Below are 115,343 nucleotides of genomic sequence, written 5' to 3' on the forward strand. Positions count from 1 at the left end.
ATAAAGTAGAGCTATTACTAATCAAACTATTGGACCGATTGGATAATATTAAAACTATATTCATAAAGCCAGCCAAAAGAAGACAAGAAATCATACTAGAAACGCAGCAAGAATTTATACCTCTTGCTGAATATCTTAAATTACCAGAAATTGCTATAGAGCTAAATAAATACTGTGAGCTTTATACTACCTAATAAACTAAAGTTTAATAGGTGGTTAATGTAGTGAATTGCAGAAATTAAAATCTAATAACATTGTCTATAGATACCGTGATAAGAATCAAGAAAAGAAATAATAATTTTATAAAAAAGATGTAAGTTTTTATAAAATTATTATTTCTGATTGATTAAAACATTAGGATTAAAAGGAGAATTATGCTTTAAAACACCATAAATGATATGTAATAACTTACGCATAGCGGCAATAAGGATAAGCATTTTGGGTTTGCCAGTATCAGACAAACGTTGAGAAAATTGCTTGATAATACAATTATGTCTTAAGGCAGACATAGCAGGCATATAAAAAGACTTACGTAGATCTGAATTACCAGTTCTAGAGATTCTACTAGCACCCCGCACGGAACTGCCAGATTGACGATGCTTAGGATTAAGACCTACAAAAGCTACAACTTGTTTAGCAGAACTAAATTTCTCAATATCTGCTAAAAAAGCAAGAACTACAGCCTGTGTTTTTGCTCCTATGCCTGGTATTGACTCAAGCCTTATTATGAAGATCTGTGTTATTTTTAATATGGTCATTGATTAGTTGTTCAATTTCTTTAATTTGCGTTTCAAGAAATTCAATATGCATTTGAATATTATTAGCAATTGCTTTAGAAGCTCCTTCTAATCTATTTGTTTCTTGTGTTTTATGCTTAATTAAAACATTCAGGCGATTAACTAGCTGCTGTAGTTCTTGAATATAAAGAGGCTGTGGATACCATGCTTCCGGTTTCATTGCTTTGCAAAAATCTGCTATTAATACACTGTCTGCTTTATCTGTTTTTGTACGACTAAGTTTACTCATTGCAAAACCTTTAATACGGACAGGATTTACTACGCTCACTTTATAACCATAATCGTACAGATATTTCGCTAAATTTTTCCAGTAGATACCTGTTGCTTCCATACAAACATGTCCAGTTCCACTGCTTTTTAACCATGTTACTAATTTGTTAAACCTTTCAGAATTATTGTTAAATTTTCTTGTTTGAACTTTATTATTAATTAACACATCTGCATCAAATGTCTCTTTAGAAATACCAATCCCTACAATTATACTATTCATAATCACCAAATTTTATGTTAAATATCTCAAAACCAACCTTGTAAATACAGGCTTTTTTGCCTAAGAATACCGTCCGGTTTTTAGTTAAAAAAGCTAGTTACTTATCTAAAATTCAGGCTATTAGCCTTAGGAACACTACTGTATACTAGCTTTCTTTTGTGCTATTGCTATAATCTTTTATTTTATTGCAATTTCACTTATTTTTATCATACAAGGAACTAGCTATAGTATTTAATGACGGCTTTGTTGCATACGATGAACTTTATCTTTGATGCCTGCAATAATGTCTTTGTTCATGCTGTTTTGAGCCTTAGTGAGTATATCGCCAAATAGTTCATCCATATTGATTTTAGTGAAATCAACTTTTTGTAATTCCTTAACAGTAAGGCCTCTACAATTTGGACATTCAGGTGTTCCAAAGTCTATTTTTAGCTGTTTTCTTGCTTCTTCCTGAAAAATTCTAGCAAGTTTCGACTGAAAGCAGCAATAAGTAGACTTTCTGGCTAAGCAAATACCTAATATCGGAATTCTTGAAGAACAGTAGGTTCCAATATAGTAGCAGTAACCTTTTTTTCTATATAGAGCTAATTCTTGTTCCTTAGATTTACATTGCGATAAGCCTATATCACGCCCCCAGCCAGTCATTGAAGAACAGCAATTCAAAAAACTAAATATATCTTTTTTGCATTTGCGATGTTTTCCTGAAAATACAGAAACGGGATTTGTTTTAATGTCCTTGCTCATCTGATTTAGCATTGCTAGATGAGCTACTTTAGCTATATCCCTGTTTGGTATAATAGTCGGAGTGTTACAATTACCTCCTAAACAAAAGATCGAGTTATTACGCAACGATGAGTGTAGCATTGTTTGCTTCTCAGTTGAACAGCTGTAATCGTGCTGCCATAGTAAACAAATATTTGCTACTGATTTTTGGCAAGTGCTATTTTTTAATTCGCAATTTTGAATTTTAAGGTGTTTGCAACCATCTTTTGGATCGCTAGTACAAGAAAAAACAATCTTTTGTTTCCAATATGGACGATTGACTTTAAACTTGTCAAAAAATACTCTATCACCACCATCATAGTTGATTCTATTGACCTCATAGCATTCGTTACTTTCTGTTAATTGCTCAAGTTCAGGGTTTAAAACTTTCCAATATTCTGCTACTTCCCTTAGTTCTTGAGTCTTATCTCTGTAGTCATAGCGAAGTGTACATATTTCATTTATTTCATGTAATAAAAAATTTCTACCAATATGATGTATAGATACACCAAGCCTATTAGCAATAGCCAATTTCATTTGTTTTACAATTGCTTCGGGATCATCTGCTAGGCAGTATATTTGCGCACCTGATTCATCATCATAGACATCGCTACGACTATTAAGCCAATTACTATGATTCTCCTTTATTTCTTCTGTTGCAAATTCCATTTGCCGGGTTTGCCATGGAAGCCATACATTCTCTAATCTGCACTCAACGTTTAATTCTCGAGTAAGTTCAATATTGAACTTACTGCCTTCAGTACAACTTTGAATAATTTCAGTATTAGTTGTACTTGTCTGAGTTACGAAGTTACTGCTATCAAGGGTACTTAAAGGATCAGATTCAATTCTCATTGAATTAGCTATCATATAATTTTGATCGTTGATATTATGTTGAGTTAAGGCATTGTTTTTACTGTTTTCAGCTTGAAATAACATTGCTCCACTTTCTGTACCAAGCTGATTACGGCCATGATAGGTTAAATCCTCATCATTATTAGGATAATTGACATTACTACCTTGATGAAATAATTCTTGTGTATTTGAAGAATTTCCAAGATTTACATTATAGTTGCTAGCTTCATTATAACTGCTTTGCATTGAAGCTAAACAACAGCTAATATTGAGCGTTATTAAAGTTAATATAGATAATAATCTCATTGAGTATTCTCATTCATAATTTCTATTGCTATTGCTAAAGGAATATGGCCAGTTAATTTCTTGGTTAATCCTCTTTTTTTATCATCTATTACTATTACTGGTACAACATCAATTTTATATTGTTCAAACAAGCTAGGATCTATATCGAAGCTAATACCAAGCTCCATAGTTTTATTCTTTGTTTGTGTAAATGAGTTATTAATTAACCCACGCATAATCAATTGAGCTCCAGCCTTTTGAGATTCAGCAAAATAGCTTTTTAAAGCCTCATCACTCATTGAAAATGAGACAAAAATAAAAGTTTTTTGCTTGTCCAAAAAAAAAGCATTAGCATTATTAACAAATAATAAAACCATCAACATCATTACTCGTATAACCATATTCCTCTCCAAGCTTTATAAATCAAAGCAAACAACAATCTCTTTTTCGCCAAATCAAGTAACCAAAATCTTCACCATTAACTGGAAATTCTCTGCCGGCTTGCCATGTAGCTTCTGTTTGACCTATGCTCTTGCAGGATTTAGTTTCTGGAATCGGATAAGTCATTTGTAGTCGATATTGACTTTTCTTCATGATAGGCATAGGATACTTACCACATAGGCCTTTATAACCATAATATCCCCATAACATCAGCTGCCTATGCATCTTAGCCATAAACTTACTTACCATTAATACAGATGTTCCAACTCCACCATTATGCGCTGCAGCAGTTTCAATAAAAGGGTAAAGCATTCCTTGACATTCGGCACACCAAAAAGCATAATCACTTGCTAATAAACCAGCACTGCAACTCATGCAATCAGCTATACATGCTTGATAAGCAGCTACATTTTGAAACAACAACGTTTCTGGATTTAAAATCGCAGATTTAGCATCATCACTCCATAATGGATCAAACTCTGTTAAATATGCTATATCGACTGCAGCCATTTCCAGACAAATAAAATCAAGCAAAATTTCCAGCCAGTAAATCACGGGATAGACATACCAATGTTATACAAATGCATGTGATCTTGAACTTATTAATAAAGCAAGAAGCTCAAATCAATTTTTAGTTGTACTACTGTTCGTTTAATGTATAATAATATTCACATTTAATGTGTAATAACTTTTGAAAGTATAACATAATTTCAGGGAAAACATATGAATAATTATTTACAGCTTCGTGCCCGCTTGCTATATGCTACTGCAAGGAATATCTTTAGTTCTACAAATAAGCATCCTTTACCTTATGCTGCTAAAAAAGGACACATAGATGTAGTAAAATATTTGGTAGACCATGGTGTCAATCCAAATACACAAAATGTCTGGCACAATACTGCGTTACATATTTCTTCTCAGAGAGGCAACTTACATATAGTAAAATTTTTGCTAGCTAGTAATGCTAATCCAAATCTACAAAATGAATCTAAAAATACTGCTTTACATTATTCTGTTGAAAAAGGCGACATACATATAACAAATATTCTGTTAAATCATAAAGCTAATATCACTATACAAAACAGCTTTAATCATACTCCTTTTAAAAGATGTTGGATGAAATATATTGAAAATTCAGAGCAGAATTTAGAAATGATGAGATTATTGATTACTCATATAGTTAAGATAGAACGTGCTAACTTAGTAGATACTAATTCACCAGGTTTTTTACAAAATAAAGAGCTTATTAGTGAATCAGAAGAGCTAAATGGACTCAAACAGCAATGTCATAAAGAAATAGAAGAAATGAAGTCTATTTATGTTAGCAAAAATGACTTATCTTTTTTTGATATATTTGTTCTGAAAAAAGACATGAATATACTAGCAAGATGTGTAAATAATCCTGATATCGTAAGGCATCAGAATAAATTTTCCATGTATTCTCCCTTTATTGAAAAATCTATTGAAGAAGGGAAAGCAAGAGCTAAGCTGCTACAAGGAGCAGCTGAATCAATGGATGAGATATTTGAATCCAATCAGGATGCTTCTCAAAAAAGTCAGACATCTTGGTCTCATTTGCCACCAGAAGTAAGGCTTATGATATTAGAGAATTTAGGTAATGACGATTTAACAAAACTTCAACACAATGAGGAAGCAGCAGCTGAGGCTGAAGCTCAAGTTGAAGGAGCATATGCTATATATGAGGGAGAGTAGCGCAAGTGTCAAAGCTCTCTGTAGCATTGGTTGTTGCAAATCGCTTGTTCCATACTGTGGAGCAGCCATAGTTGCTAAAATGGATGAAAAGTTAGATAAAAAGTCGGATCTAGCCTCTATAGACTTTGCGCTGTCATCCTCTGGTACTTCGGAAAATGGATTAATTGATACAGGATTTTTCATGTCAAATTCTATGTAGCTACCGCCTAGAATCAAGCATGTACGCTTAAATGATCTTCCATAATCAAGAACAAAAACCTTACCACCAACTCCTAGAACCGATAGCATTAATTCTTGCATAAAAACAGATTTTCCAGACCCTGGAACTCCAGCTATACAAAGTTTAAAGTTCTCATTTGGAGCTACTGCATTCTTATTTAATGCAGGTAATAAAGCTCCACCAAAAGGTAACCAATACATTATTTGTCCTCGTCTACCAGCTAGTAACATACCTGGAGAGCTTAAATCACCTTTCCATTCACCGATTATTGGTAATAATACTTTACTCTCTACAGAAACAGTTTTTATACCTCTACCTAAGCTAGAAAGCGCTACTCCAACTCCTGATGTTTTATTTTGACCAAATACACCTTTTGGGCCTTGTTCAACTAATTGCATTGGTAGTGCAGCTAGTAACACGGCCACATGATCATATTTGCATGGAACAAAATACCATCCACTGCGTCTTAACATCGAGCAAAACGCTGATGCAGATTGCTTAGCTTTCATGGACCTAAACGTATCTTTTAAAGCATCTCGTCTGCGAATCATATCATCGATATTTACATTTACATTAGGTATAGTCACTGAAATCAACAATACTACATCCTTTACAGAGCCTGACTTTTGAGCTTGATCACGCAAAAACTCTGTTCTTTTATTAGCTAACTCAATAAATACCTCTCCTTTACGATATGACTGCCAGTTGCTTAAAAAATTCTCTATGCCGAAACACTAGCTTCAACCAATGTCCATGCAAGCAATACAAAACCTATTGAACCACGATTAAGGAATAGCTGAGTCTCATCATCATATGATTCATAGACAAAATGTTTAGAAAATCTTTCTCGATTTATTGATCATATTTCTACAAGTATTAGTTCATAATACTATACTTAATAACTTGAACATTGACAATTGTAATACTCGTATATTACCTCTTTCTAACTGTTTCTGATTCTAAATTTGCATTTGCAAACATGCGAACAATAAATAAATAGCTATTAATTAAAACTATATTTTTAATATATCACATAATTATAACGCAACATTCTCTCTTGCATACATTTTCTTCACTAGCTTTCATATTTTTCCTTATCCTAATCTGGCGTTATTAGGATCGAAAACTCCATCGGCAACCATTTTCTTTATTTCATATAGAGATTTGCATTTTGGACCTTTAGGAATTTTACAGTCAAAATCACTTTCGAAAAAGAAACTGGTTATGTTTATACAACCCAATAGCAATAATAAAAACTTCATTACAAGTATTATTGTGATGCTTATAAAAGTTAAGGCAATTACTTGCTTTAGGCGAATAATACTTGCTAATTCTGATAACTTGTATCAGAAATCTCAAGCTTAAGCAAATTGTTAGCTTTTAACTCATATTCTACAGCATATATATTACTAACACCGACTAGTCCAATCAAACCTATCATAAACCTCAAAACTCTAATACTCATTTTTTTATTCCATTCTCTTTAACACCACTCAATAACAAAAGGTAATTAGGAGTTCGCTTGTAAGTCAAAAGGTAAGTCTTATCGACAGCTATATGTTTACTATCGCTAAATCAATAACGAAGCGTTCCACTAATTAATACTCCATTCATTTATCACTTCAACATTCTTCGGAAAAAAGACTGAAGATACATTTGAGCCTTTAACAAATTGCAAATGATTCTGAAAAAAATTTTTAAAGATTCAGTATTACTGAATGCCACTTTCATGTCTGCTGTTTGTCTTTCTACCTCATTTGGAGAAGTAGTAAATAAAAATTTCATCACATAAATTGCCCATTCCTTTAAATAGGTTTCATGGTAATTTTTTGATGAAACCATCATTTTACGATCAGGCTCCATTGCTGGAATTAATAACCACTTTTCTTCTTTGGTAATTGCAGCCATTATCGCAATTATATTAGCTGCAGCTAGCAATATAGTTACTGAAAGTAAGCATTTATTATATTTAACCAGTTTCATCATATCCTAACTCAAATTTTAAACAGAGCTTATCTTTAAATTTTTGATGTGAAGCAATATTATCTTTGGATACACCAAGAATTATCGTGTTTAATTTATTGAATTCAGAAATAGCTTCATTAAATTTCTGTGCTTCAATTGTACACCCAGGAGTATTATCTTTTGGATAAAAGTATAGTACTAAATTTTTACCTTCATAATGACCTAAATTTATAATTGAATTACTAGTAGTAATCATATTAAAGTCTGGGGCATCATCATTAATTGTTAAATTTTTCATGTTTAGTCTCGTAAATTGGCGCACTTAGCAATTTCGTTAGCAAATTTTTGTATTGCATCTCGTACAACATCTGTATTAAGATGTATATAAAATTTTGTTGATTGATGGTCATTATGATTTAACAATTTGCTAATTACAGCTATTGGTATTCCAAATTTTGCCATCCAACTACCAACAGTTCTTCTAAGATCGTGTATCCTTAAATTTTTTAATCCAGCTCTTTTACAAACTCTTTTCCATGCTACATTTATGCTCGTTAAATGTCCGCTATTTCCTCTTTGTCCAGGAAATACCCACTCACTTTCTGATGAATATGGATACTGTTTTAATTTTTTTATTAGTAAATTTATTAATGGCACTGTTTGCGATTCTCCATTCTTAGTCTCTCGTATATACCACACTCCTTCTTCCAGTCTTATATTTTCCCAACACATTGATAATACATTATTTCTACGAGCTGCAGTATATAAACTTATATAGACAAAATATTTTAAGTATGGATTCTTATCTTCTTCAACTGCTGCTAAGAATCTTGGCATCTCTTCTAGAGTTATATATCTATCTCCTGCTTGCATTTTATGAATTTTTATTCCATTAGCTGGATTTTTTTCTATTAATTCTAATTCTACTGCTATGTTCAATATTGCATTTATTAACTTAAGCGTTTTATTTGCTGAATATTTACCACCTTTATTTGCATTATTAAATATCTTATAAATATCTTCTTTTCGAATATTAGAAACATGAATATCGTGCAAGTTTTTTAAATAATTATTCATAATGCCTTTGTATAAACTTTTGCTACTATCTTTGAGTCTTCACTGATTAATATATAGATCATATACCTCCTTCAATGTTGATGCATTCTTTGTTTTTAAAGGATCTATTCCTTTAGCAATTTGTCCCTTTAAAATCAGCGTTTTTTTCTAGCATAATTAACAGATATATTTGGAAAATTCCATAACTTAATTTTTCTATATACTCCTTTAATTGTTATCCCTAAATAAAGTGTTTTAGTTTCTCCATACAATACTTCTAGAAATAAACCTTTGTCTTTAGTATCTCTGTATACATCTCTTTTTTCTTTTGGGGGCTTTATTTTACTTATAGCTATTTGTGTAAAATATAATATCACTACCATAATAAATCACCTTTATTCAACTATTAATATTTAAGATTAGAAAAACAATCTGTTGTATGCTTTTTTTGAAAAAGCAAGTTTTTTCGTAATAATTCAATAAAAAAATTAAATGATTTTTTAAATCTTTGCTTCAACTATAGATTATAGCAGCATTGCAATTTTAAGTCTTAGTTGAAAAATCGCGAATTAATACTCATTTAGGGTGTATTTGTGCTGTATATGTTCTGATTTTTTTTAAACTATGTATACTTGCATTGACAAAAAATATAAATTCAACTACTGTTAAACTAACGATATATTAAACATTAATAGTAGGTTTCATATACTTTACAGGTAATAGGACATTATTTTTTGCTGCTATCTATTAATTCACTTTTTGTAAAAAGTGTTAATCATAGAACTTTTAGATATTTTTATATATCTATATATGTCCCTGAAAAAAGTTTCAGGTTGACCTGAAATTTCTTTCAGGTTGGGACGAAATGTTTTTTCTGGTAAGGCTATATTTTCTTCTTTTCCTTTTTCACTATAGTGCTGAAAATTTTTCAGAATTTTTATGCAAGGGACATTACGTAACTTAAGATTGTCTTTAATGATTGTCCTATTTTCAATTTCAATAAAACCTGCATCTCTTAATTCTACTAAGCATTGCCTAACTCTTCTTTGACAAACATTAAGCTTATCCTCATAAAGCTGATAACTTTCCTGTAATTCATCTATATCTTTGTTGTAATAGATATGTAGTCTAAATACTATGAATGATAAAAGCTGTTTAGATGTTTTACTTAATGCTTTTCCATTATCTCCAGTTAGCTTTCTCCATTCTGGTGGAATGATATTTCCAATAAAGTTATAAAATATTGTGTCATTATTGTTACTATTTTTTTTAATAATATTGCAACTATTAGTTAAAAAGTCGAATACTACAGGTCGCATTTTTCATCTCCAAAAATACAGCTATAGTAGGTGTTTTAGAAAATAATTTTTTTACAAATTACCATCAAATTTTTATGCAAAAGGTTGAAAATAGGTTGAAAAAAATTTTTATGCCAAACCTATATAAATCTTCATACTTATACTATCTGCCTTAGAAGACCAATTTTGCTTATAAGTAGTGTTTTCAGGTATTATCTTGTCTAGTTCAGTATTAGCATTATCAATTGTTAATATATTGTTTACAACTTTATTTGTAGCTGCTTTTACCTTATCTACACTAATTTTAGTATAAATTTCAGCTGTTGAAATACCACTATGCCCTAACATTTCAGCTATTGTTTGTAGTTCTTCTCCATTATTTATCGACCAAGTTGCAAACGTTCTTCTAAGATCATGTATTGTTACATTCGGTATTCCAGCTTTTTTGCGAATTTTATCCCATGCACATTGTATTGCCTCATTTGACCAGTGTTTGCTATTATCTCTTGGACTTAGCAATACCCATTCACTATTTGTTTCTTGCTTTAGGTATTTCAATATTGTTATTAATGCATCAGCTAATCCTATATATAGTGTCTTTCCACTTTTACTCTTAGTTTTTTTTGGTATATGCCATATTTTCTCTTCAAATCTTATCTCTTTCACATCTCATTCCTGAGACATTACTTTTACAGGCTGCAATTAATAAACTTATAAATGTAAAAATTTTTCCTGCTCGTTCTGCTCGCTTTTGTGATTCTATTATAGAGCTTAATTTCATAAGAATATCGTTTGCTGTTACACAGTGTTTTTTGGCTGTTTTTTCGTCAAAAAGCTTCTGAATATCTTCTACGGTAATCTCAGATATCTTTGTATGGTAGAAAGGTGCTGTATAACTCTTTACCATTACATAGGTTTTCTTCCAACTTTTTTCATGATAAATACTACTATATTCAGTATATTTTTCATGCACCTGTCAGAATGTTAGTTCATTTTGTAATTCAAGTTTCTTATGTCTTTTTTCTCTCTTTTCTCTATTTATCTTGCGTCTTTCCTCCATTGGATGTATTCCGTTAGCAATATCCTTTTTCAACTTCATTACCTTCTTCCAGACTCTTTTACAGTCAGATCTGGTGAAGTTCCTATTTTTATCTTATAATATATGCCACCAATGTTTATTACTAAATAAAATCTTCTAAATCCAGTATATGATATTATCAAAAGTAGGTTCCTTTCTTTTGTATCTCTAAACTGGATTATTTTTTCTTCTTTGGTTGGTACTTTTATTTTATTTAATGCTGATTGTGTAAAGTTAAATAATATTACTGGCATATTTATCACCCTTTATTAATTTAAAATTGAAGTAATTAAATAATAACTTATTAATTTTTAAAATTAGCTTAAACTTATAGTCTGTAGTATGATTTTTATTTAATAGCAAATACTTTTGTAAAAATAAAAAATATTTTTAAGCAACGTTATCAATTGAAGGTTACTCTAAGCTTATCAACTACAAATTCAAGTTACTTGATTAAAAATTAGCATTCCAATTAGCTAAATATCATACATATATTTGTGTTATATTTGTGCAATTACCATCAAGATATTATTATCATATTGACAAGTAATATTAATACATCTACAGTTAAATTTATATATCAATTTAAACGAGAATAAACTACATAGCAGATTTTATAAGGTATATAAAGCTCACAATAACTCTTGCTTTGACTTATTTTTTCTAGTTAGTTAAATCATCTTAAACATGAAAGGTACTCCTATATTGTGATACATCATAATATGAAAGAGCTGAACGGCTAGGAGTAAGTAAGTTAAGTATACAAAAAGCATTCAAGAGATTAAATATTACATATAAAAAAGCTTTAAAACATCCGAAGGCAAAAAAGAAGAGAGGTTAAAATTGCAGAATAAGATAAAAAGGTACAAAAATAAAGAAAAAGTTATTGTCTTTATGGATGAGCAGTTTTATTCATAGTACCTAGAACTCACGAATATGCAGCAAAAGGCATAAGATGTTATGGTGTTTATAATTGACATATATCAAAGAGAGAACTAATATTATAGGAATATTAGTAGATAAATTTCTGTAACAGTATCAATTTTTGACTGCAATGTTAATACTGCTATTTTTATTGGGTAGAACAGGATTTAATTTCAAGATTACCTAGTAATTCTGTAGTTATGATCTACAATGCAAGCTTTCATAAACTTCCTCATTTAAAAACTATGATAGAAAAAGATAGATACATATTAGACTATTTACCTCCTTATTCTCATAATTTAAATTCTATTTCACAAAGTAGATAACATAACTGTTTTATATAGATTTAGCTATATAGCAAGATATGTATCTTATTTTATAAGATACATAATATACTATTGACAATTTTAGTAAAAAAACTATCAATGTAAGGTTGAAAAAATGAAAGAAAGAAATTTTGTTTATGAATTGTTGGAACAACATGACTGATAGTACTACTAGTAACATAACGTGTAATTGTAGTCAATCTTGTCAAAAAAATATATACGGTTCGTATTGTCAAGGAATTGATATCTGGCTTGCTTTAGGATATACAGTTGCATTATTGATTTTAGGTTTTATAGCATACTACTATAAGAATAAGTGTCAGGACCTAGAAAGAAAAATAAAACATATGCCTCAATCTTTAAATGTTATGCCTGGTACTCAAGGTGATTGTTATTTTAGTACTGCAGAAGAAGTAATATCTGACTGTCGTGTTTCTAGTTTAGAATTAAATAATGTACTTAGCCCATGTAATTACAACTGCGAAGAATCTCTTCAGCAAAATCCTAGCTCTAATAATCAAAATAACAATGAAGAGCATATTATTGTTCACCAAAATCCTACTTATTTTTTTAGAGGCATCAATGCAAATTCTTGCACCTCTATTGATAATAATTTGTTTTCTATAGATGATAGTTCTATGGTTGGAGCAACAGGTAGTATCATGATGGGGACACTTACTGGTAATGTAATGGATGACTTAGAATAATAAATCTGTTTTAGTTTGCCTAGAATAAGATGTTTAATATTATTCATTATTTTATTGATTTGAATATTAAATTATATTAGTTGTTTATATAAGCAAATATAGCCGATATAGCTCAGTTGGTAGAGCAGCATATTCGTAACATGCAGGTCAGGGGTTCAACTCCCTTTATCGGCACCACAATGTCTTTCTGTTTGTAATCAGATTTCTGTAATATTAATTTCCTACTTAAATGACCAATAATTTACACAGTTGCTACTTTGTTTCATGATTAATTTTCTTTAACATGCATTCTATAGCAGAGCTTATTTTGCTTCCATTATGTAATATCGAATAAGCACAGTCAATAATATGACAATTAAGGTTTAGTTTAACTGTTAGAGGATATAAGATTTTAGCTGCTTTAATTCCTTCTATTAAATTTGGATTAGTATTATTGCTTAGATCAGTATAGTATTCATGTTGCCCTAAATCATAACCAAATTTTGTATTACGAGAAGTAATGGCATAACTAGTTAATATTAGGTCTCCTATTACTCCAAATTCACTAATATCTGGGTTTGTACTGCCAGCTGCTCTAGCAAATGCCACAATTTCCTTTATTCCTTGAGTGATAATAGATGCTTTACAGTTTTGACCATATTGTTTAGCAATAATAATACCAGCAATGATAGCAATGATATTTTTAAATGCGCTTGCAACTTGAATAGTAATAATATCTTCAGTAGTACTAGTTATAACATTAGGGCTATGAAATAATGTAGAAATGTTGAATCGCACTTCTTTTTGAATAGCAGCAATTGTCAGAGCGCATGGCAAACCTTGGGCTACCTCATTTGCTAAATTTGGTCCAGCTATGATGAATAAAGGATTATTTGCTAAATAATCTTTTACTACGTCACTTAATAGTTTAGATTGATTATGATCTAATCCTTTGGATGCAATTCCAATAATGGCATTATTAGAGATGCCATGTTGCTTTAAATTTTCAATAGTAGCTCTTACTTGATCTGATGGTGTAACAATAATGATTATTTCATGATCAACAATATCAGAAAAGTTGCTAGTAGCCTTAATAATACTTGGTAATATGATATTAGGTAGGTATTTTTTATTAGTATGCAGCTGATTGATTTCTTGAGTATAAGCTAAGTGTCTAGTATATAATGTTACTATGTGATTATTACGAGCTAGAAGCATAGCTATCGCTGTTCCCCAAGCTCCAGCTCCTATTATTGCGATTTTCATATTTAAAATAATTTTAGTTATTGAAATAGTTTATTTGATTTTAAAAAGTATAAATTGTTGATTTAATTAACCACTGTTCCAGTCATATGATCATTATCAATACCTGTTAATTTTACATTTACTATCTCGCCTATTGTTTGCCTAGTAGCAATATAAGTAGGAATAAAATTTTCACTGTGTCCAAATTGTTCTTTTTCTACTAACACTTTAACTATCTTGCCTATTTGTTGTTGAAAAAATAGTTGTAGTTGTTTTTTTCCTTCATTACGCAATAATTGAGCTCTTTTTTTTCTGATATGTTTTTGCACTTGTGGCATTTTACTAGCTGGAGTATTTTCTCTTTCTGAATAAGGAAAAACATGTAAATATTGAATTCCAGTTTCTGAAATCAAGTTTAAGCTATTATTAAACATAATTTCAGTTTCAGTAGGAAAGCCAGCTATCATATCAGCTCCAAATGATGCATCTGGAAGAATTTTGCGCATTTTGTTGCAAAATTCTATTATTTGTTCTCTAGTGTGACGTCTTTTCATACGTTTTAATATCATATTATCACCTGCTTGCAAACTAATATGAAAGTGTGGCATTAACCGTGGTTCATCAGTCATCAATTTAAATAATTCTTGATCTATTTCAGCTATATCTATTGAAGATAATCTCAATCTTGGTAAAGCTGGTACTAGCATTAAAACACGTTTAATCATTTGAGCTAAAGTAGGAGATCCTGGCAAATCAGCTCCATAAGAAGTTAAATCTACTCCTGTGAAAACTATTTCCTTGTACCCTTGATTGATAAGAAGCTTAATCTGCTGAGTTATTACACCAATTGGTACAGATCTACTATTACCTCGAACATATGGTATTATGCAAAATGTACAGCGATGGTTACAGCCATTTTGGACCTGTATAAACGCTCTCGTTTTACCATCAAAATTGCTAATCATATGAGTAGCAGTTTCTTGAATTGACATAATATCATTTACTTGAATTTTATTTTCATCAAATTGATAAAATTCAGGATACAGCTTTTCCTCGTTACCAAGTATTTTATTCACTTGTGGCATTTGATTAAAGAGACCAGGGTTGTTCTGAGCTGCGCAACCAGTAACAATAATCTTAATGTTAGGATTTTCTCTTTTTGCTTTTCTAATAGCTTGCTTAGCTTGCCTTTCAGCTTCTTGTGTTACAGTACAAGTATTAAATACTATAACATTATCAAGATTAGCAATTTTGAGATTCTGTTTAATAATCTCACTTTCATATGCATTTAAGCGGCAACCAAATGTTATTACCTTATTAGTGTAAGTACTAGTACTTATTTTATCTTCATTCATTTGAATTGTTATAATTATAGGATTATAAGTAGCTTTATTTAATACTACTTTACTAAGATTAGCAAACTATATCACTATATAATATAGTTGATAGTTTTTAACGCAAGTTTAGGATAAGTGGAAATATGAAATGTAGAGAATAAAAGGTACACAAAGAGAGAATGTTGAGTTATAAAAAAAATTTAAATAAACAAGGAATAACACAACATGAAAAAATGTATTATAACAGTATACTATTTAATAGACAATTTTTACAAGATATATCAAGAGTGGGGGAGAAAGAGATTAATACCAAGTAGTAATCAAAGGAACAGAGATGGGAAGTTGTCCTTAGCTGAGTTATTAACAATAGCGATATATTTTTATGTATCTCAATGCAAGGATTGTAAAAATTATTATCTATATTACTTGAGTTATAAGTATAAAGGATACTTTTGCTTACCAAGCTATAGTAGAATAATACAACTGTGGCCTAGAATGTTGCTACCATTAGTCGTATTAATGCATTATCTGAAAGGAAAAGAGACTGGTATATATTACATCGATTCTACAAAGTTAGCAATTTGTCATAACAAACGCATTTTCAGCAATATAGTTTTTAACAAAATTTCTAAAATTGGTAAGAGTAGTTATGGCTCGTTCTTAGGCTTTAAGTTACATCTTATAATCAATAATAAAGGCGAAATAATGTCAGTTAAAATTAGGCAATAAAAGCGACCTATCTGTAGCTTCAGTTTTTTCCTAAAGGCTTATCTAGTAAACTGTTTAGTGATAAAGCCTACATATTAAGGAGTTATTTCATCAACTGCTGACTAATGGTCTACGTTTATTTACTAATCTTCGTAAAGATATGAAAACATATTTATTGGACATACAAGATAATCTGTTATTAAATAAACATTCTTTAATTGAGTCTGTCTTTAATGTACTAAAAAAACATATGCATTTAGAGCATACTAGATACCGTTCTCTTCTTAATTTCTTTGTTCATATAATTGCTTCTCTTGCTAGTTATTCTATCTCTACACTTAATCCCCATCTTATCTCTTTTTCTTCTCCTGACTTCTTATCCTAAATTGACGTTTGATAATGTTGATAATAGAATAGTAGTAGAATATTTAGTACGTAAAAGTAAAGGATTGCTATTTGCTGATGGTGGATTTATTAGTTAAAAACTTGCTATATCACCTACTAATCAATGTTTAGAGCTAATCACAAAAATTAGATGCAACATTAAAGAAAAAGTAATTTATCCTATAAAATCTCTACTGCTTAACAAAAGGCATATCATATAAACTATTAATTGTCAGTTAAAATATCTTTTCCATGTTAGTATACTCACCATAGGTCTGTTATGAATTTTCAAACTAATGTCCTTGCTTATATTTTTAAGCATAACAAAATTTCTGTTTCTTTTCCAAGTTTAAATTATCTTTCTCTTTCTTTGCTTTACTTATGCTTTCTCAATTATATTAAACTAGTGTATGTTAACTACCGCTTTTTTTGATGTTGAATATTAAACAGCATTAGTATTGGTGCTGAAACAAATATTGATGAGTAAGTTCCAACTATAATACCAATAAATACAAGAATACTGAAACTTTTAATAGCAGCTCCACCAAATAATATTAGTGCTAAATTTGCTAACAAAGTTGTAAATACAGTTAATATAGTTCTGGATAATGTTGCACTAATACTGATATTGATTATATCTTCGATAGGTTTACTAGAACTATTGTTTTTATTCATATTTTCCCTAATACGATCATATATAATAACTGAATCATTTACTGAATAACCGATAACTGTCAGTAAAGCTGCGACACTGCTAAAATCAAATTCAAGGCCACTAATACTCATAAATCCTAGAGACAATATAGCATCATGCATAATTGCAACTAATATACCTACACCAAATTGCCATTTAAAACGAATCCATACATATATAGCGATTCCAACAAGAGCTAGAGCTAAAGCTTTAATACTAGACTTAACTAAATAGCTACTTACCTGTGGTCCAATAAAACTGGTTTTTCTTAACGTAACTTTACAATTGAGTTGTGTTTCTAGAATGCTTTTTACTTTGTTAGTTATTAAGCCAATACTATTATTATCTTGAGATTTGTTTGCTATTTTAATTGAGAAAACATCTTCAGCTCCAAAATTATGTATAGATAATTTTCCAAGATCTGCATTATTTAAAGCTGATCGAATTGAGCCTAGTTGCTGTAGAGGAGATATTTTAATCTCTAAATTTATTCCCCCAATAAAGCTAGTGCTAAGGTTAAGCTTAAAAATTAATAGGCTAGCTATACTAAATATAATTAGTAAAATTGAAACTACATAATTTAGCTTTCTGAATCTAACAAAGTCAATGTTTATCTTACTAAGTATTAGTTCGAGTGGTAAAACCGGCATTTTAACTCCAAAATATTTTATATTATCTGTTCGCAATACTCTTTAACATATCAGTTAATATTAATTTAAGTCAACATTGTAGGTCATATCATTTTTTTCATCTTCTTCTAATAAGATTGTGTTTTTAATTTTATAAATTATACTTAAAGCTTCTTTAGGAGTTAGTTGGTCAGGATTAAGTTGTTTTATAATTTCTATTGTTTTAACAGGATAAGGTGGTACAGCTATATCCATACTTTTTGTAATATTGTTGTTAGATTGATTGATATCTGCTTTATTGTGTTCAAGCTCTAGTAATATTTCCTTAGCTCTGTTAAGTACTATTCGAGGTAAGCCAGCAAGTTCTGCAACATGTATTCCGTAAGATTTATTTGCTGCTCCTTCAATAATCTTGTATAAAAATGATAATTTATCATTTGAGTCATGAATTTTAACAGTGAAATTTTTTAATGACTGTAATTTTGATGCAAGATCTACTAATTCATGGTAGTGAGTTGCAAACAAGCATCGACAGCGAATGTTAGAATGAATATATTCAAGACAAGACCATGCAATTGAAATGCCATCATAAGTAGAAGTGCCTCGACCAATTTCATCTAATATTACAAGCGACCTAAATGTGGATTGAGCTAGAATCACAGATGTTTCTACCATTTCAACCATAAAAGTAGACTGTCCACTAGCAAGATCATCTGCTGCTCCAATACGACTAAATAACTTATCAACCACACCAATTTGAGCCGATTGAGCTGGGACATAGCAACCTATCTGAGCAAGTATTACAATTATTGCATTCTGTCGCAAAAAGGTGCTCTTACCTGCCATATTTGGACCAGTAATTAACCATATTCGTTGATCGTTTTGTAAATTACAGTCATTGCTAATAAAACTTTCATGTTTTTTTGTTATTAATTTTTCAATCACAGCATGTCTGCCATTAACAATATTAAATGCTAAATCACTTGTTATCTCTGGTCTACAGTAATTATACTCATGTGATATATAAGCGAAATTACAAAATACATCTATTAAACTAATACTTTTTGCTAAGTGACTTAATTTTTCAGACTTTAAAGATATAGCTTTACATAACTCAGCCAAAATCTCTTGTTCAAGAGCTGCTGCCATTGTCTTCGCATTTAGCATTTTAGCTTCTAAAGTCTGTAATTCAGTAGTAGTAAATCGAACAGCAGTAGTAGTAGTTTGCTTATGTACAAATTTTGAATCAGTAATTTTATGAGCATTTTTACTACTAACCTCAATAAACATTCCCCAAACATTATTATGACAGATTTTTAATGTCTCAATGCATGTTTCTTGACGATATTGTAACTTTAATTGTTCAATAAAGTTAGAACTGTTGTGAATTAAATTGCGTAATTCTTCCAACTTAGTGCTATAACTACTTTTAATAAATCCACCATCATTAGCACTATTTGATAGATCATCTAACAAAGCTGAGTCTAGTAGATCATATAATTCATCATCTCCAAATAATGGATTATAAATTTCCTCTAGGTATTTAGAGATATTTTCTTCTTCTAAAACTTTATTTAACTCTTTTTTAATGCTTAATGCTATCTTTAAAGATATTTTTATAGATTCCAAATCTTTAGGTAGCGCTTTTGCTATTAATATTCTGCTTAGTGCTCGTTCTATATCTGGTACCAACTTAACAAGTTCTCTTAAATTTTCAACTAACTGTAAATTTTGGTAAAAGAAATCTGTTATTTGTAATCTTGAGTTAATTAAGTTAACTTCTGCTAAAGGCGTTGACAGAAACTTATGTAATAACCTCCCACCCTGATTTGTTACTGTAGCATCAATTACTGATAATAAACTACCTTTAAAATTTCCGCTCAAAGTAGATGTTAGTTCTAAATTTTTTCTTGCTGACGCATCAATTAACATGAAGTTTTCATAACTTACTATCTGTGGAAACGGCAACTTAGATTTACTATGCTTTTGCATAATGCTAAGATACTCAAGAATAGCTCCTACTGCTGATACTTGAGTACTATTAAGACTACCGATAGAATCAATTGTAACAATTTCGTAATAATTTTGAATGACTCTTTGAGCTTTATTAAATGAAAAATAACTTTCTACTTGGTATACTATTTTTTGCTTATAATTATCAAATAAAGCCAATAAACTTGAATTATGCTGTAAAGATTCTGATAAAATTATTTCTTTAGGATTTATTCTTGATAATTCACTGGTTAAGTTATGTATTGAAACATCGATAACTATAAATTCTGCAGTGCTAACATCACAATATCCTATAGATGCTATATCTTTATGAATAACAATTGCTGCTAAATAATTGGGCGCGTTAGCTTTAATTAAACTTTCTTCAGTTATAGTACCAGAAGTTAGAATTCTTACTACTTCTCTTTTTACTACAGCTTTATATCCATTTCTTTTTTTAGCTTCTTCTGGTGATTCTAACTGCTCACATAATGCTACTTTATGTTCTTGTTCAACTAATCTTGGTAAATAAGATTCTAAGGCATGATATGGTATTCCACACATTGGTAAATCTTGACCAGCATGTTTGCCTTTTTTGGCTAAAACAAGACCGAGTAACTTACTCACAATAATAGCATCATCAAAAAACAATTCGTAAAAGTCTCCTACACGAAATAAGAGAATACAGCATTGATGTGTAAATTTTATATCAAGATATTGCTGCAACATTGGTGTTGCCTGATGATATTGATACTTATTTCTAAAATCTTCTTTAGTAAGCATTATTAAACAATAATTTTAGGAAATAATATTAATTATATAACTAAAAAGTTATTTATTTTTTATTATTAGCTACTAGTAAAGTATAATCTTTATGTAAGAATTTTACATTTAATATCCAAATTATACATACAATAATAAAGAATATAGTTAAGAATATAATAATATCATCATATTTGATAGAGGGCATAATTGAAAAAATTGCAAACTGCATAATGCTACTAACTGCTTTACCGATTTTAGCTCCAGCAACTTCAACTGCTGCTTTACCTTTTGTTTTCATTTCATCATTAAGTGGAATATAAGCCATTTCCTTTGTAGCATCAAATACAGAGTATTTTACTCCTTTAGCTAAAACATTTTGTATAGTTCCAATTAATACAATAATAGATAATGGAGACATACCATCTTTTACTATTGCTACAAGATAATTTTCAAGTGCAATACTGCTAAAAAAACATGTACCAATAACTAAAATTATTACTGGTGTAATAACTGCTCCCCAATACCATCCTAAATAACAGATTATACTACAACTTAAGAATGAACATATTATTGAACTTATTCCTGTATAAATAAGAGTTGTACCTTGATATGCCATAAATTGTTCAGTAGTAGAATATAACTCTTGAGTCTTAGACATCCATACTCCTTCTATAATATTTATTACAATACTATAAGAGATAATCATACAACAAATTCGCCACAAATAGCTTGATGATAGAATTACTTTTATGCTTTCTTTAAAATTCATTTTAGAGTATTCATTATTGCTTGAGCGTATACTATTATTTTTTAGTGAGTGTATTATGTAAGTTTCTATCAAACGATGTAATAATAATATGACAATTGTTGATAGAATAACAATTATCATTAATGATTTTATCGATAATTCATCTTTACTCAACTCGCTACCAAGCCATTTTGTTAAAATATGATTTTCCCTAGAAAAATATACCACTATATTACCAGATATAAGTAAATTAGATTGCCCAAATAAAGTAAGGAATGGATAAAAATGACCAGCTTCTTTAGTAGTAGTAATTTTATTAGCTAACTGCCAATAAAGTAATGAAAAAACTACAATTGGCCATAACTCTCCTATGATGTAAAATAGTACATCTCCCCAATGTCCCCACATTTTTATAAACCATTTAAAGTGAGGAAATCGCAATATATATAGTTCAACAGTTTCAGGATTTGGATAAAATAAAGTATGATTTGGCAAAATGATAAAACTATAAGCTGCAAAGAATAGTAAAAAAGATAGAACTATAATTCTAAAGGCTTTTTCAGCTGTGACTACATTGCATAATTTTGAGTAAAAAATGATAAACAGAAATCCAATTGGCATTTCTCCCCAAAACTTTATGAAACTAATTGACTCTGCTCCAATTTGAGTGGTTACAATAGTATTTTTAATAGCTCTAACAACATTTTGATTTAATAGAACAGCAAACATTAATAAAGCCATTAAAATGAATTTCATTAGTTCTGGCGACCTAATTGGCCATAATATTTGTCTTAATTTGCTATTACGTAGCTTTTGAAGATAAGATAGTCCTAAATTTGATTGTATATAAAACATAACATTTTCTTTTGAAGGCTATCAAGCTGCAAAATTCTTATTAATTTTATTGTGTAGTGATACAGCTGTTTTATAGCTTTATAGAGTCAAGAAAATAATACTTGTTTTGGTGCACCCGATTGGATTTGAACCAACAACCTTTGCCTTCGGAGGGCAATACTCTATCCAGTTAAGCTACGAGTGCTTAATTTTAATATCTGCACCAACCCAATAATTACTAATAATCTACTTGTGCTTTTTTACATCAAAGACATTATATTAATAAGCGTCTTTTATTGCAACTACTTCATAATTCTTTTCGGTAAAGTTATTGAAAATCATTGAATTAATCATTTAATTTTGTATTAACTTAATTTTATTTAAGCATGTCCTATAAACCTGGATTATATATTGTTTCTACTCCTATTGGTAACTTTAAAGATATTACACTTAGAGCGCTAGAAATATTGCAATGTTCGAGCTATATACTATGCGAAGACACTAGAAAATCAAAAAAACTACTAGCAGAATATAATATTAGCAAAAAAATGATATTATATAATGACTATAGCACACTTAAAACTAGAGAATATATAAAGCATCTTATTACTAATAAGAAAGTAGTTAGCATAATTTCTGATGCAGGTACACCTTTAATATCAGATCCTGGTTATAAACTTGTAAAGTTTCTCCAGGAGAATGATTGCTATGTTAATATAATTCCTGGAGCTTGTTCTGTTATTGCTGCATTAGCAATTTCAGGTATGCCAACAGATAAATTTATATTTTTAGGATTTTTACCTAAAACTACTACTGCTAAAGAGAAGCTTCTAAAAACTCTATATAACTCTAACTTAACCATTATCATGCTTGAAACAGCTAAGCGATTACTTTCATCTCTTAGTAGCATATTAAAAATTTTAGGTGACATTGAAATCTGCGTTGCACGTGAGTTAACAAAAATTCATCAAGAAGTAAAAAGAATGAAAGCTAATGCAATGATTCAATATTATCAGAATAATATAGCAAAAGGAGAAATAGTATTATTAATTTCTCCACAATCTATAACAAAATCTGATATTGAGCAAGTAACATGTTCAATAGAAGACAGAATATTTGAACTTATCAATCAGAATTCTACAACAAAAGACATTGTAAATTTAATTTATGATACTAGCAACAAACTTTATAATAAATCTGATTTATACAAGATGGTAACTAAAATAAAGGACAATTTACAGTAAATCAAAATACTGTTTCTGTTAAAGGTGTAATCAGTTTCTGTCCTCCCATGTAATTCCTAAGCTTTTCAGGAATTGTAACTGATCCATCTGAATTTTGATAATTTTCTAGAATAGCAATTATAGTTCTACCGACAGCAAGTCCGGATCCATTGATTGTATGTAGAAAATTAACTTTTTTAGAGCAAAGTTCTCTATATTTACTTAGTGATCTTCTAGCTTGAAAAGAACTAAAATGTGAACAGCTTGAAATTTCTCTATAACAATTTTGTGCTGGTAACCACACTTCAAGATCATATGTTTTATGAGCTGCAAATCCTATATCACCGCTACATAATAATACTACTCTATATGGTAACCCTAATTTCTCTAGAATTTTTTCAGCAGCAGCAGTAAGATACTCAAATTCTCTATTTGATTCTTTAGGTGTAGCGATAGTAAAAAGCTCTACTTTGCCAAATTGATGCATTCGCAACATACCTTTAACGTCTTTACCAGCGCTTCCTACTTCTGATCTAAAGCAAGGAGTAAACGCTACCAATCTTATTGGTAATTTTTCTTCTAATAAAGTAGTATTAGCAAAAATATTAGTTAATGGCACTTCTGCAGTAGGTATCAATCTATATCCAGTTGTAGTCTCAAATGATGCATCAGCAAATTTAGGTAGTTGGCCAACATTATACATAGCATGATCCTTAACTAAACATGGCGGAGCAACTTCAAAAAAATTAAACTCAGTAGTATGTACATCAATCATAAAATTGATTAAAGCTCTTTCAAGTTTTGCAAGATCATGTTTTAAAATTACAAACCTACTTCCTGACATCTTAGTAGCTGTATTAAAATCCATCATTCCTAAATTTTTTCCAATTTCATAATGGTGTTTAGGTAATTTGATATTTTGAATTGTGCCACATTCTTTAAGCACTTTATTCATATCACTATTAGTACCATAGGGTACATCATCAGCTACTAAATTAGGAAGGTTATCCATAATCTCAGATAACCTTTTTTCATGATGCAATAATGAAGTTTCTAATTCAGTTATCTTTTGATTGATCAGCTTAACATCCTTTTGTATTTCTTCAAAATCAGTACTTGATTTGTCATAAATATGTGCTACACTACTAGATTTTTCTTTTCTTTCATGCTGTAATTTCTGAATTAGAGATATTAATGTTCTTTTTTCTGAATCAATATGTATTATTGATTTAGATACTGAATCAATTCCTCGTTTGCTTAGTGATTCATCAAGTTTATCTGGGTTTGCTCTAATCCATTTTATGTCCAGCATTTGTCCTCAATTTTAAAATTTTACATATTATTATAGAAGCCTCATATAACAAAATCAATGGAGTTGCAAGAGCAAACTGACTGAGAATATCTGGTGGAGTTAATATAGCAGCTATTATAAAGTTTAATACTATAGCTATTCTTCGTTTTTGTATTAATGTAGATATTGAAATAATATTCAATACATTTAATGTTATTAGTATTAATGGCAATTCAAAAGAAATTCCAAATGCTAGACTAAATTGAATTAATAAAGTTAAATATTCACTCATTCTTGCTTCCAAGACTATTGGAAGTTCATTTTCTTTTAGTGACTCAAATCCTAAAAAAAAATGACACGCATTAGGTATAACAAAATAAAAGACAAATAAGTTTCCAATATAAAATAATATTGGCGACATAAACATTAAAATTTTAAAATAGATTTTTTCAGATTTATATAATCCTGGTGCAATAAACAAATAAATTTGTGCTGATAATATTGGAATAATAATTAAAAATCCTGTATAAAATGACAACTGCAAATAAGTAAAAAAACCCTCTGCTAAACCAGTATATATTATTCTATGATTCTGATCTGGTAAAATATTTTTGAGCGGAATAGTCAAAAAATGATATATATTTTTGCTATAGTAGTAACTTATTCCACAAGCTAAAAAAAAACAAATTAGTACTTTTAGTATTCTAACCTTAAGTTCAGCTAAATGTTCACCAAGTGTATAAGTTTTAGAGTTCATAGTTTGCATTAACTTTAACTATTGTATATGAGATTATAACAAAGTGATTTATAAATAATGTTTCACGTGAAACATTATTTATAATATGATATTCATTATAATTTCTAGAAAATAACTTTGCCATTAATTAATAGATAATTTTAGTAACATAAATATGCTTCAGCAAATATATGATTTTTTAAATATTAATTATAATGTTTCACGTGAAACATTTAATAAATTTAAAGAGTATTATTCTCTATTAAGCAAATGGAATTCAACAATTAATTTAGTTTCAGCAACTACTTTACAAAATTTTTGGCAAAGGCACATTTTTGACTCTATACAATTATTAAATTATATTCATAATAAAGATATTATTGTTGCAGATTTAGGTAGTGGGGCTGGATTCCCTGGAGTAGTACTATCTATATCAGGAATAAAAAATGTAATATTAATAGAATCCGATAGTCGCAAAGCTGCTTTTTTACTACAAGTAGCTCAATTATCTGATCAAAAAATTGAAATTATAAATGATAGAATACAAAATCTAAAGGTAAAATGTGATATTGTTACTGTCAGAGCATTAGCAAATTTAAGTACAATATTATCACATACAAAGCAATTCACGGTTAAAGACAAATATTTAATTTTAAAAGGTAAAAATTATCAGCATGAGATCACTCAAGCATTATTACATAATAAATTTAATTATAGGCTATATAAAAGTTGCACTGATGATAGTTCATGGATACTAGAAATTAGAATATAACAATCAATGAGTTACAACGCACAAATTATAGTTATTGTTAATCAAAAAGGTGGTGTAGGCAAAACTACTACTGCTACTAACTTAGCTACAGCATTTGCTGCTACAGGAAAAAAAACGCTTCTTGTTGACCTTGATCCTCAAGGAAATGTAGGAATAGGATTTGGAATAAATAAGCTTAGTACTGATAAAAGTATATATCAGGTTTTCGTTAACCATAATATTAATATTCCTGAGCAAGCATACAATATTGTTCAGTCATTAATAACACCAACTATAGTACCTGACTTAGATATAATAATTTCAAATATGGATCTTAGTGCTACTGAAATTGAACTCGTTTCCCAAGAAGCAAAAGAATCAAGGTTGAAATCCGCTCTTAGTAATATTCAATCTCAATATGATTATATAATAGTTGACTGTTTACCTTCACTTGGATTACTAACTTTAAATGCTTTAATGGCAGCTACTCAGGTAATTATTCCTATGCAATGTGAATTTTTAGCTTTAGTAGGGTTAAGCCAACTATTAAAGATTATTGATAGGTTTAAAAAAAATTTTAACCCTAATCTAAAAATTCAAGGTATATTATTAACCATGCATGATAGAAGAAATAAATTAACTTTACAAGTTGAAGAGGATGTCAGAAAGCATCTAGCAGATCTAGTATTTAAGACTGTCATTCCAAGGAATGTAAGAATATCAGAGGCTCCATCTTTTGGTAAACCAGTAATCTTATACGATCATAAATGTTTAGGATCTATAGCATACATGCACTTAGCTAAGGAAATATTAGATAACAACTAATGGGTATATAAATGCGTACATCTAAAACTCGAGGATTAGGAAGAGGATTATCAGCGTTACTAAATGATAATATTAGCAGTTCTTCCACCACTATTTCTCAAAACGATTCTGTTAGTATTTTAAATATAAATCAGTTAACTGTTAATCCACATCAACCACGTAAATCTTTTGATCATGATAGTTTAGTTGAACTATCTGAATCAATACTAGTTCATGGTATAATACAGCCAATCATTGTTAACAAAACTGAAGATCAGAGCAAATATATTATAATTGCTGGAGAACGTAGGTGGAGAGCAGCAAAAATTGCAAATTTAATCGAAGTACCAGTTGTTATTAGAGATATTGATAATGATCAGGTACTGCAAGTTGCACTAATTGAAAATATTCAAAGACAAAAATTAAATATTATTGAAGAAGCTGAAGGATACTTAAAGTTAATTGAAGAGTTCAATTTTACTCAAGATAGCCTAAGTAAAATTTTAGGTAAAAGTCGTAGCCATATTGCTAATGTATTAAGACTTAACAGTTTGCCTATACCAGTCAAAGATAGTTTAATTCAAGGCAAAATTACTATGGGACATGCTAGAACTCTTATTGGCCATGAAGATGCTATTAAAATCGCTGAAACCATTATTAAGCAAAACTTAAATGTTCGACAAACAGAAAAATATATAAAAAAACTAACTAATCCAAATAAGTTAAACAAATCTAATCACGTAATTAAGTATTCTACTGGCTCAGAATTAGATGAATTAAGTATACTTACACAAAATCTATCACAGAAATTAAATACAAAAGTTTTCATTGAAAACTCAAATCATGGAGGGAAAATAACTATTTTTTTTTCTAACCTGGAAAAATTAGATGATATTTTATCTAGAATAAAGTAATTATGTGATGTTAACAAACATCTAACTTAGTAAAAACGCAGTTTGATATAGCTAAACCACTATCAAACAGGTATGTTATATACTTTTTGAAAAGAGTGTCTAAGTCACAGTGATATTTCATTCTTCTTGATTTACTTTGAAACAATTTTTTCAATAGGATTTAAATCATGTAGGTAAATACTCTAATAACGGCAATTTAGGATAAGTGACAATATGGAAGGTAGTGAAAAAAGGTATACAAAGAAAGAATGTTGAGCTACAAAGAAAATTTAAATAAACAAGGAATAGCCCAACATGAAAAAATGTATTATAGCAGTATACTATTTAATAGACAATTTTTGCAAGATATATCAAGAGTGTGAAAGAAAGAGATTAATACCAAGTAGTAATCAAAGGAACAGAGATGGGAAGTTGTCCTTAGCTGAGTTATTAACAATAGCGATATATTTTTATGTATCTCAATGCAAGGATTGTAAAAATTATCATCTATATTACTTGAGTTATAAGTATAAAGGATACTTTTGCTTACCAAGCTATAGTAGAATAATACAACTGTGGCCTAGAATGTTGCTACCATTAGTCGTATTAATGCATTATCTGAAAGGAGAAGAGGCTGGTATATATTACATCGATGCTACAAAGTTAATAATTTGTCATAATAAACGTACCTCCAGCAATAGAGTTTTTAACAAATTTTCTAAAATTGGTAAAAGTAGTTATGGCTTGTTCTTAGACTTTAAGCTTCATCTTATAATAGACTTCTTTCGAAACTAGAGAATGATGTAGAATGGTGTTATAAAAATCTAATTTGAAGTAATAATGAAATTAGATCAGATTAAAGAGTTAAAGGATGAAAAATTTCGTTGATTAACAGGAGTAAGGAAGAGGACATTTTCAAAGATGGTGGATATTTTGAGGAAAGCTGATGGTCTTAAGAAATCAAAAGGTGGACGTAAAAATAAGCTCAATTTGGAGGAACAGTTGCTGATGGTGTTAGAATACCTTAGAGAATACCGTACTTATTTCCATATAGGTCAGAACTATGGAATTAGTGAAAGTTCAGCATATAAAGCTGTAAAATGGGTAGAAGACAGCCTAGTTAAACACCAAAACTTTGCTCTTCGAGGCCGTAAAGCTTTAATGAAGAGTGATATGAATTATGAAGTAGTCTTGATTGATGCTACTGAGAGTCCTATAGAAAGACCTAAAAAAAACAAAAATTCTATTATTCAGGAAAGAAGAAATGGCATACACTAAAAACTCAAATAGTGGTAGACAAGAAAACCAACCAAGTAATATGTACAGATTTTCTAACGGTAAAAAGCATGATTTTAGATTATTTAAGGAATCCAAAATTCTTATTCATCCTAAGGTTAAAGCGATTACTGATACAGGATATCAAGGTATACAAAAAATTCACAATAATTCTGAATTACCAAAGAAAAAAAGCAAGAAAAATTCTTTAACTAAAAATGATAAAAAGAATAATCCTAGATTAGCAGGAGAATGAGTTGTGAATGAAAACGTTATTGGTATGCTAAAAAACGGTTCAAAATTATTGCTGAAAAATATCGAAATAGACGTAAAAGATTCAGTCTTAGATTTAACTTGATCTCCGGCATTTATAATTTTGAACTACCTTAACCAGTTTCGAAAGAGGCCTAATCTCTTTAATGCTTTTTGTATACCCGACTTACTTACTCATAGTCGTTCAGCTCTTTTCATATTAATATGTGTAACTATATTGACTTACATCTTCTTTTAGTTTATCAATAGAGGTTTTTGTTGGAGCTATGTTTCTATTTTTTAACGCAACATGTTTTTACTCCATACAAATACTGTATTCTTTACTATCACAAAATATTTTGACACTTTTTCGAAACTAATTTTCTCTCTTCCATTTATGTCCAGTACTTTTTTTCCAAAATGTATCGATTATGTCATACTAATTACTTTTTCATTAGACCTCTTTCGAAACTGGTTAAGGTAGTTTAAAATTATAAATGCCAGAGATCAAATTAAATCTAAGGCCGAATTCTTTACGTCTATTTCGATATTTATCAGCAATAATTTTGAACTACCTTAACCAGTTTCGAAAGAGGTCTATTACATCTTATTGTTATAATCGTTTTATAGTATTTAGCTATATAACTAGGTATGCAAAAGTATCCTTTATACCTATAATTTAAGTAATATAGATAATGATTTTTAAAATCCTTGCATTGAGATAAATGAAAATATATCAGTATTGTTAATAACTCAGCTAAGCTTAACTTTCCATCTCTATTCCTTTTGGTGTTAACATCTTTCTTTCGCGCTCTTGATATATCTTACAAAAATTATATATTAGATAGTACACTGTTATAATACATTTTTTCATGTTGGGTTATTCCTTTTTTATTTAAATTTTTCTTTTTAACTCAACATTCTCTCTTTCTATATCTTTTATTCTATACCTACATGCTTCTCATTATCTTAATCTGGACTTAATTGGTCGTGACACTGTTCTTAACTCTATGTGAGTACGATGAGACTTATATATCTACTGCATTCCTTGCTTATGTTTTTAATTTTAACAAATTTTTTTATTTATTCTTCAAAAGTTTGAATAATATTTTCATTTTACTTTCTAATATTTTACATCTTTATTAGACCTCTTTCGAAACTGGTTAACGTAGTTCAAAATTATAAATGCCAGAGATCAAATTAAATCTAAGACTGAATCTTTTACGTCTATTTCGATATTTATCAGCAATAATTTTGAACTGTTTTAGCATAGCAATAACGTTTTCATTCACAACCCTTTCTCCTGCTAATCTACGATTATTCTTTTTATCATTTTTAGTTAAAGGATTTTTCTTGCTTTTTTTCTTTTGTAATTCAGAATTATTGTGAATTTTTTGTATACCTTGATATCCTGTATCAGTAATCGCTTTAACCTTAGGATGGATAAGAATTTTGGATTCCTTAAATAATCTAAAGTCATGTTTTTTACCGTTAGAAAAATCTGTACATAGTCCTTGGTGCGTTTGCTTGTCTGCCACTATTTGAGTTTTTAGTGTATGCCTTTTCTTCTTTTTTGAATAATAGAATTTTTGTTTTTTTGAGTCTTTCTATAGGACTCTCAGTAGCATCAATCAAGACTACTTCATAATTCATATCACTCTTCATTAGAGTTTTACGACTTGGAAGAGCAAAGTTTGGGTGTTTAACTAAGGTGTCTTCTACCCATTTAACAGCTTTATATGCTGAACTTTCACTAATCCCATAGTTCTGACCTATATGGAAATAAGTACAGTATTCTCTAAGGTATTCTAAGACCAACAGCAACTGTTCCTCCAAATTGAGCTTATTTTTACGCCCACTTTTTGATTTATTAAGACCATCAGCTTTCCTCAAAATATTCACCATCTTTGAAAATGTTCCCTTCCTTACTCATGTTAATCGACGAAATTTTTCATCCTTTAACTCTTTAATTTGATCAAATTTCATTATTACCTCAAATCAGATCTTTATAACACTATTCTACATCATTCTCTAGTTTCGAAAGAAATCTATTATATCGAACTTAGGTTAATAATTAACTAATTGTTTTAAAATGCTAGACAATGATCTAAATAATCTTGCCTCAATACTAATATTTTTTGCTGCCCATTTTTTCATCCATGGTTTCATTAATTCCCATATATTAATATCAGGATTTAGGTCTCTGCTTATTCCTTCAACTACTATCATAGTCTTTTGCAACAGTAATAATTGCGGCTGAGTTTCCATGCCAAAATTCTCTGTTATCATAAATAATTGAGCAAGCAATTTACCAAGAGATAAATTTTTCAGTGATAATCCAATAATAGGTTCAGCTATAGACCTGCAATATTGCGAAAATAAGTCTAAATTGGTATTTTCTGGTATATAGCCAGCTTGCCGATGAATTCTAGCCACTTTCTTATAGTCTCGTTCCAGAAAAGCGTACAAAATCTCAGCTACTGCAATTCTATCCTTTTCAGATAGCCTGCCTATTATACCAAAATCTACTAATCCTATCTTGCCGTCTGGCAAAACTAGAACATTTCCATGATGTAAATCAGCATGAAAAAATCCATCTCTATAAGCTTGATTAAAAAACATCAAAATAACTTTTTCTGATAGATCTTTCAATGATGTTCCTTGATTTATTATTAGTTGCCGTTCACGAATTGGCAATCCATGAATCCACTCAACAGTTAAAACTTTTTCGGCAGTAAATTCCCAATACACTTTTGGTATATAAGTATTGCGATCTGATATAAAATTATCTAGCATTTCAGAATATGATGCTGCTTCAATTCTCATATCCAATTCACTGACCATAGAGTTTCGTAATATATCTATTACCTCTACTAATTTCAGCCTCTTAACTTTAGGCAAAAACTTTAATAAAATCTTGGCAATGAAATGTAATGTTTCTATGTTTTCAAGATATTCAGCTTGTACATTAGGTCTTAGCACCTTTACTGCCACTTCTTCTCCAGTGACTAGCCGAGCTTTATATACTTGAGCAATCGATGCTGCAACTACTACTTCTTTTGGAAAAAAAGAGAATACTTGATCTATTTCCATTTTAAGGCAAGCTGTAATAATTTTTTTTGCTTCTTGAGTTGAAAACGGAGGCAATTTATCCTGTAATATCTTTAATGAATCAGCCATGTTGCTACCAATTAAGTCAGGTCTAGTAGATAATGTTTGCCCTAACTTAATATATGCGGGGCCAAGTTCTTTTAAGCAATTTGTTAATCTATCACTATATTGCTGATTATTTCTATATAGCCAACAAATTGGATAAAAAAGAAAGTTAATTAGTCTAATGATACTTCTGAATAAAAAAGATAAGTTAGTACAATCAATATTTTGCAATATTTTGTATTTACTAACTATTGCCAAAACTCCTATTAATGCTATTACATTCTTAATAAAGTTAATCATAATTTGAGAGCTGAGTGTATTGCAACAATGCCAAAAGTTAAATTGCAAAACTTAACGTTCTGAAATCCGACGCTATTAATTATTTGACAAAAATCTTGTTGCGCAGGAAATGTTCTAATACTTTCGACTAAGTATTGATAGGCTTGTTGATTATTTGCAACTATTTTACCTATTAAAGGTATTAAGTTAAATGAATATAAGTCATACAGTTTGCTTATACATCGATTTTCTACTTTAGAAAACTCTAAACATAAAAACTGGCCACCTGGCTTTAAAACTCGGTAAGCTTCTTGTAATGAAGCTTTAATGTTGGTAACATTACGAATTCCAAAAGCAATTGAATAATTATCAAAGCTATTATCTGCAAAAGGTAAATTTTCTGCATTACAATTAATATAATGTATATTTTCTAATAAGTTACTATCTACAGCCTTCTCTCTACACTTTTGTAACATATTATAGTTTATATCACAAATAGTAACATTAGGAATAGTATGATATTTCTTTGCTTTACGATAAAATGTTAAAGCTATATCACCAGTTCCTGAAGCAACATCAATCAATGAACCATTAAAATCTAAAAATCTATTACAAAATTCTTGTTTCCAAAAATAATGAACACCTAAACTAAGTATATTATTCATTAAATCATACTGCTGAGTAACAGAATCAAACACTTTGGCAACCAATTGATTCTTTTTATCACTATCAACAAGTTGAAATCCAAAAGTAGATTTATTACCATTATTATGATTATAATTCTTCGTCATTGAATTATTTTCTAAATATGATCAAAACAAATAATATAATAACTAAACATCATAAAAATCAAACTAAAAAAATATGCCATTGTTACATGAAGTCAGGAAGTTAAGACAATAACCAATATAATAACTATGAACTTAGACAAAGCTACTTAAGTGCAGCAAAGAATCAATTATGTAATCATATTAATTAGATCACAACTGCAAAATGGTATAATCTCTCTGTTTTTATATATTTTTACTTTTGTAAACCAATACTGCTGTTCAACAATTTATATGTCGAATATGTAGGATAATACATTAGATTAAAAATATATACTGACTAAATTATTATCGTTGATTTCTTAATAAATTAGTATTAGAATTACGGTTGATAAGTTCATAAGTTAAGCTACTATTAAAATTAATCACTCATAAAGTACTAAGACTAAAGGCAATATTACAGAAGCTATTGCTTTGAATTTATATAGTTGATAATTGCATATATATTTTAATAGCTATTCTAAGGGGTAGTATGTTAATAACAAATACTTTACATAAGAATGTTAAACGATAAAATAAAAGAGCTAATTACTCCTACTGCAAAAGCCTTAGGATATAAGGTTATAAATGTGAACTTTATTGTAAAGCCAGCTATATTAAAAATAGTTATTGATCGTTTTGATGAAAAAAAAGTTAAAGTTTTAGATTGTCAAGCGTTTAGTAAAGCTATTTCAGCAGTTTTAGATGTTGAAAACATAATACCAGGCAAGTACTTTTTAGAAGTTGAATCTGCTGGTATTGAGCGAAGTCTAATGGATTTAGAAGATTTTATAAAATTTTTAGGATATACAATACAAGTAAAGCTAGTTGCAGCTATTAATGAAAACAAAAAATATATAGGTGTAATTTCTAATATTAAAGGACAAGAAATCACACTAAATTTGCAAAATGATAGTACTATTGCTATAGATTATGATAATATAAAGGTTGCAAAGATAGTTTTTACAGATGAAATGTTTAGACAAATCACCAAAAATTATTAGCTCAGGAGATATATAAATATGGTTAATCCTATCAATGCTGAAGTGTTAAGAGTTGTTAATTATATTGCTAGAGATAAGGATATTTCACAAGATGCCTTAATATCAATTGTAGAGGAAATGATTCAATTGATTAGTAAAAAAATATATGGCGCTGAGCATAACATTAAGGTTGAAATTAATAAAAAAAGCGGTGAATGTAAGTTATATAGAGTGCTTGATGTAGTTGAAGAAACAGAAGATATGTACTCTCAAATCTCTTTAAATGATGCTTTACAACTTAATGCTAATATCAAGGTTGGAGAACAAATTTTTGAAACTCTTCCTCCTATAAATCTTGGCAGAGTTTCTGCTCAAACTGCTAGACACTTTATTGCTCAAAAGATTGCAGAAATAGAGAGAAGAAAGCAATATTTAGAAGTTAAAGATAGAGTCGGAGAAATAATTACTGTAATAGTTTCCAGAATTGATGCAGGTAATATAATAGGAGAGTTTGGTGGAGTAGAAGTTATTATTCCAAGAGATCAATTAATAAAAAGCGAAGCTTATAAAAAGAACGATAGAGTTAAAGCATATGTACAAAGAGTAAATGAAGAGCTAAAAGGTCCTCTAATGTTTTTGTCTAGGACTGATAATCAAATGTTGGTTAAGCTATTAGAAATGGAGGTTCCAGAAATTTATGAAGGTACAATTATTATTAAAGCAGTAGCAAGAGATCCAGGATCAAGAGCTAAAGTTGCAGTTTTTTCACCTGATTCATCCATTGATGCTGTTGGATCATGTATAGGGATGAGAGGCAACAGAATTAAAAATATTTCTCATGAACTTGCCGGAGAAAGAATTAATGTTATAAAGTGGAGCCAAGATATTGCAGGCTTTGCTATTAATGCTATGTCGCCAGTACAAATAACAAAAGTAATCATTGATGAGTCTAGACGTTTAATTGAGTTGATAGTATCTGCTAATCAGCTTAGCATTGCTATTGGACGACGCGGGCAAAATGTTAGACTTGTATCTAAACTTTTAAGTTGGAATATTGATATTATTACTGAAGAGCAAGAATCATCACGTAGAACAGATGAATTCACTTCTGCTACGGATTTATTCACAAAAAATTTAGGAATTGATGAAATGTTAGCTCAATTATTAGTAGCTGAAGGATTCATCTCGATCGAGCAAATAGCTCATGCTGATCTTAATGCTCTGACTAGTATTGATAAACTTAATTCTGAGTTAGTGCTTGAATTGCAACAAAAAGCAATAGATTATGTTAATAATCAAAATAAACTTATTCTTACGAAACTAGAGGAGCTAGGAGTAGAGCAAGAGTTATTAGAAACTTTAGAGATTCCATTAGAATCTTTTATAACTCTTGCAGAGAATGGTATTAAGAATTTAGAAGATCTTGAAGAACTTACATTTAGCGAGTTTAACACTTTAGTACAGAATAATTGCCTGAGCGAAGAAGAGTTTAATTATATTATTTTAACTAATAAAAAACGTTTAACTGATTCAGTGGAGTAATATACTCCTGAATAAATATATAAACTTAAGTAGCTAGTTGTTAATTTATTTAATAATAAGTGGTTCACTATAATAAATATTGCTGTATAATAAAAAAGCTAATTTAAAGCAATATTTAGATTTATTAGATGCAGCAAATAAAATACTAGTACAAAATACTCAGTACTTTAAGTTAAAAAATCCTGTTTAATAATAAAAGTACATTAAATTTACATAATAACAAAGCAATATTACAAGCAGTAAATAATTATGACAGATAAGCACAATGAAGAAGGAAAAGACAAAAAACTGAAGTTGCCATCTAAAATGATTATTGGCAAGCACGTAGATTCTAAAAAATTTAAAACTAGCTACTTCACTTCTCATAATAATAGCATTACAGTCGAAATTAAGGGTGGTAGAAAGTTTAGCAGTAGCTCTTCATTGCCGCATAAAATTAATACACAAATTTCAACTATAGATGAATTCAATGAAAAAATCAGTCTTTTAAAAAAAGCTGCTTCATTTGCTAAAAGCGAAGAATATAGAAGCAACGTTACTAATTTCACTCCTACAGTAGAAGTAACAGAACAGCAAACAAAAGCAGAAACTTCAACTAATATCAACTCAGAACAAACAATAAAAAATAATTCACATCAAAGCAGCAGCAATACCATAGAAACAACTCAAGAACAAAAACAAAATGATGATCTTTCTTTAAACATTACACCTGTTGAAGCTATAACACAGCCGGAACCTAATCAAAAAATCTTACAAAATCAGCAAAATAGCAGCAGTATATCTTTGAATTCTATTATCTCTAAACCGCAAAATAAGTCATCTATCGAGAATAATGTTGAGTTTGAAACAGAAGCATCAACTAAATCTAGTGCTATCTGGACTAAAAAAAATAATAGTGCAAAACCTAAGAAATCAGATATTTATCAAATGTTGGATAGTGATTCTAAGTCTAAGACTAGAAGTTTTGCAGCTATTAAACGAGCTAGAGATAAAGAAAAGCGTAAGTTGCAAAATAATGATCTTACAAAAAAAATATATCGCGAAGTTATTATACCGGATACCATTACTGTTAATGAGCTAGCATTACGTATGTCAGAAAAACTTTCGGACGTAATGCAATCCCTTTTAAAACTTGGAATTAAAGCTAATATAAATCAAAGTATAGATGTTGATACAGCAGAACTAATTGCTATTAGCTTAGGGCATTCTGTAAAAAGAATTCAAGATTCTGATGTAGAAAATATTTTGCACTCAGATAAAGATACACAGGAGTCATTATTACCTAGAGCGCCTGTTATAACAGTAATGGGGCATGTAGATCATGGTAAAACTTGTTTATTGGACGCATTAAGGTCAACTGATGTAATAAGCACAGAAGCTGGAGGTATAACGCAACATATTGGAGCATATAAGGTCAATCTACCTAACAATAAATCAATAACGTTCATTGATACTCCTGGACATGAAGCTTTCAGCGAAATACGAACTAGAGGAGCTAAGGTTACTGACATTGTAGTATTAGTTATTGCTGCTAATGATGGTATCAAACCTCAAACAATAGAAGCAATTAATCATGCCAAAGCTGCTAAAGTACCTATATTAGTAGCAATTAATAAAATTGATGCTCCAGATGCCAATCCTGATAAAGTTAAAAACGCTCTGCTGGCTCACAATATAGTACCAGAAGATTTAGGAGGAGAAACACTTGTAGTTCCAATATCTGCATTAAAAAAAATCAATCTTGACAAACTTGAAGAAGCAATTTTGTTGCTTGCCGATATGCTCGAGCTTAAAGCTAATCCAAATGCCTTAGCATCAGGCACAGTTATTGAATCTCAAGTTGATCATAAAAGCGGCGTAATAGCTACTATACTAGTTCAGCGCGGAACTTTAAAAATTGGAGATATCTTAATAGCTGGCAATGGTTTTGGTAAAGTAAAAAGAATGATCAATGATAAAAACCAGCAAGTAAATTATGCTTATCCATCAGATCCAGTTAAAATACTTGGATTAAGCCAAATACCCAATGCTGGAGATGCAGTTGCAGTAGTTCAAAATGAAAAGCAAGCCCGTAGTATAGTTGATTATCGTATCAGAAAAGCTAAAGAAGAACAAGATCTTAAGGTTCATAATATTTCTTTAGAAGAGCTCCTTAAACAAGCATCTGCAAACCAATGTAAGGAGCTATCTTTAATTTTAAAAACTGATGTTCATGGCTCTCTTGAAGCTATTGTAGCTAGTATAAATAAAATTGTTAATGATGAAGTCAAAATCAAGATTCTGCATGCAGCTGTTGGAGTTATTAATGAATCTGATATAATATTAGCTAATGCTTCTAATGCAACTATTCTAGGGTTTAATGTTAAAATTGATTCTGCAGCTAGCATTAAAGCAGAAAGAAATAAAACAAATATTAAATATTATTCTATAATATATGACTTAATTGACTATGTTAAGAGCGCTATATCAGGTATGTTATCACCTATTATTCATGAAGAATATACTGGTAGCGCAGAAGTAAGAGCTGTATTTAATATTACTAAAGTTGGTAAGATAGCTGGGTGTTATGTTACTAAAGGATACATTCAGCGTAATAGCAAAGTTAAATTGCTTAGAAATAACGAAGTGATTTTTAGTGGGCCATTGCAAACCTTAAAACGTTTTAAAGAACATACTAAAGAAGTAAAAGAGGGATTTGAGTGTGGAATAGAGTTAGCTAATTATTATGATATCAATGTAGGAGATATAATTGAAGCATTTGTAGTAACAGAGGAAAAAGCTAAACTTTAACTCATTGACTAATGCTAATAATGAATTGTTATGAAGAAAATATATCAAGCAAAATCATATAAGACTTTAAGAACTGCTAATATGATAAGACTAGCTTTAATTGATGTTCTGCACTCAAATAAACTACATACAGATTTATTTGAGTGCAAGATAACTGTTACAAAAGTTGTAGCTCAAGCTAGTCAAGGAATGTATCACTGCTACATTTTACCATTTAGCAATTCAAAACTATCTCAAGATAAACTTATGCATGCTATTAATGATTCTCTTCCTATAATTAGGAGAATGATTACGCAAAAAATTAATTTAAAATACTCACCAGAATTAAGAATTTTCTATGATTATGGATTTGATAATGCTGCAAATGTAGATAAAATTTTAAAATCATTATGATAATAGACCTCTTTCGAAACTGATTAAGGTAGTTCAAAATTATAAATGCCAGAGATCAAATTAAATCTAAGACCGAATCTTTTACGTTTATTTCGATATTTATCAGCAATAATCTTGAACCGTTTTAGCATAGCAATAACGTTTTCATTCACAACCATTTCTCCTGCTAACCTACGATTATTCTTTTTATCATTTTTAGTTAAAGGATTTTTCTTGCTTTTTTTCTTTGGTAATTTAGAATTATTGTGAATTTTTTGTATACCTTGATATCCTGTATCAGTAATCGCTTTAACTTTAGAATGAATAAGAATTTTGGATTCCTTAAATAATTTAAAGTCATGTTTTTTACCGTTAGAAAAATCTGTACATATTACTTGGTGCGTTTTCTTGTCTACAACTATTTGAGTTTTTAGTGTATGCCTTTTCTTCTTCCATGAATAATAGAATTTTTGTTTTTTTAGGTCTTTCTATAGGAGTCTCAGTAGCATCAATCAAGACTACTTCATAATTCATATCACTCGTCATTAGAGCTTTGCGACCTAGAAGAGCAAAGTTTGAGTGTTTAACTAGGGTGTCTTCTACCCATTTTATATCTTTATATATATGCTGAACTTTCACTAATCCCATAGTTCTGGCCTATATGGAAATAAGTACGGTATTCTCTAAGATATTCTAAAACAATCAGCAACTGTTCCTCCAAATTGAGCTTATTTTTACGCCCACCTTTTGATTTCTTAAGACCGTCAGCTTTCCTCAAAATATCCACTATCTTTGAAAATGTCCCCTTCCTTACTCCTGTTAATCGACTAAATTTTTCATCCTTTAACTCTTTAATCTGATCGAACTTCATTATTACCTCAAATCAGATCTTTATAACACTATTCTACATCATTCTCTAGTTTCGAAAGAAGTCTATTATTTATTAGCAATTCTGTGTTAAATATTTCAATCATTACATTTGTTGATGCTATGTATTGTCTAAACAAAAAAATCACTCCATTTAGAGAAGCTATTATATTTATTTTTTCTGTCATAGTTATTTACTATTCGCCTAAAATATTGTATCTAATCTATGAATTTTATGCTTACTTACCTAGATTCTTCTAGCTGGCAGTATAGTTTTTGCATTTCAGTATCTATCTGCTTTATAGATGTATGGTTTAAAACTACTTAAGTTATTATAAGCCTTTCTCAGAGTGTTAAATTTCGAGTATAGCTACTAAATTGCTACATTTATGCTAAAAAAAATGTGGTTTTTGATAGCAAAAATTGCCTAAATCACCTGCTATATCTGACATTTTTGGAGGTTAGAAATGGTGCGAGATTTGCGTAATTTTGCAAGCAATAGTTGCAAAATTACTAATAATAACAGTAGCAATATAGATATAATAATAATAAAAAAATAATAATAGATCTAGATCTACTGAAGATAAGTTAGTAGAGAATGATCAAAATAAAAATGAAGCTCAACAGCAAAATTTGAAGTTTGAATATACGGAATCTGATGATTTTATAGAAATTGAGTTAGTTGGAAATGATCAAAATAAAAATGAAGATCAACAGCAACAACAGAATTTGAATTTCTATGAGCTTAGTGATGTTAGTAATAAAAAGCCATCAAACAAGGATTATGAGCAAAATAGTGAGTTAGCAACTTCAGCTATTACTAAGGATTCAGAGGTTGAAAAGAATAAATGCTGCCCAAAAGAAAAAGACTAGCAGATTATTATCCACTAACGCCAGAAGATGCAGTTATACTGCAACGTATGTCTAGTAGAAGCTTCAACATATACTTCATAAATCAATTACTGTTGAAGTTATCAAATAAATATCCAAACCGTCATTTTGTAAATAAGATAGCAGTGCTAAACTATATGGCAAAAGACTTAGCAAATGAATTACTAACTACTGAGCAGGCTAATAGCGGAAATTTTAGATTTAATGATGTAGGAAGATTTAAAGAACAGTATCTAGCAAATATTGAATCTGGTACAGATCGTAGTATGAAGGCTCAGTTGAAGCGTAAAATAGCTGGAGTCTTTGAAGCAGATATGGCTTATCAAATTTTAACATCTTGTGATTTTGAGGCAGCGGTTAAAAACAAATATTACATCAAGTTGCTTAAGAATATTACACTGTCAGATCATATTAAATTCAAGATACTACAGGAGGTACGAGCTGTCCATGGCAACGATATTGAGCAGTTACAAGTTATACCATTTGATGAATCAAAACAGGTTACAAATAGCACAACGGAGTATCAAAAAACAACAGTTTTACAGCAACAAATAAGTGATGAAGATTACCTTTCAGAACTTAGTAAAGAGCTAGGATCTAACTCTATATTGTTCAAAGTACGAAAATACATACTTCAACATTACGAATATGAGCAAGTTATTGATAAAATATGGTTTAGTAAATTAGAAGTTGTAAATGAAGATAATGTTAATAAAAAGATATTCATTAAGGCTCTAACAAGCTTTGCGAATAGCTATATCAAATCAAATTATAAGCTCATTCTAGAGCGTGCTTTTGAAGCTCAAGGATTTTCATTTGAATTAGTTAAGTTTGTAGCAAGTTAGGTTAATGATTAATAGCTGTGAAATACAAAGTTCTACTCAGAATAAAATTATGGTGCTTTATTTATTTCTTTGTTATATTGTAAGTTATATGATAATTATTATAATAGATTGCGAAGGTTCAAAAGGGTAAAAATTCATGAATAATTATTTATCATTTAGCATTTTACTGCTAAGCAAAGTTGTACTGAAGATTATATTACAATAGTGATAGTATAATTTTAGGAGTAAAAATATGTCTGAATCTAAGGCTAAATATGCTTTAGTTGCCATACTTTCTATTCATATAGTTTAGCATACTTTTTATATCAAACTCTGATTTATTAGAGCCAACTTGAATTTATTAAGTTAACTATTTGTTCATTTTTCCTGTTGCTTTATCATATTTTACAATTTTCTTAATTGACTTTAGAAATTTTTACAATTATACATTTAATATAAAACTTTAAATATAGATTAAGAATTATTAAATATATGATATCAGATGAAATACGACAAGAAGCTTTTGAATATGTGAAAGCAGGTAATAAGACAGCTCTTCTAAAATTAACAGCCTTGCATCCTGAATTAGTTCATATAAGATATCAAGCAAATGATGATACACTACTCATAAGAGCGTTTAAGTATCTAAGAGAGGACATCATAGAAGACCTATTGATTCTTGGAGCTGATATCAGTGCTAAAGATAAGCATGATATGCCTGCTACAATGTGGATTTATGCTACTGAACGTACTGATTTAACTACTGAGGAGTACGATAATACTGCATTACGTATGTCAAAAAAATATCTTTCTCTAGAAAATGCTAAATCTTATTCAGATGAATACACTAATTTTCTACTAAACGGCGTCAAAGATAAGTTTTCAGTACATTGTAATAATGACGGATATGATCATACTACTATACTAACAAAAATTATACAGAGAAATTTAGTACAGTCTGCAGAATGGTTTATTAAAAATTTTCAACTTAATAATCAAAATGAGATAGCGGAAAGCCTTATAGCAGGTACCATCAGAATGTCTAGCGGTAACTTAACTAGTACTGAAGTAAGAAATGTAGAATTTTTACTAGAAAAACATTTGAATCTAATAGATGAAAACTCAAAGTGTGCTAATAATTTAGCAGAGATGCTCTTTCAAGAAAAATTCTATACGGAATATACTCGATATGAGAGGAGTTTTCCTAAATTTAAAAAGTTGCAAAGTGGTCAATCTATTGGACATTATGGAAGTAGTGTTTACCATGATATTCATGTATTAGTTGCAAAGATACTAATAAAATTTGGAATTGATTTACAAAAATATGAATCATACGTTGAAAATTTAGCATCTATACATGATAGCCTTATTCCATTATTCTGCGAGAACATGAATCCAAAGGATTATAATTCGTACTTTAAAAACCTACCTAATAATGTTAAAGAATTATTGAAGCCAGAGCTTCCTCCTAAGTATCTACAACCATTTTCTTCTTATACTACAATAGATTCATATGATGTATTTATTAATCGCAAAATGCATAGAAAATTAGACAATGTAGTAATATTGGAATCTACTAAGAAAAAGATATTACAGCTTACTAAAGTTAGTAGTATTCTTTCTGCAATAAAACATGCTAAAGATTACGAAGATTTTCATATTTCATATGAAAATTTACCTATTACAATAGATGTAGTATTAAATAGAATCGATTATCTAAGAAAAAAAGATAATGCTCAAGAATTTGAAAAACAGGAAGTTGAAGCTTTATCAAACTTTATTAGTGATAAAATTACCTTATCTGTTACAACTGATGAAGAAGCTATAGATGTATGCAATAGCTTCATAGAATATTTTATGAATAAATGTAACAGCATAACACGTTTTGAAGAGTTTTTGAATGAAAATATGCTAGAAGATAAAGCTAATAAGGCTCTTAAATCTATACTCTATCAAACAACAGAAGATAGTTTTAAAACAAATGTTTCTAGCTTAGCAACTAAAATTGTAGAACTAACAGATGGAGTAGTGCTTCCATTGGACATTGATTTTTTAAGTTTAAATAATACTAATTCAAAAATAGTAAATATTGATTATGAAAAACAAAGCTTAATTAAAAATAACCTAAAATTGTTCAGTTGTCCAAATACATATCGTATTCCTAATGATGATAAATTAGAAGAATTATCATCAGACAAGCATCTGGGCAATAATATTACTGAGTATTATAAAAATCATCCAGAAGCATTTGAGCCAATGTCGATGTTGTTAGATATCGCTTATGATGAAGACAAGTTATCTAAGCAAGAGGAAGGATTAAGTAATGCATATGCAAATATGAAATCAAAAGCTGAAGAAATGCCATTGTTGGTAGATATTATCATTCGTTGTAAAGACGAAAAAGATAAAGAGGAGAGTTTAAAAAAATTAACGCAAGTAATATCAGAATTAACACATGAAAATCTAGTTATTCAGGATTCTGTTAATTTATGTATGAAATTAAAAAAATGTTTAAATATTACTCCACTTGAGCTATTACTTAAAGAATATCAAGATAAGTATGCTTTATTATTTGAAGAGTATGACAATGTGATAAATTTTTGTAATGAGAAATGCATTATCGGTAATGTAGAAATGGAGCCAGGTAGTGTAGATTTATAAAAGGCTTGTAAAATAACTTGGCTTAGTTTTATAAGAGGTATATTAAATTTATTAAATACAAAGTTTGATATAAGAAAGGTGTTGAAATATATGAAAGATAAGGATTATAGGATTTTTTGCTTTTATGGATAGTGTTAAACATTATTTTTTCTTGATAATGTGCTTTCTATTAAGTATAAAATCTTTACTAGAGCCAGCATAACAGTTATGCTTTTTTCTTTTTTGAATCTAGTAGTTTTTAATATGGATTTTTTATTCTTATCTTTTTTCTATTTTTTATATCGAACTATGATTAATTATAGTTAGTAATTAGAAGTTCATTAACGAGACTTTGTTGTTCATTGATTGAGTATGTAACTCCAATATGAGTGATGAAGAAGTCTTTATATAAGTCTCTAATAAAGGCAGTATTATTATTTGAGATCATAATCTTAACACCTTTATTTGTTAATTCTTGGACAAAATCCCGTAATCTAATTTGATCTTTTTCATCAAATGGAAGACTATTATAGAACTGTTCTCCAGATTTATGGTAAGGAGGATCGAAATAAACAAAGTCATTTTGTTGAGGCTCTATAAATGAAAAATCTGTAGCATAAATTGATACACCATGTAAAAGGTTGCTGCATTGGTTTATTCTAGATGCAATGTGGAGTTTAATGTAGCATTCACCAGAAAATGTTTGAGCAGATTGTCCGTTTTTGTAGACTCTATAAATTCCTCTAAAAGAATATTTATTAAGATATATAAATTTTGCGGTAATTTCATTCGGATTATTACTATATTTGTTTTTAACTTTATAATAATAATCCTTTGAATGATGTTTGTGATATAAACTCAGTAATCTATTGACCTCATTAGGATTATTTTTAACAGCATTATAGCTAGTAATTAAATCAAGATTGATGTCAGACAAAAAACATTGTTTAAAAAGATGCCTAACTTGAAAAAATAAAGCACCTCCACCAAGGAATGGTTCATAGTAATTATAGTGTGGACCTTGAGGAAGATGTTCTATTAATTTATTAACAATTCTTCGTTTACTACCAATCCAATGAAGAAAAGGCTTAGACTTATTAGCAACAGCTACTGACACATGAAGTTTAATTAATTTCTGTTAGTTGAATCTCTATTGAGATTATACCAGAAAACAGCTTGTAATGCTAGTAATAATAACGCTTACAAGACTTTTTATGTATCCTTTTTGAATAAGATTTATTATTGATTATAACCATAAGTAAGGAATGTAATAATTTTACATCAACATTAGATTATTATGCAAAAATTTAACCTAAAAATTAAAAGATTTTAATAGACTAATAAAAATTATAATGCTACTCTATACCTTATATTATCTAGGTTTCAAAACTTTGATGATAATGATCTGAAGATTAAATAAAACAAAGGGTTGAACTTTTGGAATTAATCTTCAGAAACCATTTTTTAAACAAAAACAGTAGGGGAATTCTATGCCTATTGAAGACGAAGGTCAAAATAAAATCAATAAATTAACCGAAAAATTATCTACAGAGGGAATTAATAGCACAACAATAAAACAAATAGACGCTGAATTGCAAAAACTATACTGTCAGCTAGAGGAATCTGGGCAAGTAAGCATAAAACTCATAGATTGGATACAATATTTTAGGCGAATCGTAAATAACTATGATAAAAAAAAGGTAAATATAATAGCTTCTCTAAATGGAATAATTTTTTTATTTAGACAATACATAGCATCAACAAATATAAGGATTGAAACATTTAATATAGAACCGCTAATAAATAATACTGTTATCAGAATGAGGGAACATTTTGAAAATGAGAATATAAAGCTAAATGTTCAAAATGACATAAAGACGGTTCTGATTGGAGATAGTTTTCGAATAAAAGCAGTAATAAGTCAGTTAATTGGTAGTGCTATTATAAATAGCAGCAAAAATAGCAAGATTACTATTAACCTCAATCAGTATTCAGAAATATTACAATTTACAGTACAAAACATAGGACTAAGCACTTCTAAAGAAAAATTAGAAAGAATAAATGCTGAACTAGAGAATACGAATTTGGTAATGTATCAAGAACTAGGAGAAGGATTAGCATTTATAAAACATCTTACAGATCAGCTAAAAGGAAGACTAAGAGCAAAAGAGGAAAATAATTACATAACTTTTTCATTTGAAGTGCCAATAACTAGTTTGAATTATTCTTTAGGAGAATGCTATGAAAGAAAAGAAGAAAACAATTAACAAATGGATGGTACAAATTCCTCCAATACCAATTACGTTAGTGAATGGAGAGAGTGAGAATATCGATGAATATATGGAAATAATAACAAAGCTAAGAAAAGCGAAGTATCAGGTCGAGGTAGCTGAATCATTGAAAGAATATTGTACAGATTTAATACAGGAGATTAAATATAGATTTAATATTGCAACGAGTGAAATTGTAAGGCTTGCAAGCGAGATCATGTTAAATGATTCGGAAAATAAAGATAAGCTGAAAACAATATTAAATCGATCAGCAAATCTCCAAGAGTACTGTAATGATGTAGTTTACACGCTTAGAAGCGAAATTGAGCATGAAAATTTATGTTTAAAAAAATTTAGCATACAAAAGCTAGTAAAGGATGCCGTCAGGAGACTAGAAGACATTGCAAAAGAGAAAGATATAAAAATCAATTACAATTTTCAGTACAAAATGAAGGATATTGTGACTGGAAATAGTGATCACTTACAAGCTATATTAAGTCAATTAATAGGAAGCGTCATTAGATTTAATCACAGATGCCAGGTTATAATTACGGTTCATTTGTTTACTGTAAAAAATTATATAAAAAGCGATAACATACTACAATTTAGAATACACGATACAGGAAGTGGTATTTCAAAAGAAAAATTAGGGAATATAAAAGCTAAATTAGCTGATTTTGAGTTGGTACGAGACTATCCGCTAATGCTTGAATCAGGATTATGGTTTGTAAATTACCTTATTAATCAACTTAATGGAGAAATGGAAATAGAAAGCGAAAAAGACAAGTTTACAACCATTACTTGCAATATTCCAGTACAACTTTTTTAATCAAATTAATTCGCTTCTTTTTCAGTTTTTGTCTGAGATTGGAGTACATAAAAAGTTTAATTTATTGTATAATTTATTAAAGATTATTTAGAGATGAAAAATGATAGACTTTTATAGCGAAAGCTTACTAAATAAGCTGTTTGAAACCAACGTAAGATTTAATACTGAAATTGATCTTGATAAAGTTGAAAAAGCAATATTTTATGCCCAAAAATATCATGGTCAGCAAAAGAGAGATACAGGAGAACTATACTACACACATCCATTAGAAGTAGCTTATATGGTAGCAGACTACAGCTTTGAAACAGATACAATTATTACTGCAATACTACATGATACACTAGAAGATACAACATTAACTAAAGAAAAGATTGTTAAGGTATTCGGTAGAAAAATTGCAGAACAGGTTTCAGATCTTACCAAGATTAAGGATAATAAAAAAAATCAGTTCTAGAGAGATGATTCAAACATTATATAACCGAAATAAAACAGAACTATTATTAATTAAGCTTTTCGACCGATTCCATAATATTCAGACTGTATCAATAAAACCTTATGAAAAAAGACAAGAAATCATACTAGAAACTCAGCAAGAATTTATACCTCTTGCTGAATATCTTAAATTACCAGAAATTGCTATAGAGCTAAATAAATACTGTGAGCTTTATACTACCAAATAAGCTAAAGTTTAATAGGTGGTTAATGTAGTGAATTGCAGAAATTAAAATTCAATAAGAGAATGTTCATGTAAGTTATTTTGTTGTATAATTTAAAAAGAATAGAAAATATGAAAAATATATGCACTTATCAAGATTTTTAGATCCAAAGAATGATGTAGCATTTAAAAAGATATTTGGATCAGAAAAAAACAAGGACATACTAATACATTTTCTGAACGATATATTGTTGTTTGAAGGGAATAGAAAAATAATAGAAGTAGAGTTTTTAGGAACGATATTAGATGCAGACATAGCGTCTAAAAAAGAATCAATAGTAGATGTTTTGTGTAAAGATAAAAACGGTGCGCAATATATAATAGAAATGCAAGTAGATCCTACACAAGGATTTGAAAAAAGAGCGCAGTATTATGCCGCAAAAGCATATGGCAGGCAACCAAATAGAGGAAAGGAAGGAAAATACTCAGACCTAAAGGAAGTTATATTTATAGCTATAGCAGATTATAAATTGTTTCCAAACAAAGAAGACTATATATCAAGGCATGTAATATTGGATAAAAAGACATATGAGCATGATCTAAAGGACTTTTCATTTACCTTTATAGAATTACCAAAATTTAAAAAAAATAGAGTGGAAGAGTTAAGTGATATAACAGAGAAGTGGTGCTATTTTTTTAAACATGCAAAAGAAACAACATTAGATGGATATCATAAAATAATAGGTGAAGATTTAATAATAAAAAGAGCGTATGAGGCATTAGATCAGTTTAATTGGAGTGAAGACGAACTAATAACCTATGAACAAGAGTTAAAGCGTATATGGGATAATAAAGCAGTAGAAGATTATAAACTCGAACGCGCTAAAGCTGAAGGTAAAGCTGAAGGTAAAGCTGAAGGTAAAGCTGAAGGTAAAGCTGAAGGCATAAAGCTCGGTGAATCTAAAGCAAAAAAAGATTTGGCAATAAAATTATTGAAATCTGAATTATCAGTTGAGACAATTGCTGAATATACGGATTTATCAATACAAGAAGTATTAAATTTAAAAAATAGTGTAAAATAATAATGAATATACAACACAAAATCTTACTTTTGATGTGTTGTATGCTACTTCTATTAGATGCTTTATATCACACTACAAGTTCTATACTATACTGAACATTGAGAAGGCCATTCTTTAAGGCCTCAATGTCCTTAACATGACCGCACCATTCTTGACGAAAGCTATTCCATTTTAAGCCATGAAGGCGAATGTGGCGCTTAGTGTTTTCGTCTGGTTCAGAGGTGAATTTTAAAATCACAGCAGCTTTATTTTGCTGTTCTTTATCAAAAATATCTTTACCTATTGTAGTCCAATGATCCTGAACATTTGGATGTTGTGTTAAAGTTTCTTTTAGTGAAACAATTGCACCAAATAACGTATTTGCTGATAAGTGATCAAGCTTAGCTTTAGCAACTAATCCACCCATTTCGATAAGACGTCGAGTACGCATTTTACGTTCTTTAATTTTAAGGTTAACCTCATCCATGATTAGCTTAGCCTTTTTTTGCTGAAGAGTAATTTTTTGCTGCATAAGATTTGCCATGTTAGTAATTCAGAAAGATAAAAAAATCAGGCAAGAATATATCAAAATAAAATCCCAGTAAAGAAAAAAAACCGCGCCTACCAAACCAACATCAAATAATTATAGTCAAAAAAACGTGAATTCAAGGTTAGAAGCTTCATTGAAAAATAAGCTTACTACGCAATATGCAATCTATAAAGATTGCTGCTAAAAAATGAGTACTCATTAACCGATTGAATGTTAAAAAAAAAGAAGTTTATGCTAGCAAAATCAAAAAAACCATGCTAACTTAAAACTCAGGTGAGAATTGGTATTGAGATGGCGATACAGTTTGCAAGGATTGAATTTTTACGTAGAAGTGAAGGAGGTGATAGTTGTCGTAAGGCAGCGTATAATGCAAGAACTATTGTTGAAAACGAGAAGACAGGTATAAAGTATAACTTCTCTCGTAAGAAAGATAACGTATATCATACAGTGCTGATACCGGATTATGTAAATCAAGACTTCAAGAATATTCAAACATTAATGAATGAGGTAGAACGAACAGAAACAAGAGAAAATAGTAAGTTGTTGAAGGATATAGTAATAGCATTGCCAGACGAGAAGGAGCTAAATTTAGAGCATAGAATAGAACTAACTCATCAAATAGTTGATGAAATGGAATGGGTGCAAAAAGGTATTGGAGTACAGATAGACATTCATAAGCCTCAAACAGGAGATAAAAACTGGCATGTACATATATTGCTTACTATGAGAAGATTTAGAGAAGATGGAACTGGTTTAGGAGATATAGCAGTAGATTTAAACCCAAAAATCATAACAGTTAATGGCAAAAAGGTTGTTATTAAAGATCCCGAGATGATTCATGAAAGAGTAAAAGAAATAATTAATGCATATTTCGCTAAATTAGGCTTACCATATAGAGTTGACGAGATAAGCGAAGTGCCGGGAAAGCATATTGGGAATATTAAATATATTGAAATTAGGAATTTAATTAATGAAGTATTAAATGAAAATGAGTTACGTAAAGAGGCTCATTTGAAGATTATTAATGATGCTGACGTAATAACAGATTCTATAACACATTACAAATCTATTTTTACTAAGCAGGATGTTGAAAAAGCAGTAAAAGATATACCAGATCTAACAGCAAGAGAACAGTTAGTTCAGCAAGTGCTTAGTTCAAATAGAATACTAGAGTTATACCATGATGATGGTGAAAGTAGCAAATATTTTACGACAATTGAGGTTCGAAATGAGGAGACGAGAATAATCAGAATAGCTAATAAAATCAATAATCAGGTTTATTACAACGATATTTACAATCTTAAAAGTGATATCGAAGGTCTAGCAAATGTTAGTGAAGAACAGAAACAAGCTCTAAGGCATATTTTGCTTAGCACTAGTGGAGTTAGAGTCTTGAGAGGAAGAGCTGGTATAGGAAAATCTTATGTTTTAGCAAAAACGTATGAGCTTGCAACAAATCGTAGACAAAAAGTTATTGGCCTTGCTCCCACTCATAAGGCAGTATCAGAGCTGAAGAGCAAAGGTTATACATAGGTCTATACAGTAAAAGGATTTTTATATAATCGAAAAAAAATTTTTATGCAAGACAGCTTAATAGTAGTAGATGAAGCTGGAATGGTAGGTACTAAAGCTTATGCAGAGCTGTTTAGAGTAGTTAGAAACAATAATTGTCAACTGATACTTGCTGGAGATGAAAAGCAGTTAGCTTCAATAGAAAGAGGTGGAATGTTTGAGATTCTGAGTAATATTTTTGGTTCACATGTTTTAGTAAATATTCGAAGACAAAGTAAAAACTGGAGCAGAGAAGCAGCAATGGAGTTTGCTGAGAGTAATATTTTAAGCGGTATAACCTTACTGAGGCAAAATAACTGCGTTAGGTTTGATAATACGTTGCAGGACTCAATGAGTAAGTTAATATACAACTGGAGTCTAAGCAAATTTAAGCTACATGAAAAATTGGTAATTACAGTACGTAATAAAGATGTCGACATTCTTAATTCAAGTATTAGGTCTTTGTTAAAAGCAAATGGTACGCTAAAAGGCACAGAATATGAGCGTTCTATTGATGGAAGGAAAGAGTTCTATATGGCAGGAGATAGAATCGTATTTCAAAAAAGCTATAAGGATTTACAAATACAGAACAGTGAATTTGCAACTTTAACTTCTGTTAATAAAAATGAATTTGTAGCTAAGACAGATGCAGGAAAAGAGGTGAGTTTTGATCCTAGTAAAATACAATTTAAACATGGCTATGCAAGTACTGTTTATAAGGCTCAGGGAGCTTCTATAAAAGATGTATACGTTTTGCATAATGGAATAAGTAATATAAGCAGCTCATACGTAGCTATGACAAGGCATATAGAGAAGTTGCAGCTATATTGCAATAAGAAAGCTACTGTAAGCATTAACAGTTTAATAAATCAGCTCAGCAGACCAAATGATAAATCAGCTAGCATAACTCTAAAAACTGCTCATGATTTGGAGAAAGAAGGGACAAAGACAACTGTTTTTAGTAAAGTTTTTAGTAAAGTTGAAAACTGGTTTAAGTCTATAATCAATGATATCAATGATAGATCTCATGTGAATGAAGAATATTATCATTTTACCGCTAAACCAGAGCAAGAAGCTAAAGTAGAAAAAGTCCAGCAAGAGAATAGCATAAAGCAATGCACCACCAAAGATATTTCTACTCCATTGTTTATGCAAATCAAAGAACAAAGACAATATGATTATGATGTAACCATTCTGTCAGCAGAAGGAAAAACGATATCAAGTTTTCAGGAAGCTGGCATTGATAGCAGAATGGTATATAGCTCAAATGTAAATAATTTAAAGTATTATCAGCCATTTCAAGGAGAAAAGATTCTTATAGCTGCAAATAATGATAAACAAAATAAAGAATATGTAAGCACTATAAACGAGGCTGTAAAAGTACTGACAAGGAAAGGAGCAATTACTAGCATCGTAATTCATTCAGAAGGTGAAGATTTTAACGAAATGCTAAAAAATAAAGGAGCAATAGCTGTTAAGGAGCTTATGATACCTGAAATCATGAAGTTAATTAATACTCAGAACGTAAAAACAGAGTCTGAACAAGTGGTGAAAACTGACATAGCTCAAAAAATTGGACTTAGACGGTAGTGCTGAAGATTTGAAATTGAATGTAAGCTATTCATTCACAGGGCGAATTACAAAATGAGATAAAAAATGATAACCGAAAGCGATTTTTGTAATTCGCATTATGCCTTGCTAAGAGAATATTGGAAGCGCTGGAATTTTGAAGATCTGCATCTGTTAGAAAACTATCTCAACAATCACTTAGCAATAAAATTATAATTCAAACGGTAAAAATAGCAAATATTTATACCGTAAAACAATAGGTAAAATCAGCGGATCATTTATAACAATAGCAAAACGAAATGCGAATGACCCTAATATAACAATTATAGCAGAAGGCGCTGAAACAGCATTGAGCTTGCAGCAATCAGGCATTAAAGGTAATATCATTGCTAGTGCAGGAATTGCGAATTTGAGAAATTATTCACCATTTCCTGGTGAAAAAATCATCATTGCAGCAGATAATGATAGCAAAAATCCTATAACTAATAATACTGTAATTAAAGCTGCAAAAACGTTAGAAATGAAGAGAGCGATAACTTGTATAGTCAAACCACCAGAAAATGGTGATTTTAATACTCTGTTGCAAAGTTGTGGAGACCAGTCAATTAGAGACATTATAGAACCTGAAATTACTAAACTGACTAAGGCAGTTGAAACAACCAAACTTACTCAAACAGAAAATAATAGTATAGCAAAACAAAATGATATTACGAATGTTAAAGAATTGTATAATAAATCGTCATCTCTATACTACTTTAAACAAGAAGAGGAAGCTAAGGTGGAAACGATAGTAGTTAATAAATATCTAGAAAACCATACAGGAATTTATAGTTCAAAAATCTTTAATAATCCTAATTTAAGGGCAAATATGGTTTTTGATGAAGAGACTCAAAAATCCTGGCCCAAAAGAAAAGATCATTCTAGCAGTTAAAAATGACGTAAATACTGAAAAAGCTGAAAAAGTTCTGGAGGATAAGGAAGCAGTAGTCTGCACAGTCAAAAATGACTTCAATAATGTATTAAAAACTCAAGGATTATATGCTGTTAGAAATATTATCAGCCCTGAAATAAGAAAACTTAATGAAAAAATTGAATCAATACAAACTAATATACAACCAGGATTATGTCCGAAACACTAGGCAGAGTATGACACAGCATTTTTTATTTAAAAAACTATAGAGTGAAAAAATATGACAAAACAATTAAAGCATGATTCATTGGCAAAGACAATCATGAGTGATCCAGTGGCTGCACAAGAATTTCTAGAGTATTATTTACCAAGCGATTTCAAGAGTTTAATAGATTTATCACAAATAAAAGTAGAGCAAGAGAGTTATATAGAAGAATCGTTAAAGAAAAAATACAGCGATATCGTCTATAGAGTTGCAACCAAAAAGCATGGCAATGCTTTTATTTATATATTAATTGAAGCTCAATCAACCGTCGATTATTGGACAGCTCTGCGGTTATGGAGATACACATTGTTATTGTGCGAAAGGCATAAGAAAGAAAAAACTAAATTACCATTAGTGTATAATTTAGTGATCTACAACGGCAAAGAGGTCTACAAAGCACCTAGGAATTTGTGGGATTTATTTACCGATTCAATGATAGCTAAGCAATTAATGACTTCTGACTATCAATTAGTCGATTTGCAAAGTATGTCGAATGATGAAATTGTTAGGAAAAAGCATATCGGAATGCTCGAATATATGCTAAAGCACATTCATCAACGAGATATGTTAAAGCTTTGGGAAGAGTTTCTAATAAAGTTCAAACATGTTTTAATACTTGACAAAGAAAAAGGCTATATTTACCTACGATCATTTTTATGGTATACTGATACTAAATTACTAGAGAGTCAGCAACCAGAATTAGAGCAGGTTCTGGCTAAGTATTTATCTGAAGAAGAAAAAAGTAATATTATGAGAACTATTGCTGCAAAATATATTGATGAAGGTATAGAGATTGGTGAGACTAAAGGCAGAGCTGAAGGTATAGAGATTGGTGAGATTAAAGGCATAGCTAAAGGCAGAGCTGAAGGCAGAGCTGAAGGCATAGAGATTGGTGAAGTAAAGGCTAAACAAGAGCTTGCAAGGAACTTATTAAAAGCTGGCTTTTCAGTTGAATTTATTTCTGAAAATACCGGATTGTCAAAAGAAGAAGTGGTTAATTTAAAAAATAACATAGAGTATTAATTTTTCGAATTAATACTCTACTAACTTAAGTTTTTTGAGCAATTTATATTCACAAACAAAAGCTGTATTTAAGTTTTGTAGCTGCATAGTTAGTTTTGTGATGGGAAAGTTACCGGCAAGCTTTACATAACATGTAAGGTCTGGTAGGTTCATAATTTCAGATGGAATAACTAAAATCTTTTTACGCTCAACATTATTCATATTTACTCCATCTCGCATAGTATTTGATCCATATGACAAGTTCTCTTGAGTTTCAATAATTTCTTGTTCACCTAGTGTTAATGCTGACTTATAAGCTGTAACCTGATCGCTAACTCGAAAAATAAATTTACTATTAAACAAATCCAGCATAGAAGCACATTCAGCAGCCCCATATATTGCTTCTAATTGATGAATGTTCTGCAATCCAGCAACAAAGCAGCCTCCATACTTTCTACTTTCAGCCAAAGCAACTGGTAAAGACGAAACTTTTTGTAGAGCTGGCAGTTCATCAAGTATAAACCACATGTTTTTGTTATCATGATTAGGATTTCTACACATCAAAGCTTTGATAGCTATGCTTATCCATGCTGAAATAAGTGGGCATAAAGTAGCTCTTTGATTTGGGTTAGCTGTGATAAATAGCCAGCCAGTTTCATTTGAATTACTAAACCATTCCTTGATGCTAAAACTACCTCCAGGCTTTAAATATTGTAGCGAAGTAATATTCTTTCCAAGAGTAGATTGAATTCCTGCAGAAGTTTCGAGCGCGCTTTCGCTTATAATACCTGATACAGCTGTGTTTCTAAAAGCTTTTGCAAATTGTCTATTATCAGAGTAAATGATTGTATGAATTAGTTTTATGATATCTTTATCATCCTTATATAGCTTCAATGCTTCAGACAAGACTAATTCAGCATTTTTAGCAAAAAAGTCATCAAGTTTAGGAGTATAATTACTAAAACTACTCGCTATATCATGAAAATCAGCTGCTTCAAAACAATCATTCCAAGGCAACCATTGTTCACTATTTTTTTCAAAAGGATTAAGCAGTTTATCACATTTAGAGTCAAAAAATCTATCAATAAAAGTTCCAGTTGTGTCTACAATTATTGCTCGATCCTTATGTAATCGAATTTGTGGTAGCAGTTCGTTAAGCATATTAGTTTTACCGGTACCTGTTGTTCCAGTAATCAGAATGTGTAATCTTTCACTATTCTTTACTAATGGTAAGCCTCCAAAACGGATTTTAGAGGCCTTTTTAGCTCTTTTTAGCATTTTGGCTAAGCATTTGTATCCTACAAAATCAGCACCTCTAATTTTGGCCTTAATAATCGTTTTTTTACCTTGAGCTGTAAAGAAAACAATTGAGATTATCACACCAATAGCAAAAACAATTAATCCTTCTAACAATGCTGAATTAATTAAGAATTCCAATAATTGCTGTATTTTAAATCCATGTTGGCTTGTATAAAACTCATGCAAAAAGTCTTGAGCATTGAGGTGCATCCATTTTTTAAACCTTAAACTATAAAACTTAATGCCTATTTGATCGATATCATAAAAATGCTCACCAATTGCTAGCTTAAGCTGCACATATCTTTCAATTGCAAAATAATACAAGCTGCTCAGAAAAACTTTTTGATATAATCGACATATAATCCAGAATATCGATAATCCTAATCCAATTATAAAAACGTTGGTACTACCTTGCCCAAACATTCTTAACTTATGGGCAAATAACTGCGAGCCCCTGGTGAAATTTCCTTGATTCTGAAAATTCATCTATCTCAAGAGTATTTTTTCAATATCTGTAGTTTTTGCTCATACTCTTTTACTCCAGTAAAATTCTTCAATTCTGTTAACCTTTTTAACATTGTTTCATGTTCTGCAATGATATTTAGTATTAAATCACCACACCCCACCTCCAGCACTAGTACTAGTACTACTACTTTTACTGTGGCTAGTACCTGTATACTCAGTAGTAGCAATGCTACTAGAACCAACCTTCTGCAGAGCTTGGTATTCACTCTCAGTTAGACCTATATACAGAGCTTCATCATGAGTTATCCTGTCGGCTATTTCCATGGTAATGGAGTTTCCTGTTGAAATAAGATTGGACTCTTTTTTTGTCAGTGAATCAAGATTGCTCTGTGAACGCACAAACTGGTTTTGATATCCAGATTGTAGCAGTGCAGAAGAGCGGTAGTTATCTAATAATAAATCTACGTTTTTATTTATAATTTGTCGACCATCATCCGTTGTAGTGACTTTTATACTACCATCATTGATAATAGCAGCCATATGTAATGAAGGAGCTAGGTTTTGTTGAGAAATAGTTCTATTGCCTATGCTGTAATTATCCATACTCAAGTTATTGTCGACTATATTACTTCCTAAGCTGCTAGCAACTTGTATAGGAGAGAACTGGCTGGCTAAGTTAGCTGTAGCATGAGCGCAAGCTTTTATCACTGACCAAGAAAGCATTGGTATTGATGATGCAAGCATTTGAAACGTCGCATAGCTATATAAAATCATCTCTGCAAAGCTTCCTTGCGATAGCATATTCAGACCATAATCACTACCGAAAGCTCCAGATTTACTGGATAAGCTGATCATTCCTAGACAATGGATTATTGTAAAAAATACTGGCCAGCTGCTGACCCATATTATTAATAGAATCCATGTTTTGAGTATGTTGTAACCACCAGGCAGTAAGCCCATTGGAAATACAATAAAGATCATTGAAACTACTAATGCAAAAAAAACAGATTGTAAAATAGGCATCATGTGAGCAGCCATTTCCCCAGCGACTAGATACGAAAATGATTTTTGAAAGAGCCCTCTGATTGCATGCATACTCACCAGATTAGGATAAATTCGTGATAATGAAAACTTCTCACGCCAGTCATCATATGACTCACGATTAGCATTAAGTAGCATAGCTTGCTTCATCCATTCATGAATATCTTGTTGCTCTCTCTGTAAATATTTTAGTGTGTCGCCAGTCATGACTTTTAGTCTTTGACTTAACATGCTTGACTGATCAGATTGAACTCCAATCGCTGCTGCGAACTTTGTTAGAAGCCCTTCATTTAATTCTTTATGAATTGCTGCTTTAATCAATGGAGTAGCTTGTCTGTATGTCTTGAAACTAATACCTAAATTACTCGGTTCGCGATAATAAATACCGAAATTATTAGGTATATTCTGCTCGATAAATCCTATGATATCATTAGTTTGTTGAGCAGCTGCTTTTTTACCTAGAATATTACCTATGATGTAAGGCTTCATAAAGCATTGTCTAAGAAATTCCTTAGTATTAGTTAAAGTTACTGGATCATGTATTTGCACATCTCGAATCTTAGCTACAGCCTTAGCTCCAAACATAATACCAGTTTTTCTGCTCGATAGTCCTTCATAAGCCGGTAAAAGATGATTTTCCAACATTTTGGACACAAAGTAACTCGTTTGCGATGAAAGAGAAGCAAACATTGCTATACCTATAGGTAAAGCTGCAAAGACATATCAAATATAAAGAAAAAGGTTAATTTTTGTTAACTTCTGCGCTTTATAGAACCTGCTATTAACTTCTGTTAACTTTTGTTAATATTTATAATTAATCTTCAACTTTAGCTATAAATATATTTTCAATATTTGTCAATATTACAAAAAAATTAAAGCAATAGGTAGAAAATAGGTAGAAAATAGGTAGAAAATAGGTAGAAAATAGGTAGAAAATAGGTAGAAAAAAAAATTTATGGTAAACCTGATACCATCTGCCTTAGAAGACCAATGTTACCTATATAACATCTTATAATTAATAATGTTCATGTAAGTTATTTTGTTGTATAATTTAAAAAGAATAGAAAATATGAAAAATATATGCATTTATCAAGATTTCTAGATCCAAAGAATGATGTAGCATTTAAAAAGATATTTGGATCAGAAAAAAACAAGGACATACTAATACATTTTCTGAACGATATATTGTTGTTTGAAGGGAATAGAGAAATAACAGAAGTAGAGTTTTTAGGAACGATATTAGATGCAGACATAGCGTCAAAAAAAGAATCAATAGTAGATGTTTTGTGTAAAGATAAAAATGGAACGCAATATATAATAGAAATGCAAGTAGATCCTACACAAGGATTTGAAAAAAGAGCACAGTATTATGCAGCAAAAGCATATGGCAGGCAACCAAATAGAGGAAAGGAAGGAAAATACTCAGACCTAAAGGAAGTTATATTTATAGCTATAGCAGATTATAAATTGTTTCCAAACAAAGAAGACTATATATCAAGGCATGTAATACTGGATAAAAAGACATATGAGCATGATCTAAAGGACTTTTCATTTACCTTTATAGAATTACCAAAATTTAAAAAAAATAGAGTGGAAGAGTTAAATGATATAACAGAGAAGTGGTGCTATTTTTTTAAACATGCAAAAGAAACAACATTAGATGGATATAATAAAATAATAGGTAAAGATTTAATAATAAAAAAAGCGTATGAGGCATTAGATCAGTTTAATTGGAGTGAAGACGAACTAATAACCTATGAACAAGAGTTAAAGCGTATATGGGATAATAAAGCAGTAGAAGATTATAAACTCGAACGCGCTAAAGCTGAAGGTAAAGCTGAAGGTAAAGCTGAAGGTAAAGCTGAAGGCATAAAGCTCGGTGAAGCTAAAGCAAAAAAAGATTTGGCAATAAAATTATTGAAATCTGAATTATCAGTTGAGACAATTGCTGAATATACGAATTTATCAATACAAGAAGTATTAAATTTAAAAAATAGTGTAAAATAATAATGAATATACAACTCTTGACGAAAGCTATTCCATTTTAAGCCATGAAGGCGAATGTGGCGCTTAGTGTTTTCGTCTGGTTCAGAGGTAAATTTTAAAATCACAGCAGCTTTATTTTGCTGTTCTTTATCAAAAATATCTTTACCGATTGTAGTCCAATGATTCTGAACATTTGGATGTAAAGATAGCTGGTTCAAAAAAAAGTAGCATTATTTTTTGAACTCTAAGATTTAAGACTATATCTCTTAATATTTAGGAATATTTTTTGATATATAGTCTATAATCTAGAATAATAAAACATTCTTAACTTATGAACATGTGACTCTGTACCTTGATTCTAAAAATTAATCAGTTATGATGTGGAGATTGCTTTTTTTTAATTTTTTTGCAAGTTCATTTGCTAACTGGTATGCGTACTCATCATCATAATCATATTTAACAGCCAGTTCACAACTTTCCATTGCTTCTTGATGTCGCCCTAATTCCTTCAAAGCAGCTCCTTTATTAACATAAGCTAGTGCAAAATCTGGTTTATACTTAATAGCTAAATCAAAATTCTCTATTGCATCTTGATATTGTTCTAGTGTACATAAAGCAGTTCCTTTATTATTGTAAGCATTTGGTAAATCTGGTTTATACTTAATAGCTTGATCATAATTTTCAATTGCTTCTAGTAGCTTATCAAGCTTTTTCAAAGCATTTCCTTTATTAACATAAGCTAGTGCAAAATCTGGTTTATACTTAATAGCTATATCATAATTTTTAATCGCCTCTTGATGGTGCCCTAATGCCTTCAAAGACTCTCCTTTATTAACATAAGCTTCTACCAAATCTGGTTTATACTTAATAGCTACATCATAATTTTTTATTGCCTCTTGATGGTGTCCAAGTTCGCATAAAGAAACTCCTCTATTAATATAAATACCTAGATTAGTTGAATCATATTGAATAGCTTGATCATAATTTTTAATTGCTTCCTGATATTGTCCTAATTCGTCTAAAGATATTCCTTTATTAACATAAGCCTCTGCATCATCTGGTCTGTATCGAATAGCAGTATCAAAATTCTTTATTGCTTCCTGATGTTGTCCTAGTTCGTATAAAGAAAGTCCTTTAGAATAATAAGCTTCTGCATCATTTGGGTTGTATCGAATAGCAGTATCAAAATTCTTTATTGCCTCTTGATGTTGTCCTAGTTCGGATAAAGAAAATCCTTTAGAATAATAAGCTAGTGTAAAATCTGGTTTGTACTTAATAGCTAAATCAAAGTTCTCTATTGCTTCTTGATATTGTGCTAATGCCCTTAAAGACATTCCTTTACTAACATAAGCTTCTGCAAAATCTTGTTTATACTTAATAGCTATATCAAAATTCTTTATTGCCTCTTGATGTTGTCCTAGTTCGTATAAAGAAAGTCCTTTAGAATAATAAGCTTCTGCCAAATCTGGTTCATATCTAATAGCTGTATCAAAAATTTCTATTGCCTTTTGATGTTGTGCTAATGCCTTTAAAGCCATTCCTTTATTAACATAAGCTTCTGCAAAATCTGGTTTATACTTAATAGCTATATCAAAATTCTTTATTGCCTCTTGATATTGTCCTAGTTCGTATAAAGAAAGTCCTTTAGCATAATAAGCTTTTGCCAAATCTGGTTCATATCTAATAGCTGTATCAAAAATTTCTATTGCCTTTTGATATTGTCCTAATTCCCTTAAAGCAATTCCTTTATTCATATAAGCTTCTATAAAATCTGGATTACACTTAATAGCTACATCATAATTTTTAATTGCTTCTTGATATTTTCTTAACTGAAAAAATGAATTCCCTTTACTAAAATATTTGTTTGCTAGCATATCTTTACCCTAAAATTAAATACTGTTATATGAGCAGATTATTTTGATGCAACAGATGTAACTGTATTAATAATACTGTCATATATTTCATATGATTTATAAAAATTACCCTTTAAATTTTTGATTAGCTGTGATAATTGCTAAATCAAATGTGCTGTTACAAATTTTCTTTTTTACAGCCTTATTTTTAATACTATCAGAGATTTCATCAAAATTCTTTATTTTTTTTATTATTACCATCAGTTATGTTATTCTAAAATTCTTACTCTATATTTTCTATCAGTACTGATGTTGCTAGCTGTACATATATAGTCATTCGCAATGACTATAGTTTAAAAACAAACATACTGTGAGCTTAATGCTAATAATTTAACAAATAATTGACAACAGTTAGCAATAAACTTTACAATCATAATAACAATTAAAAATATAAGGTGATTATGAACAGTACTATCATAATAGACAACATTACATCAGCAAAAGCGCACTTTGGATCTGTAGTTGAGTGTGCTAAGTATTTAGCCAACAAATATGTGCGTGAATCTACAACTGCATGTGCAATGACTGCAATTAAGTATACATCTTCAGTTATTCATAGGATAGAGCCTAGGTTACTATGTGGTACTGGAACAGATTCTGTTGTTCGTGATGTATGTGTTAACAGCCATAATAGCAACACAACACTCATTATGAAACCTTGGCCATCTAGCCTGTTAACAAGCATTAAGGAGTGTACCACTCAGGAAATATTCACACCTAGTAATGTATCTGCTTGTAGTAGGAAGATTACTGATCATTGTTGTGTTAGCTACTGTAAAATTAGCAACTGTACAGAATATTTAACAGAAGTTTGGGAGAATTTTTTTGCTAATACTACCTATAGCAAAGCAACATTTGATGACATGACAGTTAGTTCTAGTGTAAATTTTGTTAATGTTACAACTAGTCCTGAAGAGGAAAATTTTTTCACTTCTGCTACAGCAACAGTAGCAGGTGTAATAGTTCCATGGATAGTGCCAACAGTACTAGCAGCCTCTGGATGTATAGCATTATATGGAATATATCATTTGCGCTCCTCAAAAAATAAAACCAGTTCTTTGCCTGTAAACAGTGTAGACGTAGGTACAAATGCTAATACTAGTGTTAAAAATTTAAATGCAGAAAAAATTCCAACAGATTTCCTAGATAATGATGAACAAGCACATCTTTATGAAGATCCAAAGACATGTAAATATGAAGAAGCAGCATATGATGACACTGCACTGCCAATATCAGGTCAAGATGCAATAAAGGCTGAAGCTGTATAAACATTATTCTACAACATTCTCTATACCTCTTATCATAATCTTTATTGTTAATAGATACTTTTTTCTTATTTAAGATACAAGCTCAAGTTTATACTGAACATTGAGAAGGCCATTCTTTAAGGCCTCAATATCCTTAACATGGCCGCACCATTCTTGACGAAAACTGTTCCATTTTAAGCCATGAAGGCGAATGTAGCGCTTAGTGTTTTCGTCTGGTTCAGAGGCAAATTTTAAAATCACGGCAGCTTTATTTTGCTGTTCTTTATCAAAAATATCTTTACCTATTGTAGTCCAATGATCCTGAACATTTGGATGTTGTGTTAAAATTTCTTTTAGTGAAACAATAGCACCAAATAAAGTGTTTGCTGATAAGTGATCAAGCTTAGCTTTAGAGCAACTAATCCACCCATTTCGATAAGACGTCGAGTACGCATTTTACGTTCTTTAATTTTAAGGTTAACCTCATCCATGATTAGCCTAGCCTTTTTTTGTTGAAGAGTAATTTTTTGCTGCATAAGATTTGCCATGTTAGTAATTCAGAAAGATAAAAAAATCAGGCAAGAATATATCAAAATACAATTCCAGTAAAGAAAAAAAACCGCGCCTACCAAACCAACATCAAATAATTATAGTCAAAAAAACGTGAATTCAAGGTTAGAAGCTTCATTAAAGAATAAGCTTAAGCGGGTAGGTAAGCGCAGAAGCGCTTTTCCTCCCAAAGAACCGTACAAGCGAATTACTCCGCATACGGCTCAAGCAATTTACAAACAGCTGCAATAAGTTGTCCGCGATTACTGTGTACTTGTCGATGGCAGTTTTCATGCAATAAGCACAAATTGTTAATATGGTCAGTGCCACCACATCTTATAGGTGTTATATGATGTACATGAACACTTTCACCATTATCTATTAAATCAAAACAAACAAGACATTTACCCTTTTGTCTACGCCAAAGAATCTGCCTAGATTTAAACAAATACTTAGGGCTATCAGCCTGACGTTTATGCCAATATTCTCTAAGTTTTGAATTATCAGGAGAAGATTTACCTTTAACAAGAATATGTCGTTTAATCGTTGTCCATTGTAATTTCCATAGATATAGATCTTTATTCATAAAGACCCAATTATCATTTCTGCCTTTAATGCGACCCCAATACTTTTTCTTAAGCCATTCCCAGGATTTTTTAGGATGTTTTCTACATGCAAATCTTGCTTGTCGAATCCACATCCAACAGTCTAAATTGGAAAAAATTTTCTTGGACACAACTTTGTTGAAATAACTGCACCATCCAAATATTTTAGAATTTAGATTATCAATTATTCTATCAATATTCCATGAGAAACTTTTTTTCCATTCTATTGACATTCGTTTTTTAAACGACTTTATAGAGTCTTTAGACGGTTTAACTAGTAGAGCTACACCTCTTCTTGTACTATTGGTTTTATATTGTCGAATATTAAATCCAAGGAAATCAAAACCTTCATTAATATGAAGTATCCTGGTTTTTTCCTTTGACAATTCTAAGCCTCTAATACTTAACCAATCATTAATAATACTTTTGGCTCTGATACATGAGCTTTCTGACTTAGCGCAAACGACAAAATCATCAGCGTATCTCACTAAAGCATATTCGGATTTAGAATATAGGTGATCATACTTATTATAGATAATATTAAGTATATCACTCATTCCATGAAGAGTTATGTTTAAAAGTAATGGAGAAATTAATCCACCTTGTGGAGTACCAGCTGTTGTTTTGATAATTTGATAATCCTGCATTACACCAGATTTAAGCCATGCTTGAATCCAATTACGAGCAGGGAAATTTCCTATAATTTTCAAAAGAAAATTATGATCAATATTATCAAATGCTCCTTTAATATCAGCATCTAATATCCAATTTCTATTGGTTCCATGTCGAATAATACCAGATATTCTCTGTATTGCATCGTGAGCGCTACGTCCAGGTCTAAAGCCATAGCTGCAACCTTCAAACTTAGCTTCCCAATATGGTTCAAGTGCTGATTTTACAACAGCCTGTCTACACCTATCCACAATAGTTGGCAAGCCTAAAGGTCTAGATTCGCCATTACTTTTTGGTATGTATACACGCTTAATCGGTTTTACAGATGATAGATTATTATCTGCTAACTTTTCCATCAACAGACTCCTTTCTTTATCTGTCTTAACAACTATTTTATCAATTCCAGGACTTTTTCGTCCTTTGTTGATTTGAGTAACACGTCTTATAGCAAGTAACCTATTTGCTCTTGATTTTAACATCAATCTTTGTAAGTTACGTACTAACTTCATATTACCATTTGCAGATGCCCTATAAATACGTCTACGAAGATTATTAACCTTTTGTATAATTTCTTTCCAGTCTATTGAATGCCAATAGATTTTCTTGAAATTATCTTTAGTCTCAATTGTTACATTTGCGTTTAGCATTCACTTTTCCAATTAATTCATAATCTTGTTTACCTATTTAGGGTAAATCACCAGTCTTAAGTTAGCATCATTTCTGATTAGCATATAAATGCCTATACACTCAGTTATTAATTTCTGTAGTCTTTCGACTTAGTGTCATTTGCTTTCTAAGACCTCTCTTACCTACTATCAGTTGCCTAATAATAGGCTTACCATGTTTCACTCATCAGAGAGACGTTAAGTTGGTTATCTTCTTTATACCGAGGAGCTGGCATTTTTAAAGAAGGCTGCGTATTCCTTCTTACAGCTAAGCTTTTCAGCTTTATCCTTATAACAGAATTTATCTGGAGTATCTGCTTCTGCATTGACGATATTTTCCATACGAAGATTCACTTTCGTTTAACCAATTTTAACTTTACCTTGCCCCTATTTCCCATCCAGATTAGTACTTTAGTTAGGCTTTCTATCGCGCTTAGTACAAGACCGTTACCAATCTCGCACCGCAATAGCGGTAACTAAGGTTTAAATGCAACCTTGCTACATTTCTGTAGTCTCTGTTTGAGCGACCTCATGTCGCACTACGCAATATGCAATCTATAAAGATTGCTGCTAAAAAATGAGTACTCATTAACCGATTGAATGTTAAAAAAAAGAAGTTTGTGCTAGCAAAATCAAAAAAACCATGCTAACTTAAAACTCAGGTGAGAATTGGTATTGAGATGGCTATACAGTTTGCAAGGATTGAATTTTTACGTAGAAGTGAAGGAGGTGATAGTTGTCGTAAGGCAGCGTATAATGCAAGAACTATTGTTAAAAATAAGCAGACAGGTATAAGGTATAACTTCTCTCGTAAGAAAGATAACGTATATCATACAGTGCTGATACCGGATTATGTAAATCAAGACTTCAAGAATATTCAAACATTAATGAATGAGGTAGAACGAACAGAAACAAGAGAAAATAGTAAGTTGTTGAAGGATATAGTAATAGCGTTGCCAGATGAGAAGGAGCTAAATTTAGAGCATAGAATAGAACTAACTCATCGAATAGTTGATGCAATGGAATGGGTGCAAAATGGTCTTGGAGTACAGATAGACATTCATAAGCCTCAAATAGGAGATAAAAACTGGCATGTGCATATATTGGTTACTACAAGAAGATTTAAAGAGAATGGTGAAGAATTGGGTGATAAAGCTGTTGACTTAGAGGCTAAATTTATAACAGTAAAAGGTCAGTGGCGTATTATTAAAGATTCCAAGATGATTCATGAAATAGCAAAAGAAGAAACTAATGCATATTTCGCTGAATTAGGCTTACCATATAGAGTTGACGAGACAAGCGAAGTACCTGGAAAGCATATTGGACCTCGTAGAATTAGGAATTTTATTAATGAAGTATTAAATGAAAATGAGTTACGTAAAGAGGCTCATTTGAAGATTATTAATGATGCTGACGTAATAACGGATTCTATAACACATTACAAATCTATTTTTACTAAGCAGGATGTTGAAAAAGCAGTAAAAGATATACCAGATCCAACAGCAAGAGAACAGTTAGTTCAGCAAGTGCTTAGTTCAAATAGAATACTAGAGTTATACCATGATGATGGTGAAAGTAGCAAATATTTTACGACAATTGAGGTTCGAAATGAGGAGACGAGAATAATCAGAATAGCTAATAAAATCAATAATCAGGTTTATTACAACGATATTTACAATCTTAAAAGTGATATCGAAGGTCTAGCAAATGTTAGTGAGGAACAGAAACAAGCGCTAAGTCATATTTTGCTTAGCACTAGTGGAGTTAGAGTCTTAAGAGGAAGAGCTGGTACAGGAAAATCTTATGTTTTAATAAAAGCGCATAAGCTCGCAACAAATCGTGGACAAAAAGTTATTGGTCTTGCTCCTACTCATAAGGCAGTATCAGAGCTGAGGAGCAAAGGTTATACTGAGGTCTATACAGTAAAGGGATTTTTATATAATCGAAAAAAAAATTTTTATGCAAGACAGCTTAATAGTAGTAGATGAAGCTGGAATGGTAGGTACTAAAGCTTATGCAGAGCTGTTTAGAGTAGTTAGAAACAATAATTGTCAACTGATACTTGCTGGAGATGAAAAACAGCTAGCTTCAATAGAAAGAGGTGGAATGTTTGAGATGCTGAGTAATATTTTTGGTTCACATGTTTTAGTAAATATTCGAAGACAAAGTAAAAACTGGAGCAGAGAAGCAGCAATGGAGTTTGCTGAGAGTAATATTTTAAGCGGTATAACCTTACTGAGGCAAAATAACTGCGTTAGGTTTGATAATACGTTGCAGGACTCAATGAGTAAGTTGATTTATGATTGGAGTCTAAGCAAGTTTAAGCTACATGAAAAATTGGTAATTACAGTACGTAATAAAGATGTCGACATTCTTAATTCAAGTATTAGGTCTTTGTTAAAAGCAAATGGTACGCTAAAAGGCACAGAATATGAGCGTTCTATTGATGGAAGGAAAAAGTCATATATGGCAGGAGATAGAATCGTATTTCAAAAAAGCTATAAGGATTTACAAATACAAAATAGTGAATTTGCAACTTTAACTTCGGTTAGTAAAAATAAATTTATAGCTAAGACAGACACAGGAAAAGAAGTGAGTTTTGATCCTAGTGAAATACAATTTAAACATGGCTATGCAAGTACTGTTTATAAGGTCCAGGGAGCTTCTATAAAAGATGTATACGTTTTGCATAACGGAGTAAGTAATATAAGCAGCTCATACGTAGCTATGACAAGGTATATAGAGAACTTAAAGTTATATTGCAATAAGGAAGCAACTAAAAGCATTAACAGTTTAATAAATCAGCTCAGCAGACCAAATGAGAAATCAGCTAGCATAACTCTGAAAACTGCTCATGATTTGGAGAAAGAACGGACAAAGACAACTGTTTTTAGTAAAATTGAAAACTGGTTTAAGTCTATAATCAATGATATCAATGATAGATCTCATGTGAATAAAGAATATTATCATTTTACCGCTAAACCAGAGGAAGAAGCTAAAGTAGAAAAAGTCCAGCTCAAAGATATTTCTACTCCATTATTTATGCAGATCAAAGAACAAAGACAATATGATTATGATGTAACCATTCTGTCAGCAGAAGGAAAAACGATATCAAGTTTTCAGGAAGCTGGCATTGATAGCAGAATGGTATATAGCTCAAATGTAAATAATTTAAAGTATTATCAGCCATTTCAAGGAGAAAAGATTCTTATAGCTGCAAATAATGATAAACAAAATAAAGAATATGTAAGCACTATAAACGAGGCTGCAAAAGTACTGACAAGCAAAGGAGCAATTACTAGCATCGTAATTCATTCAGAAGGTGAAGATTTTAACGAAATGCTAAAAAATAAAGGAGCAATAGCTGTTAAGGAGCTTATGATACCTGAAATCATGAAGTTAATTAATACTCAGAACGTAAAAACAGAGTCTGAACAAATTATAAAAGCTGATATAGCTCCAAAAATTGTAATTAGGAGATAAAGTTTTTACTATTGAAAAATCTAATCTTACACTGTATTATCAAAATAACTTAAGTTTGTGGTGATTAAGTATAGTATACACAATAATTGATGCAACTATAATAAAGCTAAAATAAAAGCCAGTGGACACTTGTTCTCGCGTCTCAATCTCTTGTTTAAGCCTTATAATTGCATCAATTATTGTGTATACTTGCATCTTATTTTCATATTACAGCTTTAACCAATAAATATTTAATCTACAATTATACCATCAGTATATCTTAATACTCCAATCATCGCTACTTCTTTTATTAACTATTCAAGTTAAAGTAATAGATATAAAACAGCTCGCAGTGATGTTTGTAATTCACATTATGCACTGCTAAGAGAATACTGAAAGCGTTTGAACTTTTGTAAGCTCTACATTTAACAGGAAAACTATCTCAATAATCACTTAGCAATAAAATTATAATTCAAACGGTAAAAATAGCAAATATTTATACCGCAAAACAATTTAGTGACGCGAAGGTGAGGTTTTATATGACTGACAAAATCAATGATTCAAATAATTTCAATAATATTCATAATTCAAAAACAGATATAGAAAATTCTAAAGCTAACAGCTGCAACCACAATGTGGCTGTAAAGTTGATAAATGGTGATATTGCTGATGGTATAGTGCTACTTAGTGATAATAATAGCTTGAGAGCTGATAATACTCTAAAAGAATCAATAAACCAATTAATCAATGATTGGAAGAATAGTAAATTTGAGCTGCAGGATCGTTTGATAATTGCTGGCCATAAAGAAGCTGAAAATATTAATCAACACATCAGAAACTACATGAAGGAAAATGGTGCTCTGAAAGGTACAGAATACAGCATTTTAATTTCAGGAGCTGAATCAAAAAAATATGCTAACTACATGGCTGGAGACCGAATTGTATTTCAAACAAACGATAAGGATTTACAAATACAAAACAGTGAATTTGCAACTCTAGTATCAATTGATGAAAGTAAGTTTGTAGCTAAGACAGATACAGGAAACGAGGTAAGCTTTGATTTGAATAAAATAAGCTTTAAACATGGATATGCTACAACAGTTTGTAACCCACAAACAGCTGTCAAAAAAGATGTATATGTTCTTCATAATAATGGTGTAGGAATAGAAAGTTCTAACATAAGCATGATAGGGAATGCAGAGCAAGTACGGCTGTACTACAATGTGCAAGCTACAAAAAATGTTGCTAACCTAATAGAGCAGCTTAGCACAGCTAAGACAGACTCTATCAATTCAAAAGAGGAGAATAATGATGTTCAAGCAAATGAAGTAAGGCAATATCAATCTGCTCAAAACTATAGAAAAAACGATTATTATTCAAATAGCGAGGAAGAACTACAAAAATTGAGGGATGCAATAGTTGATAGAGCAATAACATAGGAAATAGGTACAATCAGATAAACTTCATTAAGTGTTCTACAGCAATGCTAATATCTTTGAATTGAGCAGTAACTTTTCTTATTTCGTTCTTAATCTTAAACCAATAATGTTCTATAGGAATTAAATCTGGACTATATGTAGGTAAGAATAGAATACTGCAGCCAACCGATTCTATTAATACTTTAATTATAGTGTTCTTATGAAAGTTGATATTATCCATAATTACTATTTGTCCAGGGGCAATTCTTTGATTAATATAGTTTCTACATAAGTTGTAAATATTGCTTTATTACAATTTCCTTCAAATATTACTGGTGCTATAATTTGATTATTACAAAGCCCTGCTATCATACTGACTCTGGATTTATGTTGATAAGCTTCATTGCTATAACATCTAGTACCTTTTATACTCCATCCATATTCTCTACAAGCATTATCCTCCTATATATCGTATTACGACTTATATTGAATATTTTACATGCTTTAACAATTGATGGTCCTTCATCTAGCGCTTTGAATAGATTCATTCTTAAATCATAACTGTATCTTCTTGCCATTATTTATCTATTATTTTTTATACTCTTTTCATATTAGCATATTATGTACCTATTTCCTACGTTCGTGCTATATCTAAATTTGGCAGGAGATAAGGCGAATATTTCAATTAACAGAAGATCTTTCAGTAAAATCAGCGGATCGTTCATAACAATCGCAAAGCGAAATGCGAATGACCCTAATATAACAATTATAGCAGAAGGCGCTGAAACAGCATTGAGCTTGCAGCAATCAGGCATTAAAGGTAATATCATTGCTAGTGCAGGAATTGCGAATTTGAGAAATTATTCACCATTTCCTGGTGAAAAAATCATCATTGCAGCAGATAATGATAGCAAAAATCCTATAACTAATAATACTGTAATTAAAGCTGCAAAAACGTTAGAAATGAAGGGAGCGATAACTTGTATAGTCAAACCACCAGAAAATGGTGATTTTAATAATCTGTTGCAAAGTTGTTGAGACCAGTCAATTAGAGACATTATAGAACCTGAAATTACTAAACTGACTAAGGCAGTTGAAACAACCAAACTTACTCAAACAGAAAATAATAGTATAGCAAAACAAAATGATATTACGAATGTTAAAGAATTGTATAATAAATCATCATCTCTATACTACTTTAAACAAGAAGAGGAAGCTAAGGTGGAAACGATAGTAGTTAATAAATATTCAGAAAACCATACAGGAATTTATAGTTCAAAAATCTTTAATAATTCATAATTTAAGGGCAAATATGGTTTTTGATGAAGAGACTCAAAAATCCTGGCCTGCACTCACTATTTTTGTTAAAAATGACAAAGATGAAATTACTGGAGCTAAGATATTAGCTCTGAATTCAAAAACATGTAATAAAGATGATATTCCAGAAAAATCTGTTGGTACAATTAGTGGCTCATTTGCTGAAATTGCTCAACAAAATTCAAAATATTTACCTGTAACAATTATTACAAAAGATATTGAAACAGCGTTAACCATTCAACAAGCTGGAGTCGAAGGCAAAATCTTATGTGCAATTGAAGCCGAAAATTTGCAAAACTATAATCCTGGCCCAAAAGAAAAGATCATTCTAGCAGTTAAAAATGACGTAAATACTGAAAAAGCCGAAAAAGTTCTGGAGGATAAGGGAGCAGTAGTTTGTACAGTCAAAAATGACTTCAATAATGTATTAAAAACTCAAGGATTATATGCTGTTAGAAATATTATCAGCCCTGAAATAAGAAAACTTAATGAAAAAATTGAATCAATACAAACTAATATACAATCAGGATTATGTCCGAAACACTAGGCAGAGTATGACACAGCATTTTTTATTTAAAAAACTATAGAGTGAAAAAATATGACAAAACAATTAAAGCATGATTCATTGGCAAAGACAATCATGAGTGATCCAGTGGCTGCACAAGAATTTCTAGAGTATTATTTACCAATGAATTTCAAGAGTTTAATAGATTTATCACAAATAAAAGTAGAGCAAGAGAGTTATATAGAAGAATCGTTAAAGAAAAAATACAGTGATATCGTCTATAAAGTTGCAACCAAAAAACATGGCAATGCTTTTATTTATATATTAATTGAAGCTCAATCAACCGTCGATTATTGGACAGCTCTGCGGTTATGGAGATACACATTGTTATTGTGCGAAAGGCATAAGAAAGAAAAAACTAAATTACCATTAGTGTATAATTTAGTGATCTACAACGGCAAAGAAGTCTACAACGCACCTAGGAATTTGTGGGATTTATTTACCGATTCAATGATAGCTAAGCAATTAATGACCTCTGACTATCAATTAGTCGATTTACAAAGTATGTCGAATGATGAAATTGTTAGGAAAAAGCATATCGGAATGCTCGAATATATGCTAAAGCACATTCATCAACGAGATATGTTAAAGCTTTGGGAAGAGTTTCTAATAAAGTTCAAACATGTTTTAATACTTGATAAAGAAAAAGGCTATATTTACCTAAGATCATTTTTATGGTATACTGATACTAAATTACTAGAGAGTCAGCAACCAGAATTAGAGCAGGTTCTGGCTAAGTATTTATCTGAAGAAGAAAAAGGTAATATTATGAGAACTATTGCTGCAAAATATATTGATGAAGGCAGAGCTGAAGGTATAAAGCTTGGTGAGACTAAAGGCAGAGCTGAAGGCAGAGCTGAAGCCGCACAAGGGCTTGCAAGAAACTTATTAAAAGCTGGCTTTTCAGTTGAATTTATTTCTGAAAATACTGGATTGTCAAAAGAAGAAGTGATTAATTTAAAAAATAACATAGAGTATTAATTTTTCGAATTAATACTCTACTAACTTAAGTTTTTTGAGCAATTTATATTCACAAACAAAAGCTGTATTTAAGTTTTGTAGCTGCATAGTTAGTTTTGTGATGGGAAAGTTACCGGCAAGCTTTACATAACATGTAAGGTCTGGTAGGTTCATAATTTCAGATGGCATAACTAAAATCTTTTTACGCTCAACATTATTCATATTTACCCCATCTCGCATAGTATTTGATCCATATGACAAGTTCTCTTGAGTTTCAATAATTTCTTGCTCACCTAGTGTTAATGCTGATTTATAAGCTGTAACCTGATCGCTAACTCGAAAAATAAATTTACTATTAAACAAATCCAGCATAGAAGCACATTCAGCAGCCCCATATATTGCTTCTAATTGATGAATATTCTGCAATCCAGCAACAAAGCAGCCTCCATACTTTCTACTTTCAGCTAAAGCAACTGGTAAAGACGAAACTTTTTGTAGAGCTGGAAGTTCATCAAGTATAAACCACATGTTTTTGTTATCATGATTAGGATTTCTACACATCAAAGCCTTGATAGCTATGCTTATCCAGGCTGAAATAAGTGGGCATAAAGTAGCTCTTTGATTTGGGTTAGCTGTGATAAATAGCCAGCTAGTTTCATTTGAATTACTAAACCATTCTTTTATGCTAAAACTACCTCCAGGCTTTAAATATTGTAGCGAAGTAATATTCTTTCCAAGCGTAGACTGAATTCCTGCAGAAGTTTCGAGCGCGCTTTCACTTATAATACCTGATACAGCAGTGTTTCTAAAAGCTTTTGCAAATTGTCTATTATCAGAGTAAATGATTGTATGAATTAGTTTTATGATATCTTTATCATCCTTATATAGCTTCAACGCTTCAGACAAGACTAATTCAGCATTTTTAGCAAAAAAGTCATCAAGTTTAGGAGTATAATTACTAAAACTACTAGCTATATCATGAAAATCAGCTGCTTCAAAACAATCATTCCAAGGCAACCATTGTTCACTATTTTTTTCTAAAGGATTAAGCAGTTTATCACATTTAGGATCAAAAAATCTATCAGTAAAAGCTCCAGTTGTGTCTACAATGATTGCTCGATCTTTGTGTAATCGAATTTGTGGCAGCAGTTCATTAAGCATATTAGTTTTACCAGTACCTGTTGTTCCAGTAATAAGAATATGTAGTCTTTCACTATTCTTTACTAATGGCAAGCCTCCAAAACGGATTTTCGAGGCCTTTTTAGCGCTTTTTAGCATTTTAGATAGGGCATTTGCACTCTACAAAATCAGCACCTCTAATTTTGGCCTTAATAATCGTGTTTTTGCCTTGAGCAGTAAAGAAAACAATTGAGATTATCACACCAATAGTAAAAACAATTAATCCTTCTAACAATGCTGAATTGATTAAGAATTCCCATAATTGCTGTATTTTAAATCCATGTTTGCCTGTATAAAACTCATGCAAAAAGTCTTGAGCATTGAGGTGCATCCATTTTTTAAACCTTAAACTATAAAACTTAATGCCTATTTGATCGATATCATAAAAATGCTCACCAATTGCTAGCTTAAGCTGCACATATCTTTCAATTGCAAAATAATACAAGCTGCTCAGAAAAACTTTTTGATATAATCGACATATAATCCAGAATATCGATAATCCTAATCCAATTATAAAAACGTTGGTACTACCTTGCCCAAACATTCTTAACTTATGGGCAAATAACTGCGAGCCCCTGGTGAAATTTCCTTGATTCTGAAAATTCATCTATCTCAAGAGTATTTTTTCAATATCTGTAGTTTTTGCTCATACTCTTTTACTCCAGTAAAATTCTTCAATTCTGTTAACCTTTTTAACATTGTTTCATGTTCTGCAATGATATTTAGTATTAAATCACCACACCCCACCTCCAGCACTAGTACTAGTACTACTACTTTTACTGTGGCTAGTACCTGTATACTCAGTAGTAGCAATGCTACTAGAACCAACCTTCTGCAGAGCTTGGTATTCACTCTCAGTTAGACCTATATACAGAGCTTCATCATGAGTTATCCTGTCGGCTATTTCCATGGTAATGGAGTTTCCTGTTGAAATAAGATTGGACTCTTTTTTTGTCAGTGAATCAAGATTGCTCTGTGAACGCACAAACTGGTTTTGATATCCAGATTGTAGCAGTGCAGAAGAGCGGTAGTTATCTAATAATAAATCTACGTTTTTATTTATAATTTGTCGACCATCATCCGTTGTAGTGACTTTTATACTACCATCATTGATAATAGCAGCCATATGTAATGAAGGAGCTAGGTTTTGTTGAGAAATAGTTCTATTGCCTATGCTGTAATTATCCATACTCAAGTTATTGTCGACTATATTACTTCCTAAGCTGCTAGCAACTTGTATAGGAGAGAACTGGCTGGCTAAGTTAGCTGTAGCATGAGCGCAAGCTTTTATCACTGACCAAGAAAGCATTGGTATTGATGATGCAAGCATTTGAAACGTCGCATAGCTATATAAAATCATCTCTGCAAAGCTTCCTTGCGATAGCATATTCAGACCATAATCACTACCGAAAGCTCCAGATTTACTGGATAAGCTGATCATTCCTAGACAATGGATTATTGTAAAAAATACTGGCCAGCTGCTGACCCATATTATTAATAGAATCCATGTTTTGAGTATGTTGTAACCACCAGGCAGTAAGCCCATTGGAAATACAATAAAGATCATTGAAACTACTAATGCAAAAAAAACAGATTGTAAAATAGGCATCATGTGAGCAGCCATTTCCCCAGCGACTAGATACGAAAATGATTGTTGAAAGAGCCCTCTGATTGCATGCATACTCACCAGATTAGGATAAATTCGTGATAATGAAAACTTCTCACGCCAGTCATCATATGACTCACGATTAGCATTAAGTAGCATAGCTTGCTTCATCCATTCATGAATGTCTTGTTGCTCTCTCTGTAAATATTTTAGTGTGTCGCCAGTCATGACTTTTAGTCTTTGACTTAACATGCTTGACTGATCAGATTGAACTCCAATCGCTGCTGCGAACTTTGTTAGAAGCCCTTCATTTAATTCTTTATGAATTGCTGCTTTAATCAATGGAGTAGCTTGTCTGCATGTCTTGAAACTAATACCTAAATTACTAGGCTCACGATAATAAATACCGAAATTATTAGGTATATTCTGCTCGATAAATCCTATAATGTCATTAGTTTGTTGAGCAGCTGCTTTTTTGCCTAGAATATTACCTATGATGTAAGGCTTCATAAAGCATTGTCTAAGAAATTCCTTAGTATTAGTTAAAGTTACTGGATCATGTATTTGCACATCTCGAATCTTAGCTACAGCCTTAGCTCCAAACATAATACCAGTTTTTCTGCTTGATAGTCCTTCATAAGCCGGTAAAAGATGATTTTCCAACATTTTGGACACAAAGTAACTCGTTTGCGATGAAAGAGAAGCAAACATTGCAATACCTATCGGAATATTATCAACTTTTACTGGTGCACTCATTGATACCTCATCCTTGAGCCAAACAGTAGCTTTGGGGGCAAATAACAGCGTAAAAATAAATATCGATGGAAAGAACCACTCCATAGCAAAGATGCCGATATTTCCTCTAAAAATAGCCCTAGTAGCAGCCCATATGCCGCCAATAGTCAAGGCTAAGTGGCCTACTGGAGTGAAGTATTCGCTATTTGAAGCAAAGACTCTGCCTATGCCGTTAAACACATGCCATAACAGATCTCCACCACCAAATGTGTATATTACGTAATCCATTAACTTTTCTCCTTCGCTATTAAATGCTGCTCTATTAATCTAGCCCTTTTATCTATTCGACTTGCATCTGTTTGTAGGCTAGTCCATTTCTCATTTGCAAAAAGTTGTACCCGATTCAATTCCTTCAAATATCTTTCTAAATGTTCATTCGAAACTTGCTTAGCACCTAGTGAAGTAACGGCTCTACGTATTTCGGTGATTACTTCCTTCAAATGCTGAACTAATGTATAGCTAGCTATTAATTCTGATGAGCTATCTAAAATTGTGACTCCAGAAATAGCTTCTAATATGATATAATCATAAATTGGGAATATATCTCCAATCGAAGATAAAAAGGCTATTTCATGGTCACTAAATTCAGTATTCTTACCAAATTTAATTTTTAGATTAGTCAATTGTTGTTTAGCTTTACCTGCATAAGATTTCTCTGGTGATATTGTGATATTTCGTCGCAAGCGTTGAATGCAAGCAACTGACATTATCACAACTGTAAATCGAGGCTGATTCTCCGCCTTTTAAATGACTAATCCAACTTTTTTCATCCTGAGCTAATGAGTCATAAAAGTGTACATTATTGTTTGTAACCACGATAGTGCCAGTCATAGACATGATTGAATCACGCATATTTGATGGTATTCCAACCTTCGCTGCTGCTTTAGTGAAGATGTTATAATCATCAAGCATTAACTCTGAATCCTTATTTTGTGCTTGTCGCAGAGCTTGTTTTTGGGCTAAATCATTACGACATTTTTTACCAGCAGCAAAATAATCAAACCCGCTGTGTGACTGTATATCACGGCAAACAGCTTCTCTCATAGCCCAGTTCTTTGGTAAAGCTGTAGCAAATAATGCTTTTGTTAATTCGCAATCTCCCTTAGCAAATTGATTCATCTCCATTGCTAGATTACGTAAGTCCTTGAGAGCGTTCTCAATCTGTGGAGCAAATGTTTTTAATCCTAATGAAAATGCATAAACTTTAGCTTGAGAACCAATATTCTTCATTAGTTGAACTAATTCTTCTCCAGAAATAACAGAGAAACTACCAAGATAGGCGTCAATACCGCTACAGCTCATGTTTAAAGATGGTGGAGTTATAGCAAATGGCTGAAAGGATGTTTGGCTTGTTCTGGCAGATAATCCGCCAGCCGCATAATATCCAGCCGCTTGATTCTGATATGATCCAGATCTAGTAACATTAACACTCATTCCTTGAAATACGTTTTCGATATTCCAAGCTAGTGATACTAGAGCTTGTAGCAAAAATAATGCTGCAATAACATAAACTCTGATTTTGATGCTCATCTAGTCTCCAATTTATGATAATATCTATCGATTGCTAGAATATTGTCGATAATTTTATTCTCAGAGATTATGCCTCTAGCTACTGAATATATTTTTTTACCATCGCTAGCTACTAGATATAATACAGGTACAATATGCTTAGGATTTAGTTTATTAAGCAACTCATTATTCTTACTGACAGCTAGCAACTGAAATGCATATTTATTAGCAAAGCCCTGAACAATAGGCATAAAGGCCTTACAGAGCAAGCAATCTTCTTTAACTTGCAGAATCAAGCCCCAGTTTTTAGCAATGTTTTTGAGTTTTAAGTCGTTTTTCTGCTCTGATTTTTCTTGATATAGCTTTCTATGTAAGCTATTAGATGGCTCATGAGCATTAATCAGTTGATAATCAAGTAGAGTAGCTAATTGCCACATAGTAGCAAACTTATGAGCCTTCTCCATGATTTGCTTCTGTAGCCTTTGAGCTGTAATCACATTTTCGAGCGTTGGATTATCAAGCGCTATACGCTGAGCTCGATTAAATTGCTCCTTTAATTCCTCGATTCTATGGTCATGAGCCCTACATATCAACTTAGAACTAGATTCAGTAAGCTCATGACCATGTTTATCATTGTACCATAAAAACCCTGTTGGCAAAGAGTTAGCAGTAGCTAATTCCATCGACAAGTAACCAAATAGCGCTATTATTACCGATAAGTGTATTGCATTCATTGATCTCAATCCTAAGGAACTCCACTATCATAGTTCATCCACCATTGATCTTCAGCATTTACTATTTCTGCAGTATCTTTTTTTGAAACAGGTAAAAGATAATCTTCAATATTTTTTATATGATTTTTAAAAAATATTCTCATCTCTTTTTTTAGTAATCGCACGGCTAGGGCGTATAATGGCTTGTTGCCAAATAGAATGCAAATGTGTTAAGTCACGCAAATAAGATGCTGTATGTTCACCATAAGAAGAATATATTTTATAAATTAACTCTTTTTGTTGATTAGTATAAATACTGAAATCTATTTCTCCTGGAGCAGGAATTGCATTAGCTTCAAAGCCGCCAAATATCGAACGTAAATGACGTACTACATGCCCATTTTCCAAAGCTTCAATATCTTCTTTAAAAAGAGGCTTATCAAATAAAGCTAGATGCACACCTTGGGCAAAATACACTAATTTTTGCAGTTTCAATTGAGTTATTACATCTCCTGCTTCTCTATCAACCAATACCAGAAAATAGCTAGCAACATCAAAACAACTCAATAACTCACCCTTTTGTTGTATAGTCATGATTTTATTATTATATCTTATGACTATTTTATAACAATTTGTATCACAAATAAATCATGATAATGCCTTATAATACCTGCTTATTACAGATATCATTTAAAAATCAAGATTACTTTATAATACCTGCAATTTCTTGTTTGAGTATATTTATTAACTTATATGCTTCTACCTTATTAGGATCATATTTAATAGCTAGATTACAACTTTCTATTGCTTCTTGATATTGCCCTAGTTCATATAAACAAACTCCTTTATAAAAATAAGCATCTCCATAATTAGGATTATACTTAATAGCTAGATTATAACTTTCTATTGCTTCTTGATATTGTCCTAATTCATCTAAACAAATCCCTTTATTATTATATGCTTTTGCATCATTAGTATTATACTTAATAGCTAGATTATAACTTTCTATTGCTTCTTGATATTGTCCTAATTTGTCTAAACAAACTCCTTTATTATAATAAGCATCTCCATAATTAGGATTATACTTAATAGCTAGATTATAATTTTCTATTGCTTCTTGAAATTGTCCTAATTTGCCTAAACAAACTCCTTTATTATTGTATGCTTTTGCATCATTAGTATTATACTTAATAGCTAGATTATAACTTTCTATTGCTTCTTGATATTGTCATAATTCGAGTAAACAAATTCCTTTATTATAATAAGCTTCTGCATCATTAGGATTATACTTAATAGCTAGATTATAATTTTCTATTGCTTCTTGATATTGTCCTAATTTATCTAAACAAATTCCTTTATTATAATAAGCTTCTGAATAATTAGCTTTGTACTTAATAGCCGAATCAAAATTTTCTATTGCTTCTTGATATTTGTTTAACTTAAGAAATGAAATTCCAACATAAAAATGTTTTTCTGCTAACATAGCTTTATCCCGAATTAATTTCTGTTGTACAGGTTGATTGTTGTTTCGTTTTGATGCAATGGTTGTATTTAACAGTGTTAATAATAAAACAGCTGTTATATATTTTACAAATTTCATATGATTATTAATTACCCTTTAAATTTTTGATTAGCTACTGAACACCAAATAATTACTAAATTATAGGTGTTACAATTAATCCTTCTTTTATATTTTTTTTCAGTCTTATCAATAATACTATCAGAAATTCTATTAATATTCTTTATTTTTTTATTATTACAACCAGTTATAACAAATTATATTGCATTAAATATGTGTGATTTTCTATAGGTAAAAGCATTGATATAAAGTCAATAGATACCGTGTTAAAAATCAAGAAAAGAAATAATAATTTTATAAAAAAGATGTAAGTTTTTATAAAATTATTATTTTTGCTGGATTGAAAGATTGGGATTAAAATAGAATTATAGTCATTTACAATGAGGATTGAGCATAGAAAAAAGAGATAATAGCATCATAAGATTTAGCAAAATGAGTAAAATGAAATATTACTGTGACATAGATACTCTATTCGAAAAGTATATAACATAACTGTTTTATACTGGTTCAGCTATTATAATGCTGTTCATGCTCCATCGTGCCACTGAAGTCGCAGCCAACGTCGTCGTCATCGCTGCTAAGACTTGCTTCTGTGCTCTCATCATCAGGCAGCAGTTGCTCTGGCCACATGGTCATATATTCCTCCGGAATTTTACCAGCATTGTTAGTTGGAACATTTTGTAGAATATCATTATTACTGTCAAGCTTTTGCAAGAGGCGGTTAAGCGATCCTAGCATTGCAATAATATGTATTGGAGTACTGCCATTAAGTTTATCTTGTATGATGTAACTTGCTTCTAATTCAATTAATGTAATCATTGAATCAATATCTGAAACACCAGCTGATATATGCATGGCTGTTTCCCCAATACGATTAACTGCAGAATGAATTGCCCCATTCTCAACCAACACATGCATGACATTGCAATTTTTAAATGCAGCAGCAATATGCAAAGGTGTATATTGTGTATGTTGATGATCACTTATTGCTGTCAGTTTAGCTATTGACGTTCTGTCATTGGTTAACACCGCATCTGTTATCATCTGGTCTGTAATTTCCGTTTTCCCAGTAACTGGCTTATTCACGTCTGCGCCTAGCTTTATCAATAGATCTACAGCTTCATTGAAACACCATTGTATAGCTCTATGTAATGGAGTATATCCACCACAATCTACAGAGTTTACATCAATATACCTAGCTAAGAAATCGATTGTTTTTAATTTACCTCGCACGCCATACTTTTCGAACATGGGATGCAAAACTGCGTAATGCAATGCTGTTTGCCCATCATTAGTTTTTACGACTGGGTTTGCATGACATGATAACACCAAGTGTTTTACTACTTCAAATACACCAGATTTTGCGGCAGTAAAAATCACTGGTATATCTGATTCATCGTATACATTAACATCAGCATGATGACATGTTACGAGGTATTCAATATTGCGTATGTTCCCAGATTCTACAGCCTCCATAAGCCTTGCTTGTGGATTACTAATACTAATAGTGCGATCGAATACAGACATATCATAGTCGCCTGATGCCATCATTAATTCTAAGTCTGTATTATCTTCTTCACACGAATCTTCATTTGACGAATTTTCATTGGTAACTGATGCTCCAGCTGCAATTAATATATTAGCTATTTTGGGATTACGTTTACATATAGCAGTACGTAGTAGGCTTCCATCTTCATATGATGTCTCATTGACATCAGCTCCAGCTACAATTAATGCTCTCAGCATGAAGGCTTGATCTGTGTATTCTTGATTTATGTCTTTTATGTCTTTTATGCCTTTCGTTTCCAATACTAGACGCATAGGAGAGCATTTGTGACCATTTAATTGATTAGGATTTATATTATATGTGCCTCTTGCAGCTAACAATTCAATAAAGCTATCAATAGATCTACTTTGTATTGCATCGTGCAAAGGCCATTTATTTGACAATTGGAATAAGGGTGCCAGTGATCGCTCCAGTCCTGCAACACGTAATAATTCCGGTATTTTAGTATCACGACCTTCGTACGACTGTGCTAACTTTACATGATAATCTGCTTCATCGTCTGTGTAATCAAGCAGAGTTACATGTCTCAGCAACTCGACAACTACGTCAACATAGTTACCAGTTATTGCATGACACAGAGGTGTATCCAGCTTCCCTTTTATCAGCTTTCCTTTTATGTTTGCACCATGATCGATTAAAACCCTCATAACATCTGGAGATTGCACATAGTGCGTTGGTAGCAAAGAACTGTTGTTTAGAATATTTACATTAGCACCGCTGTTTATCCACAAAAGCGCAATTTTAGGAGCTGCACTAAATAACGCAATATGCAGTGGTGTATCTCCTTTGTTGTTCTGAATATTAATATCAACATCTGTCCCACTCGTTAGTAATGTTCTCGCAGAGTCAAAGTGCACATCTCCACTATCTGACAACATATGTGCAGCTGTATTAGAAGAATGCCTGCTCATAACATTAACAGGCACACCAGCTCTAATTAGGAGATACAATACTACTGGCAAGTATTGCTGATCTATCCACGCTATTGCGGCATGTATTGTAGTGCGACCACTCTCGGTTATCCTTGTTGAGCTCTCTGGATCAATATGAATCCTAGATACCAAGTTTTCAATATCATGAATATTACGACAATAGCGTATTAAATCAAATATACTATCATCACTATCATCACTATCACTACTTTTTCCTGAATTGCTACTACTTCCTGAATTTATACTTGATTCAATATCACTGTCATCAGTGTCATCAGTGTCATCACTGTTGCGCATAATGTATCCACCTCACTATAATTGTAAATTTAGTGTTCAAGCGTACAAGGTTTTATTATTCATTGCAATAGCTAATTTCTTACTATCATTAAAAATTTGAATAGATACCGTGATAAGAATCAAGAAAAGAAATAATAATTTTATAAAAAAGATGTAAGTTTTTATAAAATTATTATTTCTGATTGATTAAAACATTAGGATTAAAAGGAGAATTATGCTTTAAAACACCATAAATGATATGTAATAACTTACGCATAGCGGCAATAAGGATAAGCATTTTGGGTTTGCCAGTATCAGACAAACGTTGAGAAAATTGCTTGATAATACAATTATGTCTTAAGGCAGACATAGCAGGCATATAAAAAGACTTACGTAGATCTGAATTACCAGTTCTAGAGATTCTACTAGCACCCCGCACGGAACTGCCAGATTGACGATGCTTAGGATTAAGACCTACAAAAGCTACAACTTGTTTAGCAGAACTAAATTTCTCAATATCTGCTAAAAAAGCAAGAACTACAGCCTGTGTTTTTGCTCCTATGCCTGGTATTGACTCAAGCCTTATTATGAAGATCTGTGTTATTTTTAATATGGTCATTGATTAGTTGTTCAATTTCTTTAATTTGCGTTTCAAGAAATTCAATATGCATTTGAATATTATTAGCAATTGCTTTAGAAGCTCCTTCTAATCTATTTGTTTCTTGTGTTTTATGCTTAATTAAAACATTCAGGCGATTAACTAGCTGCTGTAGTTCTTGAATATAAAGAGGCTGTGGATACCATGCTTCCGGTTTCATTGCTTTGCAAAAATCTGCTATTAATACACTGTCTGCTTTATCTGTTTTTGTACGACTAAGTTTACTCATTGCAAAACCTTTAATACGGGCAGGATTTACTACGCTTACTTTATAACCATAATCGTACAGATATTTAGCTAAATTTTTCCAGTAGATACCTGTTGCTTCCATACAAACATGTCCAGTTCCTCTGCTTTTTAACCATGTTACTAATTTGTTAAACCCTTCAGAATTATTATTAAATTTTCTTGTTTGAACTTTATTATTAATTAACACAGCTGCATCAAATGTCTCTTTAGAAACGTCAATTCCTACAATTATACTATTCATAATCACCAAATTTTATGTTAAATATCTCAAAACCAACCTTGTAAATACAGGCTTTTTGCCTAAGAATACCGTCCGGTTTTTAATTAAAAAAGCTAGTTACTTATCTATAGAACAGGCTATTAGCCTTAGGAACGCTACTGTATACTAGCTTTCTTTTGTGCTATTGCTATAATCTTTTATTTTATTGCAATTTCACTTATTTTTATCATACAAGGAACTAGCTATAGTATTTAATGACGACTTTGTTGCATACGATGAACTTTATCTTTGATTCCTGCAATAATGTCTTTGTTCATGCTGTTTTGAGCCTTAGTGAGTATATCACCAAATAGTTCATCCATATTGATTTTAGTGAAATCAACTTTTTATAATTCCTTAACAGTAAGGCCTCTACAATTTGGACATTCAGGTGTTCCAAAGTCTATTTTTAGCTGTTTTCTTGCTTCTTCCTGAAAAATTCTAGCAAGTTTCGACTGAAAGCAGCAATAAGTAGACTTTCTAGCTAAGCAAATACCTAATATCGGAATTCTTGAAGAACAGTAGGTTCCAATATAGTAGCAGTAACCTTTTTTTCTATATAGAGCTAATTCTTGTTCCTTAGATTTGCATTGTGATAAGCCTATATCACGCCCCCAGCCAGTCATTGAAGAGCAGCAATTCAAAAAACTAAATACATCTTTTTTGCATTTGCGATGTTTTCCTGAAAATACAGAAACAGGATTTGTTTTAATGTCTTTGCTCATCTGATTTAGCATCGCTATATGAGCTACTTTAGCTATATCCCTGTTTGGTATAATAGTTGGAGTATTGCAATTGCCTCCTAAACAAAAGATTGAGTTATTACGCAATGATGAGTGTAGCATTGTTTGCTTCTCAGTTGAACAGCTATAATCGTGCTGCCATAGTAAACAAATATTTGCTACTGATTTTTGGCAAGTGCTGTTTTTTAATTCGCAATTTTGAATTTTAAGGTGTTTGCAACCATCTTTTGGATCGCTAGTACAAGAAAAAACAATCTTTTGTTTCCAATATGGACGATTGACTTTAAACTTGTCAAAAAATACTCTATCACCACCATCATAGTTGATTCTATTGACCTCATAGCATTCGTTACTTTCTGTTAATTGCTCAAGTTCAGGGTTTAAAACTTTCCAATATTCTGCTACTTTCCTTAGTTCTTGAGTCTTATCTCTGTAGTCATAGTGAAGTATACATATTTTTTCATTTACTTCTAATAACAAATTTCTACCAACATGGTGTATAGATGCACCAAGCCTATTAGCAATAGCCCATTTCATTTGTTTTACAATTGCTTCGGGATCATCTGCTAGGCAGTATACTTGCGCATCTAATTCATCATCATAGACATCGCTACGACTATTAATCCAATTACTATGATTCTCCTTTATTTCTTCTGTTGCAAATTCCATTTGCCGGCTTTGCCATGGAAGCCATACATTCTCTAATTTGCACTCAACGTTTAATTCTCGAATAAGTTCAATATTGAACTTACTGCCTTCAGTACAACTTTGAATAATTTCAGTATTAATTTTACTTGTCTGAGTTACGAAGTTACTGCTATCAAGGGCACTTAAAGGATCAGATTCAATTCTCATTGAATTAGCTATCATATAATTTTGATCGTTGATATTATGTTGAGTTAAGGCATTGTTTTTACTGTTTTCAGCTTGAAATAACATTGCCCCACTTTCTGTACTAAGCTGATTACGGCCATGGTAGGTTAAATCTTCATCATTATTAGGATAATTAACATTACTACCTTGATGAAATAATTCTTGTGTATTTGAAGAATTTCCAAGATTTACATTATAGTTGCTAGCTTCATTATAACTGCTTTGCATTGAAGCTAAACAACAATTGATGTTCAATATTATCAAAACTAGTACTATAAGTTGCTTCATGGAGTATTCTCATTCATAATTTCTAATGCTGTTGCTAAAGGAATATGGCCAGTTAATTTCTTGGTTAATCCTCTTTTTTCATCATCTATTACTATCACTGGTACAACATCAACCTTATATTTCTCAAACAAGCTAGGATCTATATCGAAGCTAATATCAAGCTCCATAGTTTTATTCTTTGTTTGTGTAAATGAGTTATTAATTAACCCACGCATAACTAATTGAGCTCCGACCTTTTGAGACTCAGCAAAATAGCTTTTTAAAGCCTCATCACTCATTGAAAATGAGACAAAAATAAAAGTTTTTTGCTTGTCCAAAAAAAAAGCATTAGCATTATTAACAAATAATAAAACCATCAACATCATTACTCGTATAACCATATTCCTCTCCAAGCTTTATAAATCAAAGCAAACAACAATCTCTTTTTCGCCAAATCAAGTAACCAAAATCTTCACCATTAACTGGAAATTCTCTGCCGGCTTGCCATGTAGCTTCTGTTTGACCTATGCTCTTGCAGGATTTTGTTTCTGGAATTGGATAAGTCATTTGTAGTCGATATTGGCTTTTCTTGATGATAGGCATAGGATACTTACCACATAGGCCTTTATAACCATAATATCCCCATAACATCAGTTGCCTATGCATCTTAGCCATAAATTTACTTACCATTAATACAGATGTTCCAACTCCACCATTATGCGCTGCAGCTGTTCCAGTAAAAGGGTAAAGCATTCCTTGACATCCAGCACACCAAAAAGCATAATCACTTGCTAATAAACCAGCGCTACAACTCATGCAATCAGCTATACATGCTTGATAAGCAGCTACATTTTGAAACAACAACGTTTCTGGATTTAAAATCGCAGATTTAGCATCATCACTCCATAATGGATCAAACTCTGTTAAATATGCTATATCGACTGCAGCCATTTCCAGACAAATAAAATCAAGCAAAATTTCCAGCCAGTAAATCACGGGATAGACATACCAATGAATGTGGTAAAAAGCACTTCCTTCAGCCTCATCTTTCATGCCTTTTTGAGTAGCAGTTCCAAATGACAAACCTCCAAGACTTACCATACACATTGGTGACTTTGTAACGTCTACAAGGCGTACTGGCTCCCAAAATCCTACCGGAATACCAGGTATAGGCACTGGAATCCCTGGCTTAGGACAAAGACATATAAGTCTACCAGAAGCATTAGTATCAGGCATTGAACTACTTACTACCTTAAATCCAGCTATAGTAATTGGAAACAAGCACTTCCAACACACATCTGTTATAGGATTTACAAATCTTCCAACACATCCAGCAGCTGCATAACAGTTATTAGCTGTTATAGACATTACTATCGCAAACAAAATTACCAGTTCCTTCACTCACTTTGCTTGCATTGATGAAATTTTACGAAGAAGTTTTGGATATCTATTTCCTGGAATTAAATATAAAGTTTCACCACCTGGATTTACTATCTCTTGTATTTCACCTCGTAGCGTATTATTAACTATTTTAACTAGATCTTGTTCTAATTGCTGCAATTTCCAACTTTTCATATAAAACCTTCTTTTAAGTTGAATTTAGTAGTATATTGAGTTATACTATTTACAGCGTACCTCCATCGTACGTTACATGCTTTTCATAGGGTACTTACTTCGCTAATTTTAAGCACAGTGTTTTCTTGCTCTATTATGGCTGGCACAGCTTGTATTTTAAACTTCATACTCAAAAAACCCAATTGATCGAAGAATACATGCCGGCCTAATAGATTGCTTAGTTCAATAGGATTTCCATTAACTAACACTATCTTTCCTGGTCTTGATTTTGCCCAAGCAACCTGATCTTCATCATCTCCATCAATTAATATTAGTGGCTCACCCCAATATATCATCTCTAAAGGATTTATTTTAGTTCCTCCCTTTACTATTATTATACCATTTTTTGTCTTAATGTCATCCTTTTGAACATAGGTAGAATCATATATTCGCGTTTTATTTTCAGTAGCTTTACTCAAATTTTTAACTGGTACTGGTCTCATGATTTTTTGCTTCACTTTTTCCTGAAATTCCAGCTGCATTTGGTTCAACAATCCACTTTTTGATGCAGCATTAAGTTTAGCCATAATCACTTCTAGTAATGATTCCTCAATGATTGGAAAAACATGCCCTCTAGTACCATAATCCTTAATCTCAATACCTATATCAGCATTTAATAAATTGGCCCTTATATCGCTTACTTGATAAGCAACAGCAAATAAAGCAAAGAATGTGCCTATACAAATTACTACTCCTTGCTTCATGGAATTATTTTCCGCTCTCTTATCACATAATTAATTGCCTCACTGACATTCATCCCTTTAGCCATATGATCTTCTATAGCTTGATAATCTCTAGCATTCGTCGAAGTTAACAGCAGAGTAAATGGATCAATCATTAATCTGCCTACAACACCTGAAACATTAGGGCTATAAATAGCTATTTCGCTATAATACGGAGGATTTGAATGTACAGATTGCAGCAAATTCAGCTTCCAATCCTCATCAACAAACCCTGCAAGCTTTGGATTAGCTCTCATTGCCTTAAACGATTCCGAGTTTTGCTTCAAAATTATCTTATGTGATGAATTCTCAAATGCTTTTTCAGATGCGGAACCCTCTTGACGAAAGTAATCCGTGAGTTGCTGAGTAGCTAAAGCAATCGATCCATTATATTTTCGAGCTATTCTTCCAGCTTCTTCAATAAACTCTCCTGAACGCTTTCCAGCTAAGAGTTTCCAGGCTTCATCTATCATAATTAAAAATGGTCTACTTCTATCTCCTTTAACCATTGTTTGATTAATATGAACAATCATAATCTGTACAATCACAGCTAATAGCTCTGGTACAGAGCGTAGATGATCAGTTTCAATTACCACAATATCAGAGTTTAGAGATAATTGCGCCTTACCGCTAAAAAATCTTCCATGTTGACCATCTTTAGTAAAAGGAAAGAGCATATTTCCAAGCTCTTTAGCATATGATTCTTCTCTATTTGATAACCAGTCTGCAATATCGGTAATTTCAGCTTTAGCTCCCTTATTTTGCCAGACTGATATCAAAGCTCTCTGCAACATCGGTTGTTGCAAATCACTTGTTCCATACTGTGGAGCTGCCATAGTAGCTAAAATAGACGGAAAGTTAGATAAAAAATCTGATCTAGCCTCTATAGACTTTGCACTATCATCCTCTGGCACCTCTGAAAATGGATTAATAGATATAGGATTTTTCATGTCAAATTCTATGTAGCTACCGCCTAGAATCAAACATGTACGCTTAAATGATCTTCCATAATCAAGAACAAAAACCTTACCACCAACTCCTAGAACCGATAGCATTAATTCTTGCATAAAAACAGATTTTCCAGACCCTGGAACTCCAGCTATACAAAGGTTAAAGTTCTCATTTGGAGCTACCCCATGCTTATTTAATGCAGGTAATAAAGCTCCACCAAAAGGTGACCAATACATTATTTGTCCTCGTATACCAGCTAGTAACATACCTTGAGAGCTTAAATCACTTTCCATTCACCAATGATTGGTAATAATACTTTACTCTCTACAGAAACAGTTTTTATGCCTTGACCTAAGCTAGAAAGCGCTACTCCAACTCCTGCTGTTTGCAGATAATTTTCACTCTGCAGGCCTCTTTCTTGCTTCTAAGCTGATAAATATTTGATCATCATTTACATTTACACAATCATCATTCTCAAATAACGAAAAATCTCCACTTAGAATTTGTTCAGACAATATTTCATACTGGTTAATATTTGAATGTTCTTCTTCAGGCCAGCCAAATATTACTCTCAAAAACTTTAATAATTGCTGTGCATTCACATTTTCAGTACTTAATCCAATGGACCTAAACGTATCTTTTAAAGCATCTCGTCTGCGAATCATATCATCGATATTTGCATTTAAATTAGGTATAGTAACTGAAATTAACAATACTACATCCTTTATAGAACCTATTTTTTGAGCTTGATCACGTAAAAATTCTGTTCTTTTATTAGCTAACTCAATAAATATCTCTCCTTTACGATATGACTGCCAGTTGCTTAAAAAATTCTCTATATTATTACTATCAAGCATCAAGACTTGAAGGCTACTTTCACCAGGTAAATTTTCATCGCTTTTCAGAAATTCAGCAATTTCATTTTGAGCAGAAACACTAGCTTCAGCCAATGGCCATGCAAGCAATACAAAACCTATTGAACCACGATTAAAGAATAGCTGAGTCTCATCATCATATGATTCATAGACAAAGTGTTTAGAAAATCTTTCTCGATCAAAATCCTTATGTATGCTTGCGTTCACCTTGACTCTGTTTTGATTTAAATAAATTAATAAGATATTTTTTTGGTTTTTTCGGCGACTTGTTAACAACATCTACGCCTTGAACTGCTTTAGCTTGCCTGTAGCATAGAATACAACGTCTTTTTGATTTAGTTTTGGATGTTTCAACTTTCTCAAGATTATCAATATCAAAAGCGCCTTGAGCAACCATATTCTTTATTTCGTATAAAGACTTACATTTTAGCCCTTTAGGAATTTTACAATCAAAAGTACTTCTGTAAAAGAAACTGGTTAGGCTCATACAGCACAATAGCAATAATAAAAACTTCATTATAAATACTCCTCTAACTTTTGTGATTGATCGAATTTATTATGCAAATTAACTTTTTCATTGTTAGTTGATTGTGAATAAGTTAAATTATGTGGCTTCTTCTTGTGCTCAAGTAAGTCAAAACCTTTTTTAAATACAACATCGATGACTCTACCTGACGCAATAAGAACGACTGGGCTCATAGAATCAGCTCGTTTTATAGCAAAATCAGCTAGCTTATCAAAAGCATTGCTAGCTCCAGCGTAAGCTCCAGACTGAAGCGCATCTCCAATCTGAAACTCTTGTTGTTGGCCTCCAGCTACTAGGTTTAAAGTTGGTAGCATATCAGGTTTAATAGCCTTAGATTGCAGAAACTTAGCTATACTGCTAAATACTCCATTTAATGCAGCCATGCCTGCTATGTTAGACGATTTATCCACCACGATTCCTTTAATTCCAGAACGTCCGTCTTCGCCTATCAACCAGCCTTCTACCTTTTTCTCGATAATATCTCCTTGGTTATTGACTACTGAAAGAGTTTCGATGCGACATTTAGCTCTCTCTGAGGACATCTCTCCGTTACAGGATCCAATTAAAATTGCCTTTTTGATTTGATCAGTTTTATATTTATCATAAAGAATTGCTGTATCAAGCAACTGCAGAACAATTGGTTCTGGTGATGAAGAGCTGTTTGTTCCTGTGCCTACAACGACTTCAATAAGTAGGACAGCTCTAGCAGAACTACCGCTAGTAACATAGTTCTCAACATTTTTTTTGGCTCAGATTCAGCTCTCCTAAGATTGACAAATGATTGTACAGGAGCTTGCTCTGTTTTGTTATCATGTGGTGAATTTGAAATATGCTGATTAAGATCAGAACTAAATTCATCACTATCATTATTATATAAACTCTGCTTAGGCTGATTCTCCAATATCTCAAGTTTTTGGTTAAAATTATTAATTTGGGCTGTAGTTTCTAAATATCTGCTTTCTATTGCACTTTCTAATCTATCTTTTAATGTTTTGACTTCACTGAGTATTTTCTCTATCCATTTTGCTCTCAAATTTACAGCTTGTTCTACTTCAGAAATCGCTTCTCTTGACTCGCGATTTTCTGTAAAAGTTATAGATTCTTTCGTTTTACCACTTTCAGATAAAAAATATGAAACAACCATTATTGTTATTGTTATGCTTATAAAAGTTAAGGCAATTACTGGCTTTCTACGAATGATATTTGTTAATTCTGATAACTTGCTATTAGACCTAACACCAGATTCAGCCTTTAGTTTGTCATTTAGCTCTAAATCTTCTTCTTTTGTATTATCATTGTCTGAATTATCCTGTCCCACTATTCCTCCGATTTTTGAATGTTAATGTTTCTACCTTATCAATTAATTTTCATACCACCGGCAATTCACTAGATAAAAGCCTAAAATAACACCAATTGCTACCATTACTCCTGCAAGCTTTATATTCCCTCGCGCTACAGCCCAAATCGATGATAAAATAGTTGCGCTTGATATACCTATTGTTTTTAGTTTTCCACTAAAAAGTCCGTCTATTTTATTAAGCTGCCCTTCAAGAGTATCAGCTAATCCTGGCTCAAAAGAAAAAACACAAGCAGTAATTATAATTAACAGTCCTACAACTACATTATTCCACTGTATTCCAAATGTAGGTTTTAGCATATTTAGTCGAGATTTTTGATATATGAACATTGTTATTGCTTATTAGTAAATTTTGCATTATTCTCCTAGTGCTAGTGAATTCCACGTTGAATGAAATTTTACTTTGAAGAGAGTTTCAGATACCCTACCAGAACTTTAAGGCTTTGAAGTAAAAACTAGCATTTTAAGCCAGTTTTATTTTTCCTTAGTATTTCTACTTTGTTTTTTAGAAGGTTTTGCTGTTAATTCTTTTGTATTAACATCATTACTGAACAAATTGGTGAAGACACATTTGAGCCTTTAACAAATTGCATATGAACATTGTTATTGCTTATTAGTAAATTTTGCATTATTCTCCTAATGCTAGTTAATTCCATACCAGTGAAATTTTACTTTGAAGCGGTTTTAATTAATAATCTTTGTAGAACTTTAAGTCTTTGAAGTAAAAACTAGCATTTTAAGCCAGTTTTATTTTTTTCTTAGTATTTCTACTTTGTTTTTTAGAAGGTTTCGCTGTTAATTCTTTTGTATTAAGGTCATTACTGAACAAATTGTTATTGTTTTGTTTTGAATTATCCTTTTCCTCTATTTTTGTAGCAGCATTAACAAGCATTATAGGGCTTGGAGTTTTTGGAGTAAAAGTTAACATTAAATCCTGAATTGTTTTGTATTCTCCTATTACTGTTAAATAAACCTTGTTTCCTTCTTCTCGTGGAACAATAAACAAAAATCCAGACTCATGAACTACAACTTCAGATGCATTTTGAGGGTACATAAAAATATCATTAATTTTTTCATCTTTAAGATTAATTCTTGTTGGCCCACTATCAGAAATCTCAAGCTTTAGTAAATTGTCAGCTTCTAACTCATATTCTACTGCATATATATTATTAACGTTTACCAAAGCAATAAACCATATGATAAATCTCAAAAATCTAATACTCATTTTTTTATTCCATTCTCTTTAACACCAGTCAACAATAAAAGGTAATTAGGAGTTTGCTTGTAAGTCAAAAGGTAAGTCTTATCGACAGCTATATCTTTACTATCGCTAAACCAATAACGAAGCGTTCCACTAATTAATACTCCATCCTTTATCACTTCAATCTTTTTTGGAAAAAAGACTGAAGATACATTTGAGCCTTTAACAAATTGCAAATGATCATGAAAAAATTTATTTAAAGATTCAGTATTACTAGATGCCACTTTCATGTCTGCTATTTGTCTTTCTACCTCATTTGGAGAAGTAGTAAATAAGAGTTTCGTCACATAAATTGCCCATTCCTTTAAATAGGTTTCATGGTAATTTTTTGATGAAACCATCATTTTACGATCAGGCTCCATTGCTGGAATTAATAACCACTTTTCTTCTTTGGTAATTGCAGCCATTATCGCAATTATATTAGCTGCAGCTAGCAATATAGTTACTGAAAGTAAGCATTTATTATATTTAACCAGCTCTTGTATAGCATTTTGCTTAAAGAGATGATTCATTATTTGCCAACTTTTTTGCCCAGCAATCTTGAATATCCTAATGGAGCTGGCAATAAACCTTTAGCTACTAAAAAACTTTTTAGCAAAAAATTCTCCGATACCTTCTTAAATTTCTTAAAGCAATAACATAGAGCAATTCCTCCAACCATAAATGCTAGGCCTAATTTAGCATGCCTGCTGTTTAGTAGTACAATTCCTGGAGCTACTCCAGCTAGCACTACTCCCCATTCATCAATGCTCAAACCCATATACTTCAATGGCCTCGATAATGCCCAACATAATTTTTGATTTTGCATAATCACCTTTAGCCCCAATTGTAGCATGAGATTTCTCATTCTACTACTATAATGTTTAAATTAGCTAAATATCTTCAAACATAGATTTTACCTGCAATAATTAGTTTACATACATGCATGCATGTGCGACATGAAGTCGCACTATTCTTACCACAACGTTTATATCAGTCAGATAGTATTATAAATATTATAATTTTCAGCACATTCCCTAATTATTTTTGTAGCCTTAGACATATACTGTCGCACTAACTCCATACAAGCTATAGTATAATGCATTGTTGAGTTTGAATTCATATGATTCAATGCTGCACGAATTATATAATGACCTGCACCTATATCTGACAGACAACTTGCAAACGTCCTTCTTAGATCGTGTATCTTGAAATTTTTTATGCAAGCCTTTTTACAAATCCTATTCCATGCTTCATATGGCTGTTCTAAGTGTCCGCTTTTGCTATTATCACTTGGTAGCACCCATTTACTTGTAGATGTTAATTTCCTTGCTTGCAATATTTTTATCATCTCATTTGTTAATGGTATATTTTGCGCCTTTCCGTTCTTAGTTTTTGGTATATGCCATATTTTTCTTACAAAATCTATATTGTCCCATTCCATCTCCAACACATTACTTTTTCTAGCTCCAGTATATAACCCTAATAATGCAAAATCTCTTATCAACGTATTTTTTTCTCCACATAATACTTGTAAAAATCTACCAATTTCATCGTAACTTAGACGTCTTTCTCTTGCTTGCAGTTTATGCAGCTCTATCCCTAGAGTAGGATTGTTTTCTATTAATCCCCATTTTTTTGCCTTATTAAATATAGTGCGTAAGGTTGCTAGCAATGCATTTGCTGTGGCATATTTTCCCTCTTTGCTGATATCATTGAATATTTGTTCAATATCATTACTTTTAATATCACTTATCTTTTTTAAAATAACAGTTTCCCATAATTATGTATTCTTGCAGTATCTTTCTGCAAGTTTATAGTATATATTTTGGTATACTCTTCAATATACTTATAACACAGCTCTTTGAATGTAATCTCTTGTCTTTCTTTTATACGATTCTCATTTTCTTCTATCTGTTGTTAACATTTTACTTCTCTTGAATCTATTCCGTTCGCCATTAATGTCTTTAATTCTATTGCTTTTTTTGTAGCTTCTTTAATAGATACATATGGAAATTCTCCTATCCTTATTTTTAAACTCTGGTTTTTAAATTTTTGTTCTAAAACCCATGTTTTTCTTACTCTTCCTCCACAGACTACACATGAGATTTTCAGTTTAAGTCCTATTATATATGGATGGTGGATAATTAATAATTTTTCTCCCTTAGGAATTTTAATGTTATTTAATGACCGCTTTGTAAACTTTGATGATGATGATATTAAAGGCATAATTACCCCACATAATATTAATGTTGATATTATTAATATATATTACGTTTTATTAAACATTTGATATAAATTATGCTTTTTTTGATATCAAATTTTTTATACTAATTTGTTCATAATACATATAACTTGAAAATCACTTATCAATCCCAGGTTGTATATATTTTTCGATCATTAGATTAACCTCTAGATTGAAAACTGGCCCACAATTTCCTAAATTTTCTTTCAACCTCCTTTCAACCTTTTGCTTTAATTTTTTTGTTATATTGACAAATATTGCAAATATGTTTATAGTTAAGGTTGAAGCTTGATTAAAAATATTAATAAAAGTTAACACAAGTTAATAGTAGGTTCTATAAAGTGTAGAAGTTAATAAAAATTAACTTTTCTTCTTCCTTATACTTGCTCTGCCTTTGCACCTTTACCTATAGAATATCTTATTAATAAAAAGATATTTATTAAGGCTCTAACAAGCTTTGCGAATAGCTATATCAAATCAAATTTTAAGCTCATTCTAGAGCGTGCTTTTGAAGCTCAAGGGTTTTCGTTTGAATTAGTTCAGTGTAAGTAAACTTAAGGGTAATATGAATGAAAAAATGCTTGTCCAAAAAAAAATTACAGCAAAATTTTACTCATTAACACCAGAGATATGCAACTCAAGATTGGTTTTTGGCATCGTGATAACTGAATTCAAAAAAATTATAATTTAATTTGCTTCTTTTCCAGTTTTTATCTGGGATTGGAGTATACAAAAAGTTTAAATTATGGTATAATTTATTAATAACTATTTAGAGGTGGAAAATGATAGATTTTTATAGTGAGAGCTTAATAAATAAGCTGTTCAGAACCAACATAAGATTTAACACCAACATTGATCTTGATAAAGTTGAAAGAGCAATAAAATATGCTAAAAAATATCATGGCCAGCAAAAGAGAGATACTGGAGAACTCTACTACACACATCCATTAGAAGTAGCCTACATGGTATCAGACTACAGCTTTGAAACAGATACAATTATTACTGCAACACTACATGATACACTTGAAGACACAAAACTAACTAAAGAAAGAATAAGGTACGAATTTGGCGCTAATATTGCAGAACAGGTTTCAGACCTTACCAGAGTTAGGGATAATAAGAAAATCAGTGCTATGGAAATGATACAAATATTACGCAGCCAAAATAAAACAGAACTATTACTGATCAAACTTTTTGATAGATTCCATAATATTACAACTATATTCATCAAACCTCCTCACAAAAGGCAAGAAATAATATTTGAAACTCAGCAAGAATTTATAGCTCTTGCTGAATACCTTAAACTACCAGAGATTGGAGAACGCTTAAGCGAATATTGTAAACTTCATGCTAGTTAAAATGTAGCAAATAATTGAGAATGAAGCGATTAAATATATGATATTCAAATCTAAGGCTAAATATTCCTTACGTAGCGCTATTCAAGATGGTGATATTAAAAAAGTACAGCAGCTTATTAATAATGATAGTACACTTGTCAATTCAAAATATAAAGATGGTACTACAGCTTTATCTGTGGCTTTGAAATATAAGAATCTACCTATTGCCGAGATTTTACTAAGCAATGGAGCTAACGTAAACGCACAAGATAATGATGGGCACACTGCTTTACATCTTGTTGTTGAAACAATTCAAGTATATTATGAATTTTTCGAAAAATATCCTACCTATTGCAATGATCATATAGCATTACTGCTAAAATATAATGCTGATGTAAATATCGAGAATAATCAAGGTAATACACCTTTATCTGATGCTGTTGAATGCAGATGTATAGAACCTTTAGCAATTATGCTAAAACATAATTCTACTGGTATTAATAAAAAATATGATGAAGGAGAAACACTACTACATATTGCTGTTCGTAATAAAATCATAGATATTATACAGCTTTTGATTGATTATGGTGCTGATATTGATGCAAAAGATGATAATGGCATGACTACTATAGATTATGCTGCTAAAAGCGGTAATGCAGATATATTCAACTTTCTAACGGAGCAATTGGTCCCATGGTATTAGGTTTCAACAGATAGCTAATATGTTAATGCTAATAAAGAAAGTTGACGCAGAATACAATTAATATTAAGCTTCATAAAAATATTGTAATTAGATAGAACTGCTATGAGTATTTTGAAATCACCTTTACAACTGTGTTATGCAGTTATGTTAGCATTCGTTGTATTATCTTCACCATCGATATGTACAGCGAATAATAATGTAAACTTCAATGCTTTCAAAGATAGTATTGATACTTCACAATTCTATATAAAATTTTCAACTGGTATTGCTACTAACTACGACACATTAGAAGCTGGAGTTGGTTATAGATTAGATCGGCACAGAATGGATGTAAGATTAGGATTTATGTGTCATCACAACTGTAGAGATAACTTTGTTCAAGGAAATTATTATTATAATATAATTGAAGGTAACAAAGCATCAATTTTTGTTACAGGTGGCCTAGTATCAGTTTTCAATGGTGATAGCGGTACTGGTATAGACTTAGGAGTTGGTACAACAATAAACTTATCAAGAGATACATATTTAGACGGAGTTGGTACAACAATAAATTTATCAAGAGATACATATTTAGACATTGAATGTAGCACAATTGCTAACTATAGACCACTTCCTATTCATATACGATTTGGATTGCGGGTTCACATTTAATAACTAGCAAGTTTTATAGTTAGTAATGATTAGCTCATTAACAGGATTGCGTTGTTCATTGATTGAGTATACGACTGTAACGGTATTGATATTAAAATCTTTGTATAAGTCTCTAATAAAGGCAGTATTATTATTTGAGATCATAATCTTAACACCTTTATTTGTTAATTCTTGGACAAAATCCCGTAATCTAATTTGATCTTTTTCATCAAATGGAAGACTATTATAGAACTGTTCTCCAGATTTATGGTAAGGAGGATCGAAATAAACAAAGTCATTTTGTTGAGGCTCTATAAATGAAAAATCTGTAGCATAAATTGATACACCATGTAAAAGGTTGCTGCATTGGTTTATTCTAGATGCAATGTGGAGTTTAATGTAGCATTCACCAGAAAATGTTTGAGCAGATTGTCCGTTTTTGTAGACTCTATAAATTCCCCTAAAAGAGTATTTATTAAGATATATAAATTTTGCGGTAATCTCATTCGGATTATTACTATATTTGTTTTTAACTTTATAATAATAATCCTTCGAATGATGTTTGTGATATAAACTCAGTAATCTATTGACCTCATTAGGATTATTTTTAACAGCATTATAGCTAGTAATTAAATCAAGATTGATGTCAGACAAAAAACATTGTTTAAAAAGATGCCTAACTTGAAAAAATAAAGCACCGCCACCAAGGAATGGTTCATAGTAATTATAGTGTGGACCTTGAGGAAGATGTTCTATTAATTTATTAACAATTCTTCGTTTACTACCAATCCAATGAAGGAAAGGCTTAGACTTATTAGCAACAGCTACTGACACATGAAGTTTAATTAATTTATGTTAGTTGAATCTCTATTGAGATTATACCAGAAAACAGCTTGTAGTGCTAGTAATAATAACGCTTACAAGGCTCTTTATGCATCCTTTTTGAATAAGATTTATTATAACCATAAGCAAGGAATGTGATAATTTCGCATCAACATTAGATTATTATGCAAAAATTTAACCTAAAAATTAAAAGATTTTAATAGACTAATAAAAATTATAATGCTACTCTATACCTTATATTATCTAGGTTTCAAAACTTTGATGATAATGATCTGAAGATTAAATAAAACAAAGGGTTGAACTTTTGGAATTAATCTTCAGAAACCATTTTTTAAACAAAAACAGTAGGGGAATTCTATGCCTATTCAAGACGAAGGTCAAAATAAAATCAATAAATTAACCGAAAAATTATCTACAGAGGGAATTAATAGCACAACAATAAAACAGATAGACGCTGAATTGCAAAAACTATACTTTCAGCTAGAGGAATCTGAGCAAGTAAGCATAAATTGCATAGAGTGGATACAATATTTTAGGCTAATAGTAAATAACTACGACAGAAAAAAAGTAAATATAATAGCTTCTCTAAATGGAATGATTTTTTTATTTAGACAATACATAGCATCAACGAATGTAAGAATTGAAACATTTAACATAGAATCGCTAATAAATAATACCGTTATCAGAATGAGGGAACATTTTGAAAATGAGAATATAAATCTAAATGTTCAAAATGACATAAAGCCGATTCTGATTGGAGACAGTTTCAGAATAAAAGCAGTAATAAGCCAGTTAATTGGTAGTGCGGTTATAAATAGTAGCAAGAATAGCAAGATTATTGTCAACATCAATCAGAATTCAGAAATATTACAATTTATAGTACAAAACATAGGACTAAGCACTTCTAAAGAAAAATTAGAAAGAATAAATGCTGAACTAGAGAATACGAATTTGGTAATGTATCAAGAACTAGGAGAAGGATTAGCATTTATAAAACATCTTACACATCAGATGAAAGGAAATCTACGAGTTAAAGAGCAAAATAATTATGTAACTTTTTCATTTGATGTACCAACAATAGTTTGAATTATTCTTTAGGAGAATGCTATGAAAGAAAAGAAGAAAACAATTAACAAATGGATGGTACAAATTCCTCCAATAGCAATTACGTTGATGAATGGAGAGAGTGAGAATATCGATGAATATATGGAAATAATAACAAAGCTAAGAAAAGCGAAGTATCAGGTCGAGGTAGCTGAATCATTGAAAGAATATTGTACATATTTAATACAGGAGATTAAATATAGATTTAATATTGCAACGAGTGAAATTGTAAGGCTTGCAAGCGAGATCATGTTAAATGATTCGGAAAACAAAGATAAGCTGGAAACAATATTAAATCGATCAGCAAATCTCCAAGAATACTGTAACGATGTAGTTTACACGCTTAGAAGCGAAATTGAGAATGAAAATTTATGTTTAAAAAAATTTAGCATACAAAAGCTAGTAAAAAATGCCGTCAGGAGACTAGAAGACATTGCAAAAGAGAAAGATATAAAAATCAATTACAATTTTCAGTACAAAATGAAGGATATTGTGATTGGAAATAGTGATCACTTACAAGCTATATTAAGTCAATTAATAGGAAGCGTCATTAGATTTAATCACAGCTGCCAGGTTATAATTACAGTTCATTTGTTTACTATAAAAAATTATATAAAAAGCGATAACATACTACAATTTAGAATACATGATACAGGAAGCGGTATTTCAAAAGAAAAATTAGGGAATATAAAAGCTAAATTAGCTGATTTTGAGTTGGTACGAGACTATCCGCTAATGCTTGAATCAGGATTATGGTTTGTAAATTACCTTATTAATCAACTTAATGGAGAAATGGAAATAGAAAGCGAAAAAGACAAGTTTACAACCATTACTTGCAATATTCCAGTACAACTTTTTTAATCAAATTAATTCGCTTCTTTCACACTTTTTATCTGAGACTGAAGTATATAAAAAGTTTAATTTATTGTATAATTTATTAAAGATTATTTAGAGATGAAAAATGATAGACTTTTATAGCGAAAGCTTACTAAATAAGCTGTTTGAAACCAACGTAAGATTTGACACTAAAATTGATCTTGATAAAGTTGAAAAAGCAATATTTTATGCCCAAAAATATCATGGTCAGCAAAAGAGAGATACAGGAGAACTATACTACACACATCCATTAGAAGTAGCTTATATGGTATCAGACTACAGCTTTGAAACAGATACGATTATTACAGCAATACTACATGATACTATCGAAGACACAACACTAACCAAAGAAAAGATTGTTAAGGTATTCGGTAGAAAAATTGCGGAACAGGTTTCAGATCTCACCAGGATTAAGGATAATAAAAAAATTAGTTCTAGAGAGATGATTCAAACATTATATAACCGAAATAAAACAGAACTATTATTAATTAAGCTTTTCGACCGATTCCATAATATTCAGACTGTATCAATAAAACCTTATGAAAAAAGACAAGAAATCATACTAGAAACTCAGCAAGAATTTATACCTCTTGCTGAATATCTTAAATTACAAGAAATTGCTATAGAGCTAAATAAATACTGTAAGCTGTATGCTACCTAGCTTTTCTACAAAATCACACAAGCTGAGATAGAGTTTACTGCTTCAAAAACCATTCCAGCACATGATATATCTAAATCTTCATCGTTTGGTTTATGATTTATAAACTCTATAAAGCCATCTGTATCTAAAATACTAATGTTATTATCAGTAAATCTTTCATCATGCTTAAGTTCTTCTAATTCTTTTTGAATATCATAATTCAAAGCATTAAATACAATAGTTGCCCCTTTATTACCAAGTATAAAGCCTTTCCTACAGTTCAGTAATGCATATACTCTATTGCTTGGTGTTTCTTGTATGTCGTAAGGATGGTAAAATATTGAAATATATAAGTTATCTCTCTTAACTGTATGGGCTTTTATATTTGAATAATTATCACATCCATTAATAATATCAGAATATATATTTTCATCATATCCAACTAAGATTACGGTCTTATTATTCTCTTTTAAGAGAAAATCTATAGTTGGCTTAATTATTTTAGTTTGATTAACCATGCCAGATGTAGCTTGGCCAGAATTATCATTATACATAACCACCCCCTTAAGAAAATTAGATTGTATACTGTCTATAAAATATATTAGCTATGTTATCAAGTGCTAATGATCTATTCTAGCTAAAGAATTAAAAATTGAACCTCCAAAACAACTTTTCTGAATTATTCTTGATATCTAGTTTTTAATATTATATGAAGAAATTAAGTCTCCAACTATGATGTTCTATATCTGAGTAAAACTCTATACCTCTACTATTAGCAAACTCTCTTGCTAACTCTGGCGCAAATATATATATTCCTACTTTATACTTAACTCTTGCTAATAAATATTTTCCCATACAGTTTTCTTTAAAGATTAAATTTTTTATATTCCAGCTTTCTTCGTGTTCAACTTCTATCATAGTTTTATCCTTATCAATTGCATCTATCAATGGTATTACATGTAATACGTAATAGTCATGATTTTACCAAATACTTCTGCTCTTACTTTATATAATATTTTTTGGGTTATATATTCCTGACAATTCTCTATTAATTCTGATTTTACACCGCTATAAATAGTTCTACATCTTTACAAGCTTGATATGTATTGAAACTTGCTTGGGTTAATAAATTACCACTTAATATTCCAGTAGATTTTAAAATACTTGCAATAGATTGTGCTTCTCCTTGTAGTCCAATTTGTTGTAGCAATTGTTGCAGCTTCATTTGAAAAACATATACTAAGTTTGTATTTTGTGTACGATATAGTGAGTCTATTTTATTACTTAATGTCTTTGAAAGATTATTGATTACTTTATCTATTTCGAACCATGCATGTGCTGAATCTGCGAATTTAGTAGCAATTCCTATAGCAGTAACAATATGATGTTGAGATTGAGAAAGGACTGTATCTATTCCAGCATTTAGCATCTCCCTAAGTATATTACGATTATCTTGAATTAAAGTAGAAATAATTAGAGCAAAAACTGTTAAATAGACATCTTTCGAAACTGGTTAAGGTAGTTCAAAATTATAAATGCCAGAGATCAAATTAAATCTAAGACCGAATCTTTTACGTCTATTTCGATATTTGTAAGCAATAATTTTGAACTACTTTAACCAGTTTCGAAAGATGTCTAATATATATTTCTAAGTTAAGATTGTATCTAATGTATGAAAAGATATAGCTAAGCATTGTCCTTTTTTAAGACCTTTTCGATTATACATTTCATACTTTCTATTATCATAAACTAGCATTTATATATCTCTTGCTAAGACTTTCTGCTTAATAGCAAGAAAAAATGTTCAACATTATACATAAAGGTTAAAGACGCTGTAATACTTCTCTTACTAGAGTTTGATATATTTTCTTATATCAAACTCTCTGGTTAATAGCTACTTAAATTTTTCTACAGTTGCTTTTAGGATTTGTAAACCTATTGTTTTCACTTTCAACAAAGAAATAACTTTGATGTTGCCTTAAAGCTTTCTACATTCTACTTTCTGTAGTACAAGCAATGTCTCCTATAGATTCTACATTAGAACTTGTATTTAAGTGATCTACATCTGTGTCTATAGATAAGTTTGTAATTAACTCATCTACTTTATCATCTTGACTATTACTTAACTCATTTTTAATGGAAGTACTTTGTGATTCACTATTCTCCGGCATCCAACTATGATCATATGTAATGATAACATTTCCTCCATTAGTCTGAAATCCAAATGTTTTTTCGCGGAATAGCAGTTTTAGTTTATCATATGCATCGTTATCATTACAGACCTTCTTAAGTTCTGTTATATAATTATCATTTAATTCAGTAGAACATATTATATTAGATATAATATAATATATATAATGTGGAGCTCTCATAAATACTGAAGAATGTTTTTGTATAAATCTGTTCTTAACTTCATCATAAATTTCTAGAAGTTTAATTCTACCTGGCTCACTAACAGCTATTATAGCATTTTCAAAGTCTGTTATTCCTTCATAATCATAACTTTTGCCATCATTCTCAGCAAATAAGATTCCTTGCTCAGCCTTAACCTCTCCGATTTTTTTATTTTCCTTAGGCAGAATGTCAAAATCAAAATAAATTAGTGGAGATTCTAGCGCTACAAGTGTGAATATACGCATAGCATCTATTTCAATACTAAATGGAAATCTTTCTTCTGGTGCAAGAGAGTATAACTTACTGTAATATTCAGATATGGTATCAGATATGGGGCATTTATAGCATCTATACTTTTCCAAAAAAGATTTAGATTGAATAAGATTAAATTTATTAAAATCTAATTTATTAAAATCTATTAATTCTATGTTACTATGTGGATTAAACTCTTTATTAGATATTTTATCTTCTAATTCTTTATATTGTTCAGTAGTAAATCCTGATCCATTTATTACCAATTTTATTAAGCGTTGATCTTCTGTTTTTGCCCATGTACTTAATCTACTTAAATAATGCTCTGGAATTGAAGATCCATAATTCCTTGAAAGCCATATAAATAATAAAGATGTATCATCTCTAAATGTATATTCACTTCCACGTTCAATCTCTTGTCCATTGTAGCATGACATTGTTCTTTCCTATAATATTAAATTATTTTAAAAATTATTATATAAATATTAAATATATTAAGAATTAGTATATATATATTAACTATATGTGTGTCAAGCAGTTTTTATAGTAAATGTATAATTTATTTGTATATAATTGATGTCATATAGCTTAAATTAATCCAAGTTTGATAATTTATAAGTAATATCTAGTGCAGATGCCATTAGTTTGCACAAAATGCATTTGCTACTCCGCATAATATAGGTGCTATATGCTCCATTCCAGGCATAGATCGCGCTAATCTCGCTGTTTGATCAAGTTCGTCAATTAGCATGCTATCCACTTCGTCTACAATTACTACTCCAAATTCTCTATCACCTCGTGTACCATATTTCTTATGTTCATGCCTTAACCAATCGAACTGAAATTCATGTATTGGACCATAGACTATGTCTTTTGAGTAGCATATCTTTTCTTGTCCATCAAATGGATCTTCAACATTCGAACCACAACTTAGACCTAGTATATTAAAAAAGCCCTCTTTTTCATTTGCATCTCTTTGTGCTAAAACTGAAGAAGTAGTAACTATATCAACTTTATTTCCTTGTAATGCCTTGATAGCTGCTAGCATTGCACAAGTTGTAGATTTTCCTTCTCCAGTACCTATTTGTAATAATGTTCCTGTATCTTGTAATGACTCAAATATTAAAACTGATAAAATTTGTGTAATCCTTGGTATATTATTGCAATGATGTATGTTTGCTCTCTTTACTATCGCAATAGCTTCTTCCAAAAAGTTTTGAGATAATAACTGAGATTCTCTTATTTCTTTTGACCAGTTTTTTTTATATTATTCTCACTCCAAGAGTTAATCTCTTTTCCTTGAGGACACACTTTTGAATCATGGTTATAAGCTTCTTCTACCCTTTTAAACTTATCTTTTAAAATTCATCTAGTTGCTAAATCATGAATTTTACCAGAATTACTATTTAATATTTCTTGTATTATCTCATCTAAACTTAAATCTTTATCTAACTCTTGAGGATTAATATTCTCCAGCGAACTGAATTCATCATCACTTAATGGTAACATTCCATCATCAGTATTCATATCATACCTTTAGTTAGAGTGCTAAATTACTGATGGTATTATTTAGTTATAGTAACGTTACAGTCAAAAGAAATAAAATTGCTACTAAATACTAATTGAAAGGCTTGGCATGCTTCATTAGTATTGATTCTGCTTTAGATTTATTACTATATAACTAACAATACTCATTAATAATCACCTAATTTGATTGCTATTAGTTAGCCGTAACACTATTTATAAAATATTGTCAACTACTCTATTATTTCGTTTTTGGTTGTATATTAACAAGTAGTAGGTACTAGAGCTATTTCCTATAAAAGGTATAGTTAAGCAAAGGCACTGTGTTTTTTATACACATTTCCATTGTAATAAAACATAACGTACAGATTCTCAAATTACGCTTTCCTGATAACTTCCTATCATTAAATATTTTTAAAATCTAAGACACAAGCTCAAGTTTATACTGAACATTTAGGAGGACATTCTTTAAGGCCTCAATGTCCTTAACATGGCCGCACCATTCTTGACGAAAACTGTTCCATTTTAAGCCATGAAGGCGAATGTGGCGCTTAGTGTTTTCGTCTGGTTCAGAGATGAATTTTAAAATCACAGCCGCTTTATTTTGCTGTTCTTTATCAAAAATATCTTTACCTATTGTAGTCCAATGATCCTGAACATTTGGATGTTGTGTTAAAGTTTCTTTTAGTGAAACAATTGCACCAAATAAAGTATTTGCTGATAAGTGATCAAGATTAGCTTTAGCAACTAATCCACCCATTTCGATAAGACGTCGAGTACGCATTTTACGTTCTTTAATTTTAAGGTTAACTTCATCCATGATTAGCTTAGCCTTTTTTTGCTGAAGAGTAATTTTTTGCTGCATAAGATTTGCCATGTTAGTAATTCAGAAAGATAAAAAAATCAGGCAAGAATATATCAAAATAAAATCCCAGTAAAGAAAAAAACCGCGCCTACCAAACCAACATCAAATAATTATAGTCAAAAAAACGTGAATTCAGGTTAGAAGCTTCATTATACCTCTTTCGAAACTGGTTAACGTAGTTCAAAATTATTACTGATAAATATCCAAATAGACGTAAAAGATTCTGTTTTTGATTTAATTTGATCTCTGGCATTTATAATTTTGAACTACGTTAACCAGTTTCGAAAGAGGTATATTAAAGAATAAGCTTAAGCGGGTAGGTAAGCGCAGAAGCGCTTTTCCTCCCAAAGAACCGTACAAGCGAATTACTCCGCATACGGCTCAAGCAATTTACAAACAGCTGCAATAAGTTGTCCGCGATTACTGTGTACTTGTCGATGGCAGTTTTCATGCAATAAGCACAAATTGTTAATATGGTCAGTGCCACCACATCTTATAGGTGTTATATGATGTACATGAACACTTTCACCATTATCTATTAAATCAAAACAAACAAGACATTTACCCTTTTGTCTACGCCAAAGAATCTGCCTAGATTTAAACAAATACTTAGGGCTATCAGCCTGACGTTTATGCCAATATTCTCTAAGTTTTGAATTATCAGGAGAAGATTTACCTTTAACAAGAATATGTCGTTTAATCGTTGTCCATTGTAATTTCCATAGATATAGATCTTTATTCATAAAGACCCAATTATCATTTCTGCCTTTAATGCGACCCCAATACTTTTTCTTAAGCCATTCCCAGGATTTTTTAGGATGTTTTCTACATGCAAATCTTGCTTGTCGAATCCACATCCAACAGTCTAAATTGGAAAAAATTTTCTTGGACACAACTTTGTTGAAATAACTGCACCATCCAAATATTTTAGAATTTAGATTATCAATTATTCTATCAATATTCCATGAGAAACTTTTTTTCCATTCTATTGACATTCGTTTTTTAAACGACTTTATAGAGTCTTTAGACGGTTTAACTAGTAGAGCTACACCTCTTCTTGTACTATTGGTTTTATATTGTCGAATATTAAATCCAAGGAAATCAAAACCTTCATTAATATGAAGTATCCTGGTTTTTTCCTTTGACAATTCTAAGCCTCTAATACTTAACCAATCATTAATAATACTTTTGGCTCTGATACATGAGCTTTCTGACTTAGCGCAAACGACAAAATCATCAGCGTATCTCACTAAAGCATATTCGGATTTAGAATATAGGTGATCATACTTATTATAGATAATATTAAGTATATCACTCATTCCATGAAGAGTTATGTTTAAAAGTAATGGAGAAATTAATCCACCTTGTGGAGTACCAGCTGTTGTTTTGATAATTTGATAATCCTGCATTACACCAGATTTAAGCCATGCTTGAATCCAATTACGAGCAGGGAAATTTCCTATAATTTTCAAAAGAAAATTATGATCAATATTATCAAATGCTCCTTTAATATCAGCATCTAATATCCAATTTCTATTGGTTCCATGTCGAATAATACCAGATATTCTCTGTATTGCATCGTGAGCGCTACGTCCAGGTCTAAAGCCATAGCTGCAACCTTCAAACTTAGCTTCCCAATATGGTTCAAGTGCTGATTTTACAACAGCCTGTCTACACCTATCCAAAATAGTTGGCAAGCCTAAAGGTCTAGATTCGCCATTACTTTTTGGTATGTATACACGCTTAATCGGTTTTACAGATGATAGATTATTATCTGCTAACTTTTCCATCAACAGACTCCTTTCTTTATCTGTCTTAACAACTATTTTATCAATTCCAGGACTTTTTCGTCCTTTGTTGATTTGAGTAACACGTCTTATAGCAAGTAACCTATTTGCTCTTGATTTTAACATCAATCTTTGTAAGTTACGTACTAACTTCATATTACCATTTGCAGATGCCCTATAAATACGTCTACGAAGATTATTAACCTTTTGTATAATTTCTTTCCAGTCTATTGAATGCCAATAGATTTTCTTGAAATTATCTTTAGTCTCAATTGTTACATTTGCGTTTAGCATCCAACTTTTCCAATTAATTCATAATCTTGTTTACCTATTTAGGGTAAATCACCAGTCTTAAGTTAGCATCATTTCTGATTAGCATATAAATGCCTATACACTCAGTTATTAATTTCTGTAGTCTTTCGACTTAGTGTCATTTGCTTTCTAAGACCTCTCTTACCTACTATCAGTTGCCTAATAATAGGCTTACCATGTTTCACTCATCAGAGAGACGTTAAGTTGGTTATCTTCTTTATACCGAGGAGCTGGCATTTTTAAAGAAGGCTGCGTATTCCTTCTTACAGCTAAGCTTTTCAGCTTTATCCTTATAACAGAATTTATCTGGAGTATCTGCTTCTGCATTGACGATATTTTCCATACGAAGATTCACTTTCGTTTAACCAATTTTAACTTTACCTTGCCCCTATTTCCCATCCAGATTAGTACTTTAGTTAGGCTTTCTATCGCGCTTAGTACAAGACCGTTACCAATCTCGCACCGCAATAGCGGTAACTAAGGTTTAAATGCAACCTTGCTACATTTCTGTAGTCTCTGTTTGAGCGACCTCATGTCGCACTACGCAATATGTAAACTTGAAAGTTTACTAGCTAAGCAAATACCTAATATCGGAATTCTTGAAGAACAGTAGGTACCGATATAGTAGCAATAACCTTTTTTTCTATATAGAGCTAATTCTTGTTCCTTAGATTTACATTGCGATAAGCCTATATCACGCCCCCAGCCAGTCATTGAAGAACAGCAATTCAAAAAACTAAATACGTCCTTTTTGCATTTGCGATGTTTACCTGAAAATACAGAAACGGGATTTGTTTTAATATCTTTGCTCATCTGATTTAGCATCGCTATATGAGCTACTTTAGCTATATCCCTGTTTGGTATAATAGTTGGAGTATTGCAATTGCCTCCTAAACAAAAGATTGAGTTATTACGCAATGATGAGTGTAGCATTGTTTGCTTCTCAGTTGAACAGCTATAATCGTGCTGCCAGAGTAAACAAATATTTGCTACCGATTTTTGGCAAGTGCTGTTTTTTAATTCACAATTTTGTATTTTAAGGTGTTTGCAACCATCTTTTGGATCGCTAGTACAAGAAAAAACAATCTTTTGTTTCCAATATGGACGATTGACTTTAAACTTGTCAAAAAATACTCTATCACCACCATCATAGTTGATTCTATTGACCTCATAGCATTCGTTACTTTCTGTTAATTGCTCAAGTTCAGGGTTTAAAACTTTCCAATATTCTGCTACTTTCCTTAGTTCTTGAGTCTTATCTCTGTAGTCATAGTGAAGTATACATATTTTTTCATTTACTTCTAATAAAAAATTTCTACCAATATGCTGTGTAGGTACACCGAGCCTATTAACAATAGCCCATTTCATTTGTCTTTCAATTGCTTCGGGATCATCTACTAGGCAGTATATTTGCGCACCTGATTCATCATAGACATCGCTACGACTCTTAAGCCAATTACTATGATTCTCCTTTATTTTTTCTGTTGCAAATTCCATTTGCCGGTTTTGCCATGGAAGCCATACATTCTCTAATCTGCACTCAACATTTAATTCTCGAATAAGTTCAATATTGAACTTACTGCCTTCAGTACAACTTTGAATAATTTCAGTATTAGTTGTACTTGTCTGAGTTACGAAGTTACTGCTATCAAGTGCACTTAAAGGATCAGATTCAATTCTCATTGAATTAGCTATCATATAATTTTGATCGTTGATATTATGTTGAGTTAAGGCATTGTTTTTACTGTTTTCAGCTTGAAATAACATTGCCCCACTTTCTGTACTAAGCTGATTACGGCCATGATAGGTTAAATCCTCATCATTATTAGGATAATTGACATTACTACCTTGATGAAATAATTCTTGTGTATTTGAAGAATTTCCAAGATTTACATTATAGTTGCTAGCTTCATTATAACTGCTTTGCATTGAAGCTAAACAACAATTGATGTTCAATATTATCAAAACTAGTACTATAAGTTGCTTCATGGAGTATTCTCATTCATAATTTCTAATGCTATTGCTAAAGGAATATGGCCAGTTAATTTCTTGGTTAATCCTCTTTTTTCATCATCTATTACTATCACTGGTACAACATCAACCTTATATTTCTCAAACAAGCTAGGATCTATATCGAAGCTAATATCAAGCTCCATAGTTTTATTCTTTGTTTGTGTAAATGAGTTATTAATTAACCCACGCATAATCAATTGAGCTCCAGCCTTTTGAGACTCAGCGAAATAGCTTTTTAAAGCCTCATCACTCATTGAAAATGAGACAAAAATAAAAGTTTTTTGCTTGTCCAAAAAAAAAGCATTAGCATTATTAACAAATAATAAAACCATCAACATCATTACTCGTATAACCATATTCCTCTCCAAGCTTTATAAATCAAAGCAAACAGCAATCTCTTTTTCGCCAAATCAAGTAACCGAAATCTTCACCATTAACTGGAAATTCTCTACCAGCTTGCCATATAGCTTCTGTTTGACCTATGCTCTTGCAGGATTTTGTTTCTGGAATTGGATAAGTCATTTGTAGTCGATACTGACTTTTCTTGATAATAGGCATTGGATACTTACCACATAGGCCTTTATAACCATAATATCCCCATAACATCAGTTGCCTATGCATCTTAGCCATAAATTTACTTACCATTAATACAGATGTTCCAACTCCACCATTATGCGCTGCAGCTGTTCCAGTAAAAGGGTAAAGCATTCCTTGACATCCAGCACACCAAAAAGCATAATCACTTGCTAATAAACCAGCGCTACAACTCATGCAATCAGCTATACATGCTTGATAAGCAGCTACATTTTGAAACAACAACGTTTCTGGATTTAAAATCGCAGATTTAGCATCATCACTCCATAATGGATCAAACTCTGTTAAATATGCTATATCGACTGCAGCCATTTCCAGACAAATAAAATCAAGCAAAATTTCCAGCCAGTAAATCACGGGATAGACATACCAATGAATGTGGTAAAAAGCACTTCCTTCAGCTTCATCTTTCATGCCTTTTTGAGTAGCAGTTCCAAATGACAAACCTCCAAGACTTACCATACACATTGGTGAAATATATGCCATTAATGTTTATTCATAAATATAGTCTTCTAAATCGAGTATATGATATTATCAAAAGTAAGTTCCTTTCTTTTGTATCTCTAAACTTGAATATTTTTTCTGCTTTGGTTGGTACTTTTATTTTATTTAATGCTGCTTGCGTAAATTTAAATAATGTTACAGATATATTTATCACCCTCTGTAAATTTTAATTTACGTAATTAATAATAACTTATTAATTTTTAAAATTTGCTTAAACTTAATGATCATGTTAAAAATAACAAAGATCTTCTTGATAAATCTGCATTACTTGTGTTAATACTAGATGTAGGAGCAAAAACACAAGCTATAGTTCTTGCTTGTTTAGTAACCATTGAGAAATTTAATTCTGGTAAACAAGTTGTAGCTTTTGTAGGTCTAATTCTAAGCATCATCAATCTAGTAGTTCTGTACGTGGTGCTAGTAAAATCTCTAGAACTGCTTAATTTAGACCTACGTAAAGCTTTTAAATGACAAAATGCTAGATCGTTAAGCCTTATGTACTCCTCCCTCCTTGTCCCTTACGTTGTGAGGAACTCTCTCTTTGAGAAAGAAGCTTTTCTGCATAAGAAGAAGCATTATTACTCTTTCTATTTTCATACTCTTTTGATTCTTCTCTCATGCGAAACATATAATTCTCATATGCTTCCTGATAACAGTCCGTCTGATACATTTTTAATTCAGGTAACGAAGATAGCGCGGCTCGAGATAAATGCCTTTTTTGATCTGATGTCATCTTACTCTCTACTATGAAAGAACGAAGATATCCAAGCTTTTGGAACAAATATTCAAATGGCTGCTTTCTGCTTCCTTGCGCTCTAACTGAAGATTTGATACTGCCTCATCTAGAAGTTTTTTCGCTTTCTTGAGTTCTTCAGATGGTTCTGTTTTCATATTACTAACTAGTGACTGTACAATGAGCTGCATTTTTATTCCTCTATCTACTATACAATCTTGTTCCTCGCATACCTTTACCAAGTCTGTACCATTTCTAAGATCCTGTATCGCCTTGACGACTCCTTGATCATGAGGCATATTGTTGCCAGTGAACATCTCATTAAATATTGCCCAAATATTTTCCAACGCTTGAACAAAATGCGTCCATGCTCCTCTGCCTTTGACTTGCTCCAAATCTTGTTTTAATTTACCAAGTATACCTTTTAGATCGTCTTGCAGGGTTTTAAGATCACTACTTTCATCTGTAAAAGGTGATATATCCTTCAATATTGGCTCAAGAGAAGATAGTACTTTCTCTGCCTCTTCTAACATTCTTAATTCTGATTCATTTATGCTAATTAAATTCATGAAATTAACTCCTTATATTTTTATGTTAACAAAAAAGCTAATCTATAGCTAAACAACTATGCTATAGTCATTTTATTTAAAGAGTTAGTTTAAGTAAATGACTTCTTGCAAAACATATTCAAAGCTTGAAATTTTAAATTGCTAGGAAAATCTTTTTCTTCTGTATATCTATCATTAATAATTTTGAATCGTTTCTATCACCGCTATGTAGAGCAGCTACTACACCAGCTAAATCAGCAGCTTCTTGTTGTATATCAGGAAAAAATTTACCCATTCCTGCATTAATATTTCTTTCTAGCGCTTCTCTTTTAGTTATGGCTGCAGTTCTTTCCATAGCTTGATTTGGTAAAATTTGCAGACCAAAATGAATCAGGAAATTTGATTTTATATATTCATCACGACGCATTTCATTACCTAAAAACAGATCCATAGCAGATAATTTCCACTCTGCAGGCCTATTTCTTGCTTCTAGACTGATAAATATTTGATCATCATTTACATTTACACAATCATCATTCTCAAATAACGAGAAATCTCCACTTAGAATTTGTTCAGACAATATTTCATACTGGTTAATATTTGAATGTTCTTCTTCAGGCCAGCCAAATATTACTCTCAGAAACTTTAATAATTGCTGTGCATTCACATTTTCAGTGCTTAATCCAATTGACCTAAACGTATCTTTTAAAGCATCTCGTCTGCGAATCATATCATCGATATTTGCATTTAAATTAGGTATAGTAACTGAAATCAACAATACTACATCCTTTACAGAGCCTGACTTTTGAGCTTGATCACGTAAAAATTCTGTTCTTTTATTAGCTAACTCAATAAATATCTCTCCTTTACGATATGACTGCCAGTTGCTTAAAAAATTCTCTATATTATTACTACCAATCATCAAGACTTGCAGGCTACTTTCAGCAGGTAAATTTTCATCGCTTTTCAGAAATTCAGCAATTTCATTTTGAGCAGAAACACTAGCTCCAACTAATGGCCATGCAAGCAATACAAAACCTATTGAACCACGATTAAAGAATAGCTGAGTCTCATCATCATATGATTCATAGACAAAGTGTTTAGAAAATCTTTCTCGATCAAAATCCTTATGTATGCTTGCGTTCACCTTGACTCTGTTTTAATTTAAATAAATTAATAAGATATTTTTTTGGTTTTTTCGGCGACTTGTTAACAACAGCTACGCTTTGAATAGCTTTAGCTTGCCTGTAGCATAGAATACAACGTCTTTTTGATTTAGTTTTGGATGTTTCAACTTTCTCAAGATTATCAATATCAAAAGCGCCTTGAGCAACCATATTCTTTATTTCGTATAAAGACTTACATTTTAGCCCTTTAGGAATTTTACAATCAAAAGTACTTTCGAAAAAGAAACTGGTTAGGCTCATACAGCACAATAGCAATAATAAAAACTTCATTATAAATAATACTCCTCTAACTTTTGTGATTGATCGAATTTATTATGCAAATTAACTTT

97 protein-coding genes, 2 tRNA genes and 31 pseudogenes (2 of these 130 only partly in view) are annotated in these 115,343 nt (G+C 31.1%); 45 read left to right on the forward strand and 85 right to left on the reverse strand.

Features of this window, described 5'->3' with window-relative positions:
• Positions 1-194 carry the 3' portion of an HD domain-containing protein gene (locus tag DK405_RS09045; RefSeq protein WP_109510684.1) on the forward strand. The gene continues 412 nt to the left of window position 1, outside the view, so the window shows 194 of its 606 coding nt (coding positions 413-606); the start codon falls outside the window, past its left edge; it ends in the stop codon at positions 192-194.
• Positions 195-332: 138 nt separating this feature from the next.
• Here the strand turns inward: DK405_RS09045 and DK405_RS09050 are convergent.
• The 4 genes and pseudogenes from DK405_RS09050 to DK405_RS09065 form a co-directional block, all read right to left on the reverse strand.
• Positions 333-1,293: pseudogene (locus DK405_RS09050) on the reverse strand (IS110 family RNA-guided transposase).
• A 225-nt stretch (positions 1,294-1,518) separates the two neighbouring features.
• Entirely contained in the window at positions 1,519-3,210 is a 1,692-nt protein-coding gene (gene traN / locus DK405_RS09055; protein WP_064612722.1) for a conjugal transfer protein TraN, read from the reverse strand.
• Positions 3,207-3,590, reverse strand: coding sequence for a type-F conjugative transfer system pilin assembly protein TrbC (trbC, locus tag DK405_RS09060; RefSeq protein WP_064612721.1), 384 nt, complete (start codon positions 3,588-3,590; stop codon positions 3,207-3,209). Before trbC (DK405_RS09060) ends, traN (DK405_RS09055) begins: the two co-directional genes overlap by 4 nt.
• 22 nt (positions 3,591-3,612) lie before the next feature.
• Positions 3,613-4,203, reverse strand: a pseudogene (locus DK405_RS09065) (TraU family protein); the annotation flags it as partial.
• Between the two features lie 150 nt (positions 4,204-4,353).
• On the opposite strand from DK405_RS09065, the gene DK405_RS09070 reads away from it, so the two are divergent.
• A complete protein-coding gene (locus DK405_RS09070; protein ID WP_064612720.1) occupies positions 4,354-5,343 on the forward strand; it encodes an ankyrin repeat domain-containing protein in 990 nt (329 codons plus the stop codon).
• Here DK405_RS09070 and DK405_RS09075 read toward each other — a convergent pair.
• The 10 genes and pseudogenes from DK405_RS09075 to DK405_RS09115 all read right to left on the reverse strand — a co-directional run bounded on the left by DK405_RS09075 (position 5,257) and on the right by DK405_RS09115 (position 11,214).
• Positions 5,257-6,419: pseudogene (locus DK405_RS09075) on the reverse strand (TraG/VirB4 family ATPase). The gene DK405_RS09070 and the pseudogene DK405_RS09075 sit on opposite strands and share 87 nt — an antisense overlap.
• A gap of 471 nt (positions 6,420-6,890) precedes the next feature.
• Entirely contained in the window at positions 6,891-7,028 is a 138-nt protein-coding gene (locus DK405_RS12880) for a hypothetical protein (RefSeq protein WP_162562990.1), read from the reverse strand.
• Positions 7,025-7,549: pseudogene (locus tag DK405_RS09085) on the reverse strand (TraE/TraK family type IV conjugative transfer system protein). The gene DK405_RS12880 and the pseudogene DK405_RS09085 overlap by 4 nt, the downstream one beginning before the upstream one ends.
• Positions 7,533-7,826, reverse strand: coding sequence for a peroxiredoxin (locus DK405_RS09090; protein WP_410522036.1), 294 nt, complete (start codon positions 7,824-7,826; stop codon positions 7,533-7,535). Before DK405_RS09090 ends, DK405_RS09085 begins: the two are co-directional and overlap by 17 nt.
• Positions 7,827-7,828: 2 nt before the next feature.
• A complete protein-coding gene (locus tag DK405_RS09095; protein WP_081420607.1) occupies positions 7,829-8,605 on the reverse strand; it encodes a tyrosine-type recombinase/integrase in 777 nt (258 codons plus the stop codon).
• A gap of 134 nt (positions 8,606-8,739) precedes the next feature.
• The gene (locus tag DK405_RS09100; RefSeq protein WP_045912527.1) at positions 8,740-8,967 is read right to left on the reverse strand and encodes an Arm DNA-binding domain-containing protein; all 228 of its coding nucleotides are present in this window, start codon (positions 8,965-8,967) and stop codon (positions 8,740-8,742) included.
• Between the two features lie 369 nt (positions 8,968-9,336).
• Positions 9,337-9,903: a hypothetical protein gene (locus tag DK405_RS09105; RefSeq protein WP_081420558.1), complete on the reverse strand. Its 567-nt coding sequence runs from the start codon at positions 9,901-9,903 to the stop codon at positions 9,337-9,339.
• 108 nt (positions 9,904-10,011) lie between these two features.
• Complete coding sequence (locus DK405_RS13380) at positions 10,012-10,548, reverse strand: tyrosine-type recombinase/integrase (protein ID WP_064612818.1); 537 nt, start codon at positions 10,546-10,548, stop codon at positions 10,012-10,014.
• Positions 10,529-10,855, reverse strand: coding sequence for a hypothetical protein (locus DK405_RS12885; protein WP_045914937.1), 327 nt, complete (start codon positions 10,853-10,855; stop codon positions 10,529-10,531). The genes DK405_RS13380 and DK405_RS12885 overlap by 20 nt, the downstream gene beginning before the upstream one ends.
• Positions 10,856-10,980: 125 nt before the next feature.
• Positions 10,981-11,214, reverse strand: a complete 234-nt coding sequence (locus tag DK405_RS09115) for a DUF4102 domain-containing protein (RefSeq protein WP_064612817.1) — start codon at positions 11,212-11,214, stop codon at positions 10,981-10,983.
• A gap of 834 nt (positions 11,215-12,048) precedes the next feature.
• Here DK405_RS09115 and DK405_RS14430 point away from each other — a divergent pair.
• The 3 genes and pseudogenes from DK405_RS14430 to DK405_RS09135 all read left to right on the forward strand — a co-directional run.
• Positions 12,049-12,210, forward strand: a pseudogene (locus DK405_RS14430) (transposase); the annotation flags it as partial.
• Positions 12,211-12,347: 137 nt separating this feature from the next.
• On the forward strand, positions 12,348-12,917 hold the full coding sequence (locus DK405_RS09130; RefSeq protein WP_045912893.1) for a hypothetical protein: 570 nt from the start codon (positions 12,348-12,350) through the stop codon (positions 12,915-12,917).
• Between the two features lie 101 nt (positions 12,918-13,018).
• A tRNA-Thr gene (locus tag DK405_RS09135) sits at positions 13,019-13,094 on the forward strand.
• A 75-nt stretch (positions 13,095-13,169) separates the two neighbouring features.
• Here DK405_RS09135 and DK405_RS09140 read toward each other — a convergent pair.
• Positions 13,170-14,162 (reverse strand): NAD(P)H-dependent glycerol-3-phosphate dehydrogenase, encoded by a 993-nt coding sequence (locus DK405_RS09140; RefSeq protein WP_045912894.1) that lies wholly within the window; start codon positions 14,160-14,162, stop codon positions 13,170-13,172.
• 62 nt (positions 14,163-14,224) lie between these two features.
• A complete protein-coding gene (gene mtaB, locus DK405_RS09145) occupies positions 14,225-15,496 on the reverse strand; it encodes a tRNA (N(6)-L-threonylcarbamoyladenosine(37)-C(2))-methylthiotransferase MtaB (protein ID WP_045912895.1) in 1,272 nt (423 codons plus the stop codon).
• Between the two features lie 207 nt (positions 15,497-15,703).
• Here mtaB and DK405_RS15505 point away from each other — a divergent pair.
• Positions 15,704-16,571 (forward strand): annotated as a pseudogene (locus DK405_RS15505) (IS982 family transposase).
• A gap of 416 nt (positions 16,572-16,987) precedes the next feature.
• On the opposite strand, the gene secF reads toward DK405_RS15505, so the two are convergent.
• The 4 genes from secF to DK405_RS09170 all read right to left on the reverse strand — a co-directional run bounded on the left by secF (position 16,988) and on the right by DK405_RS09170 (position 22,437).
• Entirely contained in the window at positions 16,988-17,914 is a 927-nt protein-coding gene (gene secF / locus DK405_RS09155; RefSeq protein WP_045912706.1) for a protein translocase subunit SecF, read from the reverse strand.
• A 60-nt stretch (positions 17,915-17,974) separates the two neighbouring features.
• Positions 17,975-20,668, reverse strand: a complete 2,694-nt coding sequence (gene mutS / locus DK405_RS09160; RefSeq protein ID WP_045912707.1) for a DNA mismatch repair protein MutS — start codon at positions 20,666-20,668, stop codon at positions 17,975-17,977.
• A 52-nt stretch (positions 20,669-20,720) separates the two neighbouring features.
• Complete coding sequence (locus DK405_RS09165) at positions 20,721-22,253, reverse strand: Npt1/Npt2 family nucleotide transporter (RefSeq protein ID WP_045912708.1); 1,533 nt, start codon at positions 22,251-22,253, stop codon at positions 20,721-20,723.
• Positions 22,254-22,360: 107 nt separating this feature from the next.
• Positions 22,361-22,437 (reverse strand) — tRNA-Arg (locus DK405_RS09170).
• 181 nt (positions 22,438-22,618) lie between these two features.
• Here DK405_RS09170 and rsmI point away from each other — a divergent pair.
• The gene (gene rsmI / locus DK405_RS09175) at positions 22,619-23,476 is read left to right on the forward strand and encodes a 16S rRNA (cytidine(1402)-2'-O)-methyltransferase (protein ID WP_045912709.1); all 858 of its coding nucleotides are present in this window, start codon (positions 22,619-22,621) and stop codon (positions 23,474-23,476) included.
• Between the two features lies 1 nt (position 23,477).
• Here the strand turns inward: rsmI and serS are convergent, their stop codons facing one another.
• Together serS and tatC are read right to left on the reverse strand one after the other, a co-directional pair.
• The gene (serS, locus tag DK405_RS09180) at positions 23,478-24,767 is read right to left on the reverse strand and encodes a serine--tRNA ligase (protein WP_045912710.1); all 1,290 of its coding nucleotides are present in this window, start codon (positions 24,765-24,767) and stop codon (positions 23,478-23,480) included.
• Positions 24,745-25,512, reverse strand: a complete 768-nt coding sequence (tatC, locus tag DK405_RS09185; RefSeq protein ID WP_011944753.1) for a twin-arginine translocase subunit TatC — start codon at positions 25,510-25,512, stop codon at positions 24,745-24,747. The genes serS and tatC overlap by 23 nt, the downstream gene beginning before the upstream one ends.
• 145 nt (positions 25,513-25,657) lie before the next feature.
• Here tatC and rsmG point away from each other — a divergent pair, with 145 nt between their 5' ends.
• The 5 genes and pseudogenes from rsmG (at position 25,658) to DK405_RS09210 (ending at position 29,595) form a co-directional block, all read left to right on the forward strand.
• The gene (rsmG, locus tag DK405_RS09190; RefSeq protein ID WP_080946474.1) at positions 25,658-26,254 is read left to right on the forward strand and encodes a 16S rRNA (guanine(527)-N(7))-methyltransferase RsmG; all 597 of its coding nucleotides are present in this window, start codon (positions 25,658-25,660) and stop codon (positions 26,252-26,254) included.
• A 6-nt stretch (positions 26,255-26,260) separates the two neighbouring features.
• On the forward strand, positions 26,261-27,058 hold the full coding sequence (locus tag DK405_RS09195; RefSeq protein WP_045912711.1) for a ParA family protein: 798 nt from the start codon (positions 26,261-26,263) through the stop codon (positions 27,056-27,058).
• An 11-nt stretch (positions 27,059-27,069) separates the two neighbouring features.
• Complete coding sequence (locus DK405_RS09200) at positions 27,070-27,951, forward strand: ParB/RepB/Spo0J family partition protein (RefSeq protein ID WP_045912712.1); 882 nt, start codon at positions 27,070-27,072, stop codon at positions 27,949-27,951.
• A 294-nt stretch (positions 27,952-28,245) separates the two neighbouring features.
• A pseudogene (locus tag DK405_RS09205) lies at positions 28,246-28,710 on the forward strand (transposase); the annotation flags it as partial.
• 60 nt (positions 28,711-28,770) lie between these two features.
• Positions 28,771-29,595: pseudogene (locus tag DK405_RS09210) on the forward strand (IS5 family transposase).
• A 337-nt stretch (positions 29,596-29,932) separates the two neighbouring features.
• Here the strand turns inward: DK405_RS09210 and DK405_RS09215 are convergent.
• The 5 genes and pseudogenes from DK405_RS09215 to ubiE all read right to left on the reverse strand — a co-directional run.
• Positions 29,933-30,028: pseudogene (locus DK405_RS09215) on the reverse strand (IS5/IS1182 family transposase); the annotation flags it as partial.
• A 70-nt stretch (positions 30,029-30,098) separates the two neighbouring features.
• A pseudogene (locus DK405_RS16250) lies at positions 30,099-30,331 on the reverse strand (IS982 family transposase); the annotation flags it as partial.
• A 289-nt stretch (positions 30,332-30,620) separates the two neighbouring features.
• A pseudogene (locus DK405_RS09225) lies at positions 30,621-31,443 on the reverse strand (IS5 family transposase).
• An 81-nt stretch (positions 31,444-31,524) separates the two neighbouring features.
• A complete protein-coding gene (gene ubiB / locus DK405_RS09230; protein WP_045912757.1) occupies positions 31,525-32,913 on the reverse strand; it encodes a 2-polyprenylphenol 6-hydroxylase in 1,389 nt (462 codons plus the stop codon).
• Positions 32,910-33,683, reverse strand: coding sequence for a bifunctional demethylmenaquinone methyltransferase/2-methoxy-6-polyprenyl-1,4-benzoquinol methylase UbiE (gene ubiE, locus DK405_RS09235; protein ID WP_045912756.1), 774 nt, complete (start codon positions 33,681-33,683; stop codon positions 32,910-32,912). Before ubiE ends, ubiB begins: the two co-directional genes overlap by 4 nt.
• Positions 33,684-34,219: 536 nt before the next feature.
• On the opposite strand from ubiE, the gene DK405_RS09240 reads away from it, so the two are divergent.
• The 4 genes from DK405_RS09240 (at position 34,220) to rbfA (ending at position 39,406) form a co-directional block, all read left to right on the forward strand.
• A complete protein-coding gene (locus DK405_RS09240) occupies positions 34,220-34,702 on the forward strand; it encodes a ribosome maturation factor RimP (RefSeq protein WP_045912755.1) in 483 nt (160 codons plus the stop codon).
• 18 nt (positions 34,703-34,720) lie between these two features.
• On the forward strand, positions 34,721-36,223 hold the full coding sequence (gene nusA / locus DK405_RS09245; RefSeq protein ID WP_045912754.1) for a transcription termination factor NusA: 1,503 nt from the start codon (positions 34,721-34,723) through the stop codon (positions 36,221-36,223).
• Positions 36,224-36,472: 249 nt separating this feature from the next.
• Positions 36,473-39,013, forward strand: a complete 2,541-nt coding sequence (gene infB / locus DK405_RS09250; RefSeq protein ID WP_045912753.1) for a translation initiation factor IF-2 — start codon at positions 36,473-36,475, stop codon at positions 39,011-39,013.
• A gap of 30 nt (positions 39,014-39,043) precedes the next feature.
• Positions 39,044-39,406: a 30S ribosome-binding factor RbfA gene (gene rbfA / locus DK405_RS09255; protein WP_045912752.1), complete on the forward strand. Its 363-nt coding sequence runs from the start codon at positions 39,044-39,046 to the stop codon at positions 39,404-39,406.
• Between the two features lie 23 nt (positions 39,407-39,429).
• Here the strand turns inward: rbfA and DK405_RS09260 are convergent.
• Both DK405_RS09260 and DK405_RS14445 read right to left on the reverse strand, forming a co-directional pair.
• Positions 39,430-40,256 (reverse strand): annotated as a pseudogene (locus tag DK405_RS09260) (IS5 family transposase).
• Positions 40,257-40,284: 28 nt separating this feature from the next.
• The gene (locus DK405_RS14445) at positions 40,285-40,440 is read right to left on the reverse strand and encodes a hypothetical protein (protein WP_223844963.1); all 156 of its coding nucleotides are present in this window, start codon (positions 40,438-40,440) and stop codon (positions 40,285-40,287) included.
• 445 nt (positions 40,441-40,885) lie between these two features.
• Between DK405_RS14445 and DK405_RS15865 the strand changes: the two genes are divergently transcribed.
• The 3 genes from DK405_RS15865 (at position 40,886) to DK405_RS09275 (ending at position 44,628) form a co-directional block, all read left to right on the forward strand.
• Positions 40,886-41,125, forward strand: a complete 240-nt coding sequence (locus DK405_RS15865) for a hypothetical protein (RefSeq protein WP_045916290.1) — start codon at positions 40,886-40,888, stop codon at positions 41,123-41,125.
• Positions 41,101-41,988: a hypothetical protein gene (locus DK405_RS09270; RefSeq protein ID WP_231967766.1), complete on the forward strand. Its 888-nt coding sequence runs from the start codon at positions 41,101-41,103 to the stop codon at positions 41,986-41,988. The genes DK405_RS15865 and DK405_RS09270 overlap by 25 nt, the downstream gene beginning before the upstream one ends.
• Positions 41,989-42,459: 471 nt before the next feature.
• Positions 42,460-44,628: a hypothetical protein gene (locus DK405_RS09275; protein WP_064612812.1), complete on the forward strand. Its 2,169-nt coding sequence runs from the start codon at positions 42,460-42,462 to the stop codon at positions 44,626-44,628.
• Between the two features lie 292 nt (positions 44,629-44,920).
• On the opposite strand, the gene DK405_RS09280 is transcribed toward DK405_RS09275, so the two are convergent.
• Positions 44,921-45,724: a DNA adenine methylase gene (locus tag DK405_RS09280; protein ID WP_064612811.1), complete on the reverse strand. Its 804-nt coding sequence runs from the start codon at positions 45,722-45,724 to the stop codon at positions 44,921-44,923.
• Positions 45,725-46,097: 373 nt separating this feature from the next.
• Between DK405_RS09280 and DK405_RS14455 the strand changes: the two genes are divergently transcribed.
• From DK405_RS14455 to DK405_RS09300, 4 genes and pseudogenes are all read left to right on the forward strand, one after another.
• Positions 46,098-46,874, forward strand: coding sequence for an ATP-binding protein (locus DK405_RS14455; RefSeq protein WP_064612791.1), 777 nt, complete (start codon positions 46,098-46,100; stop codon positions 46,872-46,874).
• Entirely contained in the window at positions 46,849-47,706 is an 858-nt protein-coding gene (locus tag DK405_RS14460; protein WP_064612810.1) for a sensor histidine kinase, read from the forward strand. Before DK405_RS14455 ends, DK405_RS14460 begins: the two co-directional genes overlap by 26 nt.
• A 100-nt stretch (positions 47,707-47,806) precedes the next feature.
• Positions 47,807-48,386 (forward strand): annotated as a pseudogene (locus tag DK405_RS09295) (HD domain-containing protein).
• A gap of 118 nt (positions 48,387-48,504) precedes the next feature.
• The gene (locus tag DK405_RS09300) at positions 48,505-49,443 is read left to right on the forward strand and encodes an Rpn family recombination-promoting nuclease/putative transposase (protein WP_109510686.1); all 939 of its coding nucleotides are present in this window, start codon (positions 48,505-48,507) and stop codon (positions 49,441-49,443) included.
• A gap of 67 nt (positions 49,444-49,510) precedes the next feature.
• Here DK405_RS09300 and DK405_RS09305 read toward each other — a convergent pair whose 3' ends face one another.
• A complete protein-coding gene (locus DK405_RS09305) occupies positions 49,511-49,966 on the reverse strand; it encodes a conjugal transfer protein TraD (protein ID WP_109510687.1) in 456 nt (151 codons plus the stop codon).
• 297 nt (positions 49,967-50,263) lie between these two features.
• On the opposite strand from DK405_RS09305, the pseudogene DK405_RS16255 reads away from it, so the two are divergent.
• From DK405_RS16255 to DK405_RS09325, 5 genes and pseudogenes are all read left to right on the forward strand, one after another.
• Positions 50,264-51,793 (forward strand): annotated as a pseudogene (locus DK405_RS16255) (AAA family ATPase); the annotation flags it as partial.
• 483 nt (positions 51,794-52,276) lie between these two features.
• Positions 52,277-53,113, forward strand: coding sequence for a conjugal transfer protein TraA (locus DK405_RS16260; protein ID WP_081420560.1), 837 nt, complete (start codon positions 52,277-52,279; stop codon positions 53,111-53,113).
• A gap of 334 nt (positions 53,114-53,447) precedes the next feature.
• Complete coding sequence (locus DK405_RS09320) at positions 53,448-54,023, forward strand: toprim domain-containing protein (RefSeq protein WP_231967772.1); 576 nt, start codon at positions 53,448-53,450, stop codon at positions 54,021-54,023.
• Positions 53,971-54,231, forward strand: a complete 261-nt coding sequence (locus DK405_RS14470) for a hypothetical protein (protein WP_045912347.1) — start codon at positions 53,971-53,973, stop codon at positions 54,229-54,231. Before DK405_RS09320 ends, DK405_RS14470 begins: the two co-directional genes overlap by 53 nt.
• A 51-nt stretch (positions 54,232-54,282) precedes the next feature.
• Positions 54,283-55,290 carry an Rpn family recombination-promoting nuclease/putative transposase gene (locus DK405_RS09325; RefSeq protein ID WP_064612548.1) on the forward strand — a complete coding sequence of 336 codons (1,008 nt, stop codon included), beginning with the start codon at positions 54,283-54,285 and terminating at the stop codon, positions 55,288-55,290.
• A gap of 9 nt (positions 55,291-55,299) precedes the next feature.
• Here the strand turns inward: DK405_RS09325 and DK405_RS09330 are convergent, their stop codons facing one another.
• The 3 genes and pseudogenes from DK405_RS09330 to DK405_RS09335 form a co-directional block, all read right to left on the reverse strand.
• A complete protein-coding gene (locus DK405_RS09330; protein WP_109510690.1) occupies positions 55,300-57,054 on the reverse strand; it encodes a type IV secretion system DNA-binding domain-containing protein in 1,755 nt (584 codons plus the stop codon).
• Positions 57,055-57,059: 5 nt separating this feature from the next.
• The gene (locus tag DK405_RS15145) at positions 57,060-57,194 is read right to left on the reverse strand and encodes a hypothetical protein (protein WP_269459330.1); all 135 of its coding nucleotides are present in this window, start codon (positions 57,192-57,194) and stop codon (positions 57,060-57,062) included.
• Positions 57,181-58,782 (reverse strand): annotated as a pseudogene (locus DK405_RS09335) (conjugal transfer protein TraG N-terminal domain-containing protein); the annotation flags it as partial. The pseudogene DK405_RS09335 and the gene DK405_RS15145, both read right to left, overlap by 14 nt.
• A gap of 372 nt (positions 58,783-59,154) precedes the next feature.
• On the opposite strand from DK405_RS09335, the gene DK405_RS09340 reads away from it, so the two are divergent.
• A complete protein-coding gene (locus DK405_RS09340) occupies positions 59,155-60,081 on the forward strand; it encodes an Rpn family recombination-promoting nuclease/putative transposase (RefSeq protein WP_064613245.1) in 927 nt (308 codons plus the stop codon).
• A gap of 14 nt (positions 60,082-60,095) precedes the next feature.
• Here DK405_RS09340 and DK405_RS14475 read toward each other — a convergent pair.
• The 3 genes and pseudogenes from DK405_RS14475 to DK405_RS15150 form a co-directional block, all read right to left on the reverse strand.
• Positions 60,096-60,269 (reverse strand): annotated as a pseudogene (locus tag DK405_RS14475) (conjugal transfer protein TraD); the annotation flags it as partial.
• A 156-nt stretch (positions 60,270-60,425) separates the two neighbouring features.
• Positions 60,426-61,934: a tetratricopeptide repeat protein gene (locus tag DK405_RS09350; RefSeq protein WP_064613243.1), complete on the reverse strand. Its 1,509-nt coding sequence runs from the start codon at positions 61,932-61,934 to the stop codon at positions 60,426-60,428.
• A 105-nt stretch (positions 61,935-62,039) separates the two neighbouring features.
• Positions 62,040-62,174 carry a hypothetical protein gene (locus DK405_RS15150; protein WP_258230711.1) on the reverse strand — a complete coding sequence of 45 codons (135 nt, stop codon included), beginning with the start codon at positions 62,172-62,174 and terminating at the stop codon, positions 62,040-62,042.
• Positions 62,175-62,374: 200 nt separating this feature from the next.
• On the opposite strand from DK405_RS15150, the gene DK405_RS14480 reads away from it, so the two are divergent.
• The gene (locus tag DK405_RS14480; protein ID WP_064613241.1) at positions 62,375-63,241 is read left to right on the forward strand and encodes a hypothetical protein; all 867 of its coding nucleotides are present in this window, start codon (positions 62,375-62,377) and stop codon (positions 63,239-63,241) included.
• 69 nt (positions 63,242-63,310) lie between these two features.
• Here the strand turns inward: DK405_RS14480 and DK405_RS09360 are convergent.
• The 3 genes and pseudogenes from DK405_RS09360 to DK405_RS15155 form a co-directional block, all read right to left on the reverse strand.
• Positions 63,311-63,768, reverse strand: a pseudogene (locus DK405_RS09360) (conjugal transfer protein TraD).
• 209 nt (positions 63,769-63,977) lie between these two features.
• Positions 63,978-65,693 carry a group II intron reverse transcriptase/maturase gene (gene ltrA / locus DK405_RS09365; protein WP_109510691.1) on the reverse strand — a complete coding sequence of 572 codons (1,716 nt, stop codon included), beginning with the start codon at positions 65,691-65,693 and terminating at the stop codon, positions 63,978-63,980.
• A 234-nt stretch (positions 65,694-65,927) separates the two neighbouring features.
• Positions 65,928-66,053, reverse strand: a complete 126-nt coding sequence (locus DK405_RS15155; RefSeq protein WP_269459331.1) for a hypothetical protein — start codon at positions 66,051-66,053, stop codon at positions 65,928-65,930.
• Positions 66,054-66,373: 320 nt separating this feature from the next.
• Between DK405_RS15155 and DK405_RS15160 the strand changes: the two genes are divergently transcribed.
• The 4 genes and pseudogenes from DK405_RS15160 to DK405_RS09380 all read left to right on the forward strand — a co-directional run bounded on the left by DK405_RS15160 (position 66,374) and on the right by DK405_RS09380 (position 70,612).
• Entirely contained in the window at positions 66,374-67,699 is a 1,326-nt protein-coding gene (locus DK405_RS15160; RefSeq protein WP_269459348.1) for a MobA/MobL family protein, read from the forward strand.
• Between the two features lie 7 nt (positions 67,700-67,706).
• Positions 67,707-67,913, forward strand: a pseudogene (locus DK405_RS16265) (AAA family ATPase); the annotation flags it as partial.
• A 483-nt stretch (positions 67,914-68,396) separates the two neighbouring features.
• On the forward strand, positions 68,397-69,194 hold the full coding sequence (locus DK405_RS16270) for a conjugal transfer protein TraA (RefSeq protein ID WP_458692825.1): 798 nt from the start codon (positions 68,397-68,399) through the stop codon (positions 69,192-69,194).
• 518 nt (positions 69,195-69,712) lie between these two features.
• Positions 69,713-70,612: a hypothetical protein gene (locus DK405_RS09380; RefSeq protein ID WP_064613337.1), complete on the forward strand. Its 900-nt coding sequence runs from the start codon at positions 69,713-69,715 to the stop codon at positions 70,610-70,612.
• A 13-nt stretch (positions 70,613-70,625) separates the two neighbouring features.
• Here the strand turns inward: DK405_RS09380 and DK405_RS09385 are convergent.
• Positions 70,626-71,169, reverse strand: a pseudogene (locus DK405_RS09385) (IS630 family transposase).
• Between the two features lie 64 nt (positions 71,170-71,233).
• On the opposite strand from DK405_RS09385, the gene DK405_RS14490 reads away from it, so the two are divergent.
• The 4 genes from DK405_RS14490 (at position 71,234) to DK405_RS09395 (ending at position 73,454) form a co-directional block, all read left to right on the forward strand.
• Positions 71,234-71,629, forward strand: coding sequence for a toprim domain-containing protein (locus tag DK405_RS14490; RefSeq protein ID WP_231967700.1), 396 nt, complete (start codon positions 71,234-71,236; stop codon positions 71,627-71,629).
• A 129-nt stretch (positions 71,630-71,758) separates the two neighbouring features.
• Positions 71,759-71,890: a hypothetical protein gene (locus DK405_RS15170; protein ID WP_269459346.1), complete on the forward strand. Its 132-nt coding sequence runs from the start codon at positions 71,759-71,761 to the stop codon at positions 71,888-71,890.
• 13 nt (positions 71,891-71,903) lie between these two features.
• On the forward strand, positions 71,904-72,455 hold the full coding sequence (locus DK405_RS14495) for a hypothetical protein (protein WP_231967774.1): 552 nt from the start codon (positions 71,904-71,906) through the stop codon (positions 72,453-72,455).
• 51 nt (positions 72,456-72,506) lie between these two features.
• Complete coding sequence (locus tag DK405_RS09395; protein ID WP_109510692.1) at positions 72,507-73,454, forward strand: Rpn family recombination-promoting nuclease/putative transposase; 948 nt, start codon at positions 72,507-72,509, stop codon at positions 73,452-73,454.
• A gap of 9 nt (positions 73,455-73,463) precedes the next feature.
• On the opposite strand, the pseudogene DK405_RS09400 reads toward DK405_RS09395, so the two are convergent.
• The 25 genes and pseudogenes from DK405_RS09400 to DK405_RS13185 all read right to left on the reverse strand — a co-directional run bounded on the left by DK405_RS09400 (position 73,464) and on the right by DK405_RS13185 (position 96,152).
• A pseudogene (locus DK405_RS09400) lies at positions 73,464-75,219 on the reverse strand (type IV secretion system DNA-binding domain-containing protein).
• A 5-nt stretch (positions 75,220-75,224) separates the two neighbouring features.
• Positions 75,225-75,359 (reverse strand): hypothetical protein, encoded by a 135-nt coding sequence (locus tag DK405_RS15175; RefSeq protein WP_269459330.1) that lies wholly within the window; start codon positions 75,357-75,359, stop codon positions 75,225-75,227.
• Entirely contained in the window at positions 75,346-77,241 is a 1,896-nt protein-coding gene (locus DK405_RS09410; protein WP_231967775.1) for a conjugal transfer protein TraG N-terminal domain-containing protein, read from the reverse strand. Before DK405_RS09410 ends, DK405_RS15175 begins: the two co-directional genes overlap by 14 nt.
• Positions 77,241-77,696 (reverse strand): conjugal transfer protein TraH, encoded by a 456-nt coding sequence (locus DK405_RS15510; RefSeq protein WP_331828126.1) that lies wholly within the window; start codon positions 77,694-77,696, stop codon positions 77,241-77,243. Before DK405_RS15510 ends, DK405_RS09410 begins: the two co-directional genes overlap by 1 nt.
• Positions 77,650-78,543: a conjugal transfer protein TraH gene (locus tag DK405_RS09415; RefSeq protein ID WP_331828127.1), complete on the reverse strand. Its 894-nt coding sequence runs from the start codon at positions 78,541-78,543 to the stop codon at positions 77,650-77,652. The genes DK405_RS15510 and DK405_RS09415 overlap by 47 nt, the downstream gene beginning before the upstream one ends.
• Entirely contained in the window at positions 78,540-79,205 is a 666-nt protein-coding gene (locus DK405_RS09420) for a conjugal transfer protein TraF (protein WP_410522060.1), read from the reverse strand. Before DK405_RS09420 ends, DK405_RS09415 begins: the two co-directional genes overlap by 4 nt.
• Before the next feature lie 62 nt (positions 79,206-79,267).
• Complete coding sequence (locus tag DK405_RS15180; protein WP_269459339.1) at positions 79,268-79,399, reverse strand: hypothetical protein; 132 nt, start codon at positions 79,397-79,399, stop codon at positions 79,268-79,270.
• Complete coding sequence (locus tag DK405_RS09425) at positions 79,383-79,829, reverse strand: Panacea domain-containing protein (RefSeq protein WP_064612762.1); 447 nt, start codon at positions 79,827-79,829, stop codon at positions 79,383-79,385. The genes DK405_RS15180 and DK405_RS09425 overlap by 17 nt, the downstream gene beginning before the upstream one ends.
• A 109-nt stretch (positions 79,830-79,938) precedes the next feature.
• A pseudogene (locus tag DK405_RS15870) lies at positions 79,939-80,835 on the reverse strand (tetratricopeptide repeat protein).
• A 486-nt stretch (positions 80,836-81,321) separates the two neighbouring features.
• Positions 81,322-83,610: an ankyrin repeat domain-containing protein gene (locus DK405_RS09435; protein ID WP_109510694.1), complete on the reverse strand. Its 2,289-nt coding sequence runs from the start codon at positions 83,608-83,610 to the stop codon at positions 81,322-81,324.
• Positions 83,611-83,782: 172 nt separating this feature from the next.
• A pseudogene (locus tag DK405_RS09440) lies at positions 83,783-84,743 on the reverse strand (IS110-like element ISOt5 family transposase).
• 224 nt (positions 84,744-84,967) lie between these two features.
• A pseudogene (traN, locus tag DK405_RS09445) lies at positions 84,968-86,659 on the reverse strand (conjugal transfer protein TraN).
• Positions 86,656-87,039 carry a type-F conjugative transfer system pilin assembly protein TrbC gene (trbC, locus tag DK405_RS09450; protein WP_064612696.1) on the reverse strand — a complete coding sequence of 128 codons (384 nt, stop codon included), beginning with the start codon at positions 87,037-87,039 and terminating at the stop codon, positions 86,656-86,658. Before trbC (DK405_RS09450) ends, traN (DK405_RS09445) begins: the two are co-directional and overlap by 4 nt.
• Positions 87,040-87,061: 22 nt before the next feature.
• A complete protein-coding gene (gene traU, locus DK405_RS09455; protein ID WP_174197589.1) occupies positions 87,062-88,039 on the reverse strand; it encodes a conjugal transfer pilus assembly protein TraU in 978 nt (325 codons plus the stop codon).
• On the reverse strand, positions 88,040-88,213 hold the full coding sequence (locus tag DK405_RS13165) for a hypothetical protein (RefSeq protein WP_174190469.1): 174 nt from the start codon (positions 88,211-88,213) through the stop codon (positions 88,040-88,042).
• A gap of 83 nt (positions 88,214-88,296) precedes the next feature.
• On the reverse strand, positions 88,297-88,956 hold the full coding sequence (gene traW, locus DK405_RS09460) for a type-F conjugative transfer system protein TraW (RefSeq protein WP_064612759.1): 660 nt from the start codon (positions 88,954-88,956) through the stop codon (positions 88,297-88,299).
• Positions 88,953-91,079: pseudogene (locus DK405_RS09465) on the reverse strand (TraG/VirB4 family ATPase). The gene traW and the pseudogene DK405_RS09465 overlap by 4 nt, the downstream one beginning before the upstream one ends.
• Positions 90,988-91,317 carry a hypothetical protein gene (locus tag DK405_RS09470; protein ID WP_064612758.1) on the reverse strand — a complete coding sequence of 110 codons (330 nt, stop codon included), beginning with the start codon at positions 91,315-91,317 and terminating at the stop codon, positions 90,988-90,990. Before DK405_RS09470 ends, DK405_RS09465 begins: the two are co-directional and overlap by 92 nt.
• Positions 91,317-92,644: pseudogene (locus tag DK405_RS15875) on the reverse strand (TraB/VirB10 family protein). Before DK405_RS15875 ends, DK405_RS09470 begins: the two are co-directional and overlap by 1 nt.
• Positions 92,645-92,682: 38 nt before the next feature.
• A pseudogene (locus tag DK405_RS09480) lies at positions 92,683-93,013 on the reverse strand (hypothetical protein).
• Between the two features lie 406 nt (positions 93,014-93,419).
• On the reverse strand, positions 93,420-93,908 hold the full coding sequence (locus DK405_RS09485) for a hypothetical protein (protein ID WP_064612756.1): 489 nt from the start codon (positions 93,906-93,908) through the stop codon (positions 93,420-93,422).
• Positions 93,905-94,456, reverse strand: a complete 552-nt coding sequence (locus tag DK405_RS09490; RefSeq protein ID WP_045912835.1) for a TraE/TraK family type IV conjugative transfer system protein — start codon at positions 94,454-94,456, stop codon at positions 93,905-93,907. Before DK405_RS09490 ends, DK405_RS09485 begins: the two co-directional genes overlap by 4 nt.
• Positions 94,456-94,791, reverse strand: a complete 336-nt coding sequence (locus DK405_RS09495) for a hypothetical protein (protein ID WP_045918854.1) — start codon at positions 94,789-94,791, stop codon at positions 94,456-94,458. The genes DK405_RS09490 and DK405_RS09495 overlap by 1 nt, the downstream gene beginning before the upstream one ends.
• 129 nt (positions 94,792-94,920) lie before the next feature.
• Positions 94,921-95,598 carry a tyrosine-type recombinase/integrase gene (locus tag DK405_RS13180; RefSeq protein WP_231967693.1) on the reverse strand — a complete coding sequence of 226 codons (678 nt, stop codon included), beginning with the start codon at positions 95,596-95,598 and terminating at the stop codon, positions 94,921-94,923.
• A 245-nt stretch (positions 95,599-95,843) separates the two neighbouring features.
• Positions 95,844-96,152, reverse strand: coding sequence for an Arm DNA-binding domain-containing protein (locus DK405_RS13185; protein WP_174197592.1), 309 nt, complete (start codon positions 96,150-96,152; stop codon positions 95,844-95,846).
• A gap of 798 nt (positions 96,153-96,950) precedes the next feature.
• On the opposite strand from DK405_RS13185, the gene DK405_RS09510 reads away from it, so the two are divergent.
• The 3 genes from DK405_RS09510 (at position 96,951) to DK405_RS09520 (ending at position 98,859) form a co-directional block, all read left to right on the forward strand.
• Entirely contained in the window at positions 96,951-97,526 is a 576-nt protein-coding gene (locus tag DK405_RS09510) for an HD domain-containing protein (RefSeq protein ID WP_109510680.1), read from the forward strand.
• Positions 97,527-97,563: 37 nt separating this feature from the next.
• Complete coding sequence (locus DK405_RS09515) at positions 97,564-98,208, forward strand: ankyrin repeat domain-containing protein (protein ID WP_109510679.1); 645 nt, start codon at positions 97,564-97,566, stop codon at positions 98,206-98,208.
• Positions 98,209-98,310: 102 nt separating this feature from the next.
• Positions 98,311-98,859: a hypothetical protein gene (locus tag DK405_RS09520; protein ID WP_109510678.1), complete on the forward strand. Its 549-nt coding sequence runs from the start codon at positions 98,311-98,313 to the stop codon at positions 98,857-98,859.
• A 3-nt stretch (positions 98,860-98,862) separates the two neighbouring features.
• Here the strand turns inward: DK405_RS09520 and DK405_RS09525 are convergent, their stop codons facing one another.
• Entirely contained in the window at positions 98,863-99,672 is an 810-nt protein-coding gene (locus DK405_RS09525; RefSeq protein WP_109510672.1) for a DNA adenine methylase, read from the reverse strand.
• A gap of 366 nt (positions 99,673-100,038) precedes the next feature.
• Here DK405_RS09525 and DK405_RS14515 point away from each other — a divergent pair, with 366 nt between their 5' ends.
• The 3 genes from DK405_RS14515 (at position 100,039) to DK405_RS09540 (ending at position 102,322) form a co-directional block, all read left to right on the forward strand.
• Entirely contained in the window at positions 100,039-100,767 is a 729-nt protein-coding gene (locus tag DK405_RS14515) for a sensor histidine kinase (RefSeq protein ID WP_109510677.1), read from the forward strand.
• A 21-nt stretch (positions 100,768-100,788) separates the two neighbouring features.
• Positions 100,789-101,646, forward strand: a complete 858-nt coding sequence (locus DK405_RS14520; protein WP_109510697.1) for a sensor histidine kinase — start codon at positions 100,789-100,791, stop codon at positions 101,644-101,646.
• A gap of 100 nt (positions 101,647-101,746) precedes the next feature.
• Positions 101,747-102,322 (forward strand): HD domain-containing protein, encoded by a 576-nt coding sequence (locus DK405_RS09540; protein ID WP_109510698.1) that lies wholly within the window; start codon positions 101,747-101,749, stop codon positions 102,320-102,322.
• 5 nt (positions 102,323-102,327) lie between these two features.
• On the opposite strand, the gene DK405_RS09545 is transcribed toward DK405_RS09540, so the two are convergent.
• The 13 genes and pseudogenes from DK405_RS09545 to DK405_RS09595 all read right to left on the reverse strand — a co-directional run.
• Positions 102,328-102,855, reverse strand: a complete 528-nt coding sequence (locus DK405_RS09545; RefSeq protein WP_064612929.1) for a hypothetical protein — start codon at positions 102,853-102,855, stop codon at positions 102,328-102,330.
• A 151-nt stretch (positions 102,856-103,006) separates the two neighbouring features.
• Complete coding sequence (locus tag DK405_RS09550; protein WP_052691739.1) at positions 103,007-103,249, reverse strand: hypothetical protein; 243 nt, start codon at positions 103,247-103,249, stop codon at positions 103,007-103,009.
• A 112-nt stretch (positions 103,250-103,361) separates the two neighbouring features.
• Positions 103,362-103,730, reverse strand: coding sequence for a hypothetical protein (locus tag DK405_RS09555; RefSeq protein ID WP_045912927.1), 369 nt, complete (start codon positions 103,728-103,730; stop codon positions 103,362-103,364).
• Positions 103,731-103,814: 84 nt separating this feature from the next.
• Positions 103,815-103,910: pseudogene (locus tag DK405_RS09560) on the reverse strand (IS5/IS1182 family transposase); the annotation flags it as partial.
• A 379-nt stretch (positions 103,911-104,289) separates the two neighbouring features.
• The gene (locus DK405_RS13400; RefSeq protein WP_064612928.1) at positions 104,290-105,384 is read right to left on the reverse strand and encodes a hypothetical protein; all 1,095 of its coding nucleotides are present in this window, start codon (positions 105,382-105,384) and stop codon (positions 104,290-104,292) included.
• A gap of 203 nt (positions 105,385-105,587) precedes the next feature.
• Positions 105,588-106,190, reverse strand: coding sequence for a DEAD/DEAH box helicase (locus DK405_RS09570; RefSeq protein WP_081420637.1), 603 nt, complete (start codon positions 106,188-106,190; stop codon positions 105,588-105,590).
• A 122-nt stretch (positions 106,191-106,312) separates the two neighbouring features.
• On the reverse strand, positions 106,313-106,474 hold the full coding sequence (locus tag DK405_RS12890; RefSeq protein WP_162563012.1) for a hypothetical protein: 162 nt from the start codon (positions 106,472-106,474) through the stop codon (positions 106,313-106,315).
• 418 nt (positions 106,475-106,892) lie between these two features.
• Positions 106,893-107,348: a conjugal transfer protein TraD gene (locus DK405_RS09575; RefSeq protein WP_064613247.1), complete on the reverse strand. Its 456-nt coding sequence runs from the start codon at positions 107,346-107,348 to the stop codon at positions 106,893-106,895.
• Between the two features lie 353 nt (positions 107,349-107,701).
• On the reverse strand, positions 107,702-109,417 hold the full coding sequence (gene ltrA / locus DK405_RS09580; protein WP_109510571.1) for a group II intron reverse transcriptase/maturase: 1,716 nt from the start codon (positions 109,415-109,417) through the stop codon (positions 107,702-107,704).
• A 235-nt stretch (positions 109,418-109,652) separates the two neighbouring features.
• Positions 109,653-109,778, reverse strand: a complete 126-nt coding sequence (locus DK405_RS15190) for a hypothetical protein (RefSeq protein ID WP_269459331.1) — start codon at positions 109,776-109,778, stop codon at positions 109,653-109,655.
• A gap of 197 nt (positions 109,779-109,975) precedes the next feature.
• Positions 109,976-111,424, reverse strand: coding sequence for a conjugal transfer protein TraN (gene traN, locus DK405_RS09585; RefSeq protein WP_231967779.1), 1,449 nt, complete (start codon positions 111,422-111,424; stop codon positions 109,976-109,978).
• Entirely contained in the window at positions 111,421-111,804 is a 384-nt protein-coding gene (locus DK405_RS09590; protein WP_109510610.1) for a TrbC family F-type conjugative pilus assembly protein, read from the reverse strand. Before DK405_RS09590 ends, traN (DK405_RS09585) begins: the two co-directional genes overlap by 4 nt.
• A 22-nt stretch (positions 111,805-111,826) precedes the next feature.
• Positions 111,827-112,516 (reverse strand): annotated as a pseudogene (locus tag DK405_RS09595) (TraU family protein); the annotation flags it as partial.
• A 246-nt stretch (positions 112,517-112,762) separates the two neighbouring features.
• Here DK405_RS09595 and DK405_RS09605 point away from each other — a divergent pair.
• Positions 112,763-113,011 (forward strand): annotated as a pseudogene (locus tag DK405_RS09605) (transposase); the annotation flags it as partial.
• Positions 113,012-113,039: 28 nt separating this feature from the next.
• Here DK405_RS09605 and DK405_RS14525 read toward each other — a convergent pair.
• From DK405_RS14525 to DK405_RS09625, 5 genes and pseudogenes are all read right to left on the reverse strand, one after another.
• On the reverse strand, positions 113,040-113,279 hold the full coding sequence (locus tag DK405_RS14525) for a hypothetical protein (protein ID WP_045912831.1): 240 nt from the start codon (positions 113,277-113,279) through the stop codon (positions 113,040-113,042).
• A gap of 11 nt (positions 113,280-113,290) precedes the next feature.
• The gene (locus tag DK405_RS09610) at positions 113,291-113,848 is read right to left on the reverse strand and encodes a hypothetical protein (protein ID WP_045912832.1); all 558 of its coding nucleotides are present in this window, start codon (positions 113,846-113,848) and stop codon (positions 113,291-113,293) included.
• A 193-nt stretch (positions 113,849-114,041) separates the two neighbouring features.
• Positions 114,042-114,974, reverse strand: a pseudogene (locus tag DK405_RS09615) (TraC family protein); the annotation flags it as partial.
• Complete coding sequence (locus DK405_RS09620; RefSeq protein WP_064612672.1) at positions 114,955-115,284, reverse strand: hypothetical protein; 330 nt, start codon at positions 115,282-115,284, stop codon at positions 114,955-114,957. The gene DK405_RS09620 and the pseudogene DK405_RS09615, both read right to left, overlap by 20 nt.
• Positions 115,284-115,343 (reverse strand): annotated as a pseudogene (locus tag DK405_RS09625) (TrbI/VirB10 family protein) (its annotated part continues 336 nt past the right edge of the window); the annotation flags it as partial. The pseudogene DK405_RS09625 and the gene DK405_RS09620, both read right to left, overlap by 1 nt.

The sequence above is a fragment of the Orientia tsutsugamushi genome (assembly GCF_900327275.1).
Taxonomy (GTDB): Bacteria; Pseudomonadota; Alphaproteobacteria; order Rickettsiales; family Rickettsiaceae; genus Orientia; species Orientia tsutsugamushi.

What these genes read in the sequence shown, in the direction of transcription:
- traN (WP_064612722.1), bottom strand. Translation starts at nt 3,210, where the DNA reads ATGAGATTATTATCTATATTAACTTTAATAACGCTCAATATTAGCTGT.
- trbC (WP_064612721.1), bottom strand. Translation starts at nt 3,590, where the DNA reads ATGGTTATACGAGTAATGATGTTGATGGTTTTATTATTTGTTAATAAT.
- DK405_RS09070 (WP_064612720.1), top strand. Translation starts at nt 4,354, where the DNA reads ATGAATAATTATTTACAGCTTCGTGCCCGCTTGCTATATGCTACTGCA.
- DK405_RS12880 (WP_162562990.1), bottom strand. Translation starts at nt 7,028, where the DNA reads ATGAGTATTAGAGTTTTGAGGTTTATGATAGGTTTGATTGGACTAGTC.
- DK405_RS09090 (WP_410522036.1), bottom strand. Translation starts at nt 7,826, where the DNA reads ATGAAAAATTTAACAATTAATGATGATGCCCCAGACTTTAATATGATT.
- DK405_RS09095 (WP_081420607.1), bottom strand. Translation starts at nt 8,605, where the DNA reads ATGAATAATTATTTAAAAAACTTGCACGATATTCATGTTTCTAATATT.
- DK405_RS09100 (WP_045912527.1), bottom strand. Translation starts at nt 8,967, where the DNA reads ATGGTAGTGATATTATATTTTACACAAATAGCTATAAGTAAAATAAAG.
- DK405_RS09105 (WP_081420558.1), bottom strand. Translation starts at nt 9,903, where the DNA reads ATGCGACCTGTAGTATTCGACTTTTTAACTAATAGTTGCAATATTATT.
- DK405_RS09115 (WP_064612817.1), bottom strand. Translation starts at nt 11,214, where the DNA reads ATGCCAGTAATATTATTTAACTTTACACAATCAGCATTAAATAAAATA.
- DK405_RS09130 (WP_045912893.1), top strand. Translation starts at nt 12,348, where the DNA reads ATGAATTGTTGGAACAACATGACTGATAGTACTACTAGTAACATAACG.
- DK405_RS09140 (WP_045912894.1), bottom strand. Translation starts at nt 14,162, where the DNA reads ATGAAAATCGCAATAATAGGAGCTGGAGCTTGGGGAACAGCGATAGCT.
- mtaB (WP_045912895.1), bottom strand. Translation starts at nt 15,496, where the DNA reads ATGAATGAAGATAAAATAAGTACTAGTACTTACACTAATAAGGTAATA.
- secF (WP_045912706.1), bottom strand. Translation starts at nt 17,914, where the DNA reads ATGCCGGTTTTACCACTCGAACTAATACTTAGTAAGATAAACATTGAC.
- mutS (WP_045912707.1), bottom strand. Translation starts at nt 20,668, where the DNA reads ATGCTTACTAAAGAAGATTTTAGAAATAAGTATCAATATCATCAGGCA.
- DK405_RS09165 (WP_045912708.1), bottom strand. Translation starts at nt 22,253, where the DNA reads ATGTTTTATATACAATCAAATTTAGGACTATCTTATCTTCAAAAGCTA.
- rsmI (WP_045912709.1), top strand. Translation starts at nt 22,619, where the DNA reads ATGTCCTATAAACCTGGATTATATATTGTTTCTACTCCTATTGGTAAC.
- serS (WP_045912710.1), bottom strand. Translation starts at nt 24,767, where the DNA reads ATGCTGGACATAAAATGGATTAGAGCAAACCCAGATAAACTTGATGAA.
- tatC (WP_011944753.1), bottom strand. Translation starts at nt 25,512, where the DNA reads ATGCAAACTATGAACTCTAAAACTTATACACTTGGTGAACATTTAGCT.
- rsmG (WP_080946474.1), top strand. Translation starts at nt 25,658, where the DNA reads ATGCTTCAGCAAATATATGATTTTTTAAATATTAATTATAATGTTTCA.
- DK405_RS09195 (WP_045912711.1), top strand. Translation starts at nt 26,261, where the DNA reads ATGAGTTACAACGCACAAATTATAGTTATTGTTAATCAAAAAGGTGGT.
- DK405_RS09200 (WP_045912712.1), top strand. Translation starts at nt 27,070, where the DNA reads ATGCGTACATCTAAAACTCGAGGATTAGGAAGAGGATTATCAGCGTTA.
- ubiB (WP_045912757.1), bottom strand. Translation starts at nt 32,913, where the DNA reads ATGATTAACTTTATTAAGAATGTAATAGCATTAATAGGAGTTTTGGCA.
- ubiE (WP_045912756.1), bottom strand. Translation starts at nt 33,683, where the DNA reads ATGACGAAGAATTATAATCATAATAATGGTAATAAATCTACTTTTGGA.
- DK405_RS09240 (WP_045912755.1), top strand. Translation starts at nt 34,220, where the DNA reads ATGTTAAACGATAAAATAAAAGAGCTAATTACTCCTACTGCAAAAGCC.
- nusA (WP_045912754.1), top strand. Translation starts at nt 34,721, where the DNA reads ATGGTTAATCCTATCAATGCTGAAGTGTTAAGAGTTGTTAATTATATT.
- infB (WP_045912753.1), top strand. Translation starts at nt 36,473, where the DNA reads ATGACAGATAAGCACAATGAAGAAGGAAAAGACAAAAAACTGAAGTTG.
- rbfA (WP_045912752.1), top strand. Translation starts at nt 39,044, where the DNA reads ATGAAGAAAATATATCAAGCAAAATCATATAAGACTTTAAGAACTGCT.
- DK405_RS14445 (WP_223844963.1), bottom strand. Translation starts at nt 40,440, where the DNA reads ATGACAGAAAAAATAAATATAATAGCTTCTCTAAATGGAGTGATTTTT.
- DK405_RS09270 (WP_231967766.1), top strand. Translation starts at nt 41,101, where the DNA reads ATGCTGCCCAAAAGAAAAAGACTAGCAGATTATTATCCACTAACGCCA.
- DK405_RS09275 (WP_064612812.1), top strand. Translation starts at nt 42,460, where the DNA reads ATGATATCAGATGAAATACGACAAGAAGCTTTTGAATATGTGAAAGCA.
- DK405_RS14455 (WP_064612791.1), top strand. Translation starts at nt 46,098, where the DNA reads ATGCCTATTGAAGACGAAGGTCAAAATAAAATCAATAAATTAACCGAA.
- DK405_RS14460 (WP_064612810.1), top strand. Translation starts at nt 46,849, where the DNA reads ATGAAAGAAAAGAAGAAAACAATTAACAAATGGATGGTACAAATTCCT.
- DK405_RS09300 (WP_109510686.1), top strand. Translation starts at nt 48,505, where the DNA reads ATGCACTTATCAAGATTTTTAGATCCAAAGAATGATGTAGCATTTAAA.
- DK405_RS09305 (WP_109510687.1), bottom strand. Translation starts at nt 49,966, where the DNA reads ATGGCAAATCTTATGCAGCAAAAAATTACTCTTCAGCAAAAAAAGGCT.
- DK405_RS14470 (WP_045912347.1), top strand. Translation starts at nt 53,971, where the DNA reads ATGAAGAGACTCAAAAATCCTGGCCCAAAAGAAAAGATCATTCTAGCA.
- DK405_RS09325 (WP_064612548.1), top strand. Translation starts at nt 54,283, where the DNA reads ATGACAAAACAATTAAAGCATGATTCATTGGCAAAGACAATCATGAGT.
- DK405_RS09330 (WP_109510690.1), bottom strand. Translation starts at nt 57,054, where the DNA reads ATGAATTTTCAGAATCAAGGAAATTTCACCAGGGGCTCGCAGTTATTT.
- DK405_RS09340 (WP_064613245.1), top strand. Translation starts at nt 59,155, where the DNA reads ATGCATTTATCAAGATTTCTAGATCCAAAGAATGATGTAGCATTTAAA.
- DK405_RS09350 (WP_064613243.1), bottom strand. Translation starts at nt 61,934, where the DNA reads ATGCTAGCAAACAAATATTTTAGTAAAGGGAATTCATTTTTTCAGTTA.
- DK405_RS15150 (WP_258230711.1), bottom strand. Translation starts at nt 62,174, where the DNA reads ATGGTAATAATAAAAAAAATAAAGAATTTTGATGAAATCTCTGATAGT.
- DK405_RS14480 (WP_064613241.1), top strand. Translation starts at nt 62,375, where the DNA reads ATGAACAGTACTATCATAATAGACAACATTACATCAGCAAAAGCGCAC.
- ltrA (WP_109510691.1), bottom strand. Translation starts at nt 65,693, where the DNA reads ATGCTAAACGCAAATGTAACAATTGAGACTAAAGATAATTTCAAGAAA.
- DK405_RS15155 (WP_269459331.1), bottom strand. Translation starts at nt 66,053, where the DNA reads ATGGAAAATATCGTCAATGCAGAAGCAGATACTCCAGATAAATTCTGT.
- DK405_RS09380 (WP_064613337.1), top strand. Translation starts at nt 69,713, where the DNA reads ATGACTGACAAAATCAATGATTCAAATAATTTCAATAATATTCATAAT.
- DK405_RS14495 (WP_231967774.1), top strand. Translation starts at nt 71,904, where the DNA reads ATGGTTTTTGATGAAGAGACTCAAAAATCCTGGCCTGCACTCACTATT.
- DK405_RS09395 (WP_109510692.1), top strand. Translation starts at nt 72,507, where the DNA reads ATGACAAAACAATTAAAGCATGATTCATTGGCAAAGACAATCATGAGT.
- DK405_RS09410 (WP_231967775.1), bottom strand. Translation starts at nt 77,241, where the DNA reads ATGGATTACGTAATATACACATTTGGTGGTGGAGATCTGTTATGGCAT.
- DK405_RS09415 (WP_331828127.1), bottom strand. Translation starts at nt 78,543, where the DNA reads ATGAGCATCAAAATCAGAGTTTATGTTATTGCAGCATTATTTTTGCTA.
- DK405_RS09420 (WP_410522060.1), bottom strand. Translation starts at nt 79,205, where the DNA reads ATGGAATTAGCTACTGCTAACTCTTTGCCAACAGGGTTTTTATGGTAC.
- DK405_RS15180 (WP_269459339.1), bottom strand. Translation starts at nt 79,399, where the DNA reads ATGAGAATATTTTTTAAAAATCATATAAAAAATATTGAAGATTATCTT.
- DK405_RS09425 (WP_064612762.1), bottom strand. Translation starts at nt 79,829, where the DNA reads ATGACTATACAACAAAAGGGTGAGTTATTGAGTTGTTTTGATGTTGCT.
- DK405_RS09435 (WP_109510694.1), bottom strand. Translation starts at nt 83,610, where the DNA reads ATGCGCAACAGTGATGACACTGATGACACTGATGACAGTGATATTGAA.
- trbC (WP_064612696.1), bottom strand. Translation starts at nt 87,039, where the DNA reads ATGGTTATACGAGTAATGATGTTGATGGTTTTATTATTTGTTAATAAT.
- DK405_RS13165 (WP_174190469.1), bottom strand. Translation starts at nt 88,213, where the DNA reads ATGAAAAGTTGGAAATTGCAGCAATTAGAACAAGATCTAGTTAAAATA.
- traW (WP_064612759.1), bottom strand. Translation starts at nt 88,956, where the DNA reads ATGAAGCAAGGAGTAGTAATTTGTATAGGCACATTCTTTGCTTTATTT.
- DK405_RS09470 (WP_064612758.1), bottom strand. Translation starts at nt 91,317, where the DNA reads ATGAAGTTTTTATTATTGCTATTGTGCTGTATGAGCCTAACCAGTTTC.
- DK405_RS09485 (WP_064612756.1), bottom strand. Translation starts at nt 93,908, where the DNA reads ATGAGTATTAGATTTTTGAGATTTATCATATGGTTTATTGCTTTGGTA.
- DK405_RS09490 (WP_045912835.1), bottom strand. Translation starts at nt 94,456, where the DNA reads ATGAATCATCTCTTTAAGCAAAATGCTATACAAGAGCTGGTTAAATAT.
- DK405_RS09495 (WP_045918854.1), bottom strand. Translation starts at nt 94,791, where the DNA reads ATGAGAAATCTCATGCTACAATTGGGGCTAAAGGTGATTATGCAAAAT.
- DK405_RS13185 (WP_174197592.1), bottom strand. Translation starts at nt 96,152, where the DNA reads ATGCCTTTAATATCATCATCATCAAAGTTTACAAAGCGGTCATTAAAT.
- DK405_RS09510 (WP_109510680.1), top strand. Translation starts at nt 96,951, where the DNA reads ATGATAGATTTTTATAGTGAGAGCTTAATAAATAAGCTGTTCAGAACC.
- DK405_RS09515 (WP_109510679.1), top strand. Translation starts at nt 97,564, where the DNA reads ATGATATTCAAATCTAAGGCTAAATATTCCTTACGTAGCGCTATTCAA.
- DK405_RS09520 (WP_109510678.1), top strand. Translation starts at nt 98,311, where the DNA reads ATGAGTATTTTGAAATCACCTTTACAACTGTGTTATGCAGTTATGTTA.
- DK405_RS14515 (WP_109510677.1), top strand. Translation starts at nt 100,039, where the DNA reads ATGCCTATTCAAGACGAAGGTCAAAATAAAATCAATAAATTAACCGAA.
- DK405_RS14520 (WP_109510697.1), top strand. Translation starts at nt 100,789, where the DNA reads ATGAAAGAAAAGAAGAAAACAATTAACAAATGGATGGTACAAATTCCT.
- DK405_RS09540 (WP_109510698.1), top strand. Translation starts at nt 101,747, where the DNA reads ATGATAGACTTTTATAGCGAAAGCTTACTAAATAAGCTGTTTGAAACC.
- DK405_RS09545 (WP_064612929.1), bottom strand. Translation starts at nt 102,855, where the DNA reads ATGTATAATGATAATTCTGGCCAAGCTACATCTGGCATGGTTAATCAA.
- DK405_RS09555 (WP_045912927.1), bottom strand. Translation starts at nt 103,730, where the DNA reads ATGCTAAATGCTGGAATAGATACAGTCCTTTCTCAATCTCAACATCAT.
- DK405_RS13400 (WP_064612928.1), bottom strand. Translation starts at nt 105,384, where the DNA reads ATGTCATGCTACAATGGACAAGAGATTGAACGTGGAAGTGAATATACA.
- DK405_RS12890 (WP_162563012.1), bottom strand. Translation starts at nt 106,474, where the DNA reads ATGAATACTGATGATGGAATGTTACCATTAAGTGATGATGAATTCAGT.
- DK405_RS09575 (WP_064613247.1), bottom strand. Translation starts at nt 107,348, where the DNA reads ATGGCAAATCTTATGCAGCAAAAAATTACTCTTCAGCAAAAAAAGGCT.
- ltrA (WP_109510571.1), bottom strand. Translation starts at nt 109,417, where the DNA reads ATGCTAAACGCAAATGTAACAATTGAGACTAAAGATAATTTCAAGAAA.
- DK405_RS15190 (WP_269459331.1), bottom strand. Translation starts at nt 109,778, where the DNA reads ATGGAAAATATCGTCAATGCAGAAGCAGATACTCCAGATAAATTCTGT.
- traN (WP_231967779.1), bottom strand. Translation starts at nt 111,424, where the DNA reads ATGAAGCAACTTATAGTACTAGTTTTGATAATATTGAACATCAATTGT.
- DK405_RS09590 (WP_109510610.1), bottom strand. Translation starts at nt 111,804, where the DNA reads ATGGTTATACGAGTAATGATGTTGATGGTTTTATTATTTGTTAATAAT.
- DK405_RS14525 (WP_045912831.1), bottom strand. Translation starts at nt 113,279, where the DNA reads ATGACATCAGATCAAAAAAGGCATTTATCTCGAGCCGCGCTATCTTCG.
- DK405_RS09610 (WP_045912832.1), bottom strand. Translation starts at nt 113,848, where the DNA reads ATGAATTTAATTAGCATAAATGAATCAGAATTAAGAATGTTAGAAGAG.
- DK405_RS09620 (WP_064612672.1), bottom strand. Translation starts at nt 115,284, where the DNA reads ATGAAGTTTTTATTATTGCTATTGTGCTGTATGAGCCTAACCAGTTTC.